The organism is Bradyrhizobium sp. 61 (assembly GCF_023073075.1).
Lineage (GTDB): Bacteria > Pseudomonadota > Alphaproteobacteria > Rhizobiales > Xanthobacteraceae > Bradyrhizobium > Bradyrhizobium barranii.
On record NZ_JADPIU010000006.1, the window covers coordinates 56,960 to 167,826 of the forward strand.

Below are 110,867 nucleotides of genomic sequence, written 5' to 3' on the forward strand. Positions count from 1 at the left end.
AGGTCGATGCGCCCGTGATCATCCAGGCCTCGCGCGGCGCGCGCAGCTATGCCGGCGATCTCATGCTCTCGCACATGATCGACGCGCTGGAGCGGACCTATCCGGACATTCCGCTCTGCATGCACCAGGACCACGGCAATGACGAGGCGACCTGCGCCTCCGCCATCGCCCACGGCTTCACCTCGGTCATGATGGACGGCTCGCTCAAGGCCGACGCCAAGACCGCCGCCGATTACGACTACAATGTCGACATCACCCGCCGCGTCGTCGATCTCGCGCATTGGGTGGGCGCCTCTGTCGAAGGCGAGCTCGGCGTGCTCGGCTCGCTCGAGCATGGCGGCGGCGAGCAGGAGGACGGCCACGGCGTCGAGGGCAAGGTCAGCCACGACCAGCTCCTCACCGATCCCGACCAGGCCGTCGACTTCGTCCGCGCCACCAAGGTCGATGCGCTAGCGATCGCGATGGGCACGTCCCACGGCGCCTACAAGTTCAGCCGCAAGCCTGATGGCGACATCCTGGCGATGCGGGTGGTCGAGGAGATTCACCGCCGCCTGCCGAATACGCATCTCGTCATGCACGGCTCCTCTTCGGTGCCGCAGCCGCTCCAGGACATGTTCAACCAGTTCGGCGGCGAGATGCTGCAGACCTGGGGCGTGCCGGTGGAGGAGATCGTCCGCGGCATCAAGAGCGGAGTACGAAAGGTCAACATCGACACCGATTGTCGTCTGGCGATGACAGCGGTGTTCCGCAAGGTCGCCGCGCAAACGCGCTCCGAGTTCGATCCGCGCAAATTCCTCAAGCCTGCGATGGATGCGATGCGCGAGCTCTGCCGCGATCGCTTTGAGCAGTTCGGCACCGCGGGCCACGCCAGCAAGATCAAGGTCATTCCCTTGAGCGAGATGGCGCGGCGCTATCGCGCCGGCGAGCTCGACCCGCGCATCGGCGCCCGCGAGTCGGTCGCCGCCTAATCATTCAGAGAGAGAAGAGCAGGAGAGAGCCATGAATGCACACGCAGGAACTGTCCGCGGCAAAGAGCGCTATCGATCGGGTACGATGGAATACGCGCGCATGGGCTATTGGGAGCCCGACTACACGCCGAAGGACACCGATGTCATCGCGCTGTTCCGCGTGACGCCGCAGGAGGGCGTGGACCCCATCGAGGCGTCAGCGGCGGTTGCCGGCGAATCCTCGACCGCGACCTGGACGGTGGTGTGGACCGATCGCCTGACGGCTGCGGAGAAGTATCGCGCAAAGTGCTACCGTGTCGATCCGGTGCCCGGCACGCCGGGCTCGTACTTCGCCTACATCGCCTACGACCTCGACCTGTTCGAGCCGGGCTCGATCGCCAACCTCTCGGCCTCGATCATCGGCAACGTCTTCGGCTTCAAGCCGCTGAAGGCGCTGCGCCTGGAGGACATGCGCTTCCCGGTCGCCTATGTGAAGACGTTCCAGGGGCCGGCGACCGGCATCGTGGTCGAGCGTGAGCGGCTCGACAAGTTCGGCCGGCCGTTGCTGGGCGCGACGGTGAAGCCCAAGCTCGGCTTGTCCGGGCGCAACTATGGCCGCGTGGTTTACGAGGCGCTCAAGGGCGGGCTCGACTTCACCAAGGACGACGAGAACATCAACTCGCAGCCCTTCATGCATTGGCGTGACCGCTTCCTCTATTGCATGGAGGCCGTGAATCGCGCGCAGGCTGCCTCCGGCGAGGTGAAGGGCACGTACCTAAACATCACCGCGGGGACGATGGAGGACATGTACGAGCGCGCAGAGTTCGCCAAAGAGCTCGGGTCGTGCATCGTCATGATCGATCTCGTGATCGGCTACACCGCGATCCAGTCCATGGCGAAATGGGCACGGCGCAACGACATGATCCTGCATCTGCATCGCGCCGGTCACTCGACCTATACGCGGCAGAAGAGTCACGGCGTGTCGTTCCGCGTCATCGCGAAGTGGATGCGGCTCGCCGGCGTCGACCACATCCATGCGGGCACGGTGGTCGGCAAGCTCGAAGGCGATCCCAACACCACGCGCGGCTATTACGACGTCTGCCGCGAAGACTTCAACCCGACAAAGCTCGAGCATGGACTGTTCTTCGACCAGTCCTGGGCGAGCCTGAACAAGATGATGCCGGTCGCCTCCGGCGGCATCCATGCCGGCCAGATGCACCAGCTGCTCGATCTCCTCGGCGAGGACGTCGTGCTGCAATTCGGCGGCGGCACCATCGGCCATCCCATGGGCATTGCGGCTGGCGCGATCGCCAACCGTGTGGCGCTCGAAGCGATGATCCTCGCCCGCAACGAGGGGCGCGACTACGTCCATGAGGGTCCGGAGATCCTGGCCAGGGCTGCGGAGACCTGCACGCCGCTGAAGGCCGCGCTCGAGGTCTGGAAGGACGTCAGCTTCAACTATCAATCCACCGACACGCCGGACTTCGTGCCGACCGCGCTGGAAACCGTTTGAGGAGTTCTGACATGAAACTAACCCAAGGCTGCTTCTCGTTCCTGCCTGATCTGACCGACGACCAGATCACCAAGCAGGTGCAGTATTGCCTGGCCAATGGCTGGGCGGTGAATATCGAGTTCACCGACGATCCGCATCCCCGCAACACCTATTGGGAGATGTGGGGCCTGCCGATGTTCGACCTCCAGGACGCCGCCGGCGTGATGATGGAGCTCGCCGAATGCCGCAGGGTTTACGGCGACCGCTACATCCGCATCAGCGGTTTCGACTCCAGCCATGGCTGGGAATCGGTGCGGATCTCGTTCCTCGTCAATCGCCCGCCGCAGGAAGCCGAGTTCGACCTGGTGCGGCAGGAGGTAGGCGGACGTGCGATCCGCTACACCACCGTGCGCCGGCCGGCCGCACACGCGTCGACTTAAGTCGTTCTCCTCCGCGCGGAGCACTCCCTGCTCCGTTTCCTTGGCGGACCACTGCTTCGCCGCTCCCCCCGCGGCGAAGCTCTTTTCTTCGAGGTGCCGATGCTTGATGTCCCTCATGCGACGACCGCTGAAACGAGCGAGACCAGTTTCGATCTCCGCAAGGAGGCCGAGGCGGCCGGGATCACCGACACGCTGCAACAGCTCGAGCAGGAGCTGATCGGCCTCCGGCCGGTCAAGAACCGCGTGCGTCAGATCGCGTCACTGCTGCTGATCGAGCGCATCCGCCAGCGTGCGGGACTGGCATCGTCGCCCCCGACACTGCACATGTCGTTCACCGGTAATCCGGGCACGGGCAAGACCACGGTGGCGCTGCGCATGGCAAAGATCCTGCACGGCCTCGGTTTCGTGCGGCGCGGGCAGGTGATCTCGGTGACGCGCGACGATCTCGTCGGCCAGTATATCGGCCATACCGCGCCGAAGACGAAGGAGATATTGAAGAAGGCGATGGGCGGCGTGTTGTTCATCGACGAGGCCTACTATCTGCACCGGCCCGACAACGAGCGCGATTACGGCCAGGAGGCGATCGAGATCCTGCTCCAGGTGATGGAGAACCAGCGCGAGGATCTCGTCGTGATCCTCGCCGGCTATGGCGAGCGGATGACGAGCTTCTTCGCCTCCAACCCGGGCTTCCGTTCGCGCATCGCACACCACATCGACTTCCCGGACTATGCGGAAGCCGAGCTTCTCGTCATCGCCGAGCTGATGCTGAAGGAGCGTGGATACCGCTTCTCGACGGCGGCGCGCGGGGCCTTCGAAAAATACATCGCACTGCGCCGGACCCAGCCGTTCTTCTCCAACGCGCGCTCGATCCGCAACGCGGTCGATCGTATCCGCCTCCGCCAGGCCGATCGCCTCGTCTCCGATCTCGACCGCATGCTCGATGTCGCCGATCTCGAAACGATCGATCCGACGGATGTCCTTGCGAGCCGCGTTTTCAATGGTGGTGCGGACGCGCAGAGGAGTGCGAAGTCATGACGGGAGAAATCCTCATCGCGCCTTCGATCCTGGCCGCCGATTTCGCGCGTCTCGGCGAGGAGATCAGGGCTATTGACGCTGCCGGCGCCGACTGGATCCACTGCGACGTCATGGACGGACACTTTGTGCCGAACATCAGCTATGGCGCCGACGTCATCAAGGCGATCCGGCCGGCGACGGCGAAGATCTTTGACGTGCATTTGATGATCGCGCCTGTTGATCCCTACCTGGAGGCATTCGCAAAGGCAGGTGCCGACGTCATCACGGTTCATGCCGAAGCCGGCCCGCATCTGGACCGCTCGCTCCAGGCCATCCGCGCGCTCGGCAAGAAGGCTGGTGTCAGCCTGTGTCCGGCTACGCCGGAAGCTGCGATCGAATACGTGCTTGATCGTCTCGACCTCGTGCTGGTGATGACGGTCAATCCCGGCTTCGGCGGCCAGTCCTTCCTCGACTCCCAGATCGAGAAGATCAGGCGCATTCGAAGAATGATCGGCGACCGGCCGATCCGGCTCGAGGTCGATGGCGGCATCACGCGCGACAATGCCGCCGCCGTGGCTGCCGCAGGCGCCGACACCCTCGTGGCAGGATCGGCCGTGTTCCGCGGCAAGAGCAGCGCCGATTATGCGGACAACATCGCCGCCATCCGCGCTGCTGCGGAGGCCGGCAGGGTTCCGAAGCTGCAACATGGTTCGGCGCAGACGATCCGGGCCGGCGAGGCCGCGCTCACCCGGTAGAAGTCGGCATACAGGCGTGGCCGAGCCGGCGTCGCACTGGTTGTGCCATGGCGTGCCATTCCGTCCGAGGTTCTACAGGGCATGCCGCACAGCGCAGCGGGCCTTCCTCGCGCGAGAGTTCTGCGCAGAAATGCAGGGCAATCTCATCGGGTGGCCGGAATCGATCGAACGGTATCTTGATCTGATCGGCATCTCCGTCGCGCGCCGGCGCTACGCCTGGCCAATGAGTTCCACGTGGAGTTCTCCGATAGGAACCGATGGAGGCCTGCGCGTTTCCCAGACGTCAACCCAGGTTGCGCAGGGCGCCTCGCACGCAGTAAATGTTTTGCATAACCGCCATCGGCCTGACGTAAATCAGGGCAATAAGCTCAGTGAATGCGAGGGAGGGTCTCATGGAGAACGTACGTCGCTACCGGGCGCTGGCGTCTCTCTGTCGTCAGCAGGCGGCCTATCGGCCGCTCCAGAACTGGCAACTCCTTGGCCAAGCCGAACATTTCGAATATCTCGCCGAGATTGCGCTGAAGGCGCATTTCGACGCGTGCAATGCGCAACCCGAGGACGACGCCATCGCCACTGCGCCGTTTGAGACCCCCGCCGCGGCGTGAGGGCGTCAGTCCGTTGCGGATCATCTCTCGATCAATGCGACATCAGCGTCGGGACCGTCATGGCCTCCAGCATGGCGCGGGTGACGCCGCCGAGGAAGCGTTCCTGCAACCGTGAGTGGCCGTAGCCGCCCATGACCAGGAGATCGAGGCTCTCGTCGGCGGCCAGCGACAGGATGGTCGGCTGGATGTCGGCGCGCGCCGCCGACAGGCTGACCGTGCGGGTCGACAATCCGCGCCGGCCGAGGTGTCTTGCCAGATGGCTTGCCGAGACCTCGTCGGGAACTGCGTCGGCTTCGTTGATCGTGATGATCACGATCTCCTCGGCGCGGGCCAGGAAGGGAGCGGCGTCGCGCATCGCGCGGGCGGCGAGGCGGCTGCCATCCCAGCAGATGCCGATCCGGTTCGCCCTGAATGACCCACGAAAGGTGTAGGGCAGGAACAGCACCGGTCCGCCCGCCTGGAACAGGATCTCGCCGGGCATATCATTGTCGAATGAGCCTTGCGCCGGATCGGGCTGCAGCACGATGCTGAGATCGTGGAGCCGCGCCATCTCGCCGATCGAGCCGGCTGCATCCGCCGGGATTGCGCCGAGCGGGTGGCAGGTGCAGGAGATGCCGGCGTTCGTGGCTTCGCTCCGAAATATCGCCAACGCGGCCTCGGCACGCTCCACTGCGCGCTCGCGCTCCATCTCGAACACCGCCGCTACGGCGGCACCGCCATCCAAGACATAGGCAGTGCTGCTCGCGACGTACCCGACGGCGACCGCGTCGACGTGTGCGTTGAGTCTCGCCGCGAGCGAGATCGAGCCGTCGATCACCGCGCTCATCGGGCGCTCGGTCGGGATGTGGACGAGAATGTCTTTGTACATGGCGCGCCTCCGGTGGACATCATCCAGTGGCCGCAGTCTATCACGGCGCACGGGGCCTGCGTTGAGCCGCATCAAATGTGCAGCCCTGATTTTCGCGGCACCTTTGCCAAGATTTAATCGGACGGACGGGACGCCGTAAGGTGACGATGTCCATGTTGGTTGCAAGGCGACTTACCCAACATGGACATTTCGACATGAACGATCACGTCAATTCCGACACCACCACGTCCCGCAAGATCTTGAAGCCGCGCCGGCTTGCGCTGCTGGGCACCGTGGCCGCGCTTGGCGTGGCCGTGCTCGCTGCCTCTCCCGCCTCTTCGCAGTTCGGTCTGAATTCCTTCATCGGGCCGGCCCAGGCGGCGGAAGCCGCCGCGACGCCGCCGGGCTTCGGCGATCTCGTCAGCAAGGTCAAACCCGCCGTCATCTCGGTGCGGGTCAGGATCGACCAGGACAATGACAAGAGCGCGATGCTGCAACAGAACCGGATGGATTCGGACGAGGATTCGCCGTTCGACCAGTTTTCGCGGCAGTTCGGCTTCCGCGGCCCGGGTGGCATGAACGGCATGCCGCGCCAGCGCCACCAGATGATCACGGGCGAGGGGTCCGGCTTCTTCATCTCCGCCGACGGCTATGCCGTGACCAACAACCACGTCGTCGATCACGCCGAGTCGGTGCAGGTGACCATGGATGACGGCACGAGTTACACCGCGAAGGTGGTCGGCACCGATCCGAAGACCGATCTCGCGCTGATCAAGGTCGATGGCAAGAGGGACTTCCCGTTCGTTAAATTCTCCGACCAGAAGCCGCGCATCGGTGACTGGGTGGTCGCGGTCGGCAATCCCTTCGGCCTCGGCGGCACCGTGACCGCCGGCATCGTCTCGGCCAATGGTCGCGACATCGGCAACGGTCCCTATGATGACTTCATCCAGATCGACGCGCCGATCAACAAGGGCAATTCCGGCGGTCCGGCCTTCGACATGAACGGCAACGTGATCGGCGTGAACACCGCGATCTTCTCACCCTCCGGCGGTTCGGTCGGTATCGGCTTCGACATTCCGGCTTCGACCGCGAAGCTCGTCGTCGCGCAGCTGAAGGACAAGGGCTCGGTCACCCGCGGCTGGCTCGGCGTGCAGGTGCAGCCGGTGAGCGCCGAGATCGCCGACAGCCTCGGCCTCAAGGAGGCGCGCGGCGCGATCGTGGACAATCCGCAGGACGGCAGCCCCGCGGCGAAGGCCGGCATCGAGGCGGGCGACGTCATCACCGCCGTCAACGGTACCGCGATCAAGGACTCCCGCGATCTCGCCCGCACCATTGCCACCCTGGCGCCGGGCACGTCCGTGAAGCTCGATGTCTTCCACAAAGGCGCGAGCAAGACGGTGACACTCGCCCTCGGCGAGTTGCCGAACGAGCGGCAGGCCAAGGCCGGCGAGGGCAAGGCGCAGCCGAACACCGGCACGCCGCGCCTCGGTCTCAGCCTGGCGCCGGCAGGCGACGTCCAGGGCGCGGGCCAAAAGGGCGTGGTCGTGACCGAGGTCGATCCGCAGGGACCCGCCGCGCAGCGCGGCATCCAGACCGGCGACGTCATTCTCAACGTCGGCGGCAAGGCCGTTGCCAATGTCGGTGACGTCCGCTCCGAGCTGGCGCAGGCCAAATCATCCGGCAAGAACAGCGTGCTGTTGCAGGTGAAGAGCCAGGAAGCGACACGGTTCGTCGCGGTGCCGCTGGCCTAAGCCTCGCGCTTCCGGCGGCAAACTCAAAAGGCGGCCTGCGGGCCGCCTTTTTCGTGCGCGTCTGGAAGATTCCCACAGGTGCCGATAACATTCTCGTTAACGGCAGCGTTGATGACGGGTTCGTCCGAAAAAGCCGCGTTCGCTCGTCACAGTTGGGAATCACGTGTTGGGCTTTGGCGTCAATGAAGACGCCCAGGCGAATTGCAGGAGTGGAACTTCGAACGCCCGGCCTTCTTGTGGAACCGGTGGTTCGCATTTGATCGGTGCCGACATGGATCGATTGAAGCTCTCGCTGAGGTGTGCGCTGCTTGTGGCGCCGCTTGTCCTGACGACCGGAAGCGCCTTGGGGCGCGACGATGGCCGCTACGCCAACTCGCCGCTAAAACCCTGGTTCGACAGTTTGCGCAGCCATCTCGGGCCCTGCTGCTCGGATGCAGATGGCTTTGCTGTATCCGACCCCGATTGGGAATCGCACGATGGGCACTATCGCGTGCGGCTCGACGGGCAGTGGGTGGACGTGCCTGATGAGGCCGTCATCACCGAGCCAAACCGGGCTGGCCACACCATGGTGTGGCCGGTGAAGACTGCGTTCGGGATTTCGATCCGCTGCTTCATGCCGGGCAGCATGATCTGACGCGGGTGGGCGTTACCGCTTGCTGGATTTGCGCTTCGCGGTCTTCTTCGCTTTCTTGGCTGTCTTCTTGGCCGTCTTCTTCTTGGAGGTCTTTCGCTTCGACGCCTTCTTCGGGACCTTCTTGCCCTTCGCGCGCGCTTCCGACAGGCCGATTGCGATCGCCTGCTTGCGACTCTTCACGCGTCCGCCACGACCGCCGGGGCCGCTTTTCGCGGTGCCCTTCTTATAACGGCGCATCTCGCGCTCGACATCACTGCTGGCGCTGCGTGAGTAGCGGCGTTTCTTTGCCTTGCGTGCCATCAACTCTCTCCCTTGGCCCGGGAAAGAACCGCATCACTGACCCTACGTTCCAAATGCGCTGGCCGCGCTCCTCAGAAGGAGTTCGCCAACTCGATCTCGTCTTCCAGCGCTCGAATGCGGCGCGCAGCCTCAGTCGAGGACAAAGCCCGATCGTATTGAGTGGGCTGATAGGCCTCCTCGCTCAGACGCTTCAGCCTCAGCCCCTGTGCTCTCGTCATCTGCTCCGCGAGGAAAACCCTGGCGTCGTATTTACCCTGAACCTGCATCTGGCCTCTCCGTTCTGAAATCGTGACTTGACTATATGTTCTTATTTTGTTCTAACAAGCCATGGACAATAGAATTAATGAAATTCGACGCAAAATCAGCGCCTTGAGGCTCGAGATGGCCGACATCGAGGTGTCTGTGCGCGACCTCGTCGATCGCGACCGCGACTGCACAGAAAAGGCCCTGGCGCAGATGGATCTGCGCCGGAAAATCAACCTGCTGATCGGCGAATGGAAGGCGGCCGGTGGCGGCGATGTCCTGCCTGACGTCCGCGAGCGGGTACGCCTTCGTCCTGCAACGACATCCGGTAGTCCGCTGCGCGTGATCGCGCGCCGCTGAGAATTTTGGGAGCGTGCGGTGGAGGAAGACCCGGACACGTACCGGATTCTAAAACTGCGCGCCGAAATTCTCGAACTCGGCTCCGCCATCCGGCAATTGCAGCGCGAGGGTCTCGACGATGCCGCAGCGCAGCTCCTGATCGCACGCAAGCGTGCACGGCTCGAGCATCTCGTGAAGGCGAATGCTGCGGGACGGCAGCTTTAGCGATGCGACGCTAGAAGGATTCCCAATCTAGCTCCAAACTCCAGCTCCAAAGCGAAAGGCCCCGCGTCGCCGCGAGGCCTTTGATTGTCGGCCGGAGCTCACTTGGTGTTGCTCATGCCGCCCTTGTTCATGGTGCCGCCTTGGTCGGAGCCGGGGCCAGAACCACCTTGACCGGAGGGATCAGCGCCCTTGGAGGACTTGGTGTTGGCGCCTGTGGTCTGCGACGACGACATCGCGGATCCTTGCTTGGCCTTATGCGACTTGGCCTGCGCGGCGAACGGAGCGGCGGCGAGGCCGGTTGCCAACATCACGGTGAGAGCGAGCTTGATGGTTTTCATGCGCGGGAACTCCCCGAGTTAAATTGACGCAGGCAGCCAACCGCCATTTGCCGCAGGAGTTCCGAACGAAAGCGCCCGGTGCGCGTCACGCGCGCTTCAAAATTCCTTGTCCTCGGCGAGGATGAACACGAGGCCCGTGAGCGTCGCGCCGATCGCAAACGTCGTCACCAATGTGATGATGAAGACCATGGCGGCCGAATGTCCGCCGTGGTTCAGCAAATTTGCGACCGCCGGATTGAACAGGACGAGGGCGAGCCCGAAGACAAGGCCGAGGGCTGCGCCCATCATCGCATGCGTCATCAGCTTGATGACGCCGGTCGGAGAGATGAGGCTCGGCGACTTTTTCCCGCGCATGGAACCGCCTCGCGGTGTGGCATAAAACGCATGCGACGATTGCGGGTTCCATTCTCATGACGATTTTGTCATTCCCCGCTTCATCCGACGTTCATGGCGGTCTTGCGAGGATGAATGCCATCAACACGGGAACATTCGATATGGGTAAGGTCGTCTTTCTCTATCGCTCGCTGGCCTATCGCAACGCGGGAGCGGACATGCTGCGCAAGGCGCGCAAGCTGCCGCGCGGCGCCGAGCGGAGCGCAGCCCGCCGTTACGCGCGGGCGCTGCGCGAGCTTTCGCAAACGGAAGCCTGGCTGGAAGGACGTGTCGCTGACGAACCGCAGGCGATGCAGCGCATGAAGGTCGCCGCGGCGCGCTAGATCATGATCGGTCCTGAGTGAATCAGGGCCGAAGCTCCAGATTCTTGTCTTTACGCGCGAACCGGAGCCCACGTCGCTCGCAAACGCTCTAGCCTGAGGCCCGCTGAAGGGGTTCGGACGGAGCCGCGTCGAACTTGCTCGCGGCCGACGGCGCTACGGTCTTCCGCGTCAGCGGCACCTCAAGGCGGCACAACAGGCCTTCGGCACGCCAGTTGAATTCCGCCTGTCCGCCAAGTTGCGATTCCACACTGGCAAGCAGGCTCCGCGTACCGAAGCCACGGGATTTCGGCGTCCTCACCAGCGGGCCGCCGGTTTCGTCCCAGGTCAGTGTGAGGTGGTCGTCCTCGACTTGCCAGCCGATCGCGAGCCGCCCCGACCGCGTCGAGAGCGCGCCATACTTCGCCGAGTTTGTGAAGAGCTCGTGCAGCGCCAGCGCCAGCGTCTGCGCTGTCGCCGGCGCCAGCTGAACTTCCGGACCGGCCAGCTTGATCTGGCCGCCGAGCGAGTAGGGCGCGAGCTCCTCGTCGATCAGCCTCGAGAGTTCGGCGCCCTGCCAGCTCGACAGCGACAGGATCGTGTGCACGCGCGCCAGCGCGTTGATGCGCCCTTCGACGGCGTTCACGTAGGCCTTGACCTCGTCGGCGCGGGTGAGGCGCACGATCGATTGCGCCAGCGCCAGCGCGTTCTTGGCGCGATGATCCACCTCGCGTGCCAGCAGGTTTTGTCTCTCTTCCGCGCGTTTGCGTTCGGTGATGTCCACGGTGACGCCGCTCACGCGCACCACGCGGCCGCCCTGATCCACCGTCGCGGCCGCCGTGCCGACGCACCAGCGCACCTCGCCATCGGGCCGGCTGACGCGAAACTCGCCTTCATAGGCGTGCGCGCCGGTATTGAACGCTGCAATCGCCTGGCCGAACTGGTCGACGTCATCAGGGTGCAGCAGCGCCTGGATGTTGGCTGAGGTGACATTGAAGGTCTCCGGCGTCACGCCGAAGATGCGGTACTGGCCTTCGTCCCACATCCAGTCGCCGTTGACCCAGTCCCAGTCCCACGATCCCATCTTGCCGGCGGCGATAGCCATGCTGCGCCGCTCTTCGCTCTCGCGCAGCTTTGCGGTGGAATTCTCCAGCTCGGCCGTGCGTGCGCGAACGCGGTCCTCGAGCTCCCGGTTCAGCCGTTCGAGCTCGCGCGTCTTGCGGTAGAGTTCGGCAAACACCTTGATCTTGGCGCGCAGCACCTCCGGCACGACCGGCACCGGCACGTAATCGACCGCGCCCATCTCATAGCCGCGCAACCGGTCGATGTCGCTCACCTGGATAGCGGAGATGAAGATCATCGCGGTCTTCTGGAAGCGCGGATGCTCGCGGATCATCGCGGCCAGCTCGAAGCCGTCGAGCTCGGGCATGCAGACGTCGACCAGGATCACCGCGATCTCGGTCTTGAGCAGCACCTCCAGCGCCTCGCGGCCCGATGATGCGATCACGAGGTTCTCGCCGAGTTCCTTCAGGATCACCTCGTAGGCGAGCAGCTTGGCCGGCTGGTCGTCGACGAGGAGGATGTTGACCTTTTCGTGGTCCATTCGCGGATCCAAACTCAGCGGTGCAGCCACATGCGGATTGCAAGCAGCAATTGATCGGTGTTGACGGGTTTGGCGAGGTAGTCGGACGCGCCTGCTTCCAGGCATTTCTCACGGTCGCCCTTCATCGCCTTGGCTGTCAGCGCGATGATCGGAAGGCGGGCGAAGGCCGGATTTTCGCGAATGACGCCGATGGTCTGATAGCCATCCATCTGCGGCATCATGATGTCCATCAGCACTATGGCGATCTCCGGATTGGATTCGACCAGCGTCACCGCCTCGCGGCCGGTCGTGGCCGTCAGCACCTTCATGCCCCGCCGTTCCAAGACGCTCGACAGCGCGAAGATGTTGCGGGCGTCGTCGTCGACGAGCAGGGCGGTCTTGCCGATCAGGTCTTCGTCGGAACTGTTCAGCTTCTCCAGCATGCGCTGCTTCTCGACCGGCAGTTCCGTGATCACGCGATGCAGGAACAAGGCGGTCTCGTCGAGCAGGCGCTCCGGCGATTCCACGCCCTTGACCACGATGCTGCGCGCCATGGTGTGGAGTTCCGCATCTTCCTCCGCCGAGAGCTCGCGGCCGGTGAAGACCACCACCGGAACGTTCGACAGGCTCTCGTCGTTGCGGATCTGGTCCAGCACCTCGAAGCCGCTCATGTCGGGCAGCCGCAGGTCGAGCACCACGCAATCGCAGGGTGCCTCGCGCAGTGTCGAGAGCGCGCCGGCGCCGGTATCCGTCGTCACGATCTCGATGTCGTCGTGATGCAGCAGCTCGCGGATCGAGAGCTGCTCGGCCTCGTTGTCCTCGACGATCAGGAGCCGCTTGCGCCGCGGCCGCGCATATTCCTTGATCTGCGTCAGCGCGGCCGAGACGCCCTCGGTCGTGGTCGGCTTGTTGACGAAGGAGAAGGCGCCGCGTGCCAGCGCATGTTGCCGGTCCTCGTCGAGCGTGATGATCTGCACGGGGATGTGGCGGGTCAGCGGATTGTGCTTGAGCTGGCTCAGCACCGTCCAGCCCAGCATATCAGGCAGGAACACGTCGAGCGAAACGGCCCGCGGCTGGTACTGCTTCGCAAGCTCCAGCGCCTCCGCGCCGCGCGCGGCGACCAGAACCTTGAAGCCCTTGTCGCGGGCGAGATCGACCAGCACGCGCGCATAATGCGGATCGTCCTCGACGATGAGCAGGATGGTGTCACCGGGCTCGAGATTGAGCCGGTCGTCGGCAATCTGCTCGATGACGCGCTGCTGTTCGGGTGCAGCCGCTTGCAACGCCGGTGGCTGACTGTACTGCTGCGGCGCGGGCGCACGCGGCGCGAGCGTCGGGCCGGAATATTTCAGCGGCAGATAGAGCGTGAAGGACGAGCCCTTGCCGGGCGCGCTGCGCAGATGGATCTCGCCGCCGAGCAGGCTCGCGAGCTCGCGGCTGATCGCAAGTCCGAGACCGGTGCCGCCGTATTTGCGGCTGGTGCCGGCGTCCGCCTGCTGGAACGCCTCGAAGATCAGCTTCTGCTTCTCCAGGGGAATGCCGATGCCAGTGTCCGTCACTTCGAACGCGATCACCGCCGGCGCGGAGTTCAGCACCGGATGATCCGTGCCCCAGCCGCCGACCGCGGCGACGACTTTTAGGCGCACCTCGCCCTCGGCGGTGAACTTGAAGGCGTTGGAAAGCAGGTTCTTGAGGACCTGCTGCAGGCGCTTGGAGTCGGTGACGATGCTGCGCGCAAGGTTCGGGTCGACGTCGATCTTGAACGACAGGTTGCGGTTTTCCGCCTCGTGCCGGAACGGCCGCCCGACGGTCTCGAGCAGGTTCGCAGTCAGAATCTCCTCGGCGTCGACCGTCACCGTGCCGGATTCGATCTTGGAGAGATCCAGGATGTCGCTGATGAGGTTGAGCAGGTCGGTGCCGGCGCCATGGATGGTGCGGGCGAACTCGACCTGCTTGGCCGAGAGGTTGCCATCCGGATTGTCGGTGAGCTGCTGTCCCAGGATCAGGATCGAGTTCAGCGGTGTGCGCAGCTCGTGGCTCATATTGGCGAGGAATTCGGACTTGTACTTCGAGGTCAGCGCGAGCTCGGTCGCCTTTTCCTCCAGTGCGCGGCGGGCCTGCTCGATTTCCTGATTCTTGCGCTCGACCTCGACGTTACGCTCGGCGAGCTGCTGCGCCTTCTGTTCGAGCTGGTCGTTGGTCTGCTGCAATTCGCGCTGCTGGGTCTGAAGCTCGCCGGCAAGCTGCTGCGACTGCTTGAGCAGGCCTTCGGTCTGCATCGTCGCCTCGATCGAGTTGAGCACGATGCCGATGGAGTCGGTAAGCTGCTCGAGGAATGTCATCTGCGAGGTCGTGAACGAGGTCAGCGAGGCGAGCTCGATCACCGCCTTGACCTGGCCTTCGAACAGCACCGGCAGCACGACAAGGTTCTTTGGCGCGACGCGGAACAGCGCCGAGTTGATCGGCACCACGTCGGGTGGAATGTCGGCGATGACGCGCGGCCGTCTGTCGAGGGCGCATTGGCCAATCAGGCCGTCGCCGAGCGGGAGCACGCGCTGATAGGGATAGACGCCGTCGCCGGCATAGGAAGCGAGCAGCAGGAGCCGCGGACTATCCTCGTTCTCGACCTGGTAGATCACGCCGGTATGGGCGTTCACCAGGGGCGACAATTCGGTCAGCAGGAGCCGGCCGACGGTGGTGAGATCGCGCTGGCCCTGGAGCATGTTGGTGAATTTGGCGAGGTTGGTCTTCAGCCAGTCTTGCTCGGTGTTCACGTCCGTCGTGAGACGGAGGTTCGTGATCATCGTGTTGATGTTGTCTTTCAGCTCGGCGACTTCGCCGCGGGCGTCGACCTGGATCGACCGCGTCAGGTCGCCCTTGGTCACGGCGGTCGCGACTTCCGCGATCGCGCGCACCTGCGAGGTGAGGTTGGCCGCGAGCAGGTTGACGTTGCCGGTGAGGTCCTTCCAGGTGCCGGCGGCGCCGGGCACGTCGGCCTGGCCGCCCAGCCGTCCCTCGACGCCGACCTCGCGCGCCACCGACGTCACCTGGTCGGCGAAGGTCGCGAGCGTCTCGGTCATGTTGTTGATGGTGTCGGCGAGCGCCGCGACCTCGCCCTTGGATTTCACGGTGAGATTTTGTTTCAAATCACCGTTCGCAACTGCGGTCACCACCTTGACGATGCCGCGGACCTGCTCGGTCAGGTTCGCCGCCATGAAGTTGACGGTGTCGGTGAGGTCCTTCCAGGTGCCGGCCACACCGGGCACCTGGGCCTGGCCGCCGAGTTCGCCTTCAGTGCCGACTTCACGCGCGACGCGGGTGACTTCGCCGGCAAACGCGTTGAGCTGGTCCACCATGGTGTTGATGGTGTTCTTCAGCTCGAGGATCTCGCCCTTCACGTCCACGGTGATCTTGCGGGACAAGTCGCCGCGCGCGACCGCGGTCGTGACTTCGGCGATGTTGCGGACCTGCGTCGTGAGGTTCGCGGCCAGCAAATTGACGTTGTCGGTGAGATCCTTCCAGGTACCGCCGACGCCGGGCACGACGGCCTGACCGCCGAGCCGGCCCTCGGTGCCGACCTCGCGCGCGACGCGGGTCACTTCGGCGGCGAAGGAGCGGAGCTGCTCCACCATCGTGTTCAGGGTGTCCTTGAGCAGCAAGATCTCGCCGCGCACGTCCACCGTGATCTTCTTCGACAGGTCGCCGCCGGCGATCGCGGTCGCGACCTCGGCGATGTTGCGGACCTGGGCCGTCAGGTTGGAGGCCATGAAGTTGACGTTGTCGGTGAGGTCCTTCCAGGTGCCGGCAACGCCGGGCACTTCGGCCTGGCCGCCGAGCTTGCCCTCGGTGCCGACCTCGCGCGCCACGCGCGTCACTTCGCCGGCAAAGCCGTTGAGCTGGTCCACCATGGTGTTGATGGTGTTCTTCAGCTCGAGGATTTCGCCCTTCACGTCCACGGTGATCTTGCGCGACAAGTCGCCGCGCGCCACAGCGGTGGTCACTTCGGCGATGTTGCGGACCTGGGCGGTGAGGTTGCCCGCCATCGAGTTCACGCTGTCGGTCAAATCCTTCCAGGTGCCGGCGACGCCGGGCACGTTGGCCTGGCCGCCGAGCCGGCCTTCGGTGCCGACCTCGCGCGCCACGCGCGTCACCTCGCCCGCGAAGCGGTTGAGCTGGTCGACCATGGTGTTCAGCGTGTCCTTGAGCTGAAGGATCTCGCCGCGCACGTCCACCGTGATCTTGCGTGACAGGTCACCGCCGGCGATGGCGGTTGCGACCTCGGCGATGTTCCGGACCTGGGCGGTGAGATTGCCCGCCATCGAGTTGACGTTGTCGGTCAGGTCCTTCCAGGTGCCAGCGACGCCCGTCACCTGGGCCTGGCCGCCGAGCTTGCCTTCGGTGCCGACCTCGCGCGCCACGCGCGTGACTTCGCCAGCGAAGGCGTTGAGCTGGTCCACCATGGTGTTGAGCGTTTCCTTCAGCTGAAGGATTTCGCCCGACACGTTCACGGTGATCTTCTTCGACAAGTCGCCCTTCGCAACGGCGGTCGCGACCTCGGCGATGTTACGGACCTGACCGGTCAGGTTCGAGGCCATCGAGTTGACCGAGTCCGTCAAGTCCTTCCAGGTACCGGCGACGCCGCGCACTTGGGCCTGGCCGCCGAGCTTGCCTTCGGTGCCGACCTCGCGCGCGACGCGGGTGACTTCGCCGGCGAAGGCGTTGAGCTGGTCCACCATCGTGTTGATGGTGTCTTTCAGCTCCAGGATTTCGCCGCGCACGTCCACGGTGATCTTCTTCGACAGATCGCCGCCCGCGACCGCCGTCGTCACCTCGGCGATGTTGCGGACCTGTGCGGTCAGGTTTGACGCCATCGAGTTGACGCTCTCGGTGAGGTCCTTCCAGGTGCCGGCGACGCCGAGCACGTTGGCTTGACCGCCGAGCCGCCCCTCGGTGCCGACCTCGCGCGCGACGCGCGTGACTTCGCCGGCAAACGCGTTGAGCTGGTCCACCATGGTGTTGAGCGTTTCCTTCAGCTGAAGGATCTCGCCCGAGACGGTCACCGTGATCTTCTTCGACAAGTCGCCGCCGGCGATGGCGGTCGCGACGTCGGCGATGTTGCGGACCTGCGCGGTCAGGTTCGACGCCATGAAGTTGACGTTGTCGGTGAGATCCTTCCAAGTGCCGGCGACACCTGGCACCTGGGCCTGGCCGCCGAGCTTGCCCTCGGTGCCGACCTCGCGCGCCACGCGGGTCACTTCGGAGGCGAAGGAGTTGAGCTGGTCCACCATGGTGTTGATGGTGTCCTTCAGCTCCAGGATCTCGCCGCGCACGTCCACCGTGATCTTGCGCGACAGGTCGCCGCGCGCCACGGCGGTGGTGACGTTGGCGATGTTGCGGACCTGGGCGGTGAGGTTGCCGCACATCGCGTTCACGGAGTCGGTCAGGTCCTTCCAGGTGCCGGCGACGCCGGGCACGATCGCCTGTCCGCCGAGCTTGCCGTCGGTGCCGACCTCGCGCGCCACGCGCGTCACTTCGGAGGCGAAGGAGCGGAGCTGGTCCACCATCGTGTTGATGGCTTCCTTGAGCTGAAGGATCTCGCCGCGCACGTCGACGGTGATCTTCTTGGACAAGTCGCCGTTGGCGACCGCGATCGTGACCTCGGCGATGTTGCGAACCTGGTTGGTCAGGTTGTTCGCCATCGAGTTGACGCTCTCGGTCAGATCCTTCCAGACGCCGGTCACCTCAGGCACCTGGGCCTGGCCGCCGAGCTTGCCTTCGGTGCCGACCTCGCGCGCCACGCGCGTCACCTCGGAGGTGAACACGCCGAGCTGCTTGATCATGGTGTTGACGATGGTCGCCGACTGCAGGAATTCGCCGCGCAGCGGGCGGCCATCGACGTCCAGCTTGACGGTCTGGAGCAGATCGCCTTGCGCCACCGCCGCGACCGCGCGCGTCACCTCGCGCGTCGGCCACAGGAGGTCGTCGATCAGCGTGTTGACGGAGCCTTCCATGTCGGCCCAGGAGCCGCTGGCGAGGCCGAACTTCACGCGCTGGCGGGTCTTGCCCTCGCGCCCCACGACCTGACCGACCAGCTCGAGCTGCTGCGCCATGCGCTGGTTGGCGGCGATGATTTCATTAAAAGTGTCGGCGATCTTGCCGTCGATGCCGAGATAGTCCCCGCTCATCCGCACCGAAAAATCGCCGCTGCGCATGGCCTGCAAGGCAAGCAGCAATTCCGGCCGCGAATCCGGGTCCGACATACCGTTGGTTTTTGGCTTTGGGACGCGACGACCGGAGCGTGATGCAGTTCCGGGATCGAGGTCGCTCATACTGATTCCCCCGCGGCGTCGGCCGAATCCAAGGCGTGACGCAGTTGTCAAAATAGAGCGTCAGCCAAATTCGAAATCAAGCGCCAACGTTGCGGCGCTTGGAATTGGAACCTGCCGTGCTCAGCCCGGCCAAAATAACGATGAGGAGTGACGATGGTTCCATCCCGTTCAGGAAAAAGCCGGCCGGCCGCTGCACCAGAACTCCGAGCCGTCCTAGGAGAGGGGGCTGGCGCGCCCAGCGGGCGAGAGGCTGTGACTGGCGACCCCGCCGCAAGCTCCGCCACGCCGCACGCTGATTCACAGGCCACGAGGACCGCGACCAGATCGAACCCCAGCGGCAGCGGCACCTCGACTTCGGGGAGGGACGACAACGGCGATGCTGGCCGGCACAAGATGCCCGAGAGTAACCGTACGGTGCGGCCGGAGAGCCAGCAGCATCATCCGGAAGACAAATAGGGCTGCTATTTGTCTGCCATGGTGCGCTCCGCATCTTTCACCTGCGTGCGCAGCATCGGCAATTGATTGCGCGCGAAGGCGGCGAGGGCAGGATTGTCGGGCGCTTTCAGATAGCGCTCGAGCAGGTTGATGGCGGAGTCATATTCGGGGATTTGCGCGGCATAGAAGCTTCTGACGTAAGTCGGTCCATCCGCATTTTCGGGCTCGACGAGGCTTGCGCTCACTGACGTCGTCTTGCCGGCGTGCGGCTCCGCACCGATCGCGTCCTGAATCTGCTTCAGGGTTTTGTCGCGCTTGCCCGCCTCCTCGGCGCGCAGGGCCGCGAGATTTTTCACCTCCGCATTGCCTTTCAGGTCGGTGCTCTCCAGCAGGCCCTGCTGGAAACGGCTGAAGGCGTAGAGGCCGGTGATGACATCGGTTGCGGTCGGCACGCGGTCGCCGGCCGTTCGCTCACCCATATTGTCGGCGAACGCCGAGGTGCTGATGAAAGCCAGGATGATCGCGACGAGAATCCTCATGCATCTCCAATAACCGATGGCGTGCGAAGTTCCCTCGCGTTACGATCCGGTAAGGGCGATTGCGGAGCGAGAGTTCCGTTCCCACATCTTCTGTATGAAACAGTCTGACATCTTCAGGGATAACGCCGACAACTGCCTTCAGCTCGCCGAGCGCGCGGAAGGGCAGCCCACCCACAAGCGTTATTTGCGCATGGCGGATGCCTGGACGGCATTGGCGAACGAGCAGGACTGGCTGGACGGTGAAATCCCGCCCGTAAAGGTCCGCGTCCTCCGAACGCAGGATGCGTGAGCGTTCTCATTCTCGTCAATCTGCGTGTGAGACCGCTCACGGAATGCAAGCAACCAATCCAGGATCATTCACGAACGGTCGATCGCGTTGATTTCGATTCCAGAAGGAGGTTTTGCGATGGCTCCACGTCTGGCTCTTCTCTCGCTCATTCTCGCCTTTGGCGTCTCGGTCGCGTTCGCGACAGTGACGACGGTGCGGCAGGTGCATCTGGAGAATGCATCGGCGGCGATCCACGCCACGCATAGTTAGCGCTGCGGGCCTCGCGCGCTGGAACATTCGTTGTGCCGGCGCGTAAGCGCTTCAGGACATCTGGAGAGGCGAGAGGACATCATGGCGCATTCCGACCACGGCATCGTCAAGGACAAGCGGGCGGAAGATCAACCGCGCGACAAGCAGCGCGCGCAATCCGTGCACAAGACGGATTCGAAGGGCTCGCCGTCGCGCGAAGCGACGCGCGATCCCAAGCTCAACGACAACACCAAGACACCTGGCTCCGGCGTGATGCCGGACGATTCCGGCGACGCGCCGACCGGCTAGTTCTCGCGAGGAACGAATCCTTTCGCGACGAGTCGACGGATTGCTTCCGGCTGTCATGCCCCCGGTGCGCCGGAAGCAATCTCCAAGGATGGCCCTGGCACCCCACTGTGCCGGGGTCGTTTTTGCTTGGGAGAGACTCAATCCTCGGTGTCGCCCTCGGGCTTCGCGGGCGCGTGTCCTTCGGGACCTCGACCAAAGACACCAAACTCGCTTGATTTGATGCCTGCCGACGGGTCGATGCTCGTCTCGATGCCCGCGGCTGCGAGCCCGAATTTGAGGAGCTCTCGGACCGCCGCAGCGCGCGTCGGCATGCGGTGCTTGAATCGGAAATCATCGACAGCGGCCAACTCTTCCGGCGAGAGCATGACCTGAAGGCGCTCGGCGCGAAGGTCATTCATGGTCGATCACGCAAAGTGAGTAAGTTGAGTAGCTTGCTCAACGAACGAGTTTGGCGCGAGTTCCACAAGAGTCGGAAAAATCGCCAGATGAGTAAAAATAGTTAGTAAAATCAATAAGTTATTATTGAAACAACTCTGGCGGTGGCGCATTCTTTCGGAAGATAGGGAGAAGAGGCCATGACGGAGGAAGTCAGGTTACCCCGCAAGCTTTCCGAAGAGCCCGAGGCGCCCAAACCGGTGCGTCCGAGCCATCAGAAGGTCATCGAGCAAGTCGAGCGCTGGGCCAACAGCTCGGGGCTGCAACCACCGAGGACGGAAGATGCGAAGACGATCTGAGCCCCACACGTTCGAACAACGTCTCAAGGCAGAGCAGCTGCGGCTCGAGCACGAACTGTCGGGCTTGCCGGATGGACAGCAGCGCGATTCTGTTATGGCGCGCATCGATCAGCTTCAGACTGCTGCCGCGATGCATGATTTCCTGATGCTACCGGAGGCCGCGGCCGCTCGCTGATCGCCCCTGGCGACCGTGCTCCGTGTCTGATGCGACCACCAGAACATGCGCCGGAACGTTCGCTCGCCGACCCGGTTGGTCCACACGTTGGCCGAGTGGAGAATTGGAATGCTGAAACAAGGCGAGTTGGACCGCAGCGAGATGGACAGGTTGATCGGCAGCGACAAGGTCGAGGGAACATCGGTCTATGGCGCCGATCGCAACAAGATCGGTTCGATCGAACGCGTGATGATCGACAAGGTCAGCGGCAAGGTGTCCTACGCCGTGCTCGCCTTCGGCGGCTTCCTGGGCCTCGGCAACGATCACTATCCGCTGCCCTGGCAGTCGCTCAAATACGATACGGAGCTCGGCGGCTATGTCACCGGGATCACCGCCAAGACGCTCGAAGGCGCGCCGAAATACGGTGAACGCAGCGATTGGAACTGGGGTGACGACGCGGCAGTCCGCGGCATCAACTCGTACTACGGCGTTCCCTTCGCGTAAGCCCCAATGGAAAGCGATCCGATGAGCAAGGAACGGCCCACCGACTGGATGCCCCGGTCGAGCCGGGGCACGACACCTTTTGCTTGGCGCACTCTACCTCACCGCCTCCTTCCGCCCCGGCCCCGCATGCACATGCACCTGTTTCGCATGCAGCGGCTCACCGCATTCCGAGCAGACCATCACGGGGTCGAACTCCTTGCCGCAAGTCTTGTGCTGGTGCAGCAGCGGGCGGCCGCGCTCGTCGCCCATGTGGGTGTCGCCCCAATGCACCATCGCCATGATGATCGGGTAGAGGTCGAGGCCCTTCTGCGTCAGGATGTATTCGTAGCGCTTGGGCGCCTCGGAATAGGGGACGCGGCGCAGGATGCCGAACCGCACCAGCTTCTTCAAACGCTCCGAGAGCAGGTGCCGCGTGATCTGGAGCGAGGACTGAAATCCCTCGAACCGGCGCACGCGTAAAAAACATTCGCGCAGGATCAGAAGCGTCCAGCGGTCGCCGACCACGGCGACGGTGCGGGAGAGCGAGCAGGGCTCTTCATCCAGCGTGTCCCACTTCATGTCGCGATCTCCGGCAAAGGGTAGTAAGTCAGAAAAAGGAACTGACTTGAATGATCAGCGCTATTCTCGCTGCAGGTTACCATTCACCCCCGTAGTTTGACAGTTCTATTTTAGAACTATAGCCTCCGGCCCAATCACATACCGTTCTCACCGGAGGAGGCGACCTTGCCCAAGCGAAACGCGACAGCCGCCGTGATCGGGGCCGGCGATTTCATCGGCTCCGAGATCGCCAAGAAATTTTCCGCGGAAGGTTTCACGGTCTTCGCCGGCCGCCGCAACGGCGACAAGCTGGCGCCGCTGGTGAAGGACATCGAGGCCGCCGGCGGCGAGATTCACGCGCGCTCGCTCGATGCACGCAAAGAGGAGGAGGTCATCTCCTTCCTCAATGACGCCGACCAGCACGCGCCGCTCGAAGTCTGCATCTTCAACGTCGGCGCCAACGTCAATTTCCCGATCCTCGACACCACCGAGCGCGTGTTCCGGAAAGTGTGGGAGATGGCCTGCTATTCCGGCTTCCTCGCCGGCCGCGAAGCGGCACGGCTGATGCTGCCGCGTGGTGGCGGCAACATCTTCTTCACCGGCGCGACGGCGAGCCTGCGCGGCGGCAGCGGCTTTGCTGCCTTTGCCAGCGCAAAATTCGGACTGCGCGCGGTGGCGCAGGCGATGGCGCGCGAGCTCGGGCCGAACAACATCCACGTCGCCCATCTCATCATCGATTCCGGCGTCGACACCGAGTGGGTGCGGCAGCGCCGGCTCGAAGCGCTCGGGGCGAATGCGCTTGATAATCCCGATCTTCTGATGCCGCCGTCGTCCGTCGCGGATGCCTATTGGCAGCTCTATCAGCAGCCGAAGAGTGCCTGGACCTTCGAGATGGAGATCCGTCCCTTCGGAGAGAAATGGTGACCGCGGAGCAAGACTGCGGCTAGACTGATCCCAATACAAACTGAAATCCGGGAGGCCCCTACGTGAAGACCGCGATCACCGAACTGTTCGGCATCGAGCACCCGATCATTCAGGGTGGCATGCATTTCGTCGGCTTTGCCGAGTTGGCCGCTGCCGTCTCCAATGCCGGAGGGCTCGGCATCATCACGGGTCTCACGCAGAAGACGCCGGAATTGCTCGCGAAGGAAATCGCGCGCTGCCGCGACATGACGGACAAGCCGTTCGGCGTGAACCTCACCTTCCTGCCGACCTTTGCGGCGCCGCCTTATCCGGAATACATCGCGGCCATCGTCGAAGGCGGCATCAAGGCGGTGGAGACGGCGGGGCGCAGTCCAGAGCAATATATGCCTGCGCTGAAGGCCGCCGGCATCAAGGTGATCCACAAATGCACGTCCGTGCGCCACTCCCTGAAGGCCGAGCGCATCGGCTGCGACGCCGTCAGCGTCGACGGCTTTGAGTGCGGCGGTCATCCCGGCGAAGACGACATTCCCAACATGATCCTGCTGCCGCGTGCGGCGGAGGAGTTGAAGATTCCGTTCGTGGCCTCCGGCGGCATGGCCGACGGGCGCAGCCTCGTCGCGGCGCTGTCGCTGGGTGCGGCCGGCATGAACATGGGCACGCGCTTCATCGCCACCAAGGAAGCACCGGTCCATCAGAACGTGAAGAACGCGCTTGTTGCGGCCACCGAGCTCGACACCCGCCTGATCATGCGCGCTCTGCGCAATACCGAGCGCGTGCTGAAGAATGCCAACGTCGATCGTCTGCTCGAGATCGAGCGCGAGAAGGGCGCCAAGCTGAGCATCGACGATATCCACGACCAGGTCGCGGGCGTCTATCCGAAGATCATGCTGGACGGCCAGATGGACGCGGGCGCCTGGAGCTGCGGCATGGTTGCAGGACTGATCCACGACATTCCCTCCTGCAAGGAGCTCGTCGATCGCATCATGGATGAGGCGGAAGAGATCATCCGCAGCCGCCTGATGGGGTTCCTGGACGGGACGGGTGCAGCGCGAAAGGTCGCCTGACACCGCCAAACTTCTTAACCACGGCGGCACTTCGCCGCTGGAATTGCGCGTGACGCCTCCTAAATAGAGGTAAATTACCCCTTGAAATAAGTGATTTCAGGAGGCGTCCGTGGTCCTGAAGAGCGTTCCTTTTGCAGTTGCCGTTGCCCTCGTGCTCGCATGGGGCGGCATTGCGCGCGCTGACGACTACAAGCCCGACGAATATCTCGGTCTCGATCTCTCCAAGGCGGTGCTGTCGCCGAAGCGGCTTGGGCCCGAGACGCAGTTCGCCCCGGTCGCGTTGGAGGCGAAGGGTGGCAACGAGGCGCAGGCGCGCGGCGAACCCATCGACGTGCCGAAGAAAGTTGCCGCCGAGCGCGTGCACGTGACCGGGCCGAAGGTTGTTCATGCCAGGAGCGCCCAGCCGCGCGGCGCAGCGCGCACCAAGCTTGCACATCGTCGCGGCAATCCGCTGGACGCGCAGGCGATGGACACCCGCATCCAGACCTGGCCGTGCCGCACCGGCGGCATTTGCAACTGGAAGCACTAGCCGGATCTCTCGCGTCATCCGGGCGTCGCAAAACCGTAGGCCCGGAGTCAAGAAACCGTCAGGATAGGAGTCAAGGAGCGCAGGCACCTTCCGTCGCGATTCGACGAAGGTTTCCTGAATGGCAACGCTCCGCGCCTCGCGCGCATGGACCCGGCGGCAGTTCCTGGTCCGCTCGACTTCAAGCCTCGCCGTTGCCGCGCTCGGCACACTCGCAAAGCCATCCGTCAGCCGCGCCGCCGATCGCCCGCAAATCGCGGGTGGCATTCAGTCCGGCGATGTCTCGGATGGCTCCGCCGTAATCTGGGCGCGCGCCGACCGGCCCGCGCGGATGCAGGTGGAATGCGCGACCGTCGAGAGTTTCAAGACGATCATGGCGTCAACTTCGCGCGACGCGCTGCCCGATGCCGACTTCACCGCAAAGCTGCTGCTGAACGATCTGCCGTCCGGGCAGGACATCTTCTATCGCGTGCGCTTCGACGACATCGCCACCGGCATTGCCGGCGAAAGCCGCGTCGGCCATTTCCGCACCGCGCCGGCCGCAGGGCAATCGATCTCGTTCGTGTGGTCAGGCGACGTCGCGGGGCAGGGCTGGGGCATCGACATCTCGCGCGGCGGCTATCGCAGCTATCGCACCATGCTCGACAATCGCCCGGACTTCTTCATCCACTCCGGCGATCACATCTACGCGGACTGCACGATTCCCTCCGAGCAGAAGCTGCCGAACGGCGAGACCTGGCGCAATCTGGTGACCGAGGAGAAAGCCGAGGCCGCGCACACGCTGGCGCAATTCCGCGGCAACTACAAATACAACCATCTCGACGAGCATTTTCGCGCCTTCCACGCGGAGGTGCCGATGTTCGCACAGTGGGACGATCACGAGGTCACCAACGACTGGTCGCCGACCGGCAGCTATGACGACGCCGGCTATGAGGACGACGGCACGCCGCGCCTGGTCGCGCGCGCCCGCCGCGCCTTCTTCGACTTCATGCCGATCCGCGACATCGGCGCACGACAGGGCCGGGTCTATCGCAAGATCGCTTACGGTCCGCTGCTCGACGTCTTCATGATCGACATGCGCAGCTATCGTGACGACAGCTGGAACAAGGGCGAGGACCATCGCGGCTGGATTCTCGGTGCCGAGCAGCTCGCATGGCTGAAGCGGGAGCTCGCCGCTTCGCGTGCGACCTGGAAGGTGATCGCGGCCGACCTGCCGATCGGCCTCGTCAGTCTCGATGCCGTCGCGCTCGGCAATGGAGCGCCCGATCGGCGTGAGCACGAAATCGCCGATCTCCTCAGCTCCATCAAGCGCGCCGGCATCCGCAACATCGTCTGGCTCACCGCCGACATGCACTACACCGCCGCGCATTATTACGATCCGAACAAGGCGCAATTCCAGGATTTTGAGCCGTTCTGGGAATTCGTCTCCGGACCCCTGCATGCCGGCACCTGGGGTCCGGGCGAGCTCGACAATACGTTTGGGCCCGTCGCGATGTATCAGAACGGCTGCAGCGAGGCGCAGGGGGAGAACCTTGCGCCGTGCTTCGGCCTGCAGTTCTTCGGCAGGGTCGATATCGACGGTGCGAGCGGCGTGATGACCGTGACCTTGAAAGACGTCGACAACCGCGACCTCTGGTCGGTCGACATCGTGCCGCAGCCGCAGACGCGCCCGGCTGTGGTGGCGCAGCATTCGTGAGTGGGCAACTCTCTCCGTCGTCATGGCCGGGCTTGACCCGGCCATCCACGCCCTGCTGCTCGGCCCTGAGAATGTGGGTGCCCGGGCATAGGCGAGCGGAAGCGACGCCGTCCTTCAGACGGCTATGCCCGGGCATGACGGTGGGGGAGGGATCGCGCATCCCAGCACTAACCCGATCTTGATTGGCCGCCTCGCGTCTGCTGCGCTATAATCTCCGTTCCCGCCACCTCTTTTCCATCACCGAAGAGTCTGCCCTCGCGACCCCACCGCGTGTTCGGCGGCTGAAATACGTCAGGAGTTGACCCATGGATAATCTCAAAACTCAGGGCATCAGCATGCCCAAGCTCGGCCTTGGCACCTTCCGCATGCAGGGCGATGCCTGCCGCGCGGCGGTCGAGAGCGCGTTGTCGATCGGCTATCGCCATATCGACACCGCCGAGATGTACGCCAATGAAGAACCGATCGGTGCCGCGCTCGCCGCGGCCCGGCTGCCGCGCGGCGAGCTGCATGTCACGACCAAGGTCTGGCACGAGAATCTCAGCCCCGGTGCGATCCGCCGCGCCTTCGACGCCAGCCTGACCAAGCTCCGGCTCGACCATGTCGATCTCTACCTCGTGCACTGGCCGTCGAAATCCGCGAACTGGGGCGCGGTGTTCGAGACCCTGATGAAGCTGAAGGAGGAGGGGCGTACGCGGGCGATCGGCGTTGCCAATTTCACCACGGCGCTGCTCAAGATCGCGGTCGAGGACATCAAGGCGCCGATCGCCTGCAACCAGATCGAATATCACGCCATGCTCGATCAATCGAAGGTGCTGGCCTATCTCAACGCCAAATCGATCCCGCTGGTCGCCTATTGCCCGCTCGCGCAAGGACGCATCGCGTCAGATCCGGCGTTGGCCGAGATCGGCGCCAGGCACAACGCGACCGCCGCGCAGGTCGCGCTGAAATGGCTGCTCGACCAGAACGGTGTCGCTGCGATCCCGAAGGCCTCGCGCCGCGAGAGCCAGCAGGCCAATCTCGATGCGCTGAAGATCACGCTCGACGATGCCGACCGCAAGAAGATCGCGGCGTTGCCCAAGGACGGGCGTTGCGTCAATCCAGGATTTGCGCCGGCGTGGGATTAAAACTCGACGCTGAACGCACCGCCCTTACCCTCTCCCCTTGCGGGAGAGGGTGGCTCGCCGCGTAGCGGCGAGACGGGTGAGGGGTCTCCATCCGCGAGTCCAATTCTCATTGAATGCGCTGAAGCAACCCCTCATCCGGCGCCGTAGCCGATGCGAAGCATCGGCGTTCTTAGGGACGGCGGCCGAAGGCCGCCTATGCCACCTTCTCCCACAAGGGGAGAAGGAAGAAAGAGCGCAAAGAAATGGCCCCACGAGGGGCCATTTCCATGATGTGTTACGCATCAATCCCAATGGTGACGGTGACCGCGCTTGACCACGACGACCCGGTCGTGATGGTGCCAGCCGCGATGCCAGCCATGGTCGCGATGCTCGCGCATTTCGGCGCGGGCGCCGTAGCCATGATGGTAGCCGTTCTTGATCACCACCGTTTCGGCATTCGCCATCGTCGGTGCAACGATCGCGAGCGCGCCGAGAGCCGCAACCACATAACCAAGCTTCTTCATGATGTCCTCCTCCAATTCAATGCACATGAGAACGGTGCATGTGTGCGAACGTTCCGGAGGAACTGGAAGAGAATTCTGAATGGATGTTCAGACGGAGCATGATCCGGAAAAGTGTGAAGCGGTTTTCCGAACGATCATGCTCAAACGTGATGCTCAATCGCAGCGTTGCTGCGCTGGTGTCGGCGCGCCTGTCGCGACGTATTTGCCGTCCCTGATCGTGTACACACCGCGCTCGCTGCGATTGTAGATCGCGTGCAGGCTGCCGTCCTTCGCCAGCAGCAGCCCGAACTCACGTGTCTGGTGCAGCGATGGGAAGTACACCATCACATTGAGCAGGCCCTCGGCGTCGACAGTGGCGGACACCACTTCGTTCTCGTCTTTGGCCTCGCCGAAATCGCGCCGGTACATCACCCGGCCGTCCGTCCTGATCTCGTAAGTCAACAGCGAGCCCTTGTCGCGGTCGGGCCGAGCCGCGCAATCGACCGCCCATGAGCCGAGCAGGCCCCATTGCTCGACCATCGCCGCAAGCGTCTCGGCGCGGGCCGCGGGCGCGAACGCAATCCACAGCACCGCCGCCGCGATCCAGCAGCCTAGACAACGCGTCATGTCCTGAAAAACCCCGCCTCGAACAAGTCCAAGTGTAGCATCCCGCGCGCGATCGTCCACGCGAGCTGGCAATCGCGCGCGAATTTGATCCGCGTCAATGAGGCCGGTCGTATCAAGGGTAGGATGGCGCTCCCGAAGGCGAAGTTGGTGAGAGCGATGCTGAATCAAGTCGTGGATTTCGCGGGCGAGGTACTGCCGGGGAGCTGTGCCGTGCCGCCTTATTCCGAGACCGCGTTCCTGGCCGAGCTGGGCGAGCGCTTGAGGTCCTCGCGTGCTCGGTGCGAGCTGTCGCGCCGGGAGCTGGCACGCCGCTCCGGGATTTCCGAGCGCTACATCGCCCAGATCGAGGCCGGCAAGGGCAACGTCTCGATCGTCCTGCTGCTGCGGCTGGCCTCCGCGATCCACGGCAGCCAGCCTCAGGTGGCTTGAAGCGGGTCTTAGGCCCGCTTCTCCACGTTGGCGCTGCGGGCCGGCACGCCGAACTCCTTGCGGCACACCTCGGCGAGCACGGCGACGCCCTCGCGGATCTGCTGATGCGAGGGGCTCGCAAAGCACAGCCTGAGCCGCGAGCTGGAATGGGGCTTGTTGGTCGACCATTCCGGCCCCGGATTGATCGACACGCCGGCGGCGAGCGCGGCCTGATAGAGCTTTAGCGTATCGACCTGGTCGGGCAGCTTCACCCACAGGAAGATGCCGCCCTTGGGCTCCTCGAACTCGGCCGCCGTCCCGAACTGCTCGTTCAGCGCCTCCATCAGCGTATCGAGCTTGGTGCGCAGTGCCTTGGTCAGTGCCGGCACGTGGGTCGAGAAATGCGGCGTGCAATAGGCGGCCAGCACCATCTGCTCCAGCGCGCCGGAGCCTGCATCCGTCTTCAGCGCCAGCATCCGCGACATCACATCCCAGGGCGCGACGATGAAGCCGACGCGCAGCGCCGGTGCGATCGATTTCGAGAACGAGCCGATATGGATCACGCCGCCGTTCGGGCTCATCGCGTGGATCGCCGGCGGTCGCTGCCCCGACCAGACGAGGTCGGCATAGCAATCGTCCTCGAAGATGGGTACGCCATATTCGGCCGCGAGCCGCACCAGTTCAGCGCGGCGACTTTCCGGCATGATGCTGCCGGTCGGATTCTGCACGGTCGGGATGGTGTAGATGTATTTCGGCCGGATGCCGCGGCTCTTCAAATCGGCCAGCGTCGAGGCCAGCACATCCATGCGCATGCCGTCCTTATCGAGGGGGATACCGACGACGTTGACCCCGAGCCGTGCCAGACGGGTCAATGAGCCCTGATAGCTGTCCTGCTCGAAGATCACGGTATCGCCGCGTGTCAGCAGCGTTGCGTTGACGAGGTCGAGTGCCTGGAGCGAGCCGGAGACGATCAGGAGGTCGTCGACCGTGCAGTTGATGCCGGCGTCGCGCTTCAGTTTTGTCACCAGGAATTCGCGCAGGGGCAGGTAGCCCTGCGGGCCATGCGCCAGGCCGTAAGTGGCAAGCGAGCGGCCTTCCTTTTGCAGGGCGGAATTGGTCGCCTCGATCAGCCCGTCGAGCGGCAACTGCTCGGAATCGTTGTTGCCGCCGACGAAACTGTACTTGGCGAGGCCCGTCCAGCGCGCAGAAGGGGCCGGCAGCCCTGCGGGAAACAGGGGCGCGAAATCGAAGCTGGACGTCATGGGAGCGTTCCTCGTTTTGTTCTTGTTGAGCGGCCGGCCTTGCGCCGGTGTGCCTTACTTCTTGCCGGCCGTCCTCGTCGGACGGCCTCTACTTCTTTGTGGCCGTCCGGGTCGGACGGCCCTGGCTGATGAAAGCGTAATGCGCGTTGGCGACGCCGCCAACCATCAAGGCCTCGACCACGGGCTCGGCGATCTCGCCTGTTGCGGCCCAGTCGACGAGGAAGTTGGCCCCCGTCCCGCCGCGCACGTCGTCGGTCGGAATGAAGATCGAGACGGTGGCCAGAGGCTTCAGCGCCACCTGACCCTTGAGGTAGGTCTCGACCTGCTTGCCTGCGGTGTCGAAATAGGCGATGCGTTTGACGACCAGCGGCTGGGTCTCGGAGGCGTTGTGAACGCTCAGCGTCACCGAGAAGTCGACACGTAGTTTGCCTTGGCTCATCGCAACGCTGGAATAGGCGGGCACATAGAACCCGCCGGACACGGCGAGCTCCTCCTTCGGCAGTGTGGTGAGCGAATCGGCAAAGTTTTGTTCGATATTGACCTTGGATTGCGCGGCTGCGGGCACGGCAGAGGCGAGGGGACATAGCAGCATTGCTGCGAAAAGCCCTGCTCGCATGTGACGAATTGCTCGCTTGCCGCGCCGCAACCTGGCCCTAGGGTGCGGCAAAACGGACCAATTTAGTATGCACGAACTCATTCGCGACATCACCCTCTGTATTCTGTTTGCCTGGATGCTGGGCCTGCTCGCCCATTTCTCCCGGCAGCCGCTGATCCTGGCCTACCTTATCGCCGGCTTCTGCATAGGTCCATTCGGTGCCGGCTGGGTCAAATCGCAGGAATCGATCAGCGTCATTTCCGAGCTCGGCCTGATCTTCATGCTGTTCATGATCGGGCTCGAGATCGACCTGAAGAAGATCGTGCGGGCGGGAAAGGTGATCCTGTTCGCGGCGGGCGGCCAGCTCATCGGCGGCTGCCTGCTCGGGGTGCTGTTCTTCGTCGGCATCGGCTTGTCGCTCGGCGGTGGGCATTTCGATGCGGTCTATCTCTGCGTCGCCTGCGCACTGTCGAGCACCGTGATCATCGTCAAGGTGCTCTACGAGAAGCGCGAGCTCGACACGCTGCCCGGCCGCATCACGCTCGGCGTCCTGGTGCTCCAGGACATCTTCGCCATCCTGTTCCTGGCGGTGCAGCCGAGCCTCGCCAATCTCGAGGTCAGCGTCATCCTGCTGTCGATCGGCCGTGTCGCGGTGCTGGTCGCCGCCGCACTGCTGGTCAGCCGCTACGTGCTGCCGCGCCTATTCCATCAGATTGCCCGCCGCCCCGAGCTGATCCTGCTTGGCGCGCTCGCCTGGTGCTTCCTCGTCGCCGAGACCGCGGAGCGGCTCTCGCTCTCGCGCGAGATGGGTGCCCTGATCGCCGGCGTTTCGCTGTCGACCTTCCCTTACGCCCTCGACGTCACCGCCAAGGTCACCACGCTCCGCGACTTCTTCATCACGCTGTTCTTTGTCGCGCTCGGCATGACCATTCCCGTGCCGGGCCTCTCCGTGATCGGGCTTGCCTTGATGATCGCGGCGTTCACGGTGGTGAGCCGCCTCGTCACCACCTTCGCCCCGCTCTACCTGATGAAGCAGGGCCTGCGCGCCAGCCTGCTGCCGGCCCTTAACCTCGCGCAGATCTCCGAGTTCTCGCTGGTGGTGATCCAGACCGGCGTCGCCGACCATCACATCGCGGCCGAAACGGCGAACGCGGCCTCCTTTGCCTTCGTGGTGCTGGCGGTGCTCTCGACCTTCGTGATGACCCGCAGCGACGAGATCACCCGCTGGGCGATCGGCCCCCTAAAGCGGATCGGCCTGCGCGACCTCGACCATGGCAACGGCCATGCCGAGGAGGGGCACGAGGGCGGCCATGGCGAGGCCCGCCGCATCGTCATCCTCGGCTTTTTCCGTGCGGCGAGCGCGCTGCTGGCCGAGATCGAACGGCAGGCGCCGGTTTTGCTCGAGCAGATCACCGTGATCGACTTCAATCCCAATGTGTACCAGACGCTGCTGTCGCGTGGCCTGCACGTGATCTATGGCGACATCAGCAGCGCCGACACGCTGCTCCATGCCGGCGTCGGCAAGTCCGAGATGATCATCCTCAGCGTGCCGGACGCCCTTCTCAAGGGCGCGAGCAACGAGAAGCTGGTCCGCCACGTCCGCACCCTCAATCCGACCGCCATGATCGTGGCCACGGCCGATCTCCTGTCGGATGTGGGCGAGCTCTACGCGGCCGGCGCCAGCTACGTCACCGTGACCCGGCTCAGCGACGCTCATGAGCTGTTTACCGTGATCGAAGCCGCCCAGGCGGGGCTGCTGCCCGACAAGCGGGCCGAACTCGATGTCCGGCTCGGCGAGCGGCGCGAAGTGCTGCCCTGAAGGCGGCGCGGCCGCTTTCCGTCCGGGCCGCGTGCGCCTATATCCCTGGTATCTTCGGTGCAAGCCTCAGACCCGCGGGCCGGCCCGCCATCAGGCATATGCGGTTGCGTCCAGGACACTAGCGCTTGGGGCCAAGTCCGGCTAAGGCGTCCGGCTAAGCCTCCCGGCCATAACCGATAGAGATTGGGAAATGCCCGATAACGTTCAGGAAGTCTTGCAGGCCTTTGCCCGGGGTGAGCTCGTGGTCGTCACCGACGACGAGGACCGCGAGGGCGAGGGCGATCTGATCGTCGCCGCCTCGCTCTGCACCGCCGAGAAGATGGCGTTCATCATCCGCCATACCTCCGGCATCGTCTGCGCGCCCGTGACCACCGAGGACGCGCGCCGCCTCCGGCTCGATCCGATGGTGGCCCACAACGATTCCGCGCACACCACCGCATTCACGGTCTCGATCGACTACAAGCCCGACGGCGGCACCGGCATCTCGGCCGAAGAGCGCGCCTCGTGCTGCCGCGCGCTGTCCAATCCCAATGTCGGCGCCAACGATTTTGCCCGCCCGGGCCACATCTTCCCGCTGATCGCCAAGGACGGCGGCGTGCTGCTGCGCTCCGGCCATACCGAGGCTGCGGTGGACCTCTGCAAGCTCTCCGGCCTGCCGCCGGTCGGTGTCATCAGCGAGCTGATGAACGACGACGGCAGCGTGATGAAGGGCGAGCAGGTTGCGCAGTTCGCCGCCAGGCACAAGCTCAAGCATGTCACCATCGCCGACATGATCGCCTATCGCCAGGTGCGCGAGAAGCTGATCGAGCGGGTCTCGACCTTCGTCACCGACAGCCCGATCGGGCCGCTCCAGGGCTATGCCTACCGCTCGCCGTTCGATTCCATCGCCCACGTCGCGTTCGTCTATAACGGCGTCGGCGACGGCAAGAACGTGCTGACGCGCTTCCACAAGCCCAACATCGTCAAGGACATCTTCACCGGCCACAAGCGCATGGCGGCAGTGCTCGAGCACTTCAAGAAGTCCGGCCGGGGCGTCTTGGTTTACCTGCGTGACGGCGCCGCCGGTGTCCCCGTTGCCCCGCTGCCCGATGAGAGCGCGAGCGAGGCGGACCGCAACCGCCAGTGGCGCGAGGTCGGTGTCGGCGCGCAGATCCTGCGCGACCTCGGCGTCACCTCGATCCGCCACCTCACCTCGTCGGTGCACGACTACAAGGGCCTGTCAGGCTTCGGTATCGAGATCGTCGCCAACGAGCAGCTTGAAAGCTAGCGCTGTCATTCCGGGGGCGCGCGCTGCGCATCCCCGGGGTTCACGCAGAGCCATCCATCTGCAACGCAATTGCACTTGTTGCCGCGGCGCTTTACTTTGTCGGGCAAATTTTGACGGAACCAGACGAAAGGACGTTTCATGAGCGTGCGCCCTCAGACCAAGGACAAGCCGGCTGCGGCTTCTTTCCAATGGGACGATCCGTTCCTGCTCGACGAGCAGCTCACCGAAGACGAGCGCATGGTGCGCGACACCGCGCGCGCCTATGCCCAGGACAAGCTGCTGCCGCGCGTCACCAAAGCCTATCTCGAGGAGAAGACCGACCGCGAGATCTTCAACGAGATGGGCGAGCTCGGCCTGATCGGCATTACGCTGCCTGAGGAATATGGCTGTGCCAATGCGAGCTACGTCGCCTACGGCCTCGTCGCGCGCGAGATCGAGCGGGTCGATTCCGGCTATCGCTCGATGAACTCGGTGCAGTCCTCGCTGGTGATGTACCCGATCTACGCCTATGGCGACGAGAACCAGCGAAAGAAGTACCTGCCGAAGCTCGCCAGCGGCGAGTGGGTCGGCTGCTTCGGTCTCACCGAGCCCGACGCCGGCTCCGATCCGGCCGGCATGAAGACCCGCGCCGAGAAGGTCTCGGATGGCTATCGCCTGACCGGCAGCAAGATGTGGATATCGAACGCGCCGATCGCCGACGTGTTCGTGGTCTGGGCCAAGTCGGCCGAGCACGACAACCAGATCCGCGGCTTCGTGCTGGAAAAGGGCATGAAGGGCCTCTCCGCGCCGAAGATCGGCGGCAAGCTGTCCCTGCGCGCCTCGATCACCGGTGAGGTCGTGATGGACGGCGTCGTGGTTCCCGAGGACGCGCTGCTGCCCAACGTGTCCGGCCTCAAGGGCCCGTTCGGCTGCCTCAACCGCGCCCGCTACGGCATTTCCTGGGGCGCGCTCGGCGCCGCCGAGGACTGCATGCACCGCGCCCGCCAGTACACGCTCGACCGCAAGCAGTTCGGCAAGCCGCTCGCCGCGACCCAGCTGGTGCAGAAGAAGCTCGCCGACATGGAGACCGAGATTGCGCTCGGCCTCCAGGGTAGCTTGCGCGTCGGCCGCCTGATGGACGAGGGCAAGTTCGCGCCCGAGATGATCTCGATCATGAAGCGCAACAATTGCGGCAAGGCCCTCGACATCGCCCGCGTCGCCCGCGACATGCATGGCGGCAACGGCATCTCGGCCGAGTACCACGTGATGCGCCACGTCCATAACCTCGAGACGGTCAACACCTACGAGGGCACCCATGACGTCCACGCCCTGATCCTGGGCCGCGCGATCACGGGCATCCAGGCGTTTTTCTAGTCGCAGCGTTCTTCGGCCGTGGCTAGTTTGCTCCGCTGTCATCGCCCGCGAAGGCGGGCGATCCAGTATCCCAGAGACCTCGCCTTCGCCTCAGGCGCCGCGGCGTACTGGATACCCCGCTTTCGCGGGGTATGACGGCGAGGGTTGGGGCTGCAGTGCACAGGAAGTCCCATGTCCGACAACGACGACATCCCGTTCAACCGCAACTTTCCGCTCAAAGCCGGTGTCGTCGAGGAAGTCCGTCCCGGCGTGCGGCGCGTGCTCTGTAACAATCCGAGCCCGTTCACCTTCACCGGCACGGTCAGCTACATCGTAGGCCAAGGCAACGTCGCGCTCATCGATCCCGGTCCGGACGACGAGGCGCATGCGGCGGCGCTGCTCGATGCCGTCAGGGGCGAGACGGTGAGCCATATCTTCGTCACCCACACCCATCGCGACCATTCGCCGAACACCGCGCGGATCAAGCAGGCGACCGGTGCGCCTGTCTATGCCGAGGGCCCGCACCGCGCCTCGCGCCCGCGCTTCGAGAGCGAGAAGCACAATCCGGAGTCCGGCGCCGATCGCGATTTCGCGCCCGATATCAGGATCGCCCATGGCGATGTCGTCGAGGGTGCCGGCTGGCGTCTGGAGGCCGTGGCGACGCCCGGCCACACCGCCAATCATCTCGCCTTCGCCTGGCCCGAACGGAAATTCAACTTCGTCGGCGATCACGTGATGGGCTGGTCGACCTCGATCGTGGCGCCGCCCGACGGCTCGATGATCGACTACATGGAGTCGCTCGACCGCCTCGCCGCGCGCGAGGAGGATCTGTATTTCTCCGGCCACGGCCCCGAGATCCCGGACGGCCAGCGCTTCGTGCGCTTCCTGATCCGCCACCGCAAGGCGCGCGAGGCATCGATCCTGCACCGCCTGGCGAAGGGCGAGGCCGATATCCCGACCATGGTGCGCGCGATCTATATCGGCATCGATCCCAGGCTGACGACGGCCGCCGGCTATTCGGTCCTGGCGCATCTGGAAGATCTGGTCGCGCGCGGCGTGGTGACGACGGATGGCGATCCCGTGATTGGTGGGACGTATCGAATGGCTTAGGGGCGAATGGCGAATAGGGAGCAGCGAATAGGTGCTTTCCACTCGCTATTTGCTACTCCCCATTCGCCGATCTCACTTCTTCACCGTCTTCGCCGGTGCCTTCGGCGGCGCGACCGGCGTCTTCTTCACCGGTTTCAGTGCGTCGGCGTCGGCGGCGGTGTTGAGATCGTCGATGAATTTTTTGACGCGCGCGGCGTTGCTGCCGAGATCACTGTCGAAATAGCGCGACGCCGAGCGGATATCGACGCGGGAATCGTCACCATCGGGCACGACCCGGATCGAGATGTCCTCGCGGAACCCCATGATCGGCGTCCGTGCCACCGCCTCGATGCGGCCGATACGGCGCGGCGGTTGCGGCTCGCGCTCGTCGATGACGAGCCATTTGCGCTTGATGACGAGCTGGCGCGCGATCGCATAGGCCCGATCGACCGGGATCTCCAGCTCGATCGGCTCGATGTCCGGGTAGAACTGGCGCTGCTGCTCGGCCGAATAGAGGCCGGCATAGACCGCGGTGTTGGTGCCATCGCCGGTGCGCAGATGCGCGAGCGCGTCGAAGCGCGGCGGGTCGATCGGGTTGGTGGTGATGTCGTAGATCGGCGGCAGCTTGCGGTATTGCAGGGCGAGATAAGCGGGATAAGCGAGGATCGCGCCGTTGATGAGGAAGGCGAGCAGGATGCGCCCCATGCCGCGCGAGCCGTTCTGCCAGATCGCGGCAAAGCCCGCGAGCCCAAACAGGATCGAGAGGCCGGCGATCGCGAGCCCGCCGAAGAACGTCATCAGCGCCGGCCTCATCTCCAGGAAGTCGAAGCGGACGATGATGATCGAGACCACCACCGCCACCACCGCGAACACGGCCAGATTACGCGCCCAGCTCGCGAGGCTGGACACGGGCTCCGACTGATAGGGAGCGGAAAACCTGCGGGCCATCGGGTGAAGCTCTGCCGGGGTTTTGGGCGATGTCGGCCGATTTGGCGCGACGATGGGCCGTTGAGACCACGGCCCGGGGGCAAATTCAAGGGTTCCGCATGCGCCCCGACCGTCATGCCCGGGCATAGCCGTCCGAAGGACGGCGTCGCTTTCGCTCGCCTATGCCCGGGCATCCACGTTCTCCGTGCCGCGGGGCAAGGCGTGGATGGCCGGGACAAGCCCGGCCATGACGTTGTGGAGGCTTCAATGCGTCGAGCGCTCACGCCCTCCAGGGGAGGCGGTACCGAGGGTTAAGCCGCCGCGTTCGGGAAACGGTAGTCCTTGAACTGGTCGCGTAGTGCGGTCTTCAGGATCTTGCCGGTCGCGGTGTGCGGAATGCCTTCGACGAAGGCGACGTCGTCAGGCATCCACCATTTGGCGATCTTGCCGTCCATGAACTTCAGGATGTCCTCGCGGCTGGCCTGCTGGCCCTGCTTGAGCTGCACGATCAGCAGCGGCCGCTCGTCCCATTTGGGATGATAGATGCCGATGACGGCGGCCTCCGCCACGGCGGGATGGCCGACCGCGAGGTTTTCGAGGTCGATCGAGGAGATCCACTCGCCGCCGGACTTGATCACGTCCTTGGAGCGGTCGGTGATCCGCATGTAGCCGGCCTCGTCGATGGTCGCGACGTCACCGGTGTCGAAGAAGCCCTCCTCGTCGAGGATGTTGCTGTCGACGCGGTAATAGGCCTTGGCGACGGCGGGGCCGGAGACCTTGAGACGGCCGAAGGTCTTGCCGTCCCAGGGCAGCTCCTTGCCGGCATCGTCGGTGATCTTCATCTCCACCGCAAAGGGCGCATAGCCCTGCATCTGCAGCACGTCGAGTCGCGCCTCACCAGTCGCATTCTGGAACGGCGGCTTCAGCGCCGCGACGCTGCCGATCGGGCTCATCTCGGTCATGCCCCAGGCGTGGCGCACGTTCGAGCCCATGTCGAGGAAGGCCTTGATCATCGAGCGCGGCATCGCCGAGCCGCCGCAGATCACCATCTTCAGAGCCGGCAGCTTCAGATTGTTGGCGGCCATGTGCTGCAGCAGCATCAGCCACACCGTGGGCACGCCCGCCGTGTGCGTCACCTTCTCGGTCGAGAGCAGCTCGTAGACGGAGGCGCCGTCGAGCTTGGCGCCGGGCATGACCAGCTTGGTGCCTTGCGAGGGGGCCGAGAAGGCGATGCCCCAGCTATTGGCATGGAACAGCGGCACCACCGGCAGCATTGTCTCGGACGCGCTGGTGCCGAGCGCATCGACATTGTTCGCCATCAGCGCGTGCAGCACGTTGGAGCGATGCGAATACAGAACCCCCTTCGGATCGCCCGTGGTGCCGGAAGTGTAGCACATCGCGGCGGCCGTGTTCTCGTCAAAGTCCTTCCATTCGAATTTGCCGTCGGCCTCCGCGATCCAGTCCTCGTAGGCGACCACGTTCTTCAGCGTCGTCTGCGGCATGTGCGCCTTGTCGGTGAGCACGACGTAGCGTTCCACGCTTGGCAGCTTGTCGGCGATCTTCTCCAGGACCGGAACGAAGGTGAGGTCGGTCATCACGATGCGGTCCTGCGCATGGTTGATGATCCAGGCGATCTGCTCGGGGAAAAGGCGGGGATTGACGGTATGGCAGATGGCGCCGATCCCCATGATGCCGTACCAGACCTCGAGATGGCGCCAGGTGTTCCAGGCGATCGTTGCGACACGGTCGCCGAGCTTGATGCCGTCTCGCTCCAGCACCTGCGAGACCTTGAGCGCCCGCTTGTGGATTTCGCCGTAGGTGGTGCGATGGATCGGTCCCTCGACCGATCGCGTAACGACCTCCTGCTTGCCATGAATCTTGGCGGCGTGTTCGATGATCCGGTGGCAGAGCAGGGGCCAATCTTGCATCAAACCAAGCATTCAGACATTCCTCCGAGGTGGGCTGGACTTTTTATAGCTCTCAGCGCTGGGCCAAAGAATTGTCATGAGTTTTAGCCTGCCGGACTTTCGCCGCAAATGGTCTTGTCGCGGCTATATGTCCGCAGGCGCGGCAATGGTTACCGCTGCGCTCGGGCTGTCGCTTGTGCTGGCGGAGCGGGCAGAAGCGCGAAAATATGCTACGCCGCTGGATATCTTCGGTCTTGGTACACCACGGCCGCGTGCGAAGGTGCACTCCGCCAGGATACCGTTACCAAAGCCCCGCCCGGAGGAGGCCCCCCAAGCAACGGACGAGGCCGCGCCGGAGGCAGCGGAGAAGCCTTCCGCAGACAAGCCCGGTGCCGGCAAGCCCGCCGAGGCCGCGCCGCCGCCCGAGAAGCAGCTCTCGGCCTGCCGGCTGGCGCTGACCGAAGAGATCGCAGTCGCGCCGTCCATTCCCGATATCCGCGGCCCCGGCGCCTGTGGCGGCGAGGATCTGGTGCGGCTGGAGGCGATCGTGCTGCCGGACAAGCGCAAGGTGGCGGTCAAGCCGGCGGCGATCCTCCGCTGCACCATGGCCTCCGCGATCGCCGATTGGGTGCGCAAGGACATGGTGCCGCTGGCGGCGAGCCTCGGCTCGACCATCAGCGACCTCGACAATTTCGACAGCTTCGAATGCCGAGGCCGTAACCGCATCGCCGGCGCGATGCTGTCCGAGCACGGCAAGGCCAACGCGCTCGACGTCCGCGCCATCAAGCTCGCCAACGGGCGGTCGATCGGCCTGACCGACCGCGGCATGCCGCGCGATGTGCGCGAGCGCGTGCTGCATTCAGTCTGCGCGCGCTTTTCCACCGTGCTCGGTCCGGGCTCGGACTGGTATCACGAGGACCACATCCATCTCGACCTGGCGCAGCGGCGCAACGACTACCGGATTTGTCAGTGGAACGTCTGGGATCCCCTGCCGCAGGTCGCCCCGTTGCTGCCGGCGGGACGGCCCGAGGAGGCGCCGCCGCGCGAGGTCGCGGCCAGGCCTGAGGCCAAGGATGGAGCCAAGGATGGAGCTGATGACGAGGCGGCGCAGAAATCCCCTGCGCCCGCGGACAAGTCGGCCGCCGATGGCACCAAAGCCGAGCCGCACAAGCCGGCAACAAAAAAGCGCCGGTAAAACCGGCGCTTTTGAATGTCCGAGAGCGGGAAGCGATCAGTAGCTGCCCGCCTGGCCCGTCTGGCTGCCGCCGAGCGCGAGGCGCGAATTGTAGGGCGAGTCGCCATGCTTCGGCTCGAGCACCACGACAATGGTGCCGACCTTGACGCGGCCATAGAGGTCGATCGCGTCCTCGTTGGTTAGGCGGATGCAGCCCGACGAGATCGAGGCGCCGATATATTCCGGCTGGTTGGTGCCGTGAATGCGGAACAGCGTGTCCTTGCCGCCGGAGTAGAGATACATCGCGCGGGAGCCCATCGGATTGTCCGGACCCGGTGCAACGTAGGTCGGCACGCCCAGTCGCGAAATCTCGCCCGGGGTCGGATGCCAGGCCGGCCACTCGGTCATGCTGCCAACCTTGGCAATGCCCGACCAGGCCATGGCTTCTTCGCCGACGGTGATGCCGTAGCGGATCGCCTTGCCGCCATCCATGACCCAGTAGAGGTAATGGTTGTCGGAATCGACCACGATCGAGCCCGGCGATTCCTTGCGGTGGTAATCGACGATGGCGCGGCGGAACGGCTCGGCGACGGGGGTGTTCTCGTACCGGACCTTGGCGAGGAGTTCCTTGTCCTTCGGCTTGAAGGCCTTGGTGTCGGTCGCTTCAAAATGTGTGGCCTGCATGCAGCCCGACAGCATCAGGCCAGCGGCCAAAATACCCAGCATAACTTTCAGCGACGACATGATTTGGTTCCAATCGACAATAACAAGCTTTCGCGGGGCTTGAGACGCGCCCAAACCACGACTCCGTTGGGCCCTATTATCGTTGAAATCTGCCACAATTCCAGCGTTTCGGACCTTTTCCCGCGCTGCAAGAGCCGAGCTGTGGCTTTTTTGCCGCAAGTTTTGCGCTCCTGCGCTGATTTTTGGGCAAAGCACGCCCGACTGTCGATTCCGTGCCACGGTTGGGCCACGGCGCCGCCACAAATGCAAACGCCCCGTTAATGTGCTTGTCATCTTGAACTTGTCAGAATCGCGCTAAGGGCTGTCAGTCTGTCGCAGGCCCCCTGCTGGAGTTGTGCATGTTTTCTGTGTTCGTTCCCTCCGACTCCTCCCTCAAGAAGGCGGTCGTCGAGGACCTCGCGGCGGTTCCGGAGCACGCCGTGTGGATCGACCTGGTCAATCCGACCGCGGCTGAGGACAAGGCGGTGGAGCGGCTCTCGGGCATTGCGATCCCGACCCGGGAGGACATGCAGGAGATCGAGATCTCCAGCCGGCTCTATATCGAGAACAGCGCCCGCTACATGACGGCGACGCTGATGTGCCAGTCCGACACCGACATGCCCCGGACCACGGCTGTGACCTTCATTCTCGGCGACCATCGCCTGGTGACGGTGCGCTACGACCAGCCGAAGCCGTTTGCGCTGGTCGAGGCCAAGCTGGCCCGGTCCTGCGCGCCCGCGATCACCGGCGAGATGGTCCTGATGGAACTGCTCGACGCCGTGATCGACCGCTGCGCCGACATCCTGGAGCGCTGCGGCGCCGAGATCGACCAGGTCTCGCACGACATCTTCGAGCCCGAGAGCGAACGCCACGGCCACGCCAAGCAATATTCCCAGATCCTGATCTCGATCGGCCGCAAGGGCGACCTGACCTCGAAGGTTCGCGAAAGCCTGGTGTCGATCGGCCGCGTGGTCACCTTCCTCTCCGCGGTGGTGGAGGGCGTGAAATGGTCGAAGGACATGCGCGAGCAGCTCAAGACCATGCAGCGCGACGTCGCCTCGCTGACCGACCACGCCTCCTATCTCTCCAGCAAGATCACCTTCGTGCTCGACGCAATGCTCGGCGTCGTCAATCTCGAGCAGAACAACATCATCAAGCTGTTTTCGGTCATGGCCGTTGTCCTGATGCCGCCGACGCTGATCGCCTCGATCTACGGCATGAATTTCAAGGCGATGCCGGAACTCGAATGGATCCACGGCTATCCGATGGCGCTGGTGATGATGCTCGCCGCCGCGATCGTCCCGTACTGGCTCTTCAAGTGGAAGAAGTGGCTTTGATACCTACCGAGACCTTACGCCGTTCAACGAGACACGGTGGTTGGTGTCGCAGAATAGAGCGGGATTGAGGCCGCGCCGTGATGTGTGCCCGCCGCCCCAATTCCTCCGGTAAAATTTGAGCGGTGGGCTGAACGTTTGCGCGAAACTTGTCTGCGATAAGCAGCATGTTAGCCGCGAGGAACAGCCATGGTTGAAAAACACATAACGTCGCCCCGCAACGTCATCGATCTGGCGAATTATCGTCAGGTCCAGGCGAGCGGCAAGGCGTCGTCGATGTCGGCGCGCATGTGCCGGCACTGTGGTGCTCCGCTGCTCGACGGTGAGAACGACGACGACTGCTCGACTGCGTTCAGCACGGCCGCTCCGCGGCTGCGCGATCGGTCGCGTCGGATTCGAGTCGATTGAGGAACGGAAGGGTAAAGGCGATCCAGGTCCTGCGGCGGCGTTGTCTGGATCGCCTTGCTTCCCGCGCTTCGAGCGGGAAAATCATCTAGCGCTTCACGATCTGGGCCGTCGAGACGACGGTCTCGGCGATAGCACCGTCGCGACTGAACGGAGCGAGATGCTGCCCGACATCGCGCAGCATCGCCTCTGCATTCTCGCCCAACGCCTCCGGCGATGACGACGAGTAGGTGAGGGTGCGGCGTGTCAGGTCCTGCACACTGATTGTGTGGCTGGTCTCAACTGTGACGAGCTCGGTGGGCTGAAAGGCGCTGCCGCGAAAGAACGCCGGCAAGTCGCGATGGGTGCGCGTGCCCATGCCTGCCTCCTCCCAGAGCTTGGCCGGTGACCAGCGGCGGCGGACGTCGTTGTAGCCATCGAGCCACGGGTTGCTGCCGTCGGTGGCCGAGAACGAGGCGCAGATCAGAATTGCCCCATCGCGCGCGACGAGTCGATCGAGCCGCGCAAGCGTCGGCTCACGATCCATCCAATGCAGCGCGCGGCCGATGGTCACGACGTCGAATGCACCGATGTCGGGGCTAAGCGTCTCGACCTTGCCTTCGATCAGCGTGAGCGCGTGGCCTGCGCTCGCAGCCGCGCGTCGCGCTGCATCGAGCATGGCAGGTTCAGGATCGACGCCGACGATGCGGCCGACATAGGGGCCGAAGCCGAGCGCCAGAAGTCCGGGTCCAGTGCCGAGGTCTATCAGGCTGCTCTGTTTGGTGAGACCAAGCTTGTGCGCGACGCTGCGAAAGAATTCGCTCGGGTAGGGCGGCCGCAAATGCTCGTAGAGTGACGCAGTGCTCGCGAACCGGCCCATCCTTCGCCTGCCTGGCCTTACACGTGCTGGCCGCCGTTGATGTGGATCTCGGCGCCGTTGACGTAAGAGCTGGTGTCCGTGCACAGCACGTAGATGATCTTGGCGACCTCGTCGGGCGTGCCGAGCCGGTGCATCGGGATCTGCTGGTCGACGATCTTCTCGGTGCCCGGCGACAGGATCGAGGTGTCGATCTCGCCCGGCGCGATCGCGTTGACGCGGACGCCGACGCGGCCGAAATCGGAGGCCATTTCGCGCGTCAGGGATGCAAGCGCGGCTTTCGATGTGGCGTACGCGGCGCCCGCAAACGGATGCACGCGCGAGCCCGCGATCGAGGTGACGTTCACGACCGAGCCCCTGGCCGCCTTCAACTCCTCGATCAATCCCCGCGCGATCATGATCGGCGCGAAGAAATTGACGTGGAAGACGTGCGTCCAGGTATCGAGGTCGGTGTCGACCGAGCCAAGCCGCGAGCCGCCCGGACCCTTCGGCGAGATCGCGGCGTTGTTGACGAGCGCATGCAGCATGCCGCCTTCGAGCCGGTTGCGGATGTCGGTGATCGCGCGCGCGGTGTCCAGGGGGTTGCCGAGGTCGACCTGGATGTGATCCTCGGGGCCGGCGTCCCACGGACAATCCTCGGGGAAGGGATGCCGCGAGCAGGTGATGACGCGCCAGCCCGCCGACGAGAAGCGGATCACTGTGGCGTGGCCGATGCCGCGGCTCGCTCCGGTCAGGAGCAGCGTGCGGCGCGGCGCATTGGACGAATGCGGCATGGACATCTTTCAGGTCGGCCTAAGCTCAGGGATACATCCGCGTCTTGGACCATGGCTGGCCGGCCGCGTCACGGCGAAATTCGATACGGTCGTGCAGGCGGAACGGGCGGTCGTGCCAGAACTCGATACGCGAGGGCGTGATGCGCCAGCCGCTCCAGCCCGGCGGCCGCGGCACCTCGCCGATGATGTGCCTGGCCGCGACTTTGGCGATGGCTTGTTCGAAGGCGAAGCGGCTTTCCAGCGCCTCGGACTGCTTGCTCGCCCAGGCGCCGATCTGCGCCTGCTTGGGGCGGGTGGCGAAGTAGGCGTCGGCCTCGGCGTCAGTCACCGGCGTCACGTTGCCGCGGATGCGGACCTGACGGCGCAGTGACTTCCAGTGAAAAAGTAACGCCGCCTTAGGATTTGCGGCGAGTTCGCGGCCCTTCTGGCTCGCGATGTGGCTGTAGAAGACGAAACCGTCGGCATCGAAGCCCTTCATCAGCACCATGCGCACGTCTGGCAGCCCGTCGGGGTCGACGGTTGCGAGCGCCATGGCGTTCGGATCGTTCGGCTCGCTCTTGATCGCCTCGTTCAGCCAGGCCTCGAACAGCGCAAACGGCTCGTCGGCGGCGGTGAAATCACCGGATGTTAAGGGTGTCTGGTGTTTCATCGAGGTCGTGTCGGTCATGTCCGGAGTCCGAATTGCGTCCCGCGGCCCAAAACGCGTTGTTGTCCGCTACCGCCCTATATAGGGCATGGGGACGCGTTGGCCTATCGGCGATCCGGCCGTCCGGCTTTGTCATGACTATGATTCTGATCGGGCTCGGCTCCGGCGGCTGCAGCTTTTCCCGCAACGACACCAGCGCCTACGCCAAGGCCGACGACAGCGACCTGACCGGCTCGATCGCGCGGCTGGCAAAGGACGCCCCGCCGACCGACACCGATCTTGCCTTCGCCCGTAACGCCGCCTCCGACGTCCTGAGCAAGGGCGACAAGGATTCCAGCCAGCATTGGGAGAATCCGGAAACCGGAGCGCGCGGCTCGGTGACGCCGATCGCGCAGTCCTACGCCGCCGAGGACGGCCGCAAGTGCCGGGACTTCCTGGCGAGCTACGTCAATGGCAGCACCGAAAGCTGGCTCCAGGGCGCCGGCTGCCAAAGCAGCCGTGGCCGTTGGGAGATTCATACGCTAAAGCCGTGGCGGAGCTAGGAATCGGCTCTGCGGCTAGTTGCAAAAATGCCACTCGCCTCCCACATGACCAGCAGATGGGGCGGGGAGCCCTTTGAACAATTCGATTTCTTGAAGGAGACGTGACGGATGCGCGACCCCTATGAGGTCTTGGGGGTGCCGCGGAGCGCCAACGCTGCCGCGATCAAGAGCGCCTATCGCAAGCTTGCCAAGAAGCACCATCCCGACAGCAACAAGGATGACCCCAAGGCCGCCGAGCGCTTCTCCGAGATCAATTCGGCGAACGAGATCATCGGCGACGAGGACAAGCGCAAGCAGTTCGACCGCGGCGAGATCGACGCCGACGGCAAGCCGCGCTTCCAGGGTTTTCCGGGCGGCGGCGGGCCGCGCGGCCGCGCGGGTCCCGGCGGGTTCGAAAGCTATACGTTCCGCAGTGGCGGCGCGGGCCCCGGCCAGGGCGGCGGCGCGTTCGAGGACATCCTCAACAGCATGTTCGGCGGGACGCGAGGTGCGCGGCCCGGGGCCGGCGGCGCCGGGCAGTTCGAATTCGACACCGGCGGGATCGGCCTCGATCTCGACGTCAATGTCGCGATGTCCGTCTCGCTGGAAGAATCGGTCAAGGGTGGCGAGAAGCGCGTCCGGCTGCCGACGGGCAAGGAGCTCAACGTCAAGATTCCGGCCGGCGTCACCGAGGGCCAGCAGATCCGGTTGCGGGGGCAGGGCGAGAGCGCTCAGGGCCATCCGCCGGGCGATCTCCTGATCACGATCAGCGTCGCGCCGCACCCGTACTTCAAGATCGAGGGCGCAGACCTCAGGATCGACCTGCCGGTCACGCTCTACGAGGCGGTGCTCGGCGGCAAGGTCCGCGTGCCGACCCTCGGCAATGCCGTGGAACTGTCGGTCCCGAAAAACACCTCCAGCGGCCGGACCTTCCGCCTCAAGGGCAAGGGATTGCCAAAAACTGGCGGAACCGGGGATCTCTTCGTCACCATCAGGATTATGCTACCGGACGGGAACGACGCCGAGCTTGAGGCATTGATGGAGAAGTGGCGGGACCAACACCCCTACAATCCACGTAGCGGGCTTGGCTAAGGCATGATCCGGACCCGGGGGGCCGCGTGAGCGCGAGGCGTTCATTTGGCGTTCAGCGGCTTTCCGAAAAGATCATACGCAGAGAAAACTGCTGAAGCGTGAGCCATCGCGCTTTAGGGCGAAGTCGCAACTGAAGGGGGTTCTCCCAACGGTCCAGAGCATCTCTCGACAGATGATGCTCGTCATATGCCTGAGGCGTGAGAGCGCCTCTCGGCCCATGTGGTTCGACGTGTCGGCTGTCCGGCGGGGCAGTCGATAATAGGTGCGGCCTCGAGAGGGGGACCAGCGCGGTACCAAAAACCCCAATCGAGGCCGCCCGCGTCGATCGGCGGATCGAACGCTACTCATTTTCTCGTGAGCATCCGGTGCGATAATGAGACGCACCCATGTCTTGATTCCAAATTTTCAATGTCGGAATCGAGGCACCGCCTTCAAGCGGTTGCTCAGGTACCGTTTTTCTCGGCTTGGTCGTAGACCGCCTGCGCGACCTTGGTCAGGCGATCGCGATCGCTGCCGCCGCTGACGACGTAGCCGACGCCGCGCTCGGCCCAGAACAGTGCGCCGTCCTTGTCGGCTTTGGCGTAGCGCATCTGAGTCGCGCCGGTCTCGGTCTTGGCGGTATAGATCGTGTACCGCTCGCCCGAGGCGCCCTCATACATCAGGAACGACGCCGGACCGTTCGGCCCCGGCAAGAGCCGGCCGCCGACGAGCTTCAGCCCGCTTGCCTCCAGGTTCGGCGCGAACACGGTCCAGCCGCAGCGCCTGGTCAGCCAGGCCTGGAGATGGTCGCGCTCGTTGCCGCCGACCTCGACCGGGTGGCGAACCTCGACGACATAGAGGCGGTGGGCGTCGAGCGCGTCCGCCGTAAAGCTCTGGAAGGTCGAGGGGGCGTTGGCGGCGCCATGCGCCACCCAGCCGGCGGTGCCGCCGGCCACGAAGGCGACCAGCACAGCCGCCGCGGCGCCATAGAACCATTGCCGGGGGCGGCGCTCCAGCCGCTCGAGCTCGAGCCGGGCCGGCACCGGCTCCTGGACGACAGAGTCGTAACGCGCGTGCAGCATCTCGGCCATGGCGCGCCAGGACTGCACGCGCCCGGCATCGTCAGGGTGTGTGGCAAGCCAGGCCTCGACATCGGCGCGGCGCTCGGCCGGCAGCTCGCCGTCGACATAGGCGTGCAGCTCGTCTTCGGTAATGGGAATATTATGGTCGTTCATATCGATCGTCTCTGGCTCTGCGGCCCAAAATGTCTTTCGCGGTTCAACTGCGCTGCTTCCCGCTCCATGCAGGCGAAGCGACCCGCGCGATGCATCAACACTGCCATCACTTCACCCGCTTGAGCGCCGGGCGCTCACCTTCCAGCGAGGCTTTGACGTGGGCTCTCGCCCGCGCCAGGCGCGACATCACGGTGCCGATCGGCACGCCCTGGATGTCGGCGACCTCGCGGTAGCTCATGCCCTCCAGCATCACCAGCAGAAGCACCGAGCGCTGCTCCTCGACCAGCGTCGCCAGCGCCTTCTCGATGTCGCGCCCTTCGGCCTCGGTCCCGCTGGCATCCGGATTGTTCTCCGTCAGCTGCGTGAATTGCGGGCGTCTTGCCAGCGAGCGCCGCCGGTTCTTGTTGAGGTTGGTCAGGATCGTATAGAGCCAGCTCCTGACATCGCCTCCGAGGAACAGGCGCTCCGAACGCAGCGCCCGCACCAGCGTATCCTGCACCAGGTCGTCGGCCGCATCCGCATCGCGCGTGAGCGCGCGGGCGTAGCGGCGCAACGCCGGGATCATGGCTTCCACACTCTGGCGAAACGCACTCATGCCGTCTTGACGTCCTGGTGTCCGGCGCGAGCGCCTCAATCATCATAACACCCGAAGGGAACGGCTATTCCGGCGCTTGAAACAGCGTTAACGCCGCGTATTAGGACTGTACCGCGAAGGAGGGCTGGTGTACCTCCAGACCTCAACGAGAGCTCGACGGGACGTTAGCAAATGGCGCAGAATTCAGGTCTGATGCAGGGCAAGCGCGGGGTGATCCTCGGCCTTGCCAACAACCGCTCGATCGCCTGGGGCATCGCCAAGGCATGCCACGCAGCCGGCGCCGAGCTCGCCTTCACCTATCAGGGCGATGCGCTCAAGAAGCGCGTCGAGCCGCTCGCCGCCGAGATCGGCGGTCTCGTGCTCGGCCATTGCGACGTCACCGATGCCGCGACCATCGACGCCGCCTTCGCAGTGCTAAAGGAGAAGTGGGGCAAGATCGACTTCCTGGTGCATGCGATCGCCTATGGCGAGCAGCTCGACGGCCGCTACGTCGACACCACGCCGGAGAATTTCTCCAAGTCGATGCTGATCTCCTGCTACTCGTTCACGGCCGTGGCGCAGCGCGCCGAGAAGCTGATGACTGATGGCGGCTCGCTCATCACGCTCAGCTATTACGGCGCCGAGAAGTGGATGCCGCACTACAACGTGATGGGCGTGGCGAAAGCCGCGCTGGAGGCCAGCGTGCGCTATCTCGCGGCCGATCTCGGCGAGAAGAACATCCGCGTCAACGCAATCTCGGCCGGGCCGATCAAGACGCTCGCGGCGTCCGGCATCGGCGACTTCCGCTATATCCTGAAGTGGAACGAGAACAACGCGCCGATGCGACGCAACGTCTCGATCGAAGACGTCGGCGGCAGCGCGCTGTATTTCCTCTCTGATCTCGCGCGCGGCGTCACCGGCGAGGTGCATCACGTCGATTCCGGCTATCACGTGCTCGGCATGAAGCGCCCGGACGCGCCGGACATCTCGTTCGGCGGCAAGGACTAGCTCATAAATCTGGAATGCCCGTGCCCACGATCTATTATCTTCGCCACGGTGAGACCGAGTGGAATGCGCTCGGGCGGCTTCAGGGCACCAAGGACGTTCCGCTGAACGCGCGTGGACGCGGTCAGGCCGTGCAGGCCGGCGGCGTGCTGGCGGATCTCTTCAAGCGCGACGGCAAGGACAAGGCGGCGTTACCCTATGTGTCGAGCCCGCTCGGGCGTGCACGCCAGACCATGGAACTCGCGCGCGGCAAGCTCGAGCTGCCGCTGGCGGACTACGCGCTCGACGATCGCCTGCGCGAGATCGGCTACGGCAGCTGGGAAGGGCTGACGCTGGCCGAGAGCGAGGCGGCCGATCCGGACGTCTATGCCCGGCGCCTCGCCGACAAATGGACGGTCGGCCCGGCGGACGGGGAGACCTACGCCGATGTGCAGGTCCGCGTGCGGGCCTGGTACGACGAGCTCCGGACCGATACCGTCGCCGTCGCCCATGGCGGGACTTGCCGGGCCCTGATGGTTTCGCTCGGCCTGGAGACGCCCGCCAGCGCCGCCGAGCTCTATATCGAGCAGGGCGCCGTCTACGTCTTCCGCGACGGGCGGCTTGAGAAGTTTAGTTAGGTCGGTTCGCCGTCATCCACGGTGGCTATGGGTTTGACCCCCGGCCCCCCGCGCGTTACCACACGCCCGAACCGACCCAGCGAGCAGCGATGTCCTTCAACACCTTCGGCCACATGTTCCGCGTCACCACCTTCGGCGAGAGCCATGGGGTGGCGATCGGCTGCGTGGTCGACGGCTGTCCGCCCATGATCCCGCTCACCGAGGCCGATATCCAGCAGGATCTCGACCGCCGCCGGCCCGGCCAATCGCGCTTCACCACCCAGCGCCAGGAGCCGGACCAGGTGAAAATCCTGTCCGGCGTGATGGCGCATCCGGAGACCGGCGTGCAGGTGACGACGGGCACCCCGATCGGGCTCCTGATCGAGAACACCGACCAGCGCTCGAAGGACTATTCCGAGATCAAGGACAAGTTTCGGCCCGGCCACGCCGACTTCACCTATGAGGCCAAATACGGCCTGCGCGACTATCGCGGTGGCGGCCGCTCCTCGGCGCGCGAGACGGCAATGCGCGTCGCTGCGGGTGCGATCGCACGAAAAGTGCTGCCCGACGTCAAGGTCCGCGGCGCGCTGGTGCAGATGGGCCCGCACAAGATCGACCGCGACAAATGGGACTGGGACGAGATTGCAAAAAATCCGTTCTTCTGTCCGGACAAGGACAAGGCCGCGTTCTTCGAGACTTATCTCGACGGCATCCGCAAGAGCGGCTCGTCGATCGGCGCGGTGATCGAAGTCGTCGCCGAAGGCGTTCCGGCAGGCCTCGGTGCCCCGATCTACGCAAAACTCGATTCTGATCTCGCGGGTGCGATGATGACCATCAACGCCGTGAAGGGCGTCGAGATCGGCGCCGGCTTTGGCGCGGCGGAGCTCACCGGCGAAGAGAACGCCGACGAGATGCGCACGGGCAATGACGGCACGCGCTTCCTGTCCAACCATGCCGGCGGCGTTCTGGGCGGCATCTCCACCGGACAGCCGGTGGTGGTGCGCTTCGCGGTGAAGCCGACCTCGTCGATCCTCCAGCCGCGTTTGACGGTCGATCGCGCTGGGGCCGATACCGAGATTATGACCAAAGGCCGCCACGACCCCTGTGTCGGCATCCGCGCAGTGCCCGTCGGCGAGGCCATGATGGCCTGCGTGCTGGCGGATCATTTCATTCGGGATCGCGGGCAGGTCGGCCGCTAGAGCATTCGTGTCGCGGTACTAGCCCACCGCGCAGCTTGACGTCCCCACAACTTCGTCCGCAAATGCGGACATGCAAAACTCCGAGATCCAGCGCATCACCAACTGGCTGATCGACGGTGCGAGGTCGTCCGGGACCCCTTCCGAGATGATCGCCGAGGTCTGCGAGCATCTGGTCGCGGCCGGCCTGCCGCTGTCGCGGTTCGGTATCTTCATCCGAACGCTGCATCCGGAAATCTTCGGCCGCAATTTCATTTGGCGGGAAGGTCAGAAGGTCGAGATTGGCACTGTCGATTTCGAGATCCTGGACACGCCCGAATTCGCCCGGAGCCCGCTCCGGATCGTGTTCGAGGAGGGGCTGGAGGTCCGGGGACGGATGGACGATCCGGACAGCAAGCGGTTTCCGTTCCTCGACGACATGCGCGCCGAAGGCGTGACCGACTACCTCGCGATGCCAATGCACTATCTCGACGGCTCGATCCACGCGACGAGCTGGGTCACGCGGCAGCCCGGCGGCTTCAGCGACGACGACATCGCGGCGATCCGGACCCTCGGGGCACCGCTTGCGCGCGTCAGCGAGATCATCAGCCTGCGCCGCACCGCCGAGATGCTGCTCGACACCTATGTCGGCAACCGTGCCGGCGCGCGCATCCTCGGCGGCCAGATCCGCCGCGGCCACAACGACACCATGCAGGCCGCGATCTGGCTCTCGGATCTGCGCGGCTTCACTGCGCTGTCGGACCGGCTGCCGGCCGAGACCGTGGTCGAGATCCTCAACCAGTATTTCGACTGCCAGGTCACCGCGATCCGGGGCCATGGCGGCGAGGTGCTGAAATTCATGGGTGACGGCCTGCTCGCGGTGTTCCCGATCGATGAATATGTCGGCGATGCCGCGCATGTCTGCACGCGCGTGCTGGAGGCTGCGCGCGAATCCCGCGCCAGCGTCGAGGCGCTCGCCTTTCCGGTCGGCGACGTCGTCGAGCGCTTCCGCTTCGGCGTCGCTCTGCATGTCGGCAACATCCTCTACGGCAATATCGGCGGCGGCAACCGGCTCGACTTCACCTGCATCGGCCCCGCCGTCAATCTCGCGGCAAGGCTGGAGAAGATCACGGGCCGGCTGGGGCGGACCGTCGTGGTCTCGGAAGTCTTCGCGAACGCCTGCCGCCATGACTGGCGCGAGCTCGGCGAATTTCCGATCGCTGGATTTTCCAAGGCGCAGCGCGTGTATGGGCTCGCCGAAGAGACGCCGGTGGTGATGGCCTGAAAGTCGATGCATGATCCCGCATGTGAGACGATGGGTATGCTTGGCACTCTTCCTGTTTCTGGCAGCCTGCGGGTTCGTTCAGGACGAAGCGATTGACGGTCCCTATCGTCTCGTCGCCGTCGACACGGATGACGACATGACGCTTTGCCGCTCCGTCGGCACGGATGGAACTTGCGTTGGCGACGGCCTCCCGGAGCCTACGGTCTTTCAGGCCGGCGCGAACGCCCAGTACATCGTGTTCGCTCGCCATCCATGGACATCGGGAAAGCGCCCGGACCGCTCCGTCACGGAGTTTTACTACATCTCGCGAAAAGCAAACGAATGGGACGTTGCGGTGCGGGTTTTCGTGAGCGGCCCCTTCACTGAATCTGAATACCTGGAGGAGAAGCGGAGGCTGCAGCTTCCCCAGTTCAGCAAGGTCTTTGCCAGGTTGAAGTAACTTGCGACCAGATCATCATTGACACGCCTCGGGCGCCGGATCGCGAGCAGCAAGCCGCTATTCCTCGGGCTCCGTCGTGAACAGCAGCGGATAGCCCTTGGCGCGGCCGGCATCGGTGGCGCGGGTGGCCTTGGTTTCGGCGACGTCCCTGGTGAACACGGCGACCACGCAGGCGCCCAGCTTGTGCGCGGTGATCATGACCTTGTAGGCCTGATCCTCCGTCATGCGGAACTCGGCCTTGAGGATCATCGTGACGAATTCGCGTGGCGTGAAGTCATCGTTGATCAGGATGACCTTGTGCAGCTTGGGCCGCTCGACCTTGGTCTTCGTCCTGGTTTTAGGCTTGGTAACGGTGTCGTTCATTCCGCCTCCCGGAAACGGCGGGCTCGGTTCAGCCGCGGTGCTCAGTGTGCGGTCCTCTCACCATATTGCAGGACCTGCACCTTCTCCAAGGTGATCAGGCCGCTCGACATCATGCCATCCAGGATGGGCAGGAATGCGTTGATGCTGTCCTCGCTGTCGACGATCTCGATCAGCAGCGGCAGGTCTTCCGACAGCCGCAGGATCTTCGAGGTGTGCAGCCGGCTCGACTTGCCAAACCCCATCGGGCCGCGCAGCACGGTGGCGCCCGCGAGATGCCGCTCGCGCGCCGTCATCACGATCGCTTCGTAAAGCGGCTTGCCGCCGAAATGGTCGCTCTCGCCGATGAAGATCCGGAGCGAAACAGCCTGATTGGGGATTTGCATGGTCAGCTCCTCGTCAAGCGGTTGTAGCGGCTTGCCATCATATGACCGAGCCACACTGACACCAGCCAGCAGATGACGGATGCCGCGATATAGGCGAGTGCCGTGTATTTCATGCCGCCGTGGAACAGGCGGAAGGTCTCCAGGCTGAAGGCCGAGAAGGTGGTGTATCCGCCGCAAAACCCGGTCATGACGAATTGCCGGTGCTCGGGCCGCGCCAGCATGCGGCCGTCGGGGCCGGTCAGCGTTGCGTAGAAGCCGATGATGAGCGATCCCGTGGCATTGATGAACAGCGTCGCGACGGGGAAGCCCGGGCCGGTGTCGAGCACGAGGGAGACGAAATAGCGCGCGAGGCCGCCAAGGACGCTGCCGAAGGAAACCCAGGCATAGAGCATCGCGCTGCGCCAGCGGTCGGTGGAGGAGGGAACGGTCATCCGCCTCTAGCCTCCAAGACCGTCAGCGAGGACAAAGCCGAAACTGACGGCGGCAAGGCAAAGCCCGACCGAGAGCGCGACATTGCCGAGCGCATGCAGTGGCTCGCCGTTGCGCGCCAAGGTCAGCGTTTGCAGGCTGAACGAGGACACCGTGGTGTAGCAGCCGAGGAACCCGGTCACCGCGAACAGCCAGGGATTGGGGGAGGCGAAGATCGAGCCGGGATGGGTTGCCAGCGCGCCGAAAATGCCGATCAGGAAGGCGCCGGTGATGTTGATGGTCATGGTGCCCCAGGGAAAGGTCTCGCCCAGCCGCCGCGCGATCGCGCCCGAGACGAAATAGCGCGCGCAGCCGCCGAGAACGCTGCCGATCACGATTGCGATCACTCCGCTCAACACGACGAACGCCCCTCCATCATCATTTGTCCTGCGCTGCCAGACCATTGCCGACGGCGAGCAGCCCTGCGAGCGCGACCAGCGCGAAGCCGAGCCCGGCCAAAAACGTACCGGCCGGACCGTAGGCATCCCACAGCGCGCCGGCGATCACGCTTGCGGCCAGCAAGGCCAGTCCGGTGAACAGGTTGAAATAGCCGAATGCGGTGCCGCGCAGGCTCGGCGGCGCGGCGTCGGCGACGAGGGCCGACAGCAGGCCTTGGGTCAATCCCATATGCAGCCCCCACAGCACGACGCCGAGCGCGAGGCCCGCGAGGTTCGGCAGCAGCGCGAGCGCGAGGTCGGCGGCCGCGAGGAAGACGAGGCCGAGCGCGAGCAGGCCGGTCCGGTTGATCCGGTCCGACAGCACGCCGGCCGGATAGGCCGACAGGGCATAGACCACGTTCATCAGCACCAGCACCGCCGGCACCCACATCGCCGAGAGACCGATGTTCTGCGCGCGCAGGATCAAAAAGGCCTCGCTGAAGCGCGCGAGCGTGAACACCACGCCGACCGCGACGACGCGCCAGTACACGGATCCGAGCTGCCGCATGGCGGAGGTGTTCAGCGGATTCTTCGTAGTCTCCCGGCTTGGGTCCGGCTCCGGCTCGCTCACCGCGAATGCGATCAGGCCGAAAGACAGGAAGGCCGGCAGCACCGCTACCCAGAAGACGAGGGCAAAATTATCTGCCGTCCACCACATCAGGCCGATCGCCACGAGCGGTCCGACGAATGCGCCGATGGTGTCGAGCGACTGCCGCAGGCCGAAGCTCGCGCCGCGCAGACCCGCAGGTGCGATATCGGCGATCAGCGCATCGCGCGGTGCGCCGCGAATACCCTTGCCGACGCGGTCGATGAAGCGCGCGGCAATCAGCCAACCGACGCTGGGGGCAAGCGGGAACAGCGGTTTTGTCAGCGCGGCTAGGCCGTAGCCGAGCGCCGCGAGGAGCTTGCGCCGGCCGAGCCAGTCGGACAATGCGCCGGAGAAGATCTTCGTGATCGAGGCGGTCGCCTCCGCAATGCCCTCGATGAAGCCGACCGTCAGCGTGGAGGCCCCGAGCACAGTGACGAGATAGACCGGCAGCAGCGCGTGGATCATCTCGGAGGAGACGTCCATCAGCATCGAGACGAAGCCGAGCACCCAGATCCCCCTGGGCAGCCCCGCACGCGCAGCATTCGGTGTCGTCGTCGTCACGCCCTGACCTTCGCCTTCAGGCAACAAAAAACCCGCCATCGGCGGGTTTGTCCATGCTCCCGCCAAAGGTCGAGGCTTTGAGATTGCCCCTCCTCGAGCAGGAGTCATCAGCCCACTACGGTCACAGGCCGACGGGCGGTTGTCGGGGGACTCCATCCCCATCTGTATGGTCAGCCTAGCATGGAAATCGCACTGGACAAGTGGGCGGGGAAGGTCTGTCCTCGGCTCGATGCTGCGGGACGCTCCGGAATGATGGCGTGAGCGATCGCGCATGTCCCCGTGGCGCAAGCGCGGCAACACAGCGGCAGCTTTGCGTGACGCGCGCATTCCCAACTCGCGAATTCCTAACCGGAATGTGAAGCGCAAGCGATCTTCGGACTTTGCGGCAAGGCGATTGCATGTCACCATCGCGTCATACGACGGGAGACTGCGATGCGCATGCTGTTCTCGATCGGGGCTGTGCTGGTGGCCGGCGTACTCGCCGGAGGGGATGTCGCGGGCATCGCGGCACCAGGGCCCAAATTTGAACCGAGCAAGAGTTCGCCACAACGGCTAGCGGCCGATCGGGACGCGCAGACGGTCGATGTTGAGCTGGTCCTCGCGGTCGACGTCTCCTACTCCATGGACATGGACGAACTCGCGATCCAGCGCGAAGGCTATGCGCAGGCGATCCAGTCGAAGGAATTCCTCCAGGCGCTGAAGCTCGGGCCGAATGGCCGGATCGCGGTGACTTACTTCGAATGGGCCGCTTCCAGCGATCAGAAGATCATCATCCCGTGGCGGCTGGTCGACGGACCGGAGACGGCGGACGCGGTCGCCGCCGAGATCTTGAAGACGCCGATCCGGCGCGCCTCGCGCACCTCGATCTCCGGAGCGATTACGTTCGCGATGCCGTTGTTCGACGAGGATCCCTATCGCGGCTTGCGCCGCGTGATCGATATTTCCGGTGACGGCCCCAACAACAATGGCGGCCCGGTGACGGCGGCGCGCGACGCCGCGCTCGAGAAGGGCATCGTCATCAACGGCCTGCCGATCATGGTCAAGGAGCCGTCCTATTCGACCATGGATATCGATAATCTCGACTATTACTACGAGGACTGCGTCATCGGCGGTCCCGGCTCCTTCGTCATCACGATCAAGGATCGCGACAAGTTCAAGGAAGCGATCCGCACCAAGCTCCTGATGGAGGTCGCCGGCCGCATGCCGGAGCGCCCCGTGAGGCGCGTTGCCGACAAGGAGCCACGGGTCAGCTGCTTGATCGGCGAGAAGATCTGGTCGGACCGCTGGGGGCGCTGATCCGCACCACCCCGAATGAGACCTTTTGCCCTGTCCCGCCCGCGGTCGAATTTAACCACGCGTTAACTGCTGCGTGGCCCTAATCGGCCTGCTTCCCGTTGTTTCCGGATAAAGTTCTGACTTCGCCGTCCGGCGCGCGAACAGAAGCGGGTCTGTCAGACAAATCCGCCGAGCAATCCAATGGCCATCGTCACATCGAGCACCAGCCAGATTTCGCCCGCCAACGAGCGGGTGTATCACCAGAGCAGTCTGGTGGGTGACTGGAAGGGCAATTGGGCAGGCAACAACCAGGCCGTCGGCTTCAAGGTCGTGAACATCCGCGGGGCCAGGGCCCAGATCGAGTACACCCATAACGGGCACACCGAGCGCGGTATCGGCGAGGTCAATGGTGCAACGATAAGCTACGGCAACGTCACGGTCGGCACCAAGGACGGCAAGAACCTGGTGCTCCTGTTCTCCTCGGGCGTTGGCAAGCAGAGCGCGACTTTGCAGAAACAGGCGCCGGCAGGTTCCGACAGCATCCTCATGGGAAGCTGGGGCGGCTATTCTGCCGACATCGGCAAGAGCGCGAGCTTTCGCGTGCTGGCGATCAACGGCAAAGAGGCGACGGTCAGCGTCACCACCGACGGTATCACCCGCCAGGGCACCGGCTACGTCTACAGGAACGTCATCATGTTCGGGCAGTCGCAGATATCGACCGACAACGGACAAAACGGCAAGATCATCTACCAGGTCGGCTCCAAATCCTTCACTGTGCCGGTGACGAAATATCCGCCTGCGGATTCGTCGTCCTCAGTGGACAGGACGGCCTGAACGTTAGCCTCCCTGGGCGGGCGGCGGCCCCCTCACCATTTCGGCGCCCGCTTCTCCACGAAGGCCCTCAAACCCTCCTGCGCTTCGTCCGACGTCGCGACATTGCAGAAATCGTCCACTGCACTTGCGATGCTGCGCCGGTAATCGAGATCGATCTGGCGCATGAAGGCGGCGCGGCCCATCCGCAGCACGGCGGCCGACTTGCTGGCGAATTGCGCCGCGAGCTTCAGCACCTCGGCGTCGAGCCCGGCATCGTCGACGACGCGGTTCACCACGCCGAGCTCGCGCGCCTCCGCGGCGGTGAAGACGCGGCCGGTGAACAGCAGCTCGAACGCGCGATGACGTCCGACGATGCGCGGCAGATGCGCGTAGTGGATCGCGGGAATGACGCCGACGTCGATCTCGGGATAGCCGAACGTCGCGCTCTCGGCTGCCAGCACCACGTCGCAGGACACCGCCATGGTCATGCCGCCGCCGCGCGCCGCGCCTCCGACCGCGGCGATCGACGGCTTTCCGAGCCCATACTGGGCGTCGTAAAGGTCGATATAGAGCGCCTGGAGGAATTCGCGGATCTCGGCGCCGGATTTGCCCAGCAGGATGTCGAGGTCGAGGCCGGCCGAAAAGCGCTTGGCGATCGCGCTCGCAAGCACGACAACGCGCGCTTCCGGATCGTTCGCCGCGCGACGCAGGCCCGCGACCACCGCACGGATGACCTCGAGGCTCAGTGCATTGACGGGCGGGCGGCGCAGCGTGATGCGGGCGATGTTGCCTGCGCGTTCGTAGGCGACGGGATTGTCAGATGTCACCGGGTTCTCCATGCTTTCGGGAAACGTGCGGCATCGATCGCGGTGGTGGCGCGGTTATTTCGCGGCGAGCGGCGGCAGCAGCGGCGGGATGCTGTCGTTCGGCGCTTCCGCCTTGTTCGGCGACAGCTTACGGTGCGGCTTGGGCCGTGCAAGACCTCCAGCGCGCATGCTAGACTGCGTGCAGGAGATTGCTTGCCGGATGGAGGGACCAATGACCGACGAACACCCGATGATGGCCGGCTCCGCCAACGTCTTCGTCGTGTCCGACATCACAGCCAGCCTCGCTTATTACCGCGACGTGCTCGGCTTCGAGGTCACCTTCGAATACGGTCAGCCTCCGTCCTACGCCTGCCTCTGCCGTGACGAGGTCGGCCTGCATCTGCTTGCGGCGGCGGTAACGAAGCGGTTGCCCGGGCACGGCGGCATCTGCATCTTCGTCAGGGACGTCGATCAGATCTATGCCGAACTATCAGGACGCGGCGCCAGGCTGCTCAACCGGCCGGAGGACCGCGACTATCGTATGCGCGATTTCGACGTCGTCGATGCCGACGGCAATCAGCTCACGTTCGGTATGGGAACGGACGACGCGGCCTGACATCGCCGGCCGCGCACGTCCGCCGTTGGATCAGATCCGGGCCTCCAGGATCAGGTTGAAGGGTGTTTCGGCGGCGCGGCGGAAGCGCGACAGGCCGCCTTCGCTGGCGACCTTGCGCAGCCTTGCCTCGCCGGCTTGAGCGCCGAGCGCGAGGCCGACCTCCTGATCGAGCGAGGCCGGCGTGCAGATCATGGTGGACGCCGCATAGTAGACCCGCCCGACAGGATTGAGGTTGTCTTCGAGGCGGTCGCCTGCGAACGGCTCGACCAGCATGCAGGTGCCGTCCTTCGCCATGGTCTCGCGCACGTGGCTGATGGCGCCGACCGGATCGCCCATGTCGTGCAGGCAATCGAAGAAGCAGACGAGATCGTAGCCCTCGGCCGGATAGGTCTTCGCCGAGTGAACCGCGAAGCTGACACGATCGCCCAGCTTCGCCTCAGTGGCCGCCTTTCGTGCGGCCGCGATCGAGCCCTCGTGATAGTCGAAGCCGTAGAAGCGGGAGTTCGGGAAGGCCTCCGCCATCAGCCGGGTCGAGACGCCGTGCCCGCAGCCGACGTCGGCGACCTTGGCGCCGCGCTTCAGCTTGTCCACGACGCCTTCGAGCGCGGGCAGCCACTCCTGCACCAGATGATGCATGTAGCCGGTGCGGAAGAACCGGGCGGTGCCGCAGAACAGGCACTCGCTGCGACGATTCCAGCCGACGCCCTTGCCGGACTTGAATGCGTCCGTAATTTTCGGCTCGTCGAGGAACGCCGCGGCAATGACATTGCCGACCGCGCCGAGGAAGACCGGGCTGTCCTCATCGGCGAGCGCCAACGCCTGCTCCGGCAGCATCGAGAACTTGCCGGAAGTGGAATCGTATTCGACGTAACCAGAAGCCGCCTGGCTCGCCAGCCACTCGCGGACGTAGCGTTCGTTCGTTCCGGTGGCGCTTGCGAGTTCGGCAGAGTTCATGGATCCCTTGGCGGCGAGGGCGCGGTAGAGGCCGAGCTTGTCGCCCAGCAGGACCAGCGATGCGTTCATCGCGGCACCGACCTCGGTGATCATCTTGCCCATAAAGGCATTCAACCTGTCGGAATCGACCTCCATGACAGCCTCCATGTTGTGTCTGGCATTTTCAAAGGTTTGCGCAATTGCGTCTTGCCGGACTGCCCCGGCCGATCAGGATCGAAGCGACGGCTCGGGTTCGCGCGTCCTCTATGTGGGTCAATCCGTCGCGCAGGAGGTTCAACACGTCAGGATAACGTAATTTTGGAACTCGATGGCGCGACTACCGGCATCGCGTCACTGGTATTCGCGTGGTCCCCGGCATATAATTTCCGCTCTTTTTGACGGTTACCTGAATGTCCAGCCTTGCACGTTCCTGCGGTCTCGCAACTCTCTTCGTGGTGCTCTGCCTCGGCGGAGAGCCGGCTCATGCGCAAGTCGCGCCCTTGCAATATTGGATCCCGGGCGGGCCTTTCGGCTTTGGCGGCAGCGCCGGCCAGAGCTCCGATGGCTACGGCAATTTTCCGAGCTTCAAGGGTGGCGATGCCAACGCAGGCTATGATTTTCGTCCCGGTTTCTTCGTCGGAAGCGAATGCGGCAATCTAGGCCTGGGCGGCCTCAGCCAGCCTGCGCCAGCCGGCAGTTTCAGCGCGCTCTCCTACGATGGCACGCAGTTCGGTTACAACTACAAGACCGCGGGCGGCATGCCCGTCACGTTCTTTGCCGGGTTCGACACGCTGAAATACAATGGCGGCATCGGCAGCTCGCTCGCCCCGCTCACCTCCGGCGCCTCGCCCGGTTACGGCGCTTTCGCGGGTGTCGAGTTCAAGCCGACCTCCAACCTCAGCCTGTCGTTCGGCGCCGGTTTCACCCAGCAGCAATCGGGACGCATGGACAGCGACATCAATTCGTCAATGCTGCCCGGCGAGTCACCGGCGTTGGGCGGCTTGCGGCGTTGAGCGCTCACACGTCCGTTTCGCCGCCCGCTTGACCGCGGCCGCGTTGGCCTACGACAAGCCCGCCACCAGCGGGCGTTGCAGGTGCTTCGCCATCAGCTCCGCCGCTTCGGCGTAGCGCCGCGTTTCCAGAACCTCGAGCAGGCGCAGATGCTCGCGCACGTGCCGCCGCATGCCGTCGCGGTCGGCGAAGCTGCGATAGGCGAACAGGCGTCTGATCGAATTCACGCGCCTGAGCGATTCAAGAAAGAAGGGATTGCCGGCGCCGCGAATGATCTCCTCATGGAATTCGCAACCGGAAAGAAAGACCTCGCCGATCGTCATCTTCTCGAGCTCGCCTTCGAACACGCGCAGCTGGCGCTCGCGCAAGCGTGCAATCACCTCCTGCGGCAGCGCAAAGCCGGGCTGCGCGATTGCCGCGGGTTCGATCACCGCGCGAAACGCCATTGCCTTGGCGTGAGCTTCGGGGTTCGAGACCGTCTCCGCGAAGCGCCAGCCATAACCCGGCAGGCGTGCAATCCAGCCCTCGGCAGCGATCCGGTCAAGCAGCCGCTGCAACTCGGCCCGGCTGAGGCCATAGCGGCGCATCAGCTCCGCCTCGGTGACGTCAGCCGGCAGCCGGCTTGCGAGCACGTCGCCTGCGATGGACGTATAAACCTGTTCGCTGCGCCTGACCGCCGCGAGGGCTGGCTGGGCTGCGCCGCTGGTCGGATGCTTGGCCAGCACGAACCCGCGATGTGGCTCGCCGCGCGCGAGCCCTGCCGCTTCCAGAGCCTTGAGGCCGAGCCGGATCGGCGCGCGTGAAAGATCGAGCGCATCGGCAAGCCGCTGTTCGATCAAGCGATCGCCAGCCTTCATGCCTTCGCGTCGGGCGAGCGCCATGATCAGCCCGGCGAGGTGCTCAGCGCGCTCGGAACCGCCTTTGCTTGAAGCGGGCGGTCGGGAATTGTCGGAGGCGGTCATTGCAGTGCACGCGGATTTTGAGCTTGACAGACTGTCCCACGGATTGTTCTTTTACGCAATAATATACAATCGAACCAGGGAGAGCCTGATGGCGCATGCGCCGGATGTCCTGATTTGCGAGGTCGGCCCCCGCGATGGGCTGCAAAACCTGGACGTGTTCGTTCCCACCGAAGCCAAATGCGCGCTGATTGATACGATCGCCGCCGCCGGCGTGCGCGAGATCGACGCGGGATCCTTCGTGCCGCCGAAGGTCGTACCGCAATTCGCCGATGTCGATGCGGTGATGGCGCACGCGCTCGCGCACAGGGCCGCGACCATCGGTGCACTTGTGCCGAACGTGAAGGGCGCCGAGCGCGCCATCGCCGCCGGTGTCGACGCCGTCTACTTCGTCATCTCCGCCAGCGAGACGCACAACCGCGCCAACGTGCGCCGCTCGATTGAAGAGCAACTCGACGGGTTTCGCGCGGTCCGCGCCGCGATCGACGCCTCTCCGGCGGCCCGGCGGCCGCACCTGATGGGCGCGATCGCCACCTCCTTCGGCTGCTCGCTCGAAGGCGAGGTGAGCGAAGCGGCCGTGTGCCGGGTCGCGCGCGCTTTTGCCGAGGCCGGTGCCGACGAGATCGGGCTGGCCGACACCGTCGGCTATGCCACCCCGAAACTGATCAGGCAGATCGTCGAAGCCGTCAGGCGCGAAGTCGGATCGCAGATGACGCTGCGGCTGCATCTGCACGACACGCTCGGTGCGGGCCTCGCCAATGCCGTCGCCGGCCTCGACGCCGGCATCCGGCGTTTCGACGCCGCGGTATCAGGACTTGGCGGCTGTCCGTTCGCGCCTGGTGCCCGTGGCAACATCGTCACCGAGGATCTCGTGTTCATGCTGGAACGCATGGGACTTTCGACCGGCATCGACCTCGATCGGCTGATGCAAACGCGCGAGATTCTGGCCCGCCATATCCCGGCAAAACATCTGACCGGGCACCTGCACGAGGCCGGCATTCCCAAGGTGCTGCGGAGGGCGGCATGACGGCGGCCGCGCCCGAGGCGGCAACGGAGCTCCGTCCGCTGGCCGGCCTTCGTGTCATCGAGTTCAGCCAGATGGTGATGGGGCCGAGCTGCGGTTTGATCCTCGCCGATCTCGGCGCCGACGTGATCAAGGTCGAGCCGCCGAAGGGCGACCGTACCCGCTATTTCAAGGGGCCCGCTGCCGGCTTCTTCGCCACCTACAGCCGCAACAAGCGCAGCATCGCGCTGGATACGTCGACCGCGGAAGGCCAGACCATCGCGCGGCGGCTGATCGAGAGCAGCGACGTCCTGATCGAGAATTTCCGACCCGGCCTGCTGAAGCGGATCGGTCTCGACTACGAGTCGGTTGCCGCTTTTGCGCCACGCCTGATCTACTGCTCGCTCAAAGGCTATTTGCCCGGCCCCTACGAGAATCGCCTCGCGCTCGATGAGGTCGTGCAGATGATGGGCGGCCTTGCCTACATGACCGGCCTGCCGGACCGGCCGATGCGCGCCGGCGCCTCGGTCAACGACATCATGGGCGGCATGTTCGGCGTGATCGCGATTCAGGCTGCGCTGGCCGAGCGGCAGCGCACCGGCCGCGGTCGCTACATCCAGAGCGCGCTCTACGAGAACAACGTGTTCCTGATGGCGCAGGCCATGATGTGCGAGGTGGTCAGCGGCCAGCCTTCGATCCCCTATTCGATCAAGGACAGCCCCTGGCCGGTCTACGATCTCTTCGACACCAGGGACGGCTCGAAGCTGTTTGTCACCATCGTCGGTGAAGAGCAATGGGAGGCGTTCTGCCGCGCCTTCGATCGCGAATCCTGGCTTGCCGATCCGCGCTTTGCGACGAGCAACGACCGCGTCGACCATCGCGGCTGGCTGATTCCGGAGATCGCGAAGATCTTCAAGCAATGGGACAAGGCCGATCTCGCGGCACGCCTCGAGCAGCTCGATCTGCCCTACGCGCCGGTCAACAAACCCGGCGATCTCTTCGACGACCCGCATCTGAACCAGTCGGGCGGGCTGACCAACATTCACCTGCCTGACGGCGGCGAGGCGAAAACGCCGCTGTTGCCGATCTCCATGGATGGCCGCCGCCTGCCCAACCGCTACGATCCGCCGCAGATCGGCGAGCAGACGCGCGAGATCCTGGGCGAGATCGGCGTTTCGTCGGGTGAAATCGAGACGCTGCAAAAGGCAGGAACCATCCGGATCGCGCCTGGGCCGTCCTGACGAACTGATCGATCAAACAAGAATCAAGGGAGGAGCACATGAACATCACCAGGCGCCAGGCGCTGATCGCGGGCTCCACATTGGCCGGCGCATCGATGCTGCCCGGGCAGCTCCGCGCCGAGGCCAAGCAGGTATCGCTCGCTTTCGGGCCGGTGTCGCCGGTCTACGCCATCGGCATGATTGCCGAGCTGAAGGGTTACTTCAGGGACGAAGGTCTCGACTCCAAACTCGTCACCGGTAACGCCGGCACGTTCGGCCGTCAGACGCTGGCAGCGGGACAAGCCCTGTTCGCGCATGGCGATGCCAGCCATCCGCTGCAGCTCAGTGCGCGCGGCAAGCCCTGCAAGATCCTGCTCGCGACCGAGATGGTGTGCTCCTACGCCAACATCGTGGTCCGGCAGGACCTTTACGACGGCGGTATCAATTCGGTCGAGAAGCTCGCGGAGCACAAACGGCCTGACGGCGCCAAGCCGATCGTCGCGGCCACCGCGATCGGGTCGGGCACCTGGGTGTTCGGCACCTATGTGTTCGAAACGCGCGGGCTCGGCGACAGGGTGAACTGGGTCGCCGGCGGTGGGCCCAACACGATGTTTCCGTCGCTGCAGACCAAGCAGTTCGACGCCATCATGGCGCCGCCAAGCTGGATCGTCGAGGTCGAGAAGAAGGGCTTTGGCAGGACGATCTACGACACCTCCAAGCCCGGCGTATTCGAGAAGGATTTCGGCGGAACGCTGCCCGTGCTCGTGATCTACACGCTCCAGGACACGATCGAGCAGGACAAGGCGATGGTGCAGGCCTATGTGAACGCGATCCACCGCGCGATCGCTTTCGTGAAGGCGACGCCGCTCGCGGACGTGCAGGCACTGGTCACGCCGAAATATTTCTCGGGCATCGACCCCGATGCAGTCAGCGCCGAGCTCGGCTTCGACAAATCGACCTGGGCCTATGATGGCGTCATCGACAAGTCCTCGTTCGAACGCGGGGCCAAGCCCTGGTACCGCAAGGGAACGGATATTCCCGAGACGAAATACGAGGATGTCGTCGACATCAGCTTCCTCCAGGCGGCGAGGGCGAAATACAAATGATCGCTGCGCCGGGCCCGGGATTCGCGCTCGCGCGAGACGAGGTTGAGAGAGCGGAGGCGCGAACCCGCATCGCGGTGCGAGGTCTCGCCAAGCGTTTCAACGCGTCCGGCCGCGAGTTCGTGGCGGTCGATGACGTTTCCTTCGAGGTCAAGCAGGGCGAGTTCGTCGCGCTGCTCGGTCCGTCCGGCTGCGGCAAGAGCACCATCCTCAACATGGTCGCGGGGCTATTGTCGCGCTCTGGCGGACGCATCCTGATCGATGAGGACACGGTTGAGACCGGTAAGGTCAACCCCAGGGTCGGCTATGTCTTCCAGCGCGATACGCTGTTTCCCTGGCGAACCGTGGAGCAGAACATCGGCTATGGGCTGGAGATCGCGGGGCTGCGAAAGGCCGAGCGCGCCGGGCGCGTCGCTTTGGCCGTCGAGAAGGCCGGGCTCTCCGGCTTTGCACAGAGCTTCCCCAGCATGCTGTCCGGCGGCATGCGCCAGCGCGTCGCCTTGATGCGCACGCTGATCATGGAGCCCGAGATCCTGCTGATGGACGAGCCGTTCGGCGCGCTCGACACCCATACCAAGCTCGAGATGCACAAGACGCTGCTGGAGATATGGGAACGCGAGCGGCAGACCGTGCTGTTCGTGACCCACGATCTCGGCGAGGCCTTGACCTTGGCGAGCCGCATCATCCTGCTCTCGGCGCGGCCCGGGAGGCTCAAGGAAGATTTCGACGTCGCCATCCCGCGGCCGCGCGATCCCGTGGACGTGCGCGAGACCGCCGAATTCGGCCGCCTCTACTCTCACATCTGGCATTCCCTCGGCGAAGAATTCCGCCGCACCAGGGCCGAATGATCATGTCCAAGAGCCGTAGCGCCATCCTGTTCTGGCAAGTGGCCATTCTCGTGGTGGTTCTCGTCGTCTGGCAGTGGGGCTTTGAATGGAGCAAGGCGCTGTTGCCGAAGGCCTATGTGCCGAAAATCCTCGATCCGTATTTCGTCGCCAAGCCGTCGTTGATCTGGCAGAGCTTCCTGCGGCTTGGCTGCTTTGCCGATCCCACCGGCTTCGCCGCCTGCATCAACGGCAACGACAACAATTTGTGGCTCGCCACGCTCGTCACGCTGAAGAACACCTGGTGGGGGTTTCTTTTCGGGTCCGCGAGCGGAATCGCGGCCGGCCTGGTCCTCGGCCGTTCGGACTTCCTTGCCCGCGTGTTTGGGCCCTATGTCGTGGCGCTCAACTCGATACCGCGCATCGCGCTGGTGCCGCTCGTCATCCTGATCTTCGGCCTCGGCGATCTCTCCAAGATCGCCACGGCCTGGCTCGTCGTGTTCTTCGTGGTGTTCTTCAACACCTTCGAGGGAACGCGTGCGGTCGACCGCGATCAGATCGCCGCTGCCCGTCTGCTCGGTGCCAGCGAACTCACCGTGCTGCGCACGGTGGTGATCCCCTCCGCGCTGGCCTGGGTGTTCGCGTCGCTGTTGCCGGCGGTGTCTTTCGCGCTGATCGGCGTCATCGTCGGCGAGTTCATCGGCGCCGAGCGCGGGCTCGGCAAGCTCATCATCGAAGCCGAGGCGCGCGCCAACGCCAGCGAGATGATGGTTGCCATCTTCGTCATGATGTTCGTCGGAATCCTGCTGGCGATCGCGGTGCGCTCGCTGCAGTCCTACCTGCTGCGATGGCAGCCGCAATTCGAACCGTCGGCATAGCAGTCTGGAAGCAATCGGACGGTGAGCGGCAGGTAGCGCGTCAGCGCGTGAACCGCGCCACCAATTCCACATGCGGCGTGTGGCGGAACTGATCGACCGGGACCACGGTCTCGATCCTGTAGCCGCCGTCGATGAGGAGCCGGGCGTCGCGAGCGAAGGTTGCTGCGTTGCAGGACACCGCGATCACGACGGGTACCTTGCTTGCAGCGAGTTTCAGCGCCTGCGCCTGCGCGCCCTGGCGCGGCGGGTCGAACACCACGGCGTCGAAGTCGCGCAGCTCCGGCGGCACCAGCGGGCGGCGGAACAGGTCGCGCGGTTCGGCCTTGATCGGCTTCAGCCCGGGTGTGCGCGCAGCCTTCACGAGCGCCGCGACGGCGCCGTTGTCGTTGTCATAGGCGGTGACGCGCGCCTTCTCGGCGAGCCTCAAGGCAAACGGGCCGACGCCGCAGAAGAGGTCGAGAACCTCCTTCGCCTTGCCGACACGCTCGGCGACGAGAGACGCCAGCGTCTCCTCGCCCGCGACCGTTGCCTGCAGGAACGAGCCCGGCGGCAGTGTCACCTCGGCGCGGCCCATCCGCACCGTCGGCGGCAGGCGTTGCAGCACCAGCTCGCCGTGCCGCGCCAGCCGCGCCAGCCGATGCTGCTCGGCGACGCGCGAAAGCGCCGTGACCAGCGGCGTCGGCAGCGGGCCGGAGCCGCGCACGTCGACATCGAGGCCGTTGGCGGTCGCGGTGACCTGGATGTCCAGCGGCTTCGTCGCCGCCATTCTGGACGTCAGGGATTCGGCAAGCGCCCAGGCGGCATCGAGCGCACCCTCGAGCCCGGGATCGAGGATCGGGCAGCGATGGATCGGGATGACGTCGTGCGAGCTCGCCGCCGAGAAGCCGACCTTGAGGACGTCATGCGTGCCGAACCGGCCGTGCAGCGTGACGCGCCGGCGCCCCGCGCCATGGGCATCGACCAGCGGCGCCACCTCGCAATCGATGCCGGCCTGCGCCAGCGTCTCGACCACGATGCCGCGCTTCCACGCGTGATAGGGCTCAGCCGCCCAGTGCTGGATGGCGCAGCCGCCGCAGACGCCGAAATGCGGACAGAACGGCTCGATGCGATCGGGGCTGGCGACATCGACCGCGAGCAGCTTGCGGCGGTCGGGATGGCTGCCGGCGACGTGGTCGACCTCGACGGTCTCGCCGCCAAGCGTGTAGGGCACATAGACGGCATCGCCCGCAGCGAGCGAGACGCCGTCGCCGCGATGGCCGACGTGATCGATCCTCACGCGCTCAACCACGGCGCGCGCCCAGGAAGAATTCGATATTGCCGTCACCGCCGGTGATCGGGGAGGGGAACACCTCGATGTCGGTGCAGCCGAGCGAAGCGGCAAAGACCGCGATGTCGTCGCAGATCTCCCGATGCACGGCGGCGTCGCGGATGATGCCCTTCTTGTTGTGCTTCCTGTCCGCCTCGAACTGCGGCTTGATCAGCGCCAGCAGGCTCATCGGCGCCGCTGCCAGTGACAGCGCCACGGGCAGCACCGTCTTGAGCGAGATGAAGCTGACGTCGATGACGACGACGTCGGGCCGCGCCGGCAGCCGTTTGCCGTCATAGCTGCGGATGTCGGTTTCCTCCATCGACACGATCTTGGGATGGTCGCGCAGCGAAGGATGCAGCTGGCTGGTGCCGACATCGATGGCGAACACCAGGCTGGCGCCGTTCGCCAGCAGCACCTCGGTGAAACCGCCGGTGGAAGCGCCGACATCGAGGCAGACATGGTCCTCGATCTCGATGGGGTAGCGCTCCAGCGCGCCGGCCAGCTTGACGCCGCCGCGCGAGACATAGGGATGCGCAGGCTCGGCCTGAATCACTGCGTCCTCAGCGATCGTCTCCGAGGGTTTCGCGACCTGCTTGTCGTCGGCGGTGACGAGCCCGGCCTCGATCGCCGCGCGCGCCCGCGCCCGGCTCTCGAACAAGCCGCGCTCGACCAGCAGAACATCCGCACGCTTGCGGGCAGGGGACATCGGATCTCCGGAGGCGACTGAAACGTCTATGGTGCGATCAATCGCGCGGCCGCGATCCGGACGCAAGCCTCGAACGCGGCCAGATCGTGCCAGACGTCGATCGGCATCTGCGCCGGCGTCACCAGCGGGCAGCCGTGCAGCTCCAGCGCATGGATCATCATGAGGTTGTCGACGAGGCCAAAATCCTCGACCGTCAGCCCCTGTGCATCGACCAGCCGTCCGTCCTCGGAGGTCACGTCCATGAAGCGGCCGACGCGGTCGGCATAGATGGCGCCGTCGTTGGAATAGGCCAGGCAAAACTTGCGGCGGCCGGCCATGTAGCCGAGCTCGTAGACGGTGCCGGGGTCGGCGCCGGCACCGCGGAACGGGGTGAGGTTGGCGATGATGGCATCGGCTTCGTCCATCATCGCCTCGTTGCCGCAAAAGATCTGCCGCGAGGCGTCGGGCGAGGTGAGATCGATCGGGTTGTCGAGGGGATAGAGGCCGGTGAGCCCATGCGCAGCGCAGATCACGGCCTTTTGCCGGCCGATCTCAACCGCATCCGGCAGGAACACGTCGGGCCCTGCCAGATAGATTTTCATGAAGGTCGCGCTGGTTCGCGAAGGTCGAAGCTCGCCGTCAGGCGAGCTTGACCGTCTCGGTCTTGACGTCCTTGCCCAGCGCCTCGAACACCTTGGCGACGATGCCCTTGGCGTCGAGACCGGCACGGCCGTACATCGCGGCCGGCGTGTCGTGGTCCTGGAACACGTCGGGCAGCACCATCGAGCGGAACTTGACCATGCCGCCGTCGAGCGCGCCCTGATCGGTCAGGTACTGCGCGACATGCGAGCCGAAGCCGCCGACCGAGCCTTCCTCGATCGTGATCAGGATCTCGTGGTCGCGGGCGAGCTTGAGAACCAGCTCGGTGTCGAGCGGCTTCATGAAGCGCGCATCGGCGATCGAGGTGGAGAGGCCGTGGGCGGCGAGCTCGTCGGCCGCCTTCTCGCATTCGGCGAGGCGCGTACCGAAGGAGAGCAAGGCGATCTTGCTGCCCTGGCGAATCATGCGGCCCTTGCCGACCTCGAGCGGAACGCCGACTTCGGGCATCTCGATGCCGCGGCCTTCGCCGCGCGGATAGCGCAGCGAGCTCGGACGGTCGTCGATCGCGACCTGGGTCGCCACCATGTGCACGAGCTCGGCTTCGTCGGCCGCGGCCATGATCACCATGTTCGGCAGGCAGCCGAGATAGGCGTTGTCGAACGAGCCGGCATGCGTCGCGCCGTCGGCGCCGACGAGGCCGGCGCGGTCGATGGCGAAGCGGACGGGCAGGTTCTGGATCGCGACGTCATGCACGATCTGGTCGTAGCCGCGCTGCAGGAAGGTCGAGTAGATCGCGCAGAACGGCTTGTAGCCCTCGCTCGCAAGACCGGCGGCGAACGTCACCGCGTGCTGCTCGGCGATGCCGACGTCGAAGGTGCGGTCGGGGAAGGCCTTGTTGAAGATGTCGACGCCGGTACCGGACGGCATCGCCGCGGTGATGGCGACGATCTTGTCGTCCTTCTGCGCTTCCTTGACGAGGCTCTGGCCGAACACGTTCTGGTAGGCCGGCGCATTCGGCTTGGCCTTGGCCTGGGTGCCGGTCGCGACGTCGAACTTGACGACCGCGTGGTACTTGTCGGCGGACGCTTCCGCCGGGCCGTAGCCCTTGCCCTTCTGGGTCACGACGTGGACCAGGATCGGGCCGGTCTCCATGTCGCGCACGTTCTTCAGCACGGGCAGCAGATGGTCGAGGTTATGACCGTCGATCGGGCCGACGTAATAGAAGCCGAGCTCCTCGAACAGCGTGCCGCCGTCCATCATGAAGCCGCGCGAATATTCCTCGACGCGGTTGGCGCGGTTGGCGATGATCTTGGGCAGGCGCTTGTTGATCTGCTTGGCCGCATCGCGCAGCGTGCGATAGGTCTTGCCGGAGTAGAGGCGCGACAGATAGGCGCTCATGGCGCCGACCGGCGGCGCGATCGACATGTCGTTGTCGTTGAGGATCACGATCAGGCGCGAGTTCATGGCGCCGGCGTTGTTCATGGCTTCATAGGCCATGCCGGCTGACATCGCGCCGTCACCGATGACGGCGATAACGTTGTTCTTGCCGCCGGAAAGGTCGCGCGCGACCGCCATGCCGAGGCCGGCGGAAATCGAGGTCGAGGAATGCGCCGCGCCGAACGGATCGTAATCGCTCTCGCTGCGCTTGGTGAAGCCGGACAGGCCGCCGCCGGTGCGCAGCGTGCGGATGCGGTCGCGCCGGCCGGTGAGGATCTTGTGCGGATAGGCCTGATGGCCGACGTCCCAGATCAGCCGGTCGCGCGGCGTGTCGAAGACATAATGGATCGCGGTGGTGAGCTCGACCACGCCGAGGCCGGCGCCGAAGTGACCGCCGGTCACCGAGACGGCATCGATGGTCTCTTGCCGCAGCTCGTCGGCGACCTGGCGAACCTGCTCGATCTTGAGCTTGCGCAGGTCATCCGGCGTATGGATGGTGTCGAGAAGCGGCGTTTTACTGTATGCGTTCACGGCGATTTCCAATTTGTCAGCGCCGGAAGATCGTTCCGGTGCGCGATGGGTTTGCACAATATCGGCGCAGCGCGAGTCCTTAAACCGTCGGAGCCACCTGCATGGGGCAGGGCCCCGTCTTCAAGCTTAGGTGAGCTTAGGTGCGCTCCGGTTCAGTCCCTGTGATCCCTGTCACTTAGATCGGCTTCGTCCGTCCCAGCCAATTTCATTAGCAGTTTGAAGCGCTTGTCGTCGGTAATTTGTGCCCACGCAAGGCTTACAAAAAGCCACACTCCGCGCAGCTTTACACCAAAGCTTGGGCCAAAGCCAACCCGCAGGGTCGTTTAGGGGTATGCACCTGCAACCCGCGGGCCAGCTTGGTTAATCCTGGCGCCGGCGGATGGGTTCCAGTCTTGCCCGGTTCCTCGCCTGCATTTTGGGCGAGAGGAAGGCCGTTTTGGCCAGATTCGCGAGCCCGAGAGGCCCTGGCCGGGGGAACTCTTCGATGTCAGTGCCTGGCCGCCGAGGGCTGTAAGCCCAAACAGCGGCGTGCGATCGTGAAAAACTGCAGATGGCCGATGCTTGAGGCGGGCGGCTTGAAACGGGGACCTTACTGCACGTCGAGCGGTGCGGTGCCGGTGGCCTGGCCGCTGGCATCGGTGGTGATCTTGTCGACGCGTGCCTCGGCTTGGCGCAGCAATTCCTCGCAGCGGCGCTTCAGCGCCTCGCCGCGCTCGTAGATCGTCACGGATTCCTCGAGCGGCACCTTGCCGTCCTCGAGCCGCTTCACGATGGTTTCGAGCTCCTCGATGGCGCGTTCGAAGGTGAGCCTGGAGACGTCGACTTGGGTATTTTCGGCCATATCCGTTTCCGATTGCCCGCTTCACGTGAGAAAAAGCGCAGTTTTGCGGGCGTAATGTGGCGGGTGCGTCAAGCGCCCATCAGGGCGCCGACATGCGCCGTAACAGATTCTTTCAATCCTTGCAGGTCATAGCCGCCCTCCAGCACCGAAACAATGCGGCCCCCTGCGGACTTGTCGGCAAGGTCCATCAGCTTGCGCGTGACCCAGGTGTAGTCCTCCGCGCGCAAATTCAGCGAGGCCAGCGGATCGCGGTAATGCGCATCGAAGCCCGCGGAGATGACGAGAAGCTCGGGGCTGAATTTTTCGAGGCGCGGCAGGATCAGTTGCTCGAACGCGGCGCGGAATTCTGGTCCGCCGTCTTCGGAAGCGAGCGGCGCATTGACGATGGTGTCGTGGTCGCCGCGCTCGCCCTTCGCGCCGGTACCCGGAAACAGCGGCATCTGATGCGTCGAGCAGTACATCACGGTCTGATCGGACCAGAAGATGTCCTGCGTGCCGTTGCCGTGATGCACGTCGAAATCGACGATGGCGGCGCGCTGGATGCCGTATTTGCGCTGCGCATGACGCGCGGCGATCGCCGCATTGTCGAAGAAGCAGAAGCCCATCGGCTTGCCGATCTCGGCGTGATGTCCGGGCGGGCGCACCGCGACGAAGGCGTTGCGATGCTCGCCATTCATCACCGCTTCGGTCGCAGCCACTGCGCCGCCGACGCCGCGCATCACCGCTTCCCACGTGCCTGGAGACATCGAGGTGTCGCCGTCGATATAGACCTGACCGCTGGTCGGCGCGATGTGGCGCAGCTCGGTGACGTAATGCTCGTTGTGGCACAGCGTCACGAGATCGAGATCGCCTTCCGGTGCCAGGTCGCGCGCCAGGAACTGGAAGCGTTCCTGCGACAGCGCTTCCTCCACCGCCCGCAGGCGGTCGGGCCTTTCAGGGTGTCCTGGCGGCGTGACGTGGTCGAGGCAGGCCTTGTGGGAGAGGAGAAGCGTGCTCATCAGGTCGGCCTCACAGGGAACGGGCTCTTGACGTCGCTTGGCGCATCCCGAGCCAAAACGCAAATGCAAAACGCAATCTAAGCGCTTGGGCGGGGATGGCAAAGGGTGGTTCCGGACAAGTCCGTTTGATCCGGATCAATTCACGCGCAGGATGCGCGTGGGCGGCAGCGGACCAATCGGTCCGTGCGCCCTGAAGAAGGCGAACAGCGCGTCCGCGTCGTAGCCGCCATATTGCTGCGCTGTGCCTTGTTTGGCGGCCGTAAAACCGTCGCCGCCGACGGCGAGGTAATCGTTGACGGTGACGCGGTAGCCGCTTCCAGGCTCGATCGGCTTGCCGTTGAGCGTCATCTTCTCAAGGCTGATTCGCTCGCCGAACGGTTTCGTCGCATCCCAGGTGTAGCTGAATCCGTTCGAGACCTGGAGAATCCGCGGGCGCTTCGGATCGAGCCATTGCTGCTCCAGCATGTCCTTGAGCTGGCTGCCCCTGAGCGTCATCGTAACGAGGCGATTGCGGAACGGCTGGCTCGCGAACAGTTCGCCGAACGACACCGCGCCGTTCTCCTTCGGAACAATGTCGGTGCGGATGCCGCCGGGATTGGTGAGCGCGATGACAGCGCTGCCATCCTTGGCGTCCTTCGTCGCGGCGAGCTGCGCGTCCGCGATGACGTCGCCGAGCGCGCTCTCGCCGGCCTCGTTCGGCACGCGCGACAGTGTCTGCGTCACCGATCCGGCCGGGCGATTCGCAATCGGTGCCGACAGCTTGTCATAGGCTTCGATCAACGCGGTCTGTTCGGGATCCTTCGCCAGCGAGGCATTGGCAACGATGACGTTCTCGGCTTTGGCGCTGACGATGTCGCGGGTTACGGGATCGAGCTTGAGGTCGATCGCGGTGACCAGCGTGCCGTATTTGTCGCCGCTGGTGACGAGCCGCCCGTCGATGTCGCAGACATAGGCGCGGTGGGTGTGGCCGCTGACGACGACGTCGACGGCGCGGTCGAATTTCTTGACGATGTCGACGATCGGCCCCGTAATGGCAGGGCATTCATTGTAGTCGCCCGAGGGCTCGCCACCCTGGTGGATCAACACCACGATCGCCTCGACGCCACGCGCCTTCAGCTGCGGCACCAGCGCGTTCACCGTCTCGGCCTCGTCGCGGAATTCGAGCCCGGCAATGCCTGAGGGCGAGACGATGCCCGCGGTCTCTTTCAAGGTCAGGCCGATGAAGGCGACGGGGATGCCCTCGAACTCCCTGATCTCGTAGGGCGGCAGCACGCTCTTGCCGGTCGCGGTCTCGACCGTGGAAGCCGCGAGATAATGGAATTTGGCGCCCATGAAGGGATGCGGCCCCTGGCAGCCATCGACCGGATGACAACCGCCGTTCTGCATCCGCAAGAGCTCGGTCTTGCCCTCGTCGAACTCGTGATTGCCGACCGAGGTGATCGCAAGTCCCATCATCGAGAGCGCCTCGACCGAGGGCTCGTCGTGAAACATTGCCGACAGGAACGGGCTCGCGCCGATCAGGTCGCCGGCGGCAACGAAGATCGTGTTTGTGTGCCCCTCGCGCAGCTGCTTGACCAGCGTCGCCATGTACTCCGCGCCGCCGGCCGCGACCGTCACCTTCTTGCTCTTGTCCTCGGGATCCCCGATCCGGATGCCGCCCGGCGGCGGACGCAGATTGCCGTGGAAATCGTTGATCGCGAGAATGCGCAGCTCGACGGGCGCGGCGGTCTGGGCCGAGGCGGGGAGGGTGGCGACGAGAGCGAGCGAGGCAAGGATGGATCGGTATTGCATGGAACAAGATTAGTCGTTCCGCGCGAAGATTTCACGAAGCTTTCTTCCTTCTCCCCTTGCGGGAGTGTCGTAGGGTGGGCAAAGCGAAGCGTGCCCACCGCTTCTGTTGCGGTTGTGGATTGATGGTGGGCACGGCGCAAGTGCGCCTTTGCCCACCCTACGGTCCCGGACTCGTTGAGATAGACCCGTCACCCGTCTCGCATTAGGGGAAGAGGGCGCCCTACCTCTTCTTCCGGTTTGCAAACGCCTTGAACGCGGCAATCGCCTCGTCCGACTTCAACCGCTCGCCGAACAGATGGGCCTCCTGGTCGATGCGGCGGGTGAGCTCCTCGGGCGCGGCGCGCAGCAGCTTGCGCGAGGCCGCGACCGCCTCGGCCGGCAGCCGGCAGATATCGCGCGCCACCTTGCGCGCCTCGACCTCGGTATGTCCCGGCGAGACCACGGTGTTGACGAAGCCTGCCGCGTGCGCCTCCGCGGCGGTGAAAGTCCGCCCCATCACCAGCATCGCGAAGGCGCGCTGGTAGCCCATCGTGTTCGGCATCAGGAGGCTGGCCGCGCCGACCGGAACGAGCCCGAGATGGATATAGGGCGCGGAGAAGGTCGCGGCGTTCGAGGCGAGCACATAGTCGCAATGAAACAGCATCACGGTGCCCATGCCGATCGAGGCGCCATCGACGGCCGCGATGATCGGCTTGACGTTGAGGGCGAGCGAATAGAGAAATTTTGCGCCGTCCGACAGCGTCTCGGAATTCGGTTCGGCCTGCAAGAAGTCGTCGATGTCGTCGCCGGCGGTGAACACGCCGGAGCCGCCGGTGATGATCATGCAGCGGATGTCGGGATTGTTCTGCGCGGTGTCGATCGCGCGGCTCATCTCGCGATACATGTCCTGCGTGATCGCGTTCTTCTTGCTCGGGCGGCGCAGGGTGATGACGCGCGTTCCGCGCTCTTCGGTGACGACGATATTGCCATTCGGCATGAGAGCCCCCTGCGGTCGCCGCGACGCTTGCCTTGGCGAGTCTCGCAAGCCTCAGCCTACATCATCTTGCAGGCGTGCCAATCCGCCCGCTCGACCTTTTCGAGAACGTCCCCGTGAGTCCGCCACATGGCGCGCTGTCGTTTTCCTGATCGGGAACCGCACCGCACCGGATCATGCCGGTTGTATTGCTTCGCACATGCAGTTGCGCATTGCAACAAATGGCTACAATGTTTCATTTGAAAAACCGGGGGTTGTAGGGCACGATTGCCCAATGCCGGTTCCTTTGGCCGATTGTTCGTTTGATGATTGCCGCAACGGGCGTTGACGAATCCTCGCTGCGTTATCGCGGCTGGCGCGTCGTGCTGGCCTGTTTCCTGATGGCCTTCTTCATGTTCGGCTTCGGCCTCTATGGCCAGGGCGTCTATCTCGCCGAGCTCCAGCGCGCCCATGGCTGGCCGGGCACGCTGGTCTCCGCGGCCAGCACCTTCTCGTTTCTCCTCACCTCCGTGCTCGTCATCTTCACCGACGATCTGCTCGCCCGCATAGGGCTGCGCGCGCTGATCCTGAGCGGCCTGTCGGCGCTCGGCGCCTCGACCGTGCTGCTGGCGCTGATGCAGACGCCCTGGCAGCTTTATCTCGCCTATGCGCTGATGTCGGTCGGCTGGACCGGCATGGGCACCGTGGTGATCGCCACCGTGCTGAACGCCTGGTTCGAGCGGCGGCGCGGGCTCGCGCTCAGCCTCGCCTTCAACGGCGCGACCTGCGGCGGCATCGTCCTCGTTCCGCTGTTGCTGTCGCTGACCGGCAGCATCGGTTTCCAGTCCGCCATGCTTGCCGCCACGATGGCGATGGTGGTGCTGGTGCTGCCGGTGGTCGTCATTTTCATCGGCTGGCCGACGCAGATATCGCCGGCATCGGGCGGCCGCTCGTCGGCTGGCATGGCCGCACCGGCCCATTCCCGCAAGACGCTGCTCGCCAACGCGGCGTTCTGGACCATGGTGCTGCCGATCGCGATCGCGCTGCTGGCGCAGATGGGATTCATCATCCACCAGGTGACGTTCCTCGAGCCGCTGATCGGGCGTTATGCCGCAGGCCTTGCGGTCACCATCATGGCGGCGATGGCGGTGGTCGGCCGCCTGTCGCTCGGCCTGTTCGTCGACCGGCTCGATCCGCGGCTCGCCTGCGCGGCGTCGATGACGAGCCAGGCGGCGGCGCTGTTCGTGCTTCTCCAAAGCACGAACCCGACCGTGCTGCTCGTCTGCTGCGCCGTCTACGGCTTCTCGATCGGCAACATGATCACGTTCCCGCCCTTGATCATCCAGCGCGAGATCGGTGCTGCCGCCTTTGCCGCCGCAATGGGATTGGGCACGTCGATCAGCGGCGTCGTCAGCGCCTTCGGCCCCGGCATCATCGGCCTCGTGCGGAGCTTCACCGGCAACTACACGATCGCGTTTGCGATATGTGTGATGCTGGATCTCGTGGCGGCGGGAATCGTGCTGTGGCGGCCGGGGAGAAGGGCGAAGCTCGCAGCTTCGTAGCCACCCTTACCCCAGCAACACCGCATCCGCCGCAGCGACCGACTCCGCGCTCTCCGTCACCGTGCGCTCCAGCGCGCCGGCCTGCACCGTGATGTTCTCGGCAAAGAAGCGCGCGAGCGAGACGTAGCGCGCGGCGTCGGTGTTGCCGTCGGACTTGGCGGCGAGCGCCTCGGAGGCCAGCATGCAACCGCCGAGCGTCGAGCCGAACTGTTGCAGATACGGCGTCGCGCCGGCGAGCGCCTCGTTCGGCGCAGATGCTACGCGTTCAAGCAGCCACTTGCTGGTGCGCGTCAGCGCCTCCAGCGCTTCGCGCAGCTTGGTACCTGTGGTGCCGAAAGCGGGATCGTTGGAGGCTTCGACCTGCTTCACGGTGGCCGAGAGCTCGTCGAGCAGCGCCCACACCGCAGCGCCGCCATTGGCCGCGAGCTTGCGGGTGACGAGATCGATCGCCTGGATGCCGTTGGTGCCCTCGTAGATCGCGGTGATGCGCGCATCGCGGTAGTGCTGCGCGGCGCCGGTCTCCTCAATGAAGCCCATGCCGCCGTGCACCTGCACGCCGAGATAGGCGACCTCGTTGCCGATATCGGTGGAATAGCCCTTGGCCATCGGCGTCAGCAGCGCCGCGCGCGCGGCGGCGTCCGCGCGGACCTTCGGATCCCTGGCGCGCGTGGAGACGTCGATCGCGACCGCGGTCGCATAGCAGATGGTGCGTGCGGCCGCGGTCTGCGCCCGCATCCGCATCAGCATGCGCTTGACGTCGGGATGCACGAAGATCGCGTCCGAACCGTCACCCGTCTTGCCGATGGCGCGGCCCTGCTTGCGCTCCTGCGCATAGGCCAGCGCCTGCTGGTAGGCGCGATCGGCAACGCCGACGCCCTCCAGCCCGACGCCGAGGCGGGCCTGGTTCATCATCGTGAACATGCAGCGCATGCCCTGGTTCTCTTCGCCGACGAGGAAGCCGATCGCGCCGCCATGATCGCCCATGGTCATGGTACAGGTCGGGGAAGCATGCATGCCGAGCTTGTGCTCGACGCCCGACGCATAGATGTCATTGCGCGCGCCGAGTGAGCCGTCGGCATTGACCATGAACTTCGGCACGAGGAACAGCGAGATCCCCTTGGTGCCGGCGGGCGCATCGGGCAGGCGCGCCAGCACGAAATGCACGATATTGTCGGTCATGTCGTGCTCGCCATAGGTGATGAATATCTTCGTCCCCTTGATGCGATAGGTGCCGTCGGCCTGCCGTTCGGCGCGGGTACGCAGCGCGCCGACGTCGGAGCCGGCCTGCGACTCGGTCAGCTGCATCGTGCCGGTCCATTCGCCGGAGACGAGCTTTTCCAGATAGATCTTTTTCAGCTCGTCGCTGCCATGCGCATCCAGCGCCTCCATCGCCGACGCCGTGAGCAGCGGGCAGAGGCCGAAGGCGACGTTGGAGGCGCTCCAGATCTCGGTGCAGGCGGCGTTGATCGCGATCGGCAGGCCCTGGCCGCCGAAATCCTCGGGGCCGGAGACCGCGTTCCAGCCGCCCTCGGTCCAGCGCTTGTAGGCGTCCGGCCAGCCCGGCGCAGTCGTGACCTTGCCATCGCTGAGCTTGATGCCGTGCTCGTCGCCGACCTGGTTGAGCGGCGCCAGCACGTCGGTTGCGAACTTGCCGGCTTCCTCCAGCACGGCGCTCACGATGTCGCCGTCGAAATCGCCGTAATGGCCGGCCTCCACGGCAGCCTTGAGGCCGGCGCCATGGTTGAGCGACAGCAGCATGTCTGAGATCGGCGCGCGGTAGGTCATGGCTCACTCCCGTGGACAGGTATTGGCGCCGTATTCCCATGAAACGGGGGAGGTCTCAACTGCCCGAACGCCGGGACTGCGCCGGCCCGGAACGGTGCCGCCGCCGGGCGTATAATAAAGGGTGGCACGGCCAGCGCCGGCCCCGGCCCTGGACCTCAGGTATTTTGCCCCTCCAGGCGGTTGAAATGCCGCGCCGCTCCCTATAGACCGGCTGCGACCAGCGGGAATCTGCGGTAGCCGGTTCTTCCGTCCGTTCCCTGGTCGCCTGTTGGGGCGTAGCCAAGCGGTAAGGCAGCGGATTTTGATTCCGCCATTCGGAGGTTCGATCCCTCCCGCCCCAGCCAATTGATATTGCTTACCAAATCGACGTCACCGTTGCCCGATTAGGAGAGAGCGGATGCCGCCGTCCGTTGGAGACGTCGCTGTTTTTGTTCGCCACCATTCACTCAGAACATCTTCCAGAAACTCGAGATCAGTTACCCGGACGGTGTTCGCGAATTTCGCACAACGATCGCGCAGGTCGCTGAAGACAAGCTGACCACCTGTAGGACTGAGCGCAGTACGAGTGACGGTCGTACCTTGTGAAAGGATCGCATCAACTGCCGCCGCGCTGAGCTCGTGAGTCATTTCAGCGGAGCCAACTAGCTGTTGGCTTGAGCCGATAGCGCGGGTGAGCCGAGAAGACTACCACTGAAAATCTATTGCAGCGACGATCAACAGCCCGAAGAAGATCACGAGGCTGGTCGTCACTTAATTTTCGTGGGCAGTTGTAATCCGATTCCAGAGTAGCCATTTACGGTTTAGCGGAGCCGGGTCGCTTTCAGCATCTCCTCCCGTTGCGCGAACTTGATCGGACCCAACCATGATCGAGTTTCCAAATTATAGTCGTTCATATGACCGAACGCGGCACGCCGTGCGTTTTTGGGGATACGATAGCGCGTTAGAGGCATCGTTCTTCATAGAGGAAGACGCGCTGAGGCGACTTCAACCGGACGCTCACCCAAATAATGAATCCGGTTTCCTGAACGCATTCGATTCCAATCGTGATGTGATATGTGCCGCCGCTGCCAGGGTGTACGTCCGCGGCAGCAGGGGGTCTTACGATCTGGTCGCCGCCAATTTTTGAGACGAAGCCACGTCTCGATGGAAGCGGAAGACTTCGTTTACGGCACGTGGTTCGTTACGACTGCCAATCCAGAAATAATCACACAAGCCAGGGAGGGTTGCATGAAATTCCGTCCGCTCCATGACCGCGTCGTGGTCAAGCGCATAGAGGCCGAAGACAAGACAGCCGGTGGCATCATCATTCCGGATACCGCCAAGGAAAAGCCCTCCCAGGGCGAAGTCGTCGCCGTTGGCCCGGGTGGCCGCGACGAAGCCGGCAAGCTGATCCCGATCGACCTGAAGGTCGGCGACCGCGTGCTGTTCGGCAAGTGGTCCGGCACTGAAGTCAAGATCGACAACGTCGACCTGCTGATCATGAAGGAAAGCGACATCATGGGCGTCCTCACGGATCTGCCGGCCACCAAGAAGAAGGCCGCGTAAGCGCCAGCCGGTTTTCCTTACCCTGAGGATTCGGCGTAGCCGGGTTCTCGAAGGATGAGGCCCGCAATTCAAATCTCATCCCTCAAGAGCTCGCCAGTTGCGCGGCCTTTGGGATCTGACCAGTTGAAAACGGAGATCGCCATGTCAGCCAAAGAAGTCAAATTCGGCGTCGATGCCCGCGACCGCATGTTGCGCGGCGTCGAAATCCTCAACAACGCGGTAAAGGTGACGCTCGGTCCGAAGGGCCGCAACGTTGTCCTCGACAAGTCGTTCGGCGCTCCCCGCATCACCAAGGATGGCGTCACCGTCGCCAAGGAGATCGAGCTCGAAGAGAAGTTCGAGAACATGGGCGCACAGATGGTGCGCGAAGTCGCCTCCAAGTCAGCTGACGCGGCCGGCGATGGCACCACCACCGCCACCGTGCTTGCGGCTGCGATCGTGAAGGAAGGCGCCAAGGCGGTTGCCGCCGGCATGAACCCGATGGACCTCAAGCGCGGCATCGACTTGGCAGTGGACGCCGTCGTCGCCGACCTCGTCAAGAACTCCAAGAAGGTCACCTCGAACGAGGAGATCGCCCAGGTCGGCACCATCTCGGCCAACGGCGATGCGGAGATTGGCAAGTTCCTCTCCGACGCCATGAAGAAGGTCGGCAACGAGGGCGTCATCACGGTTGAAGAAGCCAAATCGCTCGAGACCGAGCTCGAAGTCGTCGAAGGCATGCAGTTCGACCGCGGCTACATCTCGCCCTACTTCGTCACCAACGCCGACAAGATGCGCGTTGAAATGGACGACGCCTATATCCTGATCTACGAGAAAAAGCTCTCCAGCCTGAACGAACTGCTGCCGCTCCTGGAAGCAGTCGTACAGAGCGGCAAGCCGCTCGTTATCATCGCCGAAGACGTGGAAGGCGAGGCGCTCGCCACCCTCGTCGTCAACCGTCTGCGCGGCGGCCTGAAGGTCGCGGCCGTCAAGGCCCCGGGCTTCGGCGATCGCCGCAAGGCCATGCTGCAGGACATCGCGATCCTGGCCGGCGGCCAGGCGATCTCGGAAGATCTCGGCATCAAGCTCGAGAACGTCACGCTCAACATGCTCGGTCGCGCCAAGAAGGTGATGATCGACAAGGAGAACACAACGATCGTCAACGGCGCCGGCAAGAAGGCCGACATCGAGGCGCGCGTGGCCCAGATCAAGGCGCAGATCGAGGAGACCACCTCGGACTACGACCGTGAGAAACTCCAGGAGCGTCTCGCCAAGCTCGCAGGCGGCGTCGCGGTGATCCGCGTCGGCGGCGCGACCGAGGTCGAGGTGAAGGAGCGCAAGGATCGCGTTGATGACGCGATGCATGCGACCCGCGCGGCGGTCGAGGAAGGCATCGTCCCGGGCGGCGGCGTCGCCCTGCTCCGTGCCTCCGAGCATCTCAAGGGGCTGCGCACCAAGAACGACGACCAGAAGACCGGCGTCGAGATCGTGCGCAAGGCGCTGTCCGCGCCGGCTCGCCAGATCGCGATCAACGCCGGCGAAGACGGCTCGGTGATCGTCGGCAAGATCCTGGAAAAGGAACAGTACGCCTACGGTTTCGACTCGCAGACCGGTGAGTACGGCAACCTGGTCGCCAAAGGCATCATCGACCCGACCAAGGTGGTTCGTGTGGCGATCCAGAACGCGGCTTCGGTTGCGGCGCTCCTGATCACCACCGAAGCCATGGTGGCCGAGGTGCCGAAGAGGAACGCCGGCGGCGGCGCGCCTGCGGGTGGCGGCGGCATGGGAGGCATGGGCGGTATGGATTTCTAGGTCAACCCGCTCATGGCCGAACGGCAGACAAGGAAAGGGATGGCCGATTCCTTGCTTCATTTGGAAATAGCGCAGTCCGCTGCCTGTCGAAGAGAGATCGGGCAGCGACGGCGGCACGGTGAGGTCGTTGGCGATTGACGATCAACTCGGCGGTCGCAGCTTGCTGCTGTTTGATGATGGGACCGCTGAGGCTTGCCGTTCCTTCGCTTCGTAATATTCGGCCGAGAACTTGATGGACCATCGCGCGAAGAACGAACGCAATTCCTGAGTGGGCTTCTCGACGCCCAAATGCTCTGCGACATGCGCCTCGCGCAACCATCGCACCGCCGATGTGAGGCCGGCGATGCGCTCGAGCCTCTCAACCGCCGCGGTCCCGGCGATCTCTGCCTGCCGATAGCGAAGGCCGACCTTTCTGATCACATGCACGCGCTTGATGATGTCGTAGCCCTTGAAGACGAACTGAACGAGCGGGTGCTTTTTGGCCTGCGGCCACGCCGCCGGATAGACCGGTAGCACCAGAAGCTTGCTCTTCGCGATGACCGTTGCGAGCGGATGCAGGAGTTGCATCCAGGCTGGCCAGGATGTGACCTTGGCAAACAATACCGCGTGCATCGCCGTTGCCGCACCGAAAGAGATCGGCAGCCAAAGGACCGCGCACAGGATCACGAGCAATGCGGCGTTCGGCGTGAGATGCCGGCATGTTCTGAACACCCATGCCATGCCGCCTTCAAAGGCATCATGCACAGCGTGTTCGAACGCCCGATAGCTGATCTTCCGCCGGAACCACAACCAGTTTCGCCGAATCGATCTACCCCACTGTCGACGCTTCGCGGCGGACAGGGGAAGGAAGCGCACCGCGCCATCGATGACGGTCAAGATGACATCGCCGACAAGTCTGGCCGCGAAGAGCGGCAGCCAGACAATTTGCATCGCAAAAGGGAAGGCGTAGTCGAGCATCCGCATCAAGATCGAAAGAACGAAACGCAGGATCTTGTTCGTGACGAGCGCGACAACAACAAGTGGGATGATAATCACATCGTCAAGCGCACCGCGAAAGCGGCTTTCCTCGGTCCATGCCGGGTGACGACCATCGGTCACGGTGCACCGTCCGGGCTGAGTGCCGGCTCAGACTAGCACATTGCGCGCTCGAGGGGGGGCCTCAGGTGCCGGTCGTTAGGCGACAGCGAGCACTCCGCATAAGGGACCAGTTCGCATGACCCGCGTTAACCCTGTCTCTGATCTTGTCCGGTCGCCGCGCCGGCTGGTTTAGTTCTGCCGCCAAGCCGCCTTATTGGATGTCTGCAATTGGTCTCCGATTTTCGGGAGCTTATTTTTCGGCAGGCTTTGAACGAGGCGTCTCGTTCGGGAAGCGTGAAATCAGATGAAAGCGGCTCTCATCCTCGTTGGCTTCAGTACACTCGCGGTGATGGAGCTTGAGACATCGCCGCGCATGACAAAGCCCGTGAACGCCCCGCCCGTTCAGGCGACCGTCGGGTTACGCGTCTCAGCCGATACGCTGACGACGGCAGACCGGCTCGGGACCCCGCACATGCACATGCAATTTGAAGCGCCTCCGCAGCCGGTCTCCTTGAGCGAACCGATGCCTCCGCCGGATCAAACGGCGAATGTTGCGCCAGAGCCTTTGAAGATCATCGCGCCACACCAGCGCACCGCAAGCGGGAGAAAATTCGCGGTCATGCTGCCCAGACCTCGGCCCGTGCAGGGAACGTCCAAGGCATTTGCGAATGCCAAGCGCGCCAAGCCAGTCGCGGAGGTCAAGCCCTGCCAGTCAGGTGTCTTCGATGGCCTGTTCAAGGCATTGAACCTGTCACCGGGATGTCAGAGCTAGCCCCAACCTCGCGCACGCGTCAGAGCAAACACGCCGTCCCGACGAAATCCGGTAGCTTCGCCCGGACGAGCCGCGGCCACGCCGGATTCACGCGGCCACGGTATCAATCGAGCGGCGTATCACCTGGCGCACTTCCGCATTCGACAGGAACAGGTCGTGGTTGATAACGCCCCAGCCTGCCTCGGACGCATCGACCACGCGCACCCCGAGCCCTTCGATGGCGGTCTTCTCGGCAGCGCCGACCCGTGTCATCCCACCAGCGATTTGCCCCGACAACGCCAGCGCGCGGTCGTTCGTCGCGGCGATGACGGTGATCTTGCGCGAAAGCGGACCGATGCGGTTGATCGACGACGAGAACACGTCCATGTCGATGTCCGGCGCGGCGAACACCACGGCCCCGATCTTGCCCGCAACGGCGTCACCGGATCGCGCATAGAGCTGGCGCAGGCTTTCGAGCGTCAGCATGGTTCCCATGCTGTGCGCGACGATGTGGACGCGACCGGCGCTTGAACTCGTCACGACGGATTGCAGCACGCGTTCGAAGCCATCGCGGGACCACATTGCACTGTCGCGGTCATAGGCGTAGTCGAACAATCCAGCCTTCGAGGGCCAGGAGAATACCATCGTCTGGCCGCGGAACCTGATGCCATCGGAGAGATGCGCGGCATCGAGCGCCGCTGTCTCGAACGTCTGCTTGAAGCCGTGCACGTAGATCAGAACGTCTGGTCCGCCGCCGGCCTGCGCGACAAGACTGCCGACATCGCCCGATACCGGCTCGACCCCATCAAGACGCCAATCGTCAAGTCCGGCTGCAGCGAGAGAGAAACGGCTGTCACCAGGCGCCACAAGCTTCGCTCGTGCGACGGTCATCGTAGAAGCCCGCTCCGGCCCGAACCACGGCTTCGCCCGGCCGCCGTTCACTGGCTTGCGCGTGGTTACGACGAGCAGCGTTGGGTCGACCGAGAGCGACGAAGCGTCGTAGCGTGCGCCGGTAGCACCCAGGCTGGCGCATCCGCCCAACGCGACGACGCAGGCTGAGGACGCAAGCCCGCCAAGGAGCGCACGGCGGGACGCAGTCACTTCGTGTTGCACTAGACGTCGGATGATCACGCAGAACCTTTGGGAACTGCCCCCTGGAGGAGCCCGCCCCCTGCGCGCGTTCCTGAATGATGATGGCGGCGAGAATAAGGGCGGGGCGCGCCACGCCGCTTGTTCCAAATGCTGATTGAAATAGTCGAATAATCAAACAGGTCTTGTTTCCGCCATTCGGAGGTTCAATCCCTCACTGGCCTAGTCAGGTCGCAACCCGACGGATACGCCGGGCTGCCGGCCGGACCCGGCGAATTCAGGACTTCGTGGGGCTGCGGACCGCCACGCCGGGATCGATTGTCTGCGACGGTAGGCGGCGTTCGGCGGGGCGCGCGACCAGCAGATAGAGAACCAGAGCGAGCAGCGACGTTGCCGCCATCACCGCCGTCATCGACAACGCGGTCCGCCCGTCGAAGCGAAGTGCGACCAGCCCGCTCGATATTGCGCCGGCGGTCAGCTGAATGCTTGCGGCGGCAGCGCTGACGGCGCCCGCGATCTCCGGGAGACGCTGCATCGTCGCGCTCATCACGTTCGGCACGCTGAACCCGAAGCCGAGTGCGACCGCCATCAGCAGCGCGACCACGAGTGACGTGGGCATCCAGCCGGCCAATGTCATCGCGAGCAGGGCGGTGCTGGCGGCGGCCGACAGCGTCAGCCCGGTTGTGAGCATGCGCGCCGACTCTACGCCGCGCCGGCCGAGCTGGCCGTCGAGAAAGGCGCCGACCATGACGGCCCCCGAGCATGCGCTGAAGATCAGCCCATATTGCTCGGGGCGCAGTCCGATGGCGCCGACGAAGAACAGCGAGGCGCCGGTGACGTAGGCAAACACGGTCGCGCCGCCCGCGGCGCCGACCAGGATGAAAGGCAACGACACCGGATGCGTCAGCACCTGGCGGTAGCTGTCGATGACAGCTGAAAGCCCCAGGCGGCCGGCGCGGTCGGTCGTCGCAGTCTCCGCGAAGCGAAACATCACCACGACCAGCAGCATGAGACCGATCCCCGCCTGGGCGGCATAGATCGATCGCCAGCCGGCGATCGCCAGCAGGGCGGCGCCGGCCGTCGGTGCGATCACGGTCGCGACATTGACCGTGACCATGACGTTGGCGATCTTGCCCCGCGCGGCGTTGCCGTCGAAGAGATCGCGAATGATGGCAAAGGTCGTTGCGGTGGCGGCGGCGCCTATGCCCTGGACGAAGCGGCCCAGCAACAGAACCGGCAGCGAGGACGCTTTCGCGCAGGCAACGCTTGCGGCGATGAACAGTACGAGGCCGAATGCCAGAATCGGCTTGCGGCCCAGGCGGTCGGAGATAGGTCCGTAGATCAGCGGCGCGGTGGCGAGGCTGAGCATGAAGGCGCTCATGGTCAGCCCGACATCCGACGCGCTCGCGTCGAGCGTCGCGCCGGTCGCTGCCAGCGCCGGCAGATTGATGTCGATGCCGGAATAGGGCACGGCGGCCAGAAAACCGAGCAGCAGCGTGAAGGCAAAGGATGCGGGGTCGATTTGCATGGATGGATTTCCGGTTCCGGCTTGATCGATGTGCATGAGGCGATGGAGGCGCGGTCGCCCGCCCTCCATCGCCGCGTTCGCGATTACGCGCGCCGTTCGGCGCGCCGCCCCCGGGTTGCCGCCATCGCTCCGGTGTGCGAGCTCTCGTCGGCCACGAGCTCGCCGATGACCCGGAGGATTTCGGCCCGCGTGTCGATCCCGGCAAATTCGTCCGCGATCTGCGAGGCTCGCGACTGGAAGCGGGATTGATCGAGCACCGTCCGCACCGCGTCGCGCAACGCCTTCGGTGTCGGCTCGTTGGTCGCGAGGTTGATGCCGACCCCGGACCATGCGACCCGCGCGTTGACGTCGGCCTTGTCTTCAGTCAGCCCCGCGGTGACTAGCGGGATGCCGAAGCTCATGGCCTGGTTGACGCTGCCATAGCCGCCGTTGGTGACGAGCACGTCGACGTTCGGCAGCAGCCATTCGAACGGCAGATAGCTGGCGATGCGCGCGTTCGACGGGATCTTGCCGGGGATGGCGTCAATCGAGCGGCCGCCTGCCGTCACGATCACCAGGATGTCTTCCTCGTCCGCGAGGGCCGCCAGCGTCGGGGCAACCAGCAGATTGAAATTGTGATTGGCCACCGTTCCCTGCGTCACCAGAACGATCTTGCGCGATCCGTCGAGCTCTTCGGCCCAGGACGGCGGCGGAACCTGGTTGGCGATGATCGGCGGGGTGCCGACGAAATGCACTGAGGGCGGAATCTCGCGAGGAAATTCGAAGCTTGGGACCGACAATTGCAGATAGGCATCCCCGAGAGCGACCACGGAATGGAACATCGGCATCGCGATCGGCCCGACCCCGAGAGACTTCAACGCCCGATTCAGGCGCAGTGACACCGGCTGATCGACTGCCGCATCAAATTCCCGCGCCATGGCCGCATAGCGATCGCGCTCCTCGCCGCTCTTTGCCGGCGGCAGACCGAGGAAATTGGGCGCGCCGTCCTCGCGCGCCCAATGCAGAAACGAGGTCCCGCAGAGCGCGATGGGAGGCCGCTGCGAGCGCGGTCCGAGCAGCATCGGCAGTACACCGAACAGCATGTCGTCGGCGACAATGATGTCGGCGGGGAATTGCCGCAAGATTTGCAGCAGCCCCTGGTGCTGAGCCGGAATGGCGTCGACGAAGATGCGCTCGCAAGCGACACGGAACCACTCCAGTCCCGGCGGAATGGTCTTGAGTTCGGGGAATCGCGAGAAGACGTCGTTCGGATCGAAGTCCGCGTCCTCGGGAAGGGGAAAGAACTTCACGCCGCTGGCTTCGACGCGGGCACGAAAGGCGGTGCCCGTCAGGAAAGCGATCTCGTGACCATCGCCACGCAGGATTTGCGTGATCGCCAGCATCGGATTGAGATGACCCGTCGCAGGTGTCGAAGCGATAAGAATCTTCATGTGAGTTGACCTCTTGATGATCGATGCACGGTCGCCCCAGAGCGTCCGGTCGAGTGAGAGGCAATTGAAGCGATCGCCGTTACGCCAAGACTTCCGGCGGCAGCGAAAATGGTTACGGCGGCAACGCATCGTGGCGCTGCCAAGGCCGGGCAAAAAGGCCGGTGCAAAAACCGGTGACATCGCGCCGGAAGCCGATAACTCGCACAGGATTACAATTGTAACGCGAGCGGCGGGCGATGAAACGGCACGGAAACACCGCGCTGTTAATCCGGCAGACCTCCGCATGGCACACCTTCGCAGATATTGGCGCGTTGGCGTCGGCCGAAATTCATTTTTGACGATCCGGATGTCGCGCGGCATCGGTCGCGCCCAATTCATTGAGGACTGGCATGGAAAATATTGTCGCCCTGATTGCGATGGTTGCGTTCATCGCGTTTCTGGCCTGGCTGGGCGTTCGCGCCTCCCGGACGAAATCTGCTCTGGCGAAGTGGAGCGGCATGGTGCTGACGGCCGTGCTGGCCGTCTCAGTGTTCGGCGTTGCCGCTTTGACCGCGGTCGGTATCGTCCGGCAACACGCCCGTTCTGCACCGGTCCCGGATGTGAAGATCGAGGCGACACCGGACCAGATTGCCCGAGGCATGGCCGTGGCCGACGGCTTTTGCGCCGCATGTCACTCGCAGACCGGGACGCTGACCGGCGGCGGCGACGTGGCCAAGGATCTCCCGATTCCCATCGGCTCGTTCGTGCCGGCCAATCTCACGCCCGCCGGCGTCTTGAAGAATTGGTCCGATGCCGAGATCTTTCGTGCCATTCGCAATGGGATCGACGCGAGGGGGCGCTGGCTGGCGATCATGTCCTTCACCAATGCCGGCCGGCTCAGTGACGACGACACCAAGGCGGTGATCGCCTACATCCGCAGCCTGCCCGCGAGCGGTACGCAGACCCCGGATCCGCCGGATCGCTTCAGCCTGCTGGGCATCGTGATGCTGGGCGCCGGACTGTTGCCGGATGCGAAGCCCGTCTTCACCGGCGTGATCACCGCGCCGCCGAAGGCGCCGACGGCGCTCTATGGCAAGTACCTGCTGTCCTATCAGGATTGCCGCGAATGCCACGGCAGGGATCTCGGCGGCGGCGTGCCGGGACAATTGCCGCCGCTCGGACCGGACCTCGGTATCGTCAAGAACTGGAGCCTTGCGCAATTCGTCGACACCATGCGCACAGGCGTTGATCCGAACGGGCATCGGCTCGGCGAGCAGATGCCGTGGCGGCCGATCGGGCGGATGGATGACGACGATCTCGCCGCGATCTACCAGTACCTGTTGGCTCTGCCGGGCTCTTGATGATTCCGTGAAGCCCGCAAACGATCGCGCCCTGCGGGGGCGGGCAACAGCCCGCGCAGCACATCGCAGTCGCTGAACGACAGCGCAGGCCGCAGGCTTCCTATCGCCCCAAAGTAGTAAGCGTTGGGATCACAATTATTCACGTATGCGACATCCGGCGGAATTAGCCGCAGAATTACCCTGTTGCGACGTCATCACGGCATCATAGATAGGCTCAGTGTGTGCCGATGGCCTCGGATATCCCGTTCTATTTTGAGCGATTCCAATTCGGATGACATCAATATCATTTCACCACAGCCGGACGTTGACGTTCGCAATTCTTAAGTACAGCTCACTCGGCGGACGGCGAATTTTGAGAGTATGGAATGCTTGCAGATATTGGCCACATCGTCGTCGTCGATGACGATCCGACGTTAAGGCAAATGGTGATCAAATATCTCGAGGAGCACAATATCCCGACAAGGGCGGCCTCCAACAGATCGGAATTGAACCACTATCTCGATGGCAGCCAGCCGAGCCTGATCATCCTCGACCTTCGGCTTGGTCAGGATGACGGTCTGGACCTGTTGAGGGAAATCCGGTCGCATTCCGACGTGCCGGTCATCATCACGACGGGCCATCGTCCCGACGAGATCGATCGTATTGTCGGGCTCGAGCTCGGCGCCGACGACTACATCATCAAGCCGTTCTCCCTGAGGGAGCTGCTGGCGCGCGTCCGCGCGGTGTTGCGGCGGCAGGAGATGGGACGGGCCGCGCGCGCCCGCGATCCCGAGCGCGGGGGCTATCGCTTCAGCGGCTGGAAGCTCGAACGCCGCAGCCGAAAGCTGACCGATCCCGACGAAGCGCCGGTGCCGTTGAGCAAGGGAGAATATGCGCTGCTGCTGGCCTTTCTGGAGGCGCCGCAGCGTCCCCTGACCCGCGAGCATCTGCTGCAGGCGACCCGTATCCATGAGGATATCTTCGATCGCAGCATCGACGTCCAGGTGCTGCGGCTGCGGCGCAAGCTGGAGACCGATCCGAGCGCGCCGCGCGTCATTCAGACCGAGCGCGGCGTCGGCTATGTCTTCGCGGTGCCGGTCGATCCGTTCTAGAAGCAATTGGCGGATTGCAATTGTAGCCAATTTGCCGATGGCGGTGACCTTGGCGTAACAGCGGGCCGTCAGATTGCCTCCCACCAACAGCGTGTGGGAGATTTACGATGGAGAAGTATTCTCACAGTGTGAGCCGCGTTGCCTTGCCGGGTCACATGGAACTCGACAGGGCGAACTGGGTCGCACGATCTGACGGTCGCGGCATGGTCCGTCTCGGTGCGGTTGCCGCGAGGCATCGCGCGCCGGACATCGCTTCGCCTCCGGACGTACCGCCTACCGGGCAGGATCAGCCCGTCACCACATTCTGGTGGGCGGTCTTCGCCTCCCTGATGGAGGGCTTTGCCCTCTACGGTGCAGCCTTGCATCCGACCGCAGCCGCGCCGGTTCAGGCGATGCTGGAGGCCACGAGAGATTGCCGATCGCCCTCGGCGGGTCGCGAGCCCGCGGAGAAGAGCGGCAACGATGGAGCCGACAACAATGGGAATGACAATAATGGGAATATCGTCAGGCTCGATCGCGCCGCGCCGCGCGATGCGCGACTGGAGCGCAGCTGGAATCGGCTGGGGTCGCTCGGCGCGACCCTGGGGACTCTGATGGACCTGCCTGCGTACTGGCGTCGGGAACGTGAGATCAGGAAGGCAGTCGCTGCGTTGATGGAGTTCGATGACCGGACCTTGCGGGACCTTGGGATTTCCGGCAGGTCGGACATCGAGCGGGTGGTGAGGTACTGCCGTGATTGCTGACACCATCGCCCGGAGCATGTGGCGGCCACCTTCGCGAAATCATCCAGCTTCGATCAAAATTCCTTGAGCAGCCGCGACAATTCTCGCTTCACCCCCACATTGCTGGGCGTGCAGCAGTTCGCCAGATTTATCGGGGCCGGACGAGGTGCCGGCCTTCGACGTTGCGCGATCGTGATTTGCGCACTGGTGCCGTGCTCTCTGAAGGTCTCTCCGGCACCGTCGCAGTCGCCGTCTGCCTTCGTGTCGGTCCGCAAGGATGAGCCCATCACGCCCATTCCGGCACCGCCGGCAATCAATCCGCTGAAGGTCAAGCTCGGCGAACGACTGTTCTCCGATCGCAGGCTGTCGCACGACAATTCACGCAGTTGCGCATCGTGTCACGATATCGCGACGAACGGCGCGAGCCCGAGGCAGCACGATGTCGGCCCCGACGGGGCGGCGATCGCGCTCAACACGCTCACCGTCTTCAATGCGGCGCTCAGCTTTCGCTTCGGCTGGGAAGGAAAATTACGCAACATCGAAGCCGATACCAGGGCGTCGCTGGAAAGCCCGCGCACCATGGCGAGCAGCTCGGTCGAGATCGCAGAGAAGCTCAATGCCGATCCCGACATGCGCGAGAGCTTCTTCGCGGCTTACGGCCACCGCCCGGAGCGCGGCGATGTCGTCGACGCGCTCGCGAACTTCCAGCGCACGCTGGTCACGCCGGGCGGCAAGTTCGATCGCTGGCTGGCGGGTGACGCCGCGGCGCTGTCGGAGGACGAGCTGGGCGGCTACCAATTGTTCAAATCGCTGGGCTGCGCGTCCTGCCATCAGGGCGTCAATGTCGGCGGCAATCTGTTCCAGCGCCACGGCATATTCCACCCGCTCGCATCGCCCGAGCCGAAAATTCTGCGCGTGCCGAGCCTGCGCAACGTCGCGACCACGCCGCCGTATTTCCATGACGGCAGCGCGCCGACGCTCGACGACGCGGTTCGCAAGATGGCCTTTGCCCAATTGAACGCCACGTTGACGGAGAAGCAGGTCAAGGCGCTCGTCGCCTTTCTGAACAGTCTGACCGGCACCTATCGCGGCGCGACTGTCGGAGGCTCCCCATGAAATTTGCCCCCGCCGTGATCGGCGTAACCTGCGTGCTCGCCCTGCTGACCTGGCTGTTGTTGAACGGGCTGAACTTCAATTCGGTGCGTTACGACCGTCAGCTCCAGGCGCTTGGCGACTTCACCCGGTTCGAACGCGCGATGACCAGGGAAGTGCTGACTGCGCGCGTCGGCCTGTCGCGCAACTATGACAAGCTGGTGCAGATGACCGATGCCTATGACGACGCCCTGACGCGGCTGCGCGAAACGCCGGGTCTCAACGCCGAAGAGACCAGGGCCATCGATGTGCTGTCGGCACGCGCCCTCCGGCAGGAGGACCTGGTCGAACGGTTCAAGAGCCGCAACGCGCTGCTCCAGAACTCCTTTGCCTATTTCGGTCTGTTCAGCGACAAGCTGGCCGAGTCGGATCAGCGGGCGCTGGTCACGGCCGCCTCCGCATTGGCGGCAGCGATGCTGCGCCTGACGCTCGATACGTCGGACGTCGTGGCGCGTCAGGTCCAGGGTCGATTGGAAGAGCTGGCGCTCGTGCAAACGCCGCCGCAGGACATGGATTCGGTCCGCGCGTTGTTGATGCACGGGGAGATGCTGCATGACCTTCTGCCCGACATCGACACGATCGTGAAGACGCTCGTCGCCGAAGCGAACAACCGCGAGCAGGATGCCGTATTGGCATTGATCACCAGGCGTCAGCTCGCCTCGCGGGCGTCGGCGCGCCGGGTGCGCCTGTTGCAGTTCATGACGTCGCTGTTGCTGCTCTGCGGTGTGGTCTATTTCGGATTGCTATTGCACCGGCGCGCGGTCACGCTGCGCCGCCGTGCGGCGTTCGAGCACGTCATGGCCGGCATCTCGATGCGGTTCATCGATTCGAGCCGCGAGAGGATCACCGCTGACGTCGAGACCGCGCTGCAACAGCTCGCCGGATGCATCGGTGCGGATCGCGCCTATTTCGTCGGCGCGACCGGGACGACGACAAGCACCTATCGGTGGTCCCGCGACGGGATCGCATTCGAGCCGGGTTGGCCGGATCGCGCGCTGAGCCTCGCGCCACGCTTCGACGGCGGCGAAGGCGGTATCGTTTATATTCCCAAGGTCAAGGCCGCCCATCCCGACGACACGATGAACCTGCTCGAGGACGCCGGCGTCGGCGGCTGGCTGTGCGTGACGGCGGTCCGGGGACATCGCGATGAAATCCTCGGCTTCGATACCGTGCCGGCCGGGGCGCTCGCATACTGGTCCGAAGTCTCGTTGTTTCGCATGGCGTTCGACGCCATCGGCAACGCGATCCGCCGGGTGCGGCTCGAAGGCGAGAAGGAGCGCTTGCAGGCGAGCCTGCAACAGGCACGCCGCATGGAAACCCTCGGCACCTTTGCCAGCGGTATCGCCCACAACTTCAACAATATCGTCGGTGCGATCCTGGGCTATGCCGAGATCGCCGAAGCGCGAATCCGGTCGGGAGGCCGGCCGGCCGGCAGCCTTGCGGAGATCCGCCGTGCCGGCGAGCGGGCGCGAGAACTGGTCGAACAGATTCTCGGCTTCGGCCGCCGCGGCGAGGGCAGGCGGGAGCGTGTCTGCGTCAGGACCCTGATCGACGAGACCAGATCGCTGCTGGCAGCTTCGTTGCCTTCGCACGTCCAGTTCGAGGTGAACGAGTCGGCCGAAGAGGCCACCGTGATGGGCGAGCCCGCCCAGTTGCAGCAGGTGATCCTGAATCTTTGCAACAATGCGGCACAGGCGATGATGGAGCCGGGTTGCATCGAACTCGGCATCAAGGTGCGCGATCTTCAACAGCCATTGTCGATCGGACGCAGTGAGGTCGGCCCCGGCCGCTTCACCGTGATTTCCGTCACCGATCCGGGACCGGGAATGGACGAGGCGACGCTGGAACGTATCTTCGAGCCCTTCTTCACGACGCGCCCGGACGGCAACGGCATCGGGCTCGCAACCGTTCGCGAGATCGCGGAGCAATATGGCGGCGCCGTCGCCGTGCAGAGCGAGCCCGATGCGGGCACGCGCTTCGACGTCTGGCTGCCATCCGGCGACCCCGACGAGGTGGTGCCGGTTCAGCACAGCCCCGATCTTGCGTTCCGTGGCGCGGGCGAGACGGTGCTGGTGCTCGACACCGACCGCCGTCGCCTGTTGCGCCATGAGGAAATCCTCGCGGCGCTGGGGTATGAGCCGGTCGGGTTCACCAGGCTGGCGGAGGCGATTACTGCCTGCCGCGCCGCGCAAACACGTTTCGATGCGGCGCTGGTGTGTCACATGCCCGGAGGCTCCTCGATCGAGCTGGCGGCGGCATTGCACGCGGCGGCGCCGGCCTTGCCGATGATTCTGGCGAGCCCCTCGACGCGCGAGCTGGCGGTGCCGTCGCTGGAGACGTCAGGGATCACCGAGCTCGTTCATCACCCGCTGATATCGGCGGAGCTCGCCGGCGTCCTGGCGCGGAGCGTCGCCTCGTCGGCCGCGCGACGACGCGTAAGGCGAGCCGCCGCGGCGCGGTAGAGCGTTTTCGAGCGAAGCGGATACCGGCTTCGCGCGAAGAAAGCGCGTCAAAACAGGAATCCAGAGCTGGCGCACGACAATCGGCGATCGCGGTTGCAATGGTAACGCGATGTCGCCGCGGGCGAAATGGTCGAGTAGCCGGGACCTCCTATCCATCGTGTGCGCATCGTCGCAACGTCACCGCGATAGGAGAATGATGATGTCAATCAGACTTGGCGTGACCGTCGTCGCAGCTACGTTTCTGTTCGGATCGGTTTCCAGCCTCAGGGCTGCCGGAGGCGCAAGCGCGCCTGTGACCATGTCCTCGCCTGGCAGTGTGGACGCAATGAAGTTCGCGGACCTGTCCCGGCAGGCTCCCATCGGTCACCGGCAGCCACGACGCAGCGACGTGCCCGGGTCGACGCAAGCCTCGCCCCAAGACGCGGAGCTGCAGCGGCTCGACAGGGAGATCGACCGCCGGCTGATCATCTGCCGTGGCTGCTGATGGCCGGCCGAGGTCATGGATCGCGCGCGCCGCAAGGCGCGCGTTCGCCATCTCCTATCCCTCGTATTGATCCGGCCCCATCGCCCAGAGCGACTGATCGTGGCCGAATGCGTAATTGCGGTTGTTGATCGCCGGATTTGCCCGGACGCGATACATAAATTTTGAAGTTATATCAAATGGTTGTGGAACTGCTGCGTGCTGGATGGGCCTCGTGCCTGCGAGATACTCAGAAGTGATTGACGCAGACTACCTACGGTCGCACAATCTCCCTTTCACTTGCTTTCCAGGTGCATGCAGCGAGATTTCAGATGCGCCGAGTCTATATTATTTCCGATCTTCATTTGGGAGGCACGTATCCAGTGCCGCCGGAGCAAGGGAAGCGCGGCTTCCGCTTGTGTACCCGCGCCGATCAGATCGTTCGCTTCGTCGAGGGCTTGGCGCAGGAGATTGCCGAGAAGGGCCCGAGCGAACTCGTTCTGAACGGCGATACGGTCGATTTTCTCGCCGAGCTCGATGGAGAGCAGGCCGACACCTGGTCGCCCTTCACTGCTGATCCTGGTCAGGCAGTCAGCAAATTCAAGGCCATCGTGAACCGGGACCCGGGCGTGTTCGCGGCGCTCAACCGGTTTCTGGATGCGGGAGGTCGGCTGACCATTCTCCTCGGTAACCACGACATCGAGCTGAGCCTCCCTCCTGTGCGCGCCGAACTGCGCAGAGCACTGGGCGTCAAGTCCGGGCACGATTTCGAATTCATCCCGGATGGCGAAGCCTACATCGTTGGCGACGCGCTGATCGAGCACGGCAATCGATACGACGCGTGGAATCAGATCGACCTCGACGCGTTACGCCGGGTTCGGTCCCTGATGTCGCGTCGGCAGGAAGTGCCCAAGCAATACCAGTTCGTCCCTCCGCCCGGGAGCCAGATGGTCACGTCGGTCATCAACAAGATCAAACGAGATTATGCGTTCGTGGACCTGCTCAAGCCGGAAGACTCTGCGGTGGTGCCGATCCTGCTTGCGCTCGAACCGAGTTATCGACAACGCTTCGGCGAGTTAGCGCGCTTTTGGTATTGGACTCGGAGTCATGGGCTCGAAGGCCCCATTCTGCCGAAATTCGGCGGCGACATCAAAGCGGATGTCGCAGCGAGCAAGAAGCCATTCGGCCAGGACATCCGGGCCAAGGCGGCGCCCGGTACTGGCTCGGCGCAATCGATACTTGCCGGCCTGGACAATGACGCCGCGCTGAAGGTCGCGATCGCGGAATCGCTCGGCAGCGAGGGAACGGATTTTCTCCGCCAGCTTGACAACGATTCCAAGGCAAAACGACCGGAAATGGGAACGGATGTCAGCGCAAGTGAAAACCTCAACACCGCGCTGGGATTGTTCAAGCTCGCTTTCGGCTCGAGCGCCGCTGAGAAACGCATGCGGGCGCTGCTTACTGCGATACGAGGGCTGCAGAAGGAAGACAGCTTCGATGAAACCAAGGAGACGGCCAAGGAATATTTGAACGCTGCGAGCGATCTTGTGAAAGGTGGCTTTCGCCATGTGGTGTTCGGCCATACCCATCAGGCGAAGCGTGTCAGCCTCGGCGATGGACGCTGGTACTTCAATTCGGGCACATGGGCGGACGTGCTGCGCTTTCCGAACGAGATTTTGACTCTGCCGGAGTCCGACGCACTTAGCCGGCTGGATGGCTTTGTTCAAAAATTGAAGGCCGGAGACTTCTCGGACTGGACGCTGTTTCGGCCGACCTATGTTCGGCTCGATGTCGACGATAACGGCAAGGTTGCAGAAGCGAATTTGTGCGTAGCGCCGATTTCATAGACGATTGGGATACGAAATTTTTCGATGTGCGGCACATGGTGAGCATGCATTGCGGGAAGGCGCATGGATGAGAGCACGCGGGCGGTGATCGCCGAAGTTACCGCGACGAGTCCGGTGGGCCCGGTCCGTGGAACGGGCTTTCTCGTCGCTCATGACCTTGTGGCGACGGCTCTGCACAACGTCGCTGATCGTGACCCGGAAGATCCGGTATTCTTTCAGAACATTAATCTGCAGTTCCCCGGCCACGCGACCGCGGCTACGCCGGTCAAGTGGAATCGGACTGCTGACTGCATGCTGCTGCGCTGCACGGATCCGCCGCCCTCGGCAGCAAATACGCCGCTGGCGCTACGCGCGCTGCATCGTTCCGGCGGAGAGTGGGAGACCTATGGCTACGCAAACATGCAGCCAGCGGATGGACTTACCGTCAGCGGTGACGTGACCAATCATGCTGGCGAACTTTTCGGCGGGCCGGCGATTCAACTCTACAGCAAACAACTGGCCGGCGGGATCGGTGGCGACGCTCGAGGATTGTCCGGCGGCCCGGTGCTGATGCGGGACGTTGTCGTTGGCCTGATGCGATTTGCGTTGGGCGACGAAGATCACACCATCGGCGGCGTCGTCTATGCCTGTCCGGCGAAGTTCTTCGCCGATCTCGATCCGGTGCTGTCGGTTCAGGAGATGCCGACAGTGCAGACGGTTCTCCTGGACGATCAGGTGAGGGAGCTCGTACCCATTTATGTAAAGGAATTCTCCGCTGGGGATAATGCGCTCGGAACGATCGTAAAATACTCACTGGGTCTCGATCTGGACCAGGTTACCAATCCGGATCAGCAGTTCGAGACCATCGTTACATATCTTTTGACATGGGCCAATCAGCAGGGAGCCGGCCCAATGGAAGCGCTTCTGAATGCGACCCTGAGATCGCGCCCGGCGAACAACGACTTGCGAGAGCTTTGCAGGAAGTACGCTCCCGACGTGCTGAACCCCATTGATATCGGCGGGTTGATTTTCAAGGCTATACGAGCGCTTGAGCTGCTATCGGCCCTGGTCCGGACGAGTGCCCCGGCGAACGCCATCGCGAACAGCTATCGTGGCGACGTGCAGATCATACTGCAGCAAGTTCATGTCGTCGAACAATACAAGGCGCTTCATGGCATTCTGCACAATTTGCAGTTCAAGCTCGAGGCGATCGACCTGGCTCTCCGCTTACCTGCGACCGATGTCAGGGCCAATGCGTCGCTGGAGCGTTTTGCGGAAGAGATTCGCGATTATGCCCAGGATGCCGAGGAGAGAATTCGCGGACTTGATACCGAACAGGTGGAGATGGGCTGGATCAACGCGCTCAAGGCGCGTAGCGAAGAAATGCTCGAAGTCGCGGATCCGGCCGCAAGCATGGACGACCGCGGTCAGGTCTACACAACGTTGCGATCGGTGGTAACCACGGCGGCTCCGCAGATCAACCGCTCCTTGGCAGAAGCGGCCGGAAAGCTGGGCCTCCTTGGCCTGACAAGCATGATCGATGAAGTGGTCTGTGTAGAAAATCCGAATCCCGCGGAGTCGCAGGATCTGATGAACGGTGCTGCGGCGATCGGAGCAGTTCGCATCTGCGTTGCGGGTCTGATCAAGGAGCACTTCGCATGGCAGGCCGTCAGCACAGAAGTCGAAGGCGCGAAGAATTCAATCCGACATCAGCCGCAAGGAAAAATCTTTCAATGGCCTCTGTTCGAAAAGCGGCTGCGCGCGCTGTGTGGCATGTATCCAGAAGAACTCTGGTCGAAGAGACTGTTGGATCGTCTGGATAAGTGGATCGGAGCAACGCCAAACGCGCAGCCGGATGCGACCGAACGAGAGCAAGGTAAGATCGCATTGCATACCTTTTCCGGCTCTTGCGACGACCGGTTCTATAGACTCGATGAGTCGGTCAAAGCGATGTCGGAGAAGATCGTTCAATTGGCGCCGTCGCTCAACCGCCTGCTCGGAGCATTGACGCCATGACGGCCACCAACCAGCATCAAGAACCGTATCTCTCGATGGACGCGCTGCGGCGAGCCCACGAGTACCTGTTTGACAACTTGCCGATAAGCGAACGCACCGGCTCGCTTACAGAGGCCGGCTTGAGGCAAATCGAGGAGTTCATCTCCCGCGCGATCGCAACTGGTGTCGTGCTCGATACCTTGGCCAACCGAAGGGAAGCCCAGGGATTGGTCGACTACTGGGTTGCCAGCGCTTTCACCAAGGTGCAGCCCAGCAGTTTTGCGCAAGGGCCTGAATCCAAAAATGTCGATTCGTCGGTAGTCAACTCGCAGCGAGATCCGGCATATCAGGATCGGCCAGACAACCAGCTCGAACCTTTCGATCCGGCCGTGGTCGACGCCGCCGCTGAACGGGGAGATATTTTCATTCGAGGTCTTTCCGCAAAGCAGACGGACCTCGTGCGGCGCGTCTTGCTTGGCGTGCTCCGCTTTCCGGAACACGATCAGGAGATAAGCTTAAGGCCGGCGCGCCGCGAAGAGTTGAATAAATTCGGCAAGACGGGTCAGGTCGACGAACTGCTCGACGGTCTGAAAAATGCCGGCATTCTCGTCGGAAGACCAACGAGGGAGGGTGAGGAGCTCTCGCTTCATTATCTGGCCTTGTCGCGCCGATGGGGCTGGCTAACCAAGGAGATCGCTAAGCGCAAGAACCTGAGTGATTTGGCCTTGAGTTGGATCGGCAGCAACCGTTCAACCGGAGCCTTGCTTGACTGGCGTCTTATCCGCCGGTTCCGTGAATACGGCAATCTCAAGCAATGGGAAACGGACTTCATCAATGCAAGCAGCCGGTGGAACATCATAAAGGCGAGTGTGGCGTTGGCGGTTGCAATCGTCATCGGCGTGATCGCTCTGGCCAGCTCGTCTGCTTATGAAAAACTGTACGTCCCGATCAAAGTTTCGTCGGTCGTTCAGGAAATCGAGGACAAGAGCACTCCGGATGCAAGGAAAGCCGACGACATACGATGGCTGGCCACCTATCACCAGAAATTGGAAGTACAAGGCCTCAAGCTCGCGGAGCCGGCAAACAAGGATCTGCACGGAATCGCGGCGGCGGGCGCTCAATTCAGGGAATCGAAACTGAGAAATGTGGTTTTCGAAGGAGCCACGCTGTCCTCGGCTTCATTCAATGGTGCCGTCCTCGAGAATGTCAATTTCAGGAACGCCAAACTTTACCAGGCCAATTTCGATGGCGTCTCCCTGTGTAAACAAGCAGATTTTTCCGGCGCCGACATCACGGGCGCATCATTCAAGCGCATGAAGTTTTGGGACGACAATATTCCAATCTTCGCCGATGCGCCCTGGTGGCAAGCCAAAGGATGGGGCTTCGATGAAATCGACCTTCTGGAAAAAAAGTATCCTCGGAAGGACATCAGTCAAAACGAGAGATTCAAGTCCGATTTGGCTAAGAATACTTTCGCTCGGAATGTCTATGAGAAGATGGGCCTCGGTGAGGAAGACAAATCGGAGCGGCTAGCTTATCTCAACAACGAGAGGGCATGGATCTTGGCCACCTATGGACTGATAGGCGACGGAGAAGCCGAAGCGGCAGCCACCGCCGCAATGGATCATTATGCGCGGGCCAAAGACGAACCTTATCTGAAGAGACGCGGCGCCGGTACGGCCGATACTCTCGCCTACATTCTTATGCAGAAGCCGGCGAAAGACGACGCGGAAGAGAAGAGCAATTTCACAAGGGCGGTCGCCCTGCTGAAATCTGCTGCCGAAACACTCGACGAGTCCGAAGTGATTTTCCGATATGCGGTGGCTTTGCACGTCCTGGGGCAGGACGAAGAAGCGATGGTGCAATTGCAAAAAGCCCTTCCAGAGAAAGAATACCAGCCGACCCACGAGTTGCTTCTTCTCAAAAAGCACTTCACGGGCGCTTTCAAGAAAGAGGTGATGAATTCGACGGCAACGATCAACCGAACGACTGCAGGTCTGGCCGAGCGCTGTGCGACGCTCAACTCCCCCAACTAGACCGGACTTCGATTGTCGACCTGCCGATAGCGGAGGAATGCGCGCTCCCCTCATCTTGAAGGGCGTGGCGGCCGGCCGACGGCGACGTGAGAATCCCGTCTACTGGCCCGAAAGCCCAGCAAAGAGCGCCTCTTGCAGGCAAGTTTGCGATCTGCCAGCCGAATAGAGGGTGGGCTGAGTTTGCACGCACGGCGTACCTGTTGTACCATGCTACTTTAAGACGTCGCCCGCGAGGGAGTTTCAAATGACCCGGATTTTAGTCCTACGAATTGCACTGGTGGCGATGCTCGGATTGGGCGTGGGAGCAACCTTCGTGGCTATGCCAGCCGCCGCCAACTGTGGTTCTTGCCGCTGACGGTTGTTGTTGGGCCCCGTTCCGGTGTGCCAGTGATGCGGGCGGCGCGCGATCATGCGCCGCGACAAGTACCTACGGGTTCGCAGGTTGTCACCGAACACCGTTCGTGGGAAATGCCCGGAAGCTGGCGCGCCCCAAGGATGCAGTCACAGCGGCGGTGCCGTCGCCGAGCGCAATCCTTGCCGCTCCCTATCCCTCATATTGATCCGGCCCCATCGCCCAGAGCGACTGATCGTGGCCGAATGCGTAATTGCGGTTGTTGATCGCCGGATTGCGATTGACCATCGGCCGCATGAACATCGGATGGGTCGCGCTGCGGACCTCGTGCTCGACCGTGAAGAGATGCCTGCCGCTGTCGAGATCGACGATGTCGCAGAAGCGGTACTGGTATTGATTGTCCTCGCGCGAGATCAGGTCGCGCGCCAGCAGTTTGCGGTAAGGGCCGGAGAAGTCGGTGATGTACATCTGCACGTGGTGGCCGTCGTAGTCGCCCTGGGGCCGATCGGTCTCGCGGAACAACAGATGCTGGTCGCGGCCGGTTTTCACGGCGGCGACTTGGCCGTCGCCGTTTCGCAAGCTTGCGGGCATGCCCATGATCTCGGGGTAGAAGGCGCAAATCGCCTTCGTGGTGCCTTCCGGCACGTCGAACTCGACATAGGGAATCCCGAGCGCGATGCGCCCGAAGCGCGCGGCGTCCGGCTCGTAGCAGCGCAGTCGGTTGCCCCACGGACAGGTCGCCTCGACATGATCGTTGTGCTCGGCGAATGCGAACGCCGTGCCCTCGAGCTTCTTCGCGACTGACGCGAGCCGCGCCAGCAGCGCCTCACGGCCCTCGATGACCAGTCCGACATGGCCGCGCAGCACCTGCGGCCTGCCGCTCGGCAGGTGAAACTGGCTCCGTCCGGCATTGATCCACATGTTGGTGTCGGACACCATCAGGTAGGGATCGCGGGTCAGTCCAAGCCCGGTCACGTAGAACAGCGTGGCGAGGCGCTGGTCCGGGACCTGGATGTTGACGTGCTCGAAATGGATCGCGTTGCCGAGATCTTCTGCGGATCGATCGAATTGTTGCGGCATGGATGTGCTCTGGCTGGGGGGACTGAGAGTTCGATACTAGAGCAGAATTTCCGCCAGCCGAAACAGTCAGGCGATCACATCTTGGGGGCAGGGGCATGATGTCCTCTGCCGCCTTGCCGTGGCAGCCAGTCCCTGTAATCTGGCGAGAACATATGAATATGGGAAGGGATCGATGGGAGGAGTTTTGGAGGGCGTGCGCGTCCTCGATTTCGGGCGCTATATCGCAGGGCCCTATTGCGCGACCTTGCTGGCCGAATTCGGCGCCGAGGTCATCCGCGTGGAAAAGCGCGACGGCAGCGAGGACCGCTTCGTGGCGCCGGTCGGCGAGGGCGGCGAAGGCGCGCTGTTTCTTCAGGTCAACCGCAACAAGAAGTGCATCACGCTCGATCCGATGAAGCCGGAAGGGCAGGAGGTGATGCGCCGCCTGATCGCGACCGCGGACGTCGTCGTCGCCAATCTGCCGCCGCAGACCCTGCGCGCGATGAAGCTCGACTACGACTCCTTGAAGGCGATCAAGCCCGACATCATCCTGACGACCGCCACCGCGTTCGGCGGGCCGGGGCCCTGGTCCGACCGCGTCGGCTTCGACGGTGTCGGCCAAGTCATGTCGGGCTCGGTGTACATGACCGGTGCCGGCGACCCGCCATATCGGGCCGCGGTGAACTGGGTCGATTTCGGCACGGCGCTGCATTGCGCGTTCGGGACGCTCGCAGCCCTGATCGAGCGCGGCAAATCCGGACGCGGGCAGATCGTCGAGGGCGCGCTGCTCGCCACCGCGCTGTCCTTCACCAATGCCACGCTGATCGAGCAGGCGGTCATCAACGTCAACCGTGTTCCGACCGGCAATCTCGGCCAGACCGCAGCGCCGGCCGACATCTACCGCACAAAGGACGGCTGGGTGCTGTGCCAGGTCACGGGGCATCCGCTGTTCAAGCGCTGGGCAAAGCTGATGGGTGAGGAGGATCAGTGGCTGAACGATCCGCGCTTTGCCGACGACATTAGCCGCGGCAACAACGGCCCCGTCATCAGCGCGCGGATGGCGCGCTGGTGCGCCGAGCGCACCACGCAGGAGGCTGTCGACACTCTGGGCAAGGCCATGATTCCGACCGGGCCTGTCCTCAGCCCGCAACAGGCGCTGGACCATCCGCATATTCGCGCCGCCGGCTTCTTGCAGGAGGTCGAATATCCCGGCCTGCCGAAACGCGCACCCATCGCCCGCGCCGCCGTCCGGCTGTCGGAAACGCCGGGCGAGATCGCATCGCGTCCGCCGACGCTCGGCGAGCACACCGACCTCGTCCTGACGGAGCTTGGCTACGACGTGGCTGCAATCGCGACGCTTCGGGAGGGCGGGATCGTCTAGGAAGCGCGCGCGCCTTACGCCAGGAGATTTTCATTGAGGACTCCGGTGGTCGTCAATACCATGGCAAGGTATTGATCGATCAGGCGTTCGACCGACGTGGCGGGGATGGTGGCAGGTTCAAAGAGAGCGCGTGGAGGCAGCGGCCGCGTCAAGCTCGAGGAGGTCGCCCGCAAGGCCAATGTCTCGACCGCGACCGTCTCGCGCGCCTTCAACGAACCCGACAAGGTCTCCGAAGAGGTCAGGCAGCGGGTCAAGGACGCCGCACGCGCGCTGAACTGGATTCCCAATGCTGCCGGACGGGCGCTGGCCTCGCGCCGGACGCATATTGCCGGCGCCATCATCCCGACCCTGGACGACGAAATCTTCGCCCACCAGATCGGCGGCATGCAGACCGTCTTCAGCGAACGCGGCTTCACGCTGTTCCTGGGCTGCTCGAACTATGATCCGGACGAGGGCTTGCGGCAGGCCGAAGCGATGCTTGCGCGCGGTGTGGAAGCAATTGCCGTGGTCGGTGAAAATCATCCCCCCGAGCTTTTTGACGCGCTCAACTCGCGCGGCATTCCCTATGTCGTGACATACTCCTACAACAAGCTGTCACCGCATCCGTGCATCGGCTTTGACAATCGCGCCGCGTTCAGCCGCATGACGGAGCATCTGCTGTCGCTCGGCCATCGCCGGTTTGCCGCCATCTTCCAGCCGGACACCAACAACGACCGCGTCAAGGACAGGCTTCGCGGCGTCAGCGAAGCGCTCGCGGCCGCGGGTTTGGAAATAGCGGCACAGGATCTGATGATGGGTCCCTCGACACTGGAGTTCGGCGCGGCCAGCTTTGCCGGATTGATGACGCAAGCCGTCGACGTTCGGCCGACCGCGATCGTCTGCGGCAACGACAATCTGGCGCTCGGTGCGTTGATGGCTGCGCGGGAATGCGGCCTGGACGCGCCCGGGGATTTTTCGATCACCGGCTTCGATGATCTTGCGATTTCATCGCGCTTTTCTCCGGGGCTTACGACGATGAAGGTCGACAATCAGGAGATCGGCGTCCTCGCGGCCAACGAGCTTCTCGCCGTGATCGCGGGCCGGCAAGCGCAGGCGCAGTCCCGCGAAGTCGTGCCTGTTCTGAAAATCCGCGACAGCGCAGGTCACGCCAGGGGCGCCTGATCCCGCAGAGAGCGGTCGTCTCTTCGATAGCGCGCCTGGTCCCGCCAGAAGGGCTGCTTCCCTCTCAAAGGGCCGCTTGACTCCTCATATGTAAGCGCTTACATAGCCGCGTTCTAAACGCCATGAGAGCAACCGGCGGGCCCCTCGCCGGATGAGACGGAGAGGAAACGACAATGCGGAATAGCGTTTTGCGGTGGGCCAGAAACTGTTCGATGGCGGTTTCGCTGCTCTTGCCGATGATGGGAACGGCGAGCCCGGCAGCCGCCGAGGAGAAGCTCGTCGTCTGGTGGAACAAGGGCTACTACAAGGCCGAGGAAGACGCGCTGCTCGCCGTCATCAAGAAGTTCGAGGCCAAGACCGGGGTCAAGGTCGAGCTGTCGCAATATGCGACGCAGGACATGATGCCGAAGCTGGTGGCGGCGCTCGATGCCGGCAGTCCGCCCGACGTGACCTATGCGGACACCTACCATTTCCAGGGCGCCGGCAAGTGGGCCTCCGAAGGCAAGCTGGTCGATCTCGGCTCCGTGCTCGCACCGATCAAGGGCGAGTTCTCTCCGCAGTCGCTCGAAACGGTCATGCTGTACAACGACAAGACCAAGGCGAAGGCCTATTACGCCTTCCCGCTGAAGCAGGCGACGCTGCATCTGCACTATTGGAAGGACATGCTGGAGGAGGGAGGTCTCAAGGAGACCGACATCCCGAAGGACTGGAAGGGCTATTGGTCGTTCTGGTGTGACAAGGCGCAACCGGCCGTGCGCAAGGCGTCCGGCAAGCGCATCTACGGCGTCGGCCATCCGATGGGCGTCGACGCTACCGACAGCTTCATCTCGTTCCTGGTGTTCATGGACGCCTACAACGTCGTGCTGGTCGACGACAATGGCAAGCTCCTGGTCGACGATCCCAAGGTGAAGGCGGGCCTCGTCGCCGCCATGACGGACTATGTCGAGTTCGCCGCGAAAGGCTGCACGCCGCAATCGGCGACGAGCTGGAAGGATCCCGACAACAACGTCGCCTTCCACAACAAGACGACGATCATGACGCACAATTCGACGGTTTCGCTTCCCGGCAAATGGCTCGACGACGCCGGCAACGAGACGCTCACCGCCGAGCAGCGCGATGAAGCCAAGAAGAACTATTATGACCGCATCCGCACCATGATCTGGCCCAACAAGCCGGATGGCACGCCGGTGCACACCCGCTCCTCCGTGGTGGTCGGCCTGATCTTCGAGCAGGCCAAGAACAAGGACCGCGCCAAGGAGTTCGTCTCGTTCCTGCTGCGCGACGAAAACCTCCAGCCCTATGTCGAAGGCGCACTCGGCCGCTGGTTCCCGGTCAAGACGGCCGCGCAGAAGTCCGCCTTCTGGGACGGCGACGTTCATCGCCGCGCCGTGCGCGACCAGTTCTTCGCCGGCGTCGGCGGCTACGAGATGAGCAAGAACTACAAGTTCACCACCCTCAACAACGAGAACGTCTGGATGAAGGCCGTGAACGCCATCGTCACCAACAAGGTGCCGGTCGACAAGGCCGTCGACGACATGATCGCGCGCATCAAGGAAGTAGCCGGCAACTGACCGCCAGCCCGAACAGCTACGCTCACGCGTCGCAAGACGCGTGAGCGGCAGGCTCCTGCCTGTCAACGATTTCAACGCCTGGGAGCCGATTTGTGACCGCAACCATCAAGGGCATCATTCCGGTGATGCTGACGCCGTTCACCGAAGCCGATGCGATCGACTATGCGGGCCTCGAAAACCTCGTCGAATGGTACATTGCCAATGGCGCGGATGCGCTGTTCGCCGTGGCCCAGTCGAGCGAGATGCAGTTTTTGAGCCTCCAGGAGCGCGTCGCGCTGGCGCGCTTCGTCGTGCGGCAGGCGGCGGGCCGGGTGCCCGTCATCGCGTCAGGCCACGTCAGTGAATCCCGCGACGATCAAGTGACCGAGCTGACCTCCATCGCCGCAACCGGCGTGGACGGACTGGTGCTGGTGACGAACCGGTTCGATCCGAAGGGGCAGGGCGGCACGGTCTTCATGAACAATCTGCGCCATCTGCTCGATGCGCTGCCCGCCGCTCTTCCGCTCGGCCTCTACGAATGTCCCGCGCCGTTCCGCCGGCTCCTGTCCGACGACGAGCTCAAGTTCTGCGCCGAGAGCGGACGTTTCGCGATCCTCAAGGACGTGTCCTGCGACCTCGAGACCGTGAAGCGTCGCGTGGCGCTGACGAAAAACTCCTCGCTCGCCATCGTCAATGCCAATGCGGCGATCGCCTTCGACGCCATCAGAAGCGGATCCGCCGGCTTCACCGGCGTGTTCACGAACTTCCATCCCGATCTCTACAAATGGCTGCTGACCGACAGCGCGCGGCATCCGGCGCTGGCGGACGATCTCTCCGTCTATCTCGCGCTCGCGGCGATGGCCGAGCCGATGGGATATCCCAAGCTGGCCAAGCTGTACCATCAGAGGCTCGGCACGTTCGCCAGCGCCCGCAGCCGGACCATCGATTTCGACATCCGTGAGCGCTTCTGGGCGCTCGATGCACTGCTCGACAAGATCATGCAGGGGCAGGCGAGCTTCCGCGCAAGGATCGCGGCCACGCGCTGATAGCCGCAATTGCCATCTCGATGATGTGCGGGCAACCGCCGCGCGAGGGCTGTCCCTCGCGCAATTGCGGGCCGACCGTGATTGCGGCCGTGCGCCTAGAGTGAGCTGCCGCCGCAGATGACGAGCTGCTGTCCGGTGATGGCCGCAGCCTCCGGCGAAAGCAGGAACGCCACTGCGTGCGCGACTTCCTCCGGGCGAATGAAGCGGCCGATCGGGGGCAGTTTCGGTGCGACATTGGCGCGGGTCGGGTCTTTCAGCATCGGCGTCTCGGTTGCGGCGGGCGCAACGACGTTGACCGTGACGCCGCGTGGCGCGAGCTCGATGGCCCAGGACCGCGCGAGCGCCACCAGCGCCGCTTTGGTCGCGGCATATTGACCGCGGCCGGCCGCGCCCGAGGCGGTGCGGCTGCCGATGAAGATGATGCGTCCTCCTTTCGGCAAGCGCGGCGCCAGCGCGTTGGCGAGACGCTCGGCGACATCGACATGCAGTCGCCACATCGCGGCGCCGTCGTCATGGTCGAGCGATCCGAGCTCGCCGACCTTGAGCATGCCGGCCGCGTGAACGAGTGCGGTCGGCGCGACGCCTGCGACGGTATTCGCGATGCCATCGACCTCTCCGAGATCGAGCGAGAGGTGATCGAAGGCCGGATGGTCGAATGGCGCGGGACGGCGGCTGATGCCGGTGACGCGCCAGCCATCGCGCAGCAGCCGTTCGACGATCGCAGCGCCGATCCCTGAGCTGGCGCCCGTGACGAGCGCGTGCGGCCTCTTGTCCATGCTCTCAGTCCCGGATGGCGCGCTTCACCCATGGCTCGGTCACGCGCACATATTTGATCGCGCGGCGATGGAAGGTGAACGCCATGTGGATCGCCCCGTCGGCGGTCTCCTTGACCGAAGGATAGGACAGTTCTCGATTGGTCTGATCGCGTGAATTGTTGGTCATGCAAAAGCCGTCACCGGTCTCGACGTTGCGTTTGCTCCACGTCCGCCCGCCGTCGGCGGAGACGGCCAGCGTCATCGGCGCCCGCGGCGCGCCCCAGAACGCGGTGCGTTCATCCGTTCTTTTGCCGTCGCCGGCGAGCACGGGCGGCAAATCGTCCTCGATCTCGTCATAGAGCGAGAGGCGGCGCCCGGTCGCATCCCTGGCGCTGGAATCGTTGAAGACCAGCGCGAGATGACCGTTGCCGAGTCGCGTGACCTGGATCGAGGAGTTGTTGTTGGGCAGCACGGTCTGGACCGGCGCCGACCAGGTGCGGCCGTGATCGGTGGACCGGCTCTGATAGATGTTGTCCGCCCAGCGGCTGCGGTAAAGGGCAATCAGCGAACCGTCGTCGAGCCGCGCGATGCACATATGCACGCAGCCGCGGCTGCCGGGGACGTCGATGTCGCGCCAGGTCGCGCCGGAATCGGACGAGATCTTCACCGCGCTGGTGTCCTCGTCGCCGTTCCATTTCCGACCCGGGGTGCTGTGGCAATAGAACACGGGCAGCAGCCAGTCGCCATTGTCGAGCACGACGATCGGCTGCCGGATGAAGGTGCCGCGGCCGCGCTGCTCGGGAAACAGCGTCTCGATCGGGCCCCAGTTCTTGCCGTTGTCGCGGGAGAGGCGGCGGCGGATCAGCGCGGTGTCCTGGTTTCCCGCCAGCTGCGCCGTCCACATCAGCCACAGCGTGCCGTCAGGTGCGGGAAACAGCACCGGGTTCTGCTCCGAACGTCCCTTGTCGTCGGACAGCTTTTCGGCCGGAGACCACTGCGTCGCGCCGCGGGGCAGGCGCGAAAAATAGACCGAGATGTCCGACATGCCCTCCTGCGTGCCGCCGAACCAGACGCAGGCCAGATCGCCGTTCGCGAGCGGCATCAGATTGGCGGCGTGGTTCTGCACGCAAGGCGAGGGAATGAAACCGTCGGACCGGTCGGGATCGCCGGCGACCGGGCGAACGACGCCGTCGGCGGCGGTCCCGATGTCGGTGGTCACGATCTCGGTATCGATGATCATGTCGAAGTCCTTTCCATCAATGCATTTGGCTGCGACGTCGTGGCGGCGGCCGGAGCGCGGCCCATCACCAGGCGCTCGACCGCCATCACCACCAGCGGTGTCGCGGCCGCGACATACATGTTGTCGATGCCGAAGGGGTTTCCGAGCATGTACCAGGCCGTCGTCGAGATCG

Annotated in this window: 108 protein-coding genes, 1 tRNA gene and 1 riboswitch (2 of these 110 running past the window's edge); of the genes, 62 read left to right on the forward strand and 47 right to left on the reverse strand. The window is 64.1% G+C overall.

What is annotated here, in order from left to right; genetic code table 11:
* From fba to IVB46_RS02050, 6 genes are all read left to right on the forward strand, one after another.
* A protein-coding gene (gene fba / locus IVB46_RS02025; protein ID WP_247314183.1) for a class II fructose-bisphosphate aldolase crosses the window boundary here: on the forward strand, positions 1-968 show its 3' portion. It extends 118 nt beyond the left edge of the window; only the last 968 of its 1,086 coding nucleotides appear in the window; its start codon lies beyond the left edge, outside the window; it ends in the stop codon at positions 966-968.
* 31 nt (positions 969-999) lie between these two features.
* Positions 1,000-2,460: a form I ribulose bisphosphate carboxylase large subunit gene (locus tag IVB46_RS02030; protein WP_063984962.1), complete on the forward strand. Its 1,461-nt coding sequence runs from the start codon at positions 1,000-1,002 to the stop codon at positions 2,458-2,460.
* 11 nt (positions 2,461-2,471) lie between these two features.
* Positions 2,472-2,879 (forward strand): ribulose bisphosphate carboxylase small subunit, encoded by a 408-nt coding sequence (locus IVB46_RS02035; protein WP_063984961.1) that lies wholly within the window; start codon positions 2,472-2,474, stop codon positions 2,877-2,879.
* A 99-nt stretch (positions 2,880-2,978) separates the two neighbouring features.
* Positions 2,979-3,914 carry a CbbX protein gene (cbbX, locus tag IVB46_RS02040; RefSeq protein WP_247314180.1) on the forward strand — a complete coding sequence of 312 codons (936 nt, stop codon included), beginning with the start codon at positions 2,979-2,981 and terminating at the stop codon, positions 3,912-3,914.
* Positions 3,911-4,648: a ribulose-phosphate 3-epimerase gene (gene rpe, locus IVB46_RS02045; RefSeq protein ID WP_247314178.1), complete on the forward strand. Its 738-nt coding sequence runs from the start codon at positions 3,911-3,913 to the stop codon at positions 4,646-4,648. Before cbbX ends, rpe begins: the two co-directional genes overlap by 4 nt.
* 392 nt (positions 4,649-5,040) lie before the next feature.
* Positions 5,041-5,253 carry a hypothetical protein gene (locus tag IVB46_RS02050; RefSeq protein ID WP_028148245.1) on the forward strand — a complete coding sequence of 71 codons (213 nt, stop codon included), beginning with the start codon at positions 5,041-5,043 and terminating at the stop codon, positions 5,251-5,253.
* 31 nt (positions 5,254-5,284) lie between these two features.
* Here the strand turns inward: IVB46_RS02050 and IVB46_RS02055 are convergent, their stop codons facing one another.
* Positions 5,285-6,121, reverse strand: coding sequence for a universal stress protein (locus IVB46_RS02055; RefSeq protein ID WP_247314176.1), 837 nt, complete (start codon positions 6,119-6,121; stop codon positions 5,285-5,287).
* A gap of 194 nt (positions 6,122-6,315) precedes the next feature.
* Here IVB46_RS02055 and IVB46_RS02060 point away from each other — a divergent pair, with 194 nt between their 5' ends.
* The gene (locus IVB46_RS02060; protein WP_063984957.1) at positions 6,316-7,851 is read left to right on the forward strand and encodes a Do family serine endopeptidase; all 1,536 of its coding nucleotides are present in this window, start codon (positions 6,316-6,318) and stop codon (positions 7,849-7,851) included.
* Between the two features lie 271 nt (positions 7,852-8,122).
* Positions 8,123-8,485 carry a hypothetical protein gene (locus IVB46_RS02065; RefSeq protein WP_028148242.1) on the forward strand — a complete coding sequence of 121 codons (363 nt, stop codon included), beginning with the start codon at positions 8,123-8,125 and terminating at the stop codon, positions 8,483-8,485.
* A 12-nt stretch (positions 8,486-8,497) separates the two neighbouring features.
* On the opposite strand, the gene IVB46_RS02070 is transcribed toward IVB46_RS02065, so the two are convergent.
* Positions 8,498-8,785 carry a DUF6496 domain-containing protein gene (locus IVB46_RS02070; RefSeq protein ID WP_247314174.1) on the reverse strand — a complete coding sequence of 96 codons (288 nt, stop codon included), beginning with the start codon at positions 8,783-8,785 and terminating at the stop codon, positions 8,498-8,500.
* A gap of 71 nt (positions 8,786-8,856) precedes the next feature.
* The gene (locus IVB46_RS02075) at positions 8,857-9,051 is read right to left on the reverse strand and encodes a DUF3072 domain-containing protein (RefSeq protein ID WP_063984955.1); all 195 of its coding nucleotides are present in this window, start codon (positions 9,049-9,051) and stop codon (positions 8,857-8,859) included.
* Positions 9,052-9,166: 115 nt separating this feature from the next.
* Here IVB46_RS02075 and IVB46_RS02080 point away from each other — a divergent pair, with 115 nt between their 5' ends.
* The gene (locus IVB46_RS02080) at positions 9,167-9,388 is read left to right on the forward strand and encodes a hypothetical protein (RefSeq protein ID WP_038958668.1); all 222 of its coding nucleotides are present in this window, start codon (positions 9,167-9,169) and stop codon (positions 9,386-9,388) included.
* Between the two features lie 18 nt (positions 9,389-9,406).
* The gene (locus tag IVB46_RS02085) at positions 9,407-9,592 is read left to right on the forward strand and encodes a hypothetical protein (protein WP_247314172.1); all 186 of its coding nucleotides are present in this window, start codon (positions 9,407-9,409) and stop codon (positions 9,590-9,592) included.
* Positions 9,593-9,690: 98 nt separating this feature from the next.
* Here IVB46_RS02085 and IVB46_RS02090 read toward each other — a convergent pair whose 3' ends face one another.
* Together IVB46_RS02090 and IVB46_RS02095 are read right to left on the reverse strand one after the other, a co-directional pair.
* The gene (locus IVB46_RS02090) at positions 9,691-9,930 is read right to left on the reverse strand and encodes a hypothetical protein (RefSeq protein WP_247314169.1); all 240 of its coding nucleotides are present in this window, start codon (positions 9,928-9,930) and stop codon (positions 9,691-9,693) included.
* A 96-nt stretch (positions 9,931-10,026) separates the two neighbouring features.
* Positions 10,027-10,284: a hypothetical protein gene (locus tag IVB46_RS02095; RefSeq protein WP_247314168.1), complete on the reverse strand. Its 258-nt coding sequence runs from the start codon at positions 10,282-10,284 to the stop codon at positions 10,027-10,029.
* Between the two features lie 56 nt (positions 10,285-10,340).
* Here IVB46_RS02095 and IVB46_RS02100 point away from each other — a divergent pair, with 56 nt between their 5' ends.
* On the forward strand, positions 10,341-10,646 hold the full coding sequence (locus IVB46_RS02100) for a hypothetical protein (protein WP_247314166.1): 306 nt from the start codon (positions 10,341-10,343) through the stop codon (positions 10,644-10,646).
* Positions 10,647-10,734: 88 nt separating this feature from the next.
* On the opposite strand, the gene IVB46_RS02105 is transcribed toward IVB46_RS02100, so the two are convergent.
* From IVB46_RS02105 to IVB46_RS02115, 3 genes are all read right to left on the reverse strand, one after another.
* Positions 10,735-12,225 (reverse strand): HWE histidine kinase domain-containing protein, encoded by a 1,491-nt coding sequence (locus IVB46_RS02105; protein WP_247314164.1) that lies wholly within the window; start codon positions 12,223-12,225, stop codon positions 10,735-10,737.
* Positions 12,226-12,239: 14 nt separating this feature from the next.
* Entirely contained in the window at positions 12,240-18,533 is a 6,294-nt protein-coding gene (locus IVB46_RS02110) for a HAMP domain-containing protein (protein ID WP_063984951.1), read from the reverse strand.
* Positions 18,534-18,994: 461 nt separating this feature from the next.
* Positions 18,995-19,507: a DUF4142 domain-containing protein gene (locus IVB46_RS02115; protein ID WP_247314162.1), complete on the reverse strand. Its 513-nt coding sequence runs from the start codon at positions 19,505-19,507 to the stop codon at positions 18,995-18,997.
* Positions 19,508-19,601: 94 nt separating this feature from the next.
* Here IVB46_RS02115 and IVB46_RS02120 point away from each other — a divergent pair, with 94 nt between their 5' ends.
* The 3 genes from IVB46_RS02120 to IVB46_RS02125 all read left to right on the forward strand — a co-directional run bounded on the left by IVB46_RS02120 (position 19,602) and on the right by IVB46_RS02125 (position 20,333).
* The gene (locus IVB46_RS02120; protein WP_063984949.1) at positions 19,602-19,796 is read left to right on the forward strand and encodes a hypothetical protein; all 195 of its coding nucleotides are present in this window, start codon (positions 19,602-19,604) and stop codon (positions 19,794-19,796) included.
* 117 nt (positions 19,797-19,913) lie between these two features.
* Positions 19,914-20,045 carry a hypothetical protein gene (locus tag IVB46_RS44815; RefSeq protein WP_256376429.1) on the forward strand — a complete coding sequence of 44 codons (132 nt, stop codon included), beginning with the start codon at positions 19,914-19,916 and terminating at the stop codon, positions 20,043-20,045.
* A gap of 81 nt (positions 20,046-20,126) precedes the next feature.
* Positions 20,127-20,333 (forward strand): hypothetical protein, encoded by a 207-nt coding sequence (locus IVB46_RS02125; RefSeq protein WP_166350487.1) that lies wholly within the window; start codon positions 20,127-20,129, stop codon positions 20,331-20,333.
* A 137-nt stretch (positions 20,334-20,470) separates the two neighbouring features.
* Here the strand turns inward: IVB46_RS02125 and IVB46_RS02130 are convergent, their stop codons facing one another.
* On the reverse strand, positions 20,471-20,731 hold the full coding sequence (locus IVB46_RS02130; protein ID WP_028148230.1) for a hypothetical protein: 261 nt from the start codon (positions 20,729-20,731) through the stop codon (positions 20,471-20,473).
* A gap of 177 nt (positions 20,732-20,908) precedes the next feature.
* Between IVB46_RS02130 and IVB46_RS02135 the strand changes: the two genes are divergently transcribed.
* The 3 genes from IVB46_RS02135 to IVB46_RS02145 all read left to right on the forward strand — a co-directional run bounded on the left by IVB46_RS02135 (position 20,909) and on the right by IVB46_RS02145 (position 21,725).
* Positions 20,909-21,067: a hypothetical protein gene (locus IVB46_RS02135; RefSeq protein WP_166350489.1), complete on the forward strand. Its 159-nt coding sequence runs from the start codon at positions 20,909-20,911 to the stop codon at positions 21,065-21,067.
* Entirely contained in the window at positions 21,051-21,242 is a 192-nt protein-coding gene (locus IVB46_RS02140; protein WP_071916075.1) for a hypothetical protein, read from the forward strand. The genes IVB46_RS02135 and IVB46_RS02140 overlap by 17 nt, the downstream gene beginning before the upstream one ends.
* A gap of 108 nt (positions 21,243-21,350) precedes the next feature.
* Entirely contained in the window at positions 21,351-21,725 is a 375-nt protein-coding gene (locus IVB46_RS02145; protein WP_247314159.1) for a PRC-barrel domain-containing protein, read from the forward strand.
* 93 nt (positions 21,726-21,818) lie between these two features.
* On the opposite strand, the gene IVB46_RS02150 is transcribed toward IVB46_RS02145, so the two are convergent.
* A complete protein-coding gene (locus IVB46_RS02150) occupies positions 21,819-22,283 on the reverse strand; it encodes a helix-turn-helix domain-containing protein (protein WP_247314158.1) in 465 nt (154 codons plus the stop codon).
* Between the two features lie 165 nt (positions 22,284-22,448).
* Between IVB46_RS02150 and IVB46_RS02155 the strand changes: the two genes are divergently transcribed.
* The 5 genes from IVB46_RS02155 to IVB46_RS02175 all read left to right on the forward strand — a co-directional run bounded on the left by IVB46_RS02155 (position 22,449) and on the right by IVB46_RS02175 (position 27,596).
* Positions 22,449-23,186, forward strand: coding sequence for an SDR family oxidoreductase (locus tag IVB46_RS02155; RefSeq protein ID WP_063986596.1), 738 nt, complete (start codon positions 22,449-22,451; stop codon positions 23,184-23,186).
* 62 nt (positions 23,187-23,248) lie between these two features.
* On the forward strand, positions 23,249-24,250 hold the full coding sequence (locus IVB46_RS02160) for a nitronate monooxygenase family protein (RefSeq protein ID WP_247314156.1): 1,002 nt from the start codon (positions 23,249-23,251) through the stop codon (positions 24,248-24,250).
* 109 nt (positions 24,251-24,359) lie between these two features.
* Positions 24,360-24,779 (forward strand): hypothetical protein, encoded by a 420-nt coding sequence (locus tag IVB46_RS02165; protein WP_247314154.1) that lies wholly within the window; start codon positions 24,360-24,362, stop codon positions 24,777-24,779.
* Positions 24,780-24,897: 118 nt separating this feature from the next.
* Complete coding sequence (locus IVB46_RS02170) at positions 24,898-26,472, forward strand: alkaline phosphatase D family protein (protein ID WP_247314152.1); 1,575 nt, start codon at positions 24,898-24,900, stop codon at positions 26,470-26,472.
* 305 nt (positions 26,473-26,777) lie between these two features.
* A complete protein-coding gene (locus tag IVB46_RS02175; protein WP_247314150.1) occupies positions 26,778-27,596 on the forward strand; it encodes an aldo/keto reductase in 819 nt (272 codons plus the stop codon).
* Between the two features lie 281 nt (positions 27,597-27,877).
* On the opposite strand, the gene IVB46_RS02180 is transcribed toward IVB46_RS02175, so the two are convergent.
* Together IVB46_RS02180 and IVB46_RS02185 are read right to left on the reverse strand one after the other, a co-directional pair.
* Entirely contained in the window at positions 27,878-28,099 is a 222-nt protein-coding gene (locus IVB46_RS02180; protein ID WP_071917652.1) for a hypothetical protein, read from the reverse strand.
* A 153-nt stretch (positions 28,100-28,252) separates the two neighbouring features.
* A complete protein-coding gene (locus IVB46_RS02185) occupies positions 28,253-28,705 on the reverse strand; it encodes a hypothetical protein (RefSeq protein ID WP_247314149.1) in 453 nt (150 codons plus the stop codon).
* A gap of 156 nt (positions 28,706-28,861) precedes the next feature.
* Between IVB46_RS02185 and IVB46_RS02190 the strand changes: the two genes are divergently transcribed.
* Positions 28,862-29,134 (forward strand): helix-turn-helix domain-containing protein, encoded by a 273-nt coding sequence (locus tag IVB46_RS02190; RefSeq protein WP_014497240.1) that lies wholly within the window; start codon positions 28,862-28,864, stop codon positions 29,132-29,134.
* An 8-nt stretch (positions 29,135-29,142) separates the two neighbouring features.
* Here the strand turns inward: IVB46_RS02190 and IVB46_RS02195 are convergent, their stop codons facing one another.
* Positions 29,143-30,375 carry a PLP-dependent aminotransferase family protein gene (locus IVB46_RS02195; RefSeq protein WP_247314146.1) on the reverse strand — a complete coding sequence of 411 codons (1,233 nt, stop codon included), beginning with the start codon at positions 30,373-30,375 and terminating at the stop codon, positions 29,143-29,145.
* Positions 30,376-30,463: 88 nt separating this feature from the next.
* Entirely contained in the window at positions 30,464-30,991 is a 528-nt protein-coding gene (locus tag IVB46_RS02200) for a DUF3124 domain-containing protein (RefSeq protein WP_346016105.1), read from the reverse strand.
* A gap of 67 nt (positions 30,992-31,058) precedes the next feature.
* Here IVB46_RS02200 and IVB46_RS02205 point away from each other — a divergent pair, with 67 nt between their 5' ends.
* The 4 genes from IVB46_RS02205 to IVB46_RS02220 all read left to right on the forward strand — a co-directional run bounded on the left by IVB46_RS02205 (position 31,059) and on the right by IVB46_RS02220 (position 36,498).
* On the forward strand, positions 31,059-32,789 hold the full coding sequence (locus IVB46_RS02205) for a cation:proton antiporter (RefSeq protein WP_247314142.1): 1,731 nt from the start codon (positions 31,059-31,061) through the stop codon (positions 32,787-32,789).
* A 190-nt stretch (positions 32,790-32,979) separates the two neighbouring features.
* Positions 32,980-34,056, forward strand: coding sequence for a 3,4-dihydroxy-2-butanone-4-phosphate synthase (gene ribB / locus IVB46_RS02210; RefSeq protein ID WP_063984938.1), 1,077 nt, complete (start codon positions 32,980-32,982; stop codon positions 34,054-34,056).
* Positions 34,057-34,194: 138 nt separating this feature from the next.
* Positions 34,195-35,409 (forward strand): acyl-CoA dehydrogenase, encoded by a 1,215-nt coding sequence (locus IVB46_RS02215; protein WP_028148218.1) that lies wholly within the window; start codon positions 34,195-34,197, stop codon positions 35,407-35,409.
* A gap of 171 nt (positions 35,410-35,580) precedes the next feature.
* Positions 35,581-36,498: an MBL fold metallo-hydrolase gene (locus IVB46_RS02220; protein WP_247314140.1), complete on the forward strand. Its 918-nt coding sequence runs from the start codon at positions 35,581-35,583 to the stop codon at positions 36,496-36,498.
* Between the two features lie 72 nt (positions 36,499-36,570).
* On the opposite strand, the gene IVB46_RS02225 is transcribed toward IVB46_RS02220, so the two are convergent.
* Both IVB46_RS02225 and IVB46_RS02230 read right to left on the reverse strand, forming a co-directional pair.
* A complete protein-coding gene (locus IVB46_RS02225; protein ID WP_063984936.1) occupies positions 36,571-37,425 on the reverse strand; it encodes a DUF1499 domain-containing protein in 855 nt (284 codons plus the stop codon).
* Between the two features lie 290 nt (positions 37,426-37,715).
* Positions 37,716-39,344 (reverse strand): fatty-acid--CoA ligase, encoded by a 1,629-nt coding sequence (locus tag IVB46_RS02230; RefSeq protein WP_166087579.1) that lies wholly within the window; start codon positions 39,342-39,344, stop codon positions 37,716-37,718.
* Positions 39,345-39,408: 64 nt separating this feature from the next.
* On the opposite strand from IVB46_RS02230, the gene IVB46_RS02235 reads away from it, so the two are divergent.
* A complete protein-coding gene (locus IVB46_RS02235; RefSeq protein WP_247314138.1) occupies positions 39,409-40,506 on the forward strand; it encodes an extensin family protein in 1,098 nt (365 codons plus the stop codon).
* A 36-nt stretch (positions 40,507-40,542) separates the two neighbouring features.
* Here the strand turns inward: IVB46_RS02235 and IVB46_RS02240 are convergent, their stop codons facing one another.
* Positions 40,543-41,229 carry a L,D-transpeptidase gene (locus IVB46_RS02240; protein WP_063984933.1) on the reverse strand — a complete coding sequence of 229 codons (687 nt, stop codon included), beginning with the start codon at positions 41,227-41,229 and terminating at the stop codon, positions 40,543-40,545.
* A 338-nt stretch (positions 41,230-41,567) separates the two neighbouring features.
* Here IVB46_RS02240 and IVB46_RS02245 point away from each other — a divergent pair, with 338 nt between their 5' ends.
* A complete protein-coding gene (locus IVB46_RS02245; RefSeq protein ID WP_247314136.1) occupies positions 41,568-42,545 on the forward strand; it encodes a magnesium transporter CorA family protein in 978 nt (325 codons plus the stop codon).
* Between the two features lie 490 nt (positions 42,546-43,035).
* Here the strand turns inward: IVB46_RS02245 and IVB46_RS02250 are convergent, their stop codons facing one another.
* Genes IVB46_RS02250 through pdxH form a run of 3 tightly spaced genes read right to left on the reverse strand, consistent with a single transcriptional unit; the run spans position 43,036 to position 45,243 of the window.
* The gene (locus tag IVB46_RS02250) at positions 43,036-43,806 is read right to left on the reverse strand and encodes a methyltransferase domain-containing protein (RefSeq protein WP_247314135.1); all 771 of its coding nucleotides are present in this window, start codon (positions 43,804-43,806) and stop codon (positions 43,036-43,038) included.
* Between the two features lie 17 nt (positions 43,807-43,823).
* Positions 43,824-44,576, reverse strand: a complete 753-nt coding sequence (locus tag IVB46_RS02255; protein ID WP_063984930.1) for an SDR family oxidoreductase — start codon at positions 44,574-44,576, stop codon at positions 43,824-43,826.
* Positions 44,577-44,601: 25 nt separating this feature from the next.
* Positions 44,602-45,243: a pyridoxamine 5'-phosphate oxidase gene (gene pdxH, locus IVB46_RS02260; RefSeq protein WP_247314133.1), complete on the reverse strand. Its 642-nt coding sequence runs from the start codon at positions 45,241-45,243 to the stop codon at positions 44,602-44,604.
* A gap of 113 nt (positions 45,244-45,356) precedes the next feature.
* On the opposite strand from pdxH, the gene IVB46_RS02265 reads away from it, so the two are divergent.
* Together IVB46_RS02265 and IVB46_RS02270 are read left to right on the forward strand one after the other, a co-directional pair.
* On the forward strand, positions 45,357-45,764 hold the full coding sequence (locus IVB46_RS02265) for an RT0821/Lpp0805 family surface protein (RefSeq protein ID WP_346016106.1): 408 nt from the start codon (positions 45,357-45,359) through the stop codon (positions 45,762-45,764).
* Between the two features lie 108 nt (positions 45,765-45,872).
* The gene (locus tag IVB46_RS02270; RefSeq protein WP_247314129.1) at positions 45,873-46,835 is read left to right on the forward strand and encodes a J domain-containing protein; all 963 of its coding nucleotides are present in this window, start codon (positions 45,873-45,875) and stop codon (positions 46,833-46,835) included.
* Positions 46,836-47,278: 443 nt separating this feature from the next.
* Here the strand turns inward: IVB46_RS02270 and IVB46_RS02275 are convergent, their stop codons facing one another.
* The gene (locus IVB46_RS02275; protein ID WP_071916064.1) at positions 47,279-48,049 is read right to left on the reverse strand and encodes an anti-sigma factor; all 771 of its coding nucleotides are present in this window, start codon (positions 48,047-48,049) and stop codon (positions 47,279-47,281) included.
* A gap of 106 nt (positions 48,050-48,155) precedes the next feature.
* Positions 48,156-48,644 (reverse strand): sigma-70 family RNA polymerase sigma factor, encoded by a 489-nt coding sequence (locus tag IVB46_RS02280; protein ID WP_014497222.1) that lies wholly within the window; start codon positions 48,642-48,644, stop codon positions 48,156-48,158.
* Between the two features lie 171 nt (positions 48,645-48,815).
* On the opposite strand from IVB46_RS02280, the gene fabI reads away from it, so the two are divergent.
* From fabI to IVB46_RS02305, 5 genes are all read left to right on the forward strand, one after another.
* On the forward strand, positions 48,816-49,631 hold the full coding sequence (fabI, locus tag IVB46_RS02285; protein WP_166087769.1) for an enoyl-ACP reductase FabI: 816 nt from the start codon (positions 48,816-48,818) through the stop codon (positions 49,629-49,631).
* Between the two features lie 14 nt (positions 49,632-49,645).
* Positions 49,646-50,245, forward strand: a complete 600-nt coding sequence (locus tag IVB46_RS02290) for a histidine phosphatase family protein (RefSeq protein WP_247314127.1) — start codon at positions 49,646-49,648, stop codon at positions 50,243-50,245.
* Positions 50,246-50,334: 89 nt separating this feature from the next.
* On the forward strand, positions 50,335-51,423 hold the full coding sequence (aroC, locus tag IVB46_RS02295; RefSeq protein WP_247314124.1) for a chorismate synthase: 1,089 nt from the start codon (positions 50,335-50,337) through the stop codon (positions 51,421-51,423).
* Between the two features lie 70 nt (positions 51,424-51,493).
* Positions 51,494-52,684, forward strand: coding sequence for an adenylate/guanylate cyclase domain-containing protein (locus IVB46_RS02300; protein ID WP_247314122.1), 1,191 nt, complete (start codon positions 51,494-51,496; stop codon positions 52,682-52,684).
* A gap of 40 nt (positions 52,685-52,724) precedes the next feature.
* Positions 52,725-53,123 carry a hypothetical protein gene (locus IVB46_RS02305; RefSeq protein ID WP_247314120.1) on the forward strand — a complete coding sequence of 133 codons (399 nt, stop codon included), beginning with the start codon at positions 52,725-52,727 and terminating at the stop codon, positions 53,121-53,123.
* A gap of 57 nt (positions 53,124-53,180) precedes the next feature.
* Here the strand turns inward: IVB46_RS02305 and clpS are convergent, their stop codons facing one another.
* Genes clpS through IVB46_RS02330 form a run of 5 tightly spaced genes read right to left on the reverse strand, consistent with a single transcriptional unit; the run spans position 53,181 to position 55,924 of the window.
* The gene (clpS, locus tag IVB46_RS02310) at positions 53,181-53,486 is read right to left on the reverse strand and encodes an ATP-dependent Clp protease adapter ClpS (RefSeq protein ID WP_014497217.1); all 306 of its coding nucleotides are present in this window, start codon (positions 53,484-53,486) and stop codon (positions 53,181-53,183) included.
* A 41-nt stretch (positions 53,487-53,527) separates the two neighbouring features.
* Entirely contained in the window at positions 53,528-53,869 is a 342-nt protein-coding gene (locus IVB46_RS02315; RefSeq protein WP_063984922.1) for a DUF190 domain-containing protein, read from the reverse strand.
* 2 nt (positions 53,870-53,871) lie between these two features.
* Positions 53,872-54,300 (reverse strand): fluoride efflux transporter CrcB, encoded by a 429-nt coding sequence (gene crcB / locus IVB46_RS02320; protein ID WP_247314118.1) that lies wholly within the window; start codon positions 54,298-54,300, stop codon positions 53,872-53,874.
* Between the two features lie 6 nt (positions 54,301-54,306).
* Positions 54,307-54,741, reverse strand: coding sequence for a fluoride efflux transporter CrcB (gene crcB, locus IVB46_RS02325; RefSeq protein ID WP_247314116.1), 435 nt, complete (start codon positions 54,739-54,741; stop codon positions 54,307-54,309).
* Positions 54,716-55,924, reverse strand: coding sequence for an MFS transporter (locus IVB46_RS02330; RefSeq protein WP_346016107.1), 1,209 nt, complete (start codon positions 55,922-55,924; stop codon positions 54,716-54,718). The genes crcB (IVB46_RS02325) and IVB46_RS02330 overlap by 26 nt, the downstream gene beginning before the upstream one ends.
* A 91-nt stretch (positions 55,925-56,015) precedes the next feature.
* Positions 56,016-56,093: riboswitch (Fluoride riboswitch) on the reverse strand.
* Positions 56,094-56,356: 263 nt separating this feature from the next.
* Here IVB46_RS02330 and IVB46_RS02335 point away from each other — a divergent pair.
* Together IVB46_RS02335 and IVB46_RS02340 are read left to right on the forward strand one after the other, a co-directional pair.
* The gene (locus IVB46_RS02335; RefSeq protein ID WP_063984919.1) at positions 56,357-57,220 is read left to right on the forward strand and encodes a DUF1194 domain-containing protein; all 864 of its coding nucleotides are present in this window, start codon (positions 56,357-56,359) and stop codon (positions 57,218-57,220) included.
* 180 nt (positions 57,221-57,400) lie between these two features.
* Positions 57,401-58,033, forward strand: coding sequence for a hypothetical protein (locus tag IVB46_RS02340; RefSeq protein ID WP_071916058.1), 633 nt, complete (start codon positions 57,401-57,403; stop codon positions 58,031-58,033).
* Between the two features lie 32 nt (positions 58,034-58,065).
* Here IVB46_RS02340 and IVB46_RS02345 read toward each other — a convergent pair whose 3' ends face one another.
* A complete protein-coding gene (locus tag IVB46_RS02345; protein ID WP_247314112.1) occupies positions 58,066-58,839 on the reverse strand; it encodes an enoyl-CoA hydratase/isomerase family protein in 774 nt (257 codons plus the stop codon).
* Positions 58,840-59,050: 211 nt separating this feature from the next.
* Between IVB46_RS02345 and IVB46_RS02350 the strand changes: the two genes are divergently transcribed.
* The gene (locus tag IVB46_RS02350; protein WP_247314110.1) at positions 59,051-59,434 is read left to right on the forward strand and encodes a VOC family protein; all 384 of its coding nucleotides are present in this window, start codon (positions 59,051-59,053) and stop codon (positions 59,432-59,434) included.
* Positions 59,435-59,464: 30 nt separating this feature from the next.
* Here IVB46_RS02350 and IVB46_RS02355 read toward each other — a convergent pair whose 3' ends face one another.
* Positions 59,465-60,523, reverse strand: coding sequence for a methyltransferase domain-containing protein (locus IVB46_RS02355; RefSeq protein ID WP_247314109.1), 1,059 nt, complete (start codon positions 60,521-60,523; stop codon positions 59,465-59,467).
* A 254-nt stretch (positions 60,524-60,777) separates the two neighbouring features.
* Here IVB46_RS02355 and IVB46_RS02360 point away from each other — a divergent pair, with 254 nt between their 5' ends.
* Complete coding sequence (locus IVB46_RS02360; RefSeq protein ID WP_247341864.1) at positions 60,778-61,380, forward strand: hypothetical protein; 603 nt, start codon at positions 60,778-60,780, stop codon at positions 61,378-61,380.
* Positions 61,381-61,428: 48 nt separating this feature from the next.
* On the opposite strand, the gene IVB46_RS02365 is transcribed toward IVB46_RS02360, so the two are convergent.
* On the reverse strand, positions 61,429-62,259 hold the full coding sequence (locus IVB46_RS02365) for a GntR family transcriptional regulator (RefSeq protein WP_071917648.1): 831 nt from the start codon (positions 62,257-62,259) through the stop codon (positions 61,429-61,431).
* A gap of 169 nt (positions 62,260-62,428) precedes the next feature.
* On the opposite strand from IVB46_RS02365, the gene IVB46_RS02370 reads away from it, so the two are divergent.
* From IVB46_RS02370 to IVB46_RS02390, 5 genes are read left to right on the forward strand one after another with little or no spacing between them, the layout of a single operon-like run.
* Positions 62,429-63,364, forward strand: a complete 936-nt coding sequence (locus IVB46_RS02370) for a hydroxymethylglutaryl-CoA lyase (RefSeq protein WP_247314105.1) — start codon at positions 62,429-62,431, stop codon at positions 63,362-63,364.
* Complete coding sequence (locus tag IVB46_RS02375) at positions 63,361-64,581, forward strand: CaiB/BaiF CoA-transferase family protein (RefSeq protein WP_247314103.1); 1,221 nt, start codon at positions 63,361-63,363, stop codon at positions 64,579-64,581. Before IVB46_RS02370 ends, IVB46_RS02375 begins: the two co-directional genes overlap by 4 nt.
* Before the next feature lie 38 nt (positions 64,582-64,619).
* Entirely contained in the window at positions 64,620-65,666 is a 1,047-nt protein-coding gene (locus IVB46_RS02380) for an ABC transporter substrate-binding protein (protein ID WP_247314101.1), read from the forward strand.
* Positions 65,663-66,511, forward strand: coding sequence for an ABC transporter ATP-binding protein (locus tag IVB46_RS02385; protein WP_247314099.1), 849 nt, complete (start codon positions 65,663-65,665; stop codon positions 66,509-66,511). The genes IVB46_RS02380 and IVB46_RS02385 overlap by 4 nt, the downstream gene beginning before the upstream one ends.
* A 2-nt stretch (positions 66,512-66,513) precedes the next feature.
* Positions 66,514-67,365, forward strand: coding sequence for an ABC transporter permease (locus tag IVB46_RS02390; protein ID WP_247314097.1), 852 nt, complete (start codon positions 66,514-66,516; stop codon positions 67,363-67,365).
* Between the two features lie 40 nt (positions 67,366-67,405).
* Here the strand turns inward: IVB46_RS02390 and IVB46_RS02395 are convergent, their stop codons facing one another.
* The 8 genes from IVB46_RS02395 to IVB46_RS02430 all read right to left on the reverse strand — a co-directional run bounded on the left by IVB46_RS02395 (position 67,406) and on the right by IVB46_RS02430 (position 76,533).
* On the reverse strand, positions 67,406-68,653 hold the full coding sequence (locus tag IVB46_RS02395; protein ID WP_247341868.1) for a methyltransferase: 1,248 nt from the start codon (positions 68,651-68,653) through the stop codon (positions 67,406-67,408).
* The gene (locus IVB46_RS02400; protein ID WP_247314093.1) at positions 68,646-69,380 is read right to left on the reverse strand and encodes a TlyA family RNA methyltransferase; all 735 of its coding nucleotides are present in this window, start codon (positions 69,378-69,380) and stop codon (positions 68,646-68,648) included. Before IVB46_RS02400 ends, IVB46_RS02395 begins: the two co-directional genes overlap by 8 nt.
* 26 nt (positions 69,381-69,406) lie before the next feature.
* The gene (locus tag IVB46_RS02405; protein WP_247314091.1) at positions 69,407-69,961 is read right to left on the reverse strand and encodes a nucleoside 2-deoxyribosyltransferase; all 555 of its coding nucleotides are present in this window, start codon (positions 69,959-69,961) and stop codon (positions 69,407-69,409) included.
* Positions 69,962-69,998: 37 nt separating this feature from the next.
* Positions 69,999-71,927 carry a 1-deoxy-D-xylulose-5-phosphate synthase gene (gene dxs, locus IVB46_RS02410; protein WP_028148183.1) on the reverse strand — a complete coding sequence of 643 codons (1,929 nt, stop codon included), beginning with the start codon at positions 71,925-71,927 and terminating at the stop codon, positions 69,999-70,001.
* Positions 71,928-72,516: 589 nt separating this feature from the next.
* Entirely contained in the window at positions 72,517-72,768 is a 252-nt protein-coding gene (locus IVB46_RS02415) for an exodeoxyribonuclease VII small subunit (RefSeq protein WP_008132970.1), read from the reverse strand.
* A gap of 68 nt (positions 72,769-72,836) precedes the next feature.
* Complete coding sequence (locus tag IVB46_RS02420; protein WP_085401274.1) at positions 72,837-73,766, reverse strand: histone deacetylase family protein; 930 nt, start codon at positions 73,764-73,766, stop codon at positions 72,837-72,839.
* 135 nt (positions 73,767-73,901) lie between these two features.
* The gene (locus IVB46_RS02425) at positions 73,902-75,557 is read right to left on the reverse strand and encodes a bifunctional metallophosphatase/5'-nucleotidase (RefSeq protein WP_247314090.1); all 1,656 of its coding nucleotides are present in this window, start codon (positions 75,555-75,557) and stop codon (positions 73,902-73,904) included.
* A gap of 220 nt (positions 75,558-75,777) precedes the next feature.
* Positions 75,778-76,533 (reverse strand): enoyl-CoA hydratase-related protein, encoded by a 756-nt coding sequence (locus tag IVB46_RS02430; RefSeq protein ID WP_166088224.1) that lies wholly within the window; start codon positions 76,531-76,533, stop codon positions 75,778-75,780.
* Positions 76,534-76,835: 302 nt separating this feature from the next.
* Here IVB46_RS02430 and IVB46_RS02435 point away from each other — a divergent pair, with 302 nt between their 5' ends.
* Positions 76,836-78,071, forward strand: a complete 1,236-nt coding sequence (locus IVB46_RS02435; protein WP_247314088.1) for an MFS transporter — start codon at positions 76,836-76,838, stop codon at positions 78,069-78,071.
* A 6-nt stretch (positions 78,072-78,077) separates the two neighbouring features.
* Here IVB46_RS02435 and IVB46_RS02440 read toward each other — a convergent pair whose 3' ends face one another.
* Positions 78,078-79,856: an acyl-CoA dehydrogenase gene (locus tag IVB46_RS02440; protein WP_247341872.1), complete on the reverse strand. Its 1,779-nt coding sequence runs from the start codon at positions 79,854-79,856 to the stop codon at positions 78,078-78,080.
* A 269-nt stretch (positions 79,857-80,125) separates the two neighbouring features.
* Between IVB46_RS02440 and IVB46_RS02445 the strand changes: the two genes are divergently transcribed.
* From IVB46_RS02445 to groL, 4 genes are all read left to right on the forward strand, one after another.
* Positions 80,126-80,200 (forward strand) — tRNA-Gln (locus IVB46_RS02445).
* 518 nt (positions 80,201-80,718) lie between these two features.
* The gene (locus IVB46_RS02450) at positions 80,719-80,982 is read left to right on the forward strand and encodes a DUF1488 domain-containing protein (protein WP_247314081.1); all 264 of its coding nucleotides are present in this window, start codon (positions 80,719-80,721) and stop codon (positions 80,980-80,982) included.
* Between the two features lie 101 nt (positions 80,983-81,083).
* Positions 81,084-81,401: a co-chaperone GroES gene (locus IVB46_RS02455; protein WP_247314078.1), complete on the forward strand. Its 318-nt coding sequence runs from the start codon at positions 81,084-81,086 to the stop codon at positions 81,399-81,401.
* 141 nt (positions 81,402-81,542) lie between these two features.
* Entirely contained in the window at positions 81,543-83,192 is a 1,650-nt protein-coding gene (gene groL / locus IVB46_RS02460) for a chaperonin GroEL (RefSeq protein ID WP_071917644.1), read from the forward strand.
* Between the two features lie 141 nt (positions 83,193-83,333).
* Here the strand turns inward: groL and IVB46_RS02465 are convergent, their stop codons facing one another.
* The 4 genes from IVB46_RS02465 to IVB46_RS02480 all read right to left on the reverse strand — a co-directional run bounded on the left by IVB46_RS02465 (position 83,334) and on the right by IVB46_RS02480 (position 89,067).
* Complete coding sequence (locus IVB46_RS02465; RefSeq protein ID WP_247314076.1) at positions 83,334-84,290, reverse strand: hypothetical protein; 957 nt, start codon at positions 84,288-84,290, stop codon at positions 83,334-83,336.
* An 838-nt stretch (positions 84,291-85,128) separates the two neighbouring features.
* On the reverse strand, positions 85,129-86,151 hold the full coding sequence (locus IVB46_RS02470) for an alpha/beta fold hydrolase (protein WP_247314074.1): 1,023 nt from the start codon (positions 86,149-86,151) through the stop codon (positions 85,129-85,131).
* Between the two features lie 235 nt (positions 86,152-86,386).
* Positions 86,387-87,637, reverse strand: coding sequence for a multidrug effflux MFS transporter (locus tag IVB46_RS02475; protein WP_247341875.1), 1,251 nt, complete (start codon positions 87,635-87,637; stop codon positions 86,387-86,389).
* An 83-nt stretch (positions 87,638-87,720) separates the two neighbouring features.
* Positions 87,721-89,067, reverse strand: coding sequence for a nucleotide disphospho-sugar-binding domain-containing protein (locus IVB46_RS02480; RefSeq protein ID WP_247314070.1), 1,347 nt, complete (start codon positions 89,065-89,067; stop codon positions 87,721-87,723).
* A 389-nt stretch (positions 89,068-89,456) separates the two neighbouring features.
* On the opposite strand from IVB46_RS02480, the gene IVB46_RS02485 reads away from it, so the two are divergent.
* The 8 genes from IVB46_RS02485 to IVB46_RS02520 all read left to right on the forward strand — a co-directional run bounded on the left by IVB46_RS02485 (position 89,457) and on the right by IVB46_RS02520 (position 102,151).
* Positions 89,457-90,407: a c-type cytochrome gene (locus tag IVB46_RS02485; RefSeq protein WP_247314068.1), complete on the forward strand. Its 951-nt coding sequence runs from the start codon at positions 89,457-89,459 to the stop codon at positions 90,405-90,407.
* Between the two features lie 365 nt (positions 90,408-90,772).
* Complete coding sequence (locus IVB46_RS02490) at positions 90,773-91,498, forward strand: response regulator (RefSeq protein WP_014497160.1); 726 nt, start codon at positions 90,773-90,775, stop codon at positions 91,496-91,498.
* 203 nt (positions 91,499-91,701) lie between these two features.
* The gene (locus IVB46_RS02495) at positions 91,702-92,241 is read left to right on the forward strand and encodes a DUF1127 domain-containing protein (protein ID WP_247314066.1); all 540 of its coding nucleotides are present in this window, start codon (positions 91,702-91,704) and stop codon (positions 92,239-92,241) included.
* 186 nt (positions 92,242-92,427) lie between these two features.
* A complete protein-coding gene (locus IVB46_RS02500; RefSeq protein ID WP_234678505.1) occupies positions 92,428-93,336 on the forward strand; it encodes a cytochrome c peroxidase in 909 nt (302 codons plus the stop codon).
* Entirely contained in the window at positions 93,333-95,834 is a 2,502-nt protein-coding gene (locus IVB46_RS02505) for a two-component system VirA-like sensor kinase (protein ID WP_247314063.1), read from the forward strand. Before IVB46_RS02500 ends, IVB46_RS02505 begins: the two co-directional genes overlap by 4 nt.
* A 792-nt stretch (positions 95,835-96,626) precedes the next feature.
* Positions 96,627-98,141: a metallophosphoesterase gene (locus tag IVB46_RS02510; protein ID WP_247314061.1), complete on the forward strand. Its 1,515-nt coding sequence runs from the start codon at positions 96,627-96,629 to the stop codon at positions 98,139-98,141.
* Between the two features lie 63 nt (positions 98,142-98,204).
* The gene (locus IVB46_RS02515) at positions 98,205-100,136 is read left to right on the forward strand and encodes an effector-associated domain EAD1-containing protein (protein WP_247314059.1); all 1,932 of its coding nucleotides are present in this window, start codon (positions 98,205-98,207) and stop codon (positions 100,134-100,136) included.
* Positions 100,133-102,151 carry a pentapeptide repeat-containing protein gene (locus tag IVB46_RS02520; RefSeq protein ID WP_247314058.1) on the forward strand — a complete coding sequence of 673 codons (2,019 nt, stop codon included), beginning with the start codon at positions 100,133-100,135 and terminating at the stop codon, positions 102,149-102,151. The genes IVB46_RS02515 and IVB46_RS02520 overlap by 4 nt, the downstream gene beginning before the upstream one ends.
* A 544-nt stretch (positions 102,152-102,695) precedes the next feature.
* On the opposite strand, the gene IVB46_RS02525 is transcribed toward IVB46_RS02520, so the two are convergent.
* Entirely contained in the window at positions 102,696-103,583 is an 888-nt protein-coding gene (locus tag IVB46_RS02525) for a hypothetical protein (protein ID WP_166088393.1), read from the reverse strand.
* Between the two features lie 172 nt (positions 103,584-103,755).
* On the opposite strand from IVB46_RS02525, the gene IVB46_RS02530 reads away from it, so the two are divergent.
* The 4 genes from IVB46_RS02530 (at position 103,756) to IVB46_RS02545 (ending at position 108,700) form a co-directional block, all read left to right on the forward strand.
* A complete protein-coding gene (locus IVB46_RS02530) occupies positions 103,756-104,943 on the forward strand; it encodes a CoA transferase (RefSeq protein WP_247341879.1) in 1,188 nt (395 codons plus the stop codon).
* Between the two features lie 105 nt (positions 104,944-105,048).
* Positions 105,049-106,104 carry a LacI family DNA-binding transcriptional regulator gene (locus tag IVB46_RS02535; protein ID WP_063984892.1) on the forward strand — a complete coding sequence of 352 codons (1,056 nt, stop codon included), beginning with the start codon at positions 105,049-105,051 and terminating at the stop codon, positions 106,102-106,104.
* A gap of 212 nt (positions 106,105-106,316) precedes the next feature.
* Entirely contained in the window at positions 106,317-107,675 is a 1,359-nt protein-coding gene (locus IVB46_RS02540; protein WP_247314052.1) for an ABC transporter substrate-binding protein, read from the forward strand.
* Positions 107,676-107,767: 92 nt separating this feature from the next.
* Positions 107,768-108,700 carry a dihydrodipicolinate synthase family protein gene (locus IVB46_RS02545; protein WP_247314049.1) on the forward strand — a complete coding sequence of 311 codons (933 nt, stop codon included), beginning with the start codon at positions 107,768-107,770 and terminating at the stop codon, positions 108,698-108,700.
* Positions 108,701-108,795: 95 nt separating this feature from the next.
* Here IVB46_RS02545 and IVB46_RS02550 read toward each other — a convergent pair whose 3' ends face one another.
* The 3 genes in view from IVB46_RS02550 to IVB46_RS02560 are tightly spaced (at most 4 nt apart) and all read right to left on the reverse strand, a layout consistent with a single transcriptional unit that may run on beyond the window.
* Positions 108,796-109,476 carry an SDR family oxidoreductase gene (locus tag IVB46_RS02550; RefSeq protein ID WP_247314046.1) on the reverse strand — a complete coding sequence of 227 codons (681 nt, stop codon included), beginning with the start codon at positions 109,474-109,476 and terminating at the stop codon, positions 108,796-108,798.
* Positions 109,477-109,480: 4 nt separating this feature from the next.
* Positions 109,481-110,695, reverse strand: a complete 1,215-nt coding sequence (locus IVB46_RS02555; protein WP_247314044.1) for an exo-alpha-sialidase — start codon at positions 110,693-110,695, stop codon at positions 109,481-109,483.
* Positions 110,692-110,867, reverse strand: partial view of a sodium:solute symporter family protein gene (locus IVB46_RS02560; protein WP_247314042.1) — the final stretch only. The gene runs 1,252 nt beyond the window's last position; only the last 176 of its 1,428 coding nucleotides appear in the window; its start codon lies off the right edge, out of view; the stop codon is at positions 110,692-110,694. Before IVB46_RS02560 ends, IVB46_RS02555 begins: the two co-directional genes overlap by 4 nt.

What these genes read in the sequence shown, in the direction of transcription:
- IVB46_RS02030 (WP_063984962.1), top strand. Translation starts at nt 1,000, where the DNA reads ATGAATGCACACGCAGGAACTGTCCGCGGCAAAGAGCGCTATCGATCG.
- IVB46_RS02035 (WP_063984961.1), top strand. Translation starts at nt 2,472, where the DNA reads ATGAAACTAACCCAAGGCTGCTTCTCGTTCCTGCCTGATCTGACCGAC.
- cbbX (WP_247314180.1), top strand. Translation starts at nt 2,979, where the DNA reads ATGCTTGATGTCCCTCATGCGACGACCGCTGAAACGAGCGAGACCAGT.
- rpe (WP_247314178.1), top strand. Translation starts at nt 3,911, where the DNA reads ATGACGGGAGAAATCCTCATCGCGCCTTCGATCCTGGCCGCCGATTTC.
- IVB46_RS02050 (WP_028148245.1), top strand. Translation starts at nt 5,041, where the DNA reads ATGGAGAACGTACGTCGCTACCGGGCGCTGGCGTCTCTCTGTCGTCAG.
- IVB46_RS02055 (WP_247314176.1), bottom strand. Translation starts at nt 6,121, where the DNA reads ATGTACAAAGACATTCTCGTCCACATCCCGACCGAGCGCCCGATGAGC.
- IVB46_RS02060 (WP_063984957.1), top strand. Translation starts at nt 6,316, where the DNA reads ATGAACGATCACGTCAATTCCGACACCACCACGTCCCGCAAGATCTTG.
- IVB46_RS02065 (WP_028148242.1), top strand. Translation starts at nt 8,123, where the DNA reads ATGGATCGATTGAAGCTCTCGCTGAGGTGTGCGCTGCTTGTGGCGCCG.
- IVB46_RS02070 (WP_247314174.1), bottom strand. Translation starts at nt 8,785, where the DNA reads ATGGCACGCAAGGCAAAGAAACGCCGCTACTCACGCAGCGCCAGCAGT.
- IVB46_RS02075 (WP_063984955.1), bottom strand. Translation starts at nt 9,051, where the DNA reads ATGCAGGTTCAGGGTAAATACGACGCCAGGGTTTTCCTCGCGGAGCAG.
- IVB46_RS02080 (WP_038958668.1), top strand. Translation starts at nt 9,167, where the DNA reads ATGGCCGACATCGAGGTGTCTGTGCGCGACCTCGTCGATCGCGACCGC.
- IVB46_RS02090 (WP_247314169.1), bottom strand. Translation starts at nt 9,930, where the DNA reads ATGAAAACCATCAAGCTCGCTCTCACCGTGATGTTGGCAACCGGCCTC.
- IVB46_RS02095 (WP_247314168.1), bottom strand. Translation starts at nt 10,284, where the DNA reads ATGCGCGGGAAAAAGTCGCCGAGCCTCATCTCTCCGACCGGCGTCATC.
- IVB46_RS02100 (WP_247314166.1), top strand. Translation starts at nt 10,341, where the DNA reads ATGACGATTTTGTCATTCCCCGCTTCATCCGACGTTCATGGCGGTCTT.
- IVB46_RS02105 (WP_247314164.1), bottom strand. Translation starts at nt 12,225, where the DNA reads ATGGACCACGAAAAGGTCAACATCCTCCTCGTCGACGACCAGCCGGCC.
- IVB46_RS02110 (WP_063984951.1), bottom strand. Translation starts at nt 18,533, where the DNA reads ATGAGCGACCTCGATCCCGGAACTGCATCACGCTCCGGTCGTCGCGTC.
- IVB46_RS02115 (WP_247314162.1), bottom strand. Translation starts at nt 19,507, where the DNA reads ATGAGGATTCTCGTCGCGATCATCCTGGCTTTCATCAGCACCTCGGCG.
- IVB46_RS02120 (WP_063984949.1), top strand. Translation starts at nt 19,602, where the DNA reads ATGAAACAGTCTGACATCTTCAGGGATAACGCCGACAACTGCCTTCAG.
- IVB46_RS44815 (WP_256376429.1), top strand. Translation starts at nt 19,914, where the DNA reads ATGGCTCCACGTCTGGCTCTTCTCTCGCTCATTCTCGCCTTTGGCGTC.
- IVB46_RS02125 (WP_166350487.1), top strand. Translation starts at nt 20,127, where the DNA reads ATGGCGCATTCCGACCACGGCATCGTCAAGGACAAGCGGGCGGAAGAT.
- IVB46_RS02130 (WP_028148230.1), bottom strand. Translation starts at nt 20,731, where the DNA reads ATGAATGACCTTCGCGCCGAGCGCCTTCAGGTCATGCTCTCGCCGGAA.
- IVB46_RS02135 (WP_166350489.1), top strand. Translation starts at nt 20,909, where the DNA reads ATGACGGAGGAAGTCAGGTTACCCCGCAAGCTTTCCGAAGAGCCCGAG.
- IVB46_RS02140 (WP_071916075.1), top strand. Translation starts at nt 21,051, where the DNA reads ATGCGAAGACGATCTGAGCCCCACACGTTCGAACAACGTCTCAAGGCA.
- IVB46_RS02145 (WP_247314159.1), top strand. Translation starts at nt 21,351, where the DNA reads ATGCTGAAACAAGGCGAGTTGGACCGCAGCGAGATGGACAGGTTGATC.
- IVB46_RS02150 (WP_247314158.1), bottom strand. Translation starts at nt 22,283, where the DNA reads ATGAAGTGGGACACGCTGGATGAAGAGCCCTGCTCGCTCTCCCGCACC.
- IVB46_RS02170 (WP_247314152.1), top strand. Translation starts at nt 24,898, where the DNA reads ATGGCAACGCTCCGCGCCTCGCGCGCATGGACCCGGCGGCAGTTCCTG.
- IVB46_RS02175 (WP_247314150.1), top strand. Translation starts at nt 26,778, where the DNA reads ATGGATAATCTCAAAACTCAGGGCATCAGCATGCCCAAGCTCGGCCTT.
- IVB46_RS02180 (WP_071917652.1), bottom strand. Translation starts at nt 28,099, where the DNA reads ATGAAGAAGCTTGGTTATGTGGTTGCGGCTCTCGGCGCGCTCGCGATC.
- IVB46_RS02185 (WP_247314149.1), bottom strand. Translation starts at nt 28,705, where the DNA reads ATGACGCGTTGTCTAGGCTGCTGGATCGCGGCGGCGGTGCTGTGGATT.
- IVB46_RS02190 (WP_014497240.1), top strand. Translation starts at nt 28,862, where the DNA reads ATGCTGAATCAAGTCGTGGATTTCGCGGGCGAGGTACTGCCGGGGAGC.
- IVB46_RS02195 (WP_247314146.1), bottom strand. Translation starts at nt 30,375, where the DNA reads ATGACGTCCAGCTTCGATTTCGCGCCCCTGTTTCCCGCAGGGCTGCCG.
- IVB46_RS02200 (WP_346016105.1), bottom strand. Translation starts at nt 30,991, where the DNA reads ATGCGAGCAGGGCTTTTCGCAGCAATGCTGCTATGTCCCCTCGCCTCT.
- IVB46_RS02205 (WP_247314142.1), top strand. Translation starts at nt 31,059, where the DNA reads ATGCACGAACTCATTCGCGACATCACCCTCTGTATTCTGTTTGCCTGG.
- ribB (WP_063984938.1), top strand. Translation starts at nt 32,980, where the DNA reads ATGCCCGATAACGTTCAGGAAGTCTTGCAGGCCTTTGCCCGGGGTGAG.
- IVB46_RS02215 (WP_028148218.1), top strand. Translation starts at nt 34,195, where the DNA reads ATGAGCGTGCGCCCTCAGACCAAGGACAAGCCGGCTGCGGCTTCTTTC.
- IVB46_RS02220 (WP_247314140.1), top strand. Translation starts at nt 35,581, where the DNA reads ATGTCCGACAACGACGACATCCCGTTCAACCGCAACTTTCCGCTCAAA.
- IVB46_RS02225 (WP_063984936.1), bottom strand. Translation starts at nt 37,425, where the DNA reads ATGGCCCGCAGGTTTTCCGCTCCCTATCAGTCGGAGCCCGTGTCCAGC.
- IVB46_RS02230 (WP_166087579.1), bottom strand. Translation starts at nt 39,344, where the DNA reads ATGCTTGGTTTGATGCAAGATTGGCCCCTGCTCTGCCACCGGATCATC.
- IVB46_RS02235 (WP_247314138.1), top strand. Translation starts at nt 39,409, where the DNA reads ATGAGTTTTAGCCTGCCGGACTTTCGCCGCAAATGGTCTTGTCGCGGC.
- IVB46_RS02240 (WP_063984933.1), bottom strand. Translation starts at nt 41,229, where the DNA reads ATGTCGTCGCTGAAAGTTATGCTGGGTATTTTGGCCGCTGGCCTGATG.
- IVB46_RS02245 (WP_247314136.1), top strand. Translation starts at nt 41,568, where the DNA reads ATGTTTTCTGTGTTCGTTCCCTCCGACTCCTCCCTCAAGAAGGCGGTC.
- IVB46_RS02250 (WP_247314135.1), bottom strand. Translation starts at nt 43,806, where the DNA reads ATGGGCCGGTTCGCGAGCACTGCGTCACTCTACGAGCATTTGCGGCCG.
- IVB46_RS02255 (WP_063984930.1), bottom strand. Translation starts at nt 44,576, where the DNA reads ATGCCGCATTCGTCCAATGCGCCGCGCCGCACGCTGCTCCTGACCGGA.
- pdxH (WP_247314133.1), bottom strand. Translation starts at nt 45,243, where the DNA reads ATGACCGACACGACCTCGATGAAACACCAGACACCCTTAACATCCGGT.
- IVB46_RS02265 (WP_346016106.1), top strand. Translation starts at nt 45,357, where the DNA reads ATGACTATGATTCTGATCGGGCTCGGCTCCGGCGGCTGCAGCTTTTCC.
- IVB46_RS02270 (WP_247314129.1), top strand. Translation starts at nt 45,873, where the DNA reads ATGCGCGACCCCTATGAGGTCTTGGGGGTGCCGCGGAGCGCCAACGCT.
- IVB46_RS02275 (WP_071916064.1), bottom strand. Translation starts at nt 48,049, where the DNA reads ATGAACGACCATAATATTCCCATTACCGAAGACGAGCTGCACGCCTAT.
- IVB46_RS02280 (WP_014497222.1), bottom strand. Translation starts at nt 48,644, where the DNA reads ATGAGTGCGTTTCGCCAGAGTGTGGAAGCCATGATCCCGGCGTTGCGC.
- fabI (WP_166087769.1), top strand. Translation starts at nt 48,816, where the DNA reads ATGGCGCAGAATTCAGGTCTGATGCAGGGCAAGCGCGGGGTGATCCTC.
- IVB46_RS02290 (WP_247314127.1), top strand. Translation starts at nt 49,646, where the DNA reads ATGCCCGTGCCCACGATCTATTATCTTCGCCACGGTGAGACCGAGTGG.
- aroC (WP_247314124.1), top strand. Translation starts at nt 50,335, where the DNA reads ATGTCCTTCAACACCTTCGGCCACATGTTCCGCGTCACCACCTTCGGC.
- IVB46_RS02300 (WP_247314122.1), top strand. Translation starts at nt 51,494, where the DNA reads ATGCAAAACTCCGAGATCCAGCGCATCACCAACTGGCTGATCGACGGT.
- clpS (WP_014497217.1), bottom strand. Translation starts at nt 53,486, where the DNA reads ATGAACGACACCGTTACCAAGCCTAAAACCAGGACGAAGACCAAGGTC.
- IVB46_RS02315 (WP_063984922.1), bottom strand. Translation starts at nt 53,869, where the DNA reads ATGCAAATCCCCAATCAGGCTGTTTCGCTCCGGATCTTCATCGGCGAG.
- crcB (WP_247314118.1), bottom strand. Translation starts at nt 54,300, where the DNA reads ATGACCGTTCCCTCCTCCACCGACCGCTGGCGCAGCGCGATGCTCTAT.
- crcB (WP_247314116.1), bottom strand. Translation starts at nt 54,741, where the DNA reads ATGGTCTGGCAGCGCAGGACAAATGATGATGGAGGGGCGTTCGTCGTG.
- IVB46_RS02335 (WP_063984919.1), top strand. Translation starts at nt 56,357, where the DNA reads ATGCGCATGCTGTTCTCGATCGGGGCTGTGCTGGTGGCCGGCGTACTC.
- IVB46_RS02340 (WP_071916058.1), top strand. Translation starts at nt 57,401, where the DNA reads ATGGCCATCGTCACATCGAGCACCAGCCAGATTTCGCCCGCCAACGAG.
- IVB46_RS02350 (WP_247314110.1), top strand. Translation starts at nt 59,051, where the DNA reads ATGACCGACGAACACCCGATGATGGCCGGCTCCGCCAACGTCTTCGTC.
- IVB46_RS02355 (WP_247314109.1), bottom strand. Translation starts at nt 60,523, where the DNA reads ATGGAGGTCGATTCCGACAGGTTGAATGCCTTTATGGGCAAGATGATC.
- IVB46_RS02360 (WP_247341864.1), top strand. Translation starts at nt 60,778, where the DNA reads ATGTCCAGCCTTGCACGTTCCTGCGGTCTCGCAACTCTCTTCGTGGTG.
- IVB46_RS02365 (WP_071917648.1), bottom strand. Translation starts at nt 62,259, where the DNA reads ATGGCGCTCGCCCGACGCGAAGGCATGAAGGCTGGCGATCGCTTGATC.
- IVB46_RS02370 (WP_247314105.1), top strand. Translation starts at nt 62,429, where the DNA reads ATGGCGCATGCGCCGGATGTCCTGATTTGCGAGGTCGGCCCCCGCGAT.
- IVB46_RS02375 (WP_247314103.1), top strand. Translation starts at nt 63,361, where the DNA reads ATGACGGCGGCCGCGCCCGAGGCGGCAACGGAGCTCCGTCCGCTGGCC.
- IVB46_RS02380 (WP_247314101.1), top strand. Translation starts at nt 64,620, where the DNA reads ATGAACATCACCAGGCGCCAGGCGCTGATCGCGGGCTCCACATTGGCC.
- IVB46_RS02385 (WP_247314099.1), top strand. Translation starts at nt 65,663, where the DNA reads ATGATCGCTGCGCCGGGCCCGGGATTCGCGCTCGCGCGAGACGAGGTT.
- IVB46_RS02390 (WP_247314097.1), top strand. Translation starts at nt 66,514, where the DNA reads ATGTCCAAGAGCCGTAGCGCCATCCTGTTCTGGCAAGTGGCCATTCTC.
- IVB46_RS02400 (WP_247314093.1), bottom strand. Translation starts at nt 69,380, where the DNA reads ATGTCCCCTGCCCGCAAGCGTGCGGATGTTCTGCTGGTCGAGCGCGGC.
- IVB46_RS02405 (WP_247314091.1), bottom strand. Translation starts at nt 69,961, where the DNA reads ATGAAAATCTATCTGGCAGGGCCCGACGTGTTCCTGCCGGATGCGGTT.
- IVB46_RS02415 (WP_008132970.1), bottom strand. Translation starts at nt 72,768, where the DNA reads ATGGCCGAAAATACCCAAGTCGACGTCTCCAGGCTCACCTTCGAACGC.
- IVB46_RS02420 (WP_085401274.1), bottom strand. Translation starts at nt 73,766, where the DNA reads ATGAGCACGCTTCTCCTCTCCCACAAGGCCTGCCTCGACCACGTCACG.
- IVB46_RS02425 (WP_247314090.1), bottom strand. Translation starts at nt 75,557, where the DNA reads ATGCAATACCGATCCATCCTTGCCTCGCTCGCTCTCGTCGCCACCCTC.
- IVB46_RS02430 (WP_166088224.1), bottom strand. Translation starts at nt 76,533, where the DNA reads ATGCCGAATGGCAATATCGTCGTCACCGAAGAGCGCGGAACGCGCGTC.
- IVB46_RS02435 (WP_247314088.1), top strand. Translation starts at nt 76,836, where the DNA reads ATGATTGCCGCAACGGGCGTTGACGAATCCTCGCTGCGTTATCGCGGC.
- IVB46_RS02440 (WP_247341872.1), bottom strand. Translation starts at nt 79,856, where the DNA reads ATGACCTACCGCGCGCCGATCTCAGACATGCTGCTGTCGCTCAACCAT.
- IVB46_RS02450 (WP_247314081.1), top strand. Translation starts at nt 80,719, where the DNA reads ATGATCGAGTTTCCAAATTATAGTCGTTCATATGACCGAACGCGGCAC.
- IVB46_RS02455 (WP_247314078.1), top strand. Translation starts at nt 81,084, where the DNA reads ATGAAATTCCGTCCGCTCCATGACCGCGTCGTGGTCAAGCGCATAGAG.
- groL (WP_071917644.1), top strand. Translation starts at nt 81,543, where the DNA reads ATGTCAGCCAAAGAAGTCAAATTCGGCGTCGATGCCCGCGACCGCATG.
- IVB46_RS02475 (WP_247341875.1), bottom strand. Translation starts at nt 87,637, where the DNA reads ATGCAAATCGACCCCGCATCCTTTGCCTTCACGCTGCTGCTCGGTTTT.
- IVB46_RS02480 (WP_247314070.1), bottom strand. Translation starts at nt 89,067, where the DNA reads ATGAAGATTCTTATCGCTTCGACACCTGCGACGGGTCATCTCAATCCG.
- IVB46_RS02485 (WP_247314068.1), top strand. Translation starts at nt 89,457, where the DNA reads ATGGAAAATATTGTCGCCCTGATTGCGATGGTTGCGTTCATCGCGTTT.
- IVB46_RS02490 (WP_014497160.1), top strand. Translation starts at nt 90,773, where the DNA reads ATGCTTGCAGATATTGGCCACATCGTCGTCGTCGATGACGATCCGACG.
- IVB46_RS02495 (WP_247314066.1), top strand. Translation starts at nt 91,702, where the DNA reads ATGGTCCGTCTCGGTGCGGTTGCCGCGAGGCATCGCGCGCCGGACATC.
- IVB46_RS02505 (WP_247314063.1), top strand. Translation starts at nt 93,333, where the DNA reads ATGAAATTTGCCCCCGCCGTGATCGGCGTAACCTGCGTGCTCGCCCTG.
- IVB46_RS02510 (WP_247314061.1), top strand. Translation starts at nt 96,627, where the DNA reads ATGCGCCGAGTCTATATTATTTCCGATCTTCATTTGGGAGGCACGTAT.
- IVB46_RS02515 (WP_247314059.1), top strand. Translation starts at nt 98,205, where the DNA reads ATGGATGAGAGCACGCGGGCGGTGATCGCCGAAGTTACCGCGACGAGT.
- IVB46_RS02520 (WP_247314058.1), top strand. Translation starts at nt 100,133, where the DNA reads ATGACGGCCACCAACCAGCATCAAGAACCGTATCTCTCGATGGACGCG.
- IVB46_RS02525 (WP_166088393.1), bottom strand. Translation starts at nt 103,583, where the DNA reads ATGCCGCAACAATTCGATCGATCCGCAGAAGATCTCGGCAACGCGATC.
- IVB46_RS02530 (WP_247341879.1), top strand. Translation starts at nt 103,756, where the DNA reads ATGGGAGGAGTTTTGGAGGGCGTGCGCGTCCTCGATTTCGGGCGCTAT.
- IVB46_RS02535 (WP_063984892.1), top strand. Translation starts at nt 105,049, where the DNA reads ATGGTGGCAGGTTCAAAGAGAGCGCGTGGAGGCAGCGGCCGCGTCAAG.
- IVB46_RS02540 (WP_247314052.1), top strand. Translation starts at nt 106,317, where the DNA reads ATGGCGGTTTCGCTGCTCTTGCCGATGATGGGAACGGCGAGCCCGGCA.
- IVB46_RS02550 (WP_247314046.1), bottom strand. Translation starts at nt 109,476, where the DNA reads ATGGACAAGAGGCCGCACGCGCTCGTCACGGGCGCCAGCTCAGGGATC.
- IVB46_RS02555 (WP_247314044.1), bottom strand. Translation starts at nt 110,695, where the DNA reads ATGATCATCGATACCGAGATCGTGACCACCGACATCGGGACCGCCGCC.